103 protein-coding genes, 1 tRNA gene and 2 pseudogenes (1 of these 106 cut by a window edge) are annotated in these 112,807 nt (G+C 71.8%); 73 read left to right on the top strand and 33 right to left on the bottom strand.

Annotation, left to right across the window (positions count from 1 at the left end):
- Together lon and ACWDYJ_RS08580 are read left to right on the top strand one after the other, a co-directional pair.
- Positions 1-1,755 carry the 3' portion of an endopeptidase La gene (gene lon / locus ACWDYJ_RS08585; RefSeq protein WP_451564743.1) on the top strand. Its footprint begins 645 nt before the window's first position, so the window shows 1,755 of its 2,400 coding nt (coding positions 646-2,400); the start codon falls outside the window, past its left edge; the stop codon is at positions 1,753-1,755.
- Between the two features lie 154 nt (positions 1,756-1,909).
- Entirely contained in the window at positions 1,910-2,350 is a 441-nt protein-coding gene (locus tag ACWDYJ_RS08580) for a MarR family winged helix-turn-helix transcriptional regulator (RefSeq protein WP_451564742.1), read from the top strand.
- A gap of 24 nt (positions 2,351-2,374) precedes the next feature.
- Here the strand turns inward: ACWDYJ_RS08580 and ACWDYJ_RS08575 are convergent, their stop codons facing one another.
- Positions 2,375-3,148, bottom strand: coding sequence for a protein phosphatase 2C domain-containing protein (locus tag ACWDYJ_RS08575; RefSeq protein ID WP_451564741.1), 774 nt, complete (start codon positions 3,146-3,148; stop codon positions 2,375-2,377).
- Positions 3,149-3,516: 368 nt separating this feature from the next.
- Between ACWDYJ_RS08575 and ACWDYJ_RS08570 the strand changes: the two genes are divergently transcribed.
- Genes ACWDYJ_RS08570 through ACWDYJ_RS08550 form a run of 5 tightly spaced genes read left to right on the top strand, consistent with a single transcriptional unit; the run spans position 3,517 to position 9,384 of the window.
- Positions 3,517-6,594: a nitrate- and nitrite sensing domain-containing protein gene (locus ACWDYJ_RS08570; protein ID WP_451564740.1), complete on the top strand. Its 3,078-nt coding sequence runs from the start codon at positions 3,517-3,519 to the stop codon at positions 6,592-6,594.
- Positions 6,591-7,094: a roadblock/LC7 domain-containing protein gene (locus ACWDYJ_RS08565; RefSeq protein WP_451564739.1), complete on the top strand. Its 504-nt coding sequence runs from the start codon at positions 6,591-6,593 to the stop codon at positions 7,092-7,094. The genes ACWDYJ_RS08570 and ACWDYJ_RS08565 overlap by 4 nt, the downstream gene beginning before the upstream one ends.
- A complete protein-coding gene (locus ACWDYJ_RS08560) occupies positions 7,091-7,474 on the top strand; it encodes a DUF742 domain-containing protein (protein WP_451564738.1) in 384 nt (127 codons plus the stop codon). The genes ACWDYJ_RS08565 and ACWDYJ_RS08560 overlap by 4 nt, the downstream gene beginning before the upstream one ends.
- Positions 7,475-7,481: 7 nt before the next feature.
- On the top strand, positions 7,482-8,093 hold the full coding sequence (locus ACWDYJ_RS08555) for a GTP-binding protein (RefSeq protein WP_451564737.1): 612 nt from the start codon (positions 7,482-7,484) through the stop codon (positions 8,091-8,093).
- Positions 8,094-8,130: 37 nt separating this feature from the next.
- Complete coding sequence (locus ACWDYJ_RS08550; protein WP_451564736.1) at positions 8,131-9,384, top strand: styrene monooxygenase/indole monooxygenase family protein; 1,254 nt, start codon at positions 8,131-8,133, stop codon at positions 9,382-9,384.
- Here ACWDYJ_RS08550 and ACWDYJ_RS08545 read toward each other — a convergent pair.
- From ACWDYJ_RS08545 to ACWDYJ_RS08535, 3 genes are all read right to left on the bottom strand, one after another.
- Positions 9,342-10,469 carry an NlpC/P60 family protein gene (locus ACWDYJ_RS08545; RefSeq protein ID WP_451564735.1) on the bottom strand — a complete coding sequence of 376 codons (1,128 nt, stop codon included), beginning with the start codon at positions 10,467-10,469 and terminating at the stop codon, positions 9,342-9,344. The two genes, ACWDYJ_RS08550 and ACWDYJ_RS08545, sit on opposite strands and share 43 nt — an antisense overlap.
- A gap of 462 nt (positions 10,470-10,931) precedes the next feature.
- Positions 10,932-11,297, bottom strand: a complete 366-nt coding sequence (locus ACWDYJ_RS08540) for a hypothetical protein (protein ID WP_451564734.1) — start codon at positions 11,295-11,297, stop codon at positions 10,932-10,934.
- Positions 11,297-11,689, bottom strand: coding sequence for a DUF6325 family protein (locus ACWDYJ_RS08535; protein WP_451564733.1), 393 nt, complete (start codon positions 11,687-11,689; stop codon positions 11,297-11,299). Before ACWDYJ_RS08535 ends, ACWDYJ_RS08540 begins: the two co-directional genes overlap by 1 nt.
- A gap of 120 nt (positions 11,690-11,809) precedes the next feature.
- Here ACWDYJ_RS08535 and ACWDYJ_RS08530 point away from each other — a divergent pair, with 120 nt between their 5' ends.
- Both ACWDYJ_RS08530 and ACWDYJ_RS08525 read left to right on the top strand, forming a co-directional pair.
- Positions 11,810-13,186 (top strand): FtsW/RodA/SpoVE family cell cycle protein, encoded by a 1,377-nt coding sequence (locus ACWDYJ_RS08530; RefSeq protein WP_451564732.1) that lies wholly within the window; start codon positions 11,810-11,812, stop codon positions 13,184-13,186.
- Positions 13,183-14,643, top strand: a complete 1,461-nt coding sequence (locus ACWDYJ_RS08525) for a penicillin-binding transpeptidase domain-containing protein (protein WP_451564731.1) — start codon at positions 13,183-13,185, stop codon at positions 14,641-14,643. Before ACWDYJ_RS08530 ends, ACWDYJ_RS08525 begins: the two co-directional genes overlap by 4 nt.
- Positions 14,644-14,666: 23 nt before the next feature.
- Here ACWDYJ_RS08525 and ACWDYJ_RS08520 read toward each other — a convergent pair whose 3' ends face one another.
- Positions 14,667-15,437 (bottom strand): hypothetical protein, encoded by a 771-nt coding sequence (locus tag ACWDYJ_RS08520; protein ID WP_451564730.1) that lies wholly within the window; start codon positions 15,435-15,437, stop codon positions 14,667-14,669.
- A gap of 134 nt (positions 15,438-15,571) precedes the next feature.
- Positions 15,572-16,678, bottom strand: coding sequence for a ferritin-like domain-containing protein (locus tag ACWDYJ_RS08515; RefSeq protein WP_451564729.1), 1,107 nt, complete (start codon positions 16,676-16,678; stop codon positions 15,572-15,574).
- Positions 16,679-16,846: 168 nt separating this feature from the next.
- Between ACWDYJ_RS08515 and ACWDYJ_RS08510 the strand changes: the two genes are divergently transcribed.
- Together ACWDYJ_RS08510 and ACWDYJ_RS08505 are read left to right on the top strand one after the other, a co-directional pair.
- Positions 16,847-17,776: an AurF N-oxygenase family protein gene (locus tag ACWDYJ_RS08510; protein WP_451564728.1), complete on the top strand. Its 930-nt coding sequence runs from the start codon at positions 16,847-16,849 to the stop codon at positions 17,774-17,776.
- A 188-nt stretch (positions 17,777-17,964) separates the two neighbouring features.
- On the top strand, positions 17,965-18,231 hold the full coding sequence (locus ACWDYJ_RS08505) for a hypothetical protein (RefSeq protein WP_451564727.1): 267 nt from the start codon (positions 17,965-17,967) through the stop codon (positions 18,229-18,231).
- Between the two features lie 116 nt (positions 18,232-18,347).
- Here the strand turns inward: ACWDYJ_RS08505 and ACWDYJ_RS08500 are convergent, their stop codons facing one another.
- Positions 18,348-18,983 (bottom strand): hypothetical protein, encoded by a 636-nt coding sequence (locus ACWDYJ_RS08500; RefSeq protein WP_451564726.1) that lies wholly within the window; start codon positions 18,981-18,983, stop codon positions 18,348-18,350.
- A 260-nt stretch (positions 18,984-19,243) separates the two neighbouring features.
- Here ACWDYJ_RS08500 and ACWDYJ_RS08495 point away from each other — a divergent pair, with 260 nt between their 5' ends.
- Positions 19,244-20,041 carry a nuclease-related domain-containing protein gene (locus ACWDYJ_RS08495; protein ID WP_451564725.1) on the top strand — a complete coding sequence of 266 codons (798 nt, stop codon included), beginning with the start codon at positions 19,244-19,246 and terminating at the stop codon, positions 20,039-20,041.
- 19 nt (positions 20,042-20,060) lie between these two features.
- On the opposite strand, the gene ku is transcribed toward ACWDYJ_RS08495, so the two are convergent.
- Positions 20,061-21,164 carry a non-homologous end joining protein Ku gene (ku, locus tag ACWDYJ_RS08490; RefSeq protein ID WP_451564724.1) on the bottom strand — a complete coding sequence of 368 codons (1,104 nt, stop codon included), beginning with the start codon at positions 21,162-21,164 and terminating at the stop codon, positions 20,061-20,063.
- Between the two features lie 31 nt (positions 21,165-21,195).
- On the opposite strand from ku, the gene ligD reads away from it, so the two are divergent.
- The gene (ligD, locus tag ACWDYJ_RS08485; RefSeq protein WP_451564723.1) at positions 21,196-22,080 is read left to right on the top strand and encodes a non-homologous end-joining DNA ligase; all 885 of its coding nucleotides are present in this window, start codon (positions 21,196-21,198) and stop codon (positions 22,078-22,080) included.
- Positions 22,077-22,991 carry an ATP-dependent DNA ligase gene (locus tag ACWDYJ_RS08480; RefSeq protein WP_451564722.1) on the top strand — a complete coding sequence of 305 codons (915 nt, stop codon included), beginning with the start codon at positions 22,077-22,079 and terminating at the stop codon, positions 22,989-22,991. Before ligD ends, ACWDYJ_RS08480 begins: the two co-directional genes overlap by 4 nt.
- Positions 22,992-23,054: 63 nt before the next feature.
- On the opposite strand, the gene ACWDYJ_RS08475 is transcribed toward ACWDYJ_RS08480, so the two are convergent.
- Positions 23,055-23,435 carry a DUF6479 family protein gene (locus ACWDYJ_RS08475; protein WP_451564721.1) on the bottom strand — a complete coding sequence of 127 codons (381 nt, stop codon included), beginning with the start codon at positions 23,433-23,435 and terminating at the stop codon, positions 23,055-23,057.
- Positions 23,436-23,517: 82 nt separating this feature from the next.
- Entirely contained in the window at positions 23,518-24,501 is a 984-nt protein-coding gene (locus ACWDYJ_RS08470; protein WP_451564720.1) for an XdhC family protein, read from the bottom strand.
- 263 nt (positions 24,502-24,764) lie between these two features.
- Between ACWDYJ_RS08470 and ACWDYJ_RS08465 the strand changes: the two genes are divergently transcribed.
- The gene (locus ACWDYJ_RS08465; RefSeq protein ID WP_451564719.1) at positions 24,765-26,042 is read left to right on the top strand and encodes an MFS transporter; all 1,278 of its coding nucleotides are present in this window, start codon (positions 24,765-24,767) and stop codon (positions 26,040-26,042) included.
- Between the two features lie 109 nt (positions 26,043-26,151).
- Positions 26,152-26,586: pseudogene (locus tag ACWDYJ_RS08460) on the top strand (mechanosensitive ion channel family protein); the annotation flags it as partial.
- 22 nt (positions 26,587-26,608) lie between these two features.
- Here ACWDYJ_RS08460 and ACWDYJ_RS08455 read toward each other — a convergent pair.
- Entirely contained in the window at positions 26,609-26,947 is a 339-nt protein-coding gene (locus ACWDYJ_RS08455) for a DUF6401 family natural product biosynthesis protein (protein ID WP_451564718.1), read from the bottom strand.
- A 96-nt stretch (positions 26,948-27,043) separates the two neighbouring features.
- A pseudogene (locus tag ACWDYJ_RS08450) lies at positions 27,044-27,183 on the bottom strand (DNA-binding protein); the annotation flags it as partial.
- 608 nt (positions 27,184-27,791) lie between these two features.
- Between ACWDYJ_RS08450 and ACWDYJ_RS08445 the strand changes: the two are divergent.
- The 4 genes from ACWDYJ_RS08445 to ACWDYJ_RS08430 are packed head-to-tail and all read left to right on the top strand — an operon-like array spanning position 27,792 to position 36,083.
- Positions 27,792-29,354 carry a TIGR02677 family protein gene (locus tag ACWDYJ_RS08445; protein ID WP_451564717.1) on the top strand — a complete coding sequence of 521 codons (1,563 nt, stop codon included), beginning with the start codon at positions 27,792-27,794 and terminating at the stop codon, positions 29,352-29,354.
- Positions 29,351-30,613 carry a TIGR02678 family protein gene (locus ACWDYJ_RS08440; protein ID WP_451564716.1) on the top strand — a complete coding sequence of 421 codons (1,263 nt, stop codon included), beginning with the start codon at positions 29,351-29,353 and terminating at the stop codon, positions 30,611-30,613. The genes ACWDYJ_RS08445 and ACWDYJ_RS08440 overlap by 4 nt, the downstream gene beginning before the upstream one ends.
- Positions 30,610-34,761, top strand: a complete 4,152-nt coding sequence (locus tag ACWDYJ_RS08435) for a TIGR02680 family protein (protein WP_451564715.1) — start codon at positions 30,610-30,612, stop codon at positions 34,759-34,761. The genes ACWDYJ_RS08440 and ACWDYJ_RS08435 overlap by 4 nt, the downstream gene beginning before the upstream one ends.
- Entirely contained in the window at positions 34,758-36,083 is a 1,326-nt protein-coding gene (locus ACWDYJ_RS08430) for a TIGR02679 family protein (RefSeq protein WP_451564714.1), read from the top strand. The genes ACWDYJ_RS08435 and ACWDYJ_RS08430 overlap by 4 nt, the downstream gene beginning before the upstream one ends.
- Positions 36,084-36,175: 92 nt before the next feature.
- On the opposite strand, the gene ACWDYJ_RS08425 is transcribed toward ACWDYJ_RS08430, so the two are convergent.
- Positions 36,176-36,247 (bottom strand) — tRNA-Arg (locus ACWDYJ_RS08425).
- A 105-nt stretch (positions 36,248-36,352) separates the two neighbouring features.
- On the opposite strand from ACWDYJ_RS08425, the gene ACWDYJ_RS08420 reads away from it, so the two are divergent.
- From ACWDYJ_RS08420 to ACWDYJ_RS08300, 25 genes are all read left to right on the top strand, one after another.
- The gene (locus ACWDYJ_RS08420) at positions 36,353-36,826 is read left to right on the top strand and encodes a response regulator (RefSeq protein WP_451564713.1); all 474 of its coding nucleotides are present in this window, start codon (positions 36,353-36,355) and stop codon (positions 36,824-36,826) included.
- 82 nt (positions 36,827-36,908) lie between these two features.
- The gene (nrtL, locus tag ACWDYJ_RS08415) at positions 36,909-37,880 is read left to right on the top strand and encodes an ArgS-related anticodon-binding protein NrtL (protein WP_451564712.1); all 972 of its coding nucleotides are present in this window, start codon (positions 36,909-36,911) and stop codon (positions 37,878-37,880) included.
- Between the two features lie 19 nt (positions 37,881-37,899).
- A complete protein-coding gene (gene lysA / locus ACWDYJ_RS08410; protein ID WP_451564711.1) occupies positions 37,900-39,291 on the top strand; it encodes a diaminopimelate decarboxylase in 1,392 nt (463 codons plus the stop codon).
- 158 nt (positions 39,292-39,449) lie between these two features.
- A complete protein-coding gene (locus tag ACWDYJ_RS08405) occupies positions 39,450-40,739 on the top strand; it encodes a homoserine dehydrogenase (protein ID WP_451564771.1) in 1,290 nt (429 codons plus the stop codon).
- Between the two features lie 6 nt (positions 40,740-40,745).
- Entirely contained in the window at positions 40,746-41,816 is a 1,071-nt protein-coding gene (gene thrC, locus ACWDYJ_RS08400) for a threonine synthase (protein WP_451564710.1), read from the top strand.
- A gap of 338 nt (positions 41,817-42,154) precedes the next feature.
- Positions 42,155-43,096 (top strand): homoserine kinase, encoded by a 942-nt coding sequence (gene thrB / locus ACWDYJ_RS08395; RefSeq protein ID WP_451564709.1) that lies wholly within the window; start codon positions 42,155-42,157, stop codon positions 43,094-43,096.
- A 423-nt stretch (positions 43,097-43,519) separates the two neighbouring features.
- A complete protein-coding gene (gene rho / locus ACWDYJ_RS08390) occupies positions 43,520-45,667 on the top strand; it encodes a transcription termination factor Rho (RefSeq protein WP_451564708.1) in 2,148 nt (715 codons plus the stop codon).
- Positions 45,668-45,902: 235 nt separating this feature from the next.
- Positions 45,903-47,006, top strand: a complete 1,104-nt coding sequence (locus ACWDYJ_RS08385; protein ID WP_451564707.1) for an LCP family protein — start codon at positions 45,903-45,905, stop codon at positions 47,004-47,006.
- Positions 47,007-47,166: 160 nt separating this feature from the next.
- The gene (gene rpmE / locus ACWDYJ_RS08380; protein WP_451564706.1) at positions 47,167-47,385 is read left to right on the top strand and encodes a 50S ribosomal protein L31; all 219 of its coding nucleotides are present in this window, start codon (positions 47,167-47,169) and stop codon (positions 47,383-47,385) included.
- Between the two features lie 117 nt (positions 47,386-47,502).
- Entirely contained in the window at positions 47,503-48,582 is a 1,080-nt protein-coding gene (prfA, locus tag ACWDYJ_RS08375) for a peptide chain release factor 1 (protein WP_451564705.1), read from the top strand.
- Between the two features lie 41 nt (positions 48,583-48,623).
- Entirely contained in the window at positions 48,624-49,469 is an 846-nt protein-coding gene (gene prmC / locus ACWDYJ_RS08370; protein WP_451564704.1) for a peptide chain release factor N(5)-glutamine methyltransferase, read from the top strand.
- Positions 49,470-49,527: 58 nt separating this feature from the next.
- A complete protein-coding gene (locus tag ACWDYJ_RS08365; protein WP_451564703.1) occupies positions 49,528-50,175 on the top strand; it encodes an L-threonylcarbamoyladenylate synthase in 648 nt (215 codons plus the stop codon).
- Positions 50,172-50,828 carry an arsenate reductase/protein-tyrosine-phosphatase family protein gene (locus tag ACWDYJ_RS08360; RefSeq protein WP_451564702.1) on the top strand — a complete coding sequence of 219 codons (657 nt, stop codon included), beginning with the start codon at positions 50,172-50,174 and terminating at the stop codon, positions 50,826-50,828. Before ACWDYJ_RS08365 ends, ACWDYJ_RS08360 begins: the two co-directional genes overlap by 4 nt.
- A gap of 292 nt (positions 50,829-51,120) precedes the next feature.
- A complete protein-coding gene (locus ACWDYJ_RS08355; RefSeq protein ID WP_451564701.1) occupies positions 51,121-52,350 on the top strand; it encodes a serine hydroxymethyltransferase in 1,230 nt (409 codons plus the stop codon).
- 104 nt (positions 52,351-52,454) lie between these two features.
- A complete protein-coding gene (locus tag ACWDYJ_RS08350) occupies positions 52,455-53,789 on the top strand; it encodes an MraY family glycosyltransferase (protein ID WP_451564770.1) in 1,335 nt (444 codons plus the stop codon).
- 275 nt (positions 53,790-54,064) lie between these two features.
- A complete protein-coding gene (locus tag ACWDYJ_RS08345; protein WP_451564700.1) occupies positions 54,065-54,502 on the top strand; it encodes a hypothetical protein in 438 nt (145 codons plus the stop codon).
- Between the two features lie 241 nt (positions 54,503-54,743).
- Positions 54,744-55,553, top strand: coding sequence for a F0F1 ATP synthase subunit A (gene atpB, locus ACWDYJ_RS08340; protein WP_451564769.1), 810 nt, complete (start codon positions 54,744-54,746; stop codon positions 55,551-55,553).
- Positions 55,554-55,633: 80 nt separating this feature from the next.
- Entirely contained in the window at positions 55,634-55,861 is a 228-nt protein-coding gene (locus ACWDYJ_RS08335; protein ID WP_046776171.1) for an ATP synthase subunit c family protein, read from the top strand.
- 40 nt (positions 55,862-55,901) lie between these two features.
- Positions 55,902-56,444 carry a F0F1 ATP synthase subunit B gene (locus ACWDYJ_RS08330; RefSeq protein ID WP_451564699.1) on the top strand — a complete coding sequence of 181 codons (543 nt, stop codon included), beginning with the start codon at positions 55,902-55,904 and terminating at the stop codon, positions 56,442-56,444.
- Positions 56,441-57,256 carry a F0F1 ATP synthase subunit delta gene (locus ACWDYJ_RS08325; RefSeq protein WP_451564698.1) on the top strand — a complete coding sequence of 272 codons (816 nt, stop codon included), beginning with the start codon at positions 56,441-56,443 and terminating at the stop codon, positions 57,254-57,256. Before ACWDYJ_RS08330 ends, ACWDYJ_RS08325 begins: the two co-directional genes overlap by 4 nt.
- A 131-nt stretch (positions 57,257-57,387) precedes the next feature.
- Entirely contained in the window at positions 57,388-58,983 is a 1,596-nt protein-coding gene (gene atpA / locus ACWDYJ_RS08320; RefSeq protein WP_451564697.1) for a F0F1 ATP synthase subunit alpha, read from the top strand.
- Positions 58,984-59,003: 20 nt separating this feature from the next.
- A complete protein-coding gene (locus ACWDYJ_RS08315) occupies positions 59,004-59,921 on the top strand; it encodes a F0F1 ATP synthase subunit gamma (RefSeq protein ID WP_451564696.1) in 918 nt (305 codons plus the stop codon).
- The gene (atpD, locus tag ACWDYJ_RS08310; RefSeq protein ID WP_451564695.1) at positions 59,921-61,363 is read left to right on the top strand and encodes a F0F1 ATP synthase subunit beta; all 1,443 of its coding nucleotides are present in this window, start codon (positions 59,921-59,923) and stop codon (positions 61,361-61,363) included. The genes ACWDYJ_RS08315 and atpD overlap by 1 nt, the downstream gene beginning before the upstream one ends.
- A gap of 168 nt (positions 61,364-61,531) precedes the next feature.
- The gene (locus tag ACWDYJ_RS08305; protein ID WP_451564694.1) at positions 61,532-61,909 is read left to right on the top strand and encodes a F0F1 ATP synthase subunit epsilon; all 378 of its coding nucleotides are present in this window, start codon (positions 61,532-61,534) and stop codon (positions 61,907-61,909) included.
- Positions 61,910-62,040: 131 nt separating this feature from the next.
- Complete coding sequence (locus tag ACWDYJ_RS08300; protein WP_451564693.1) at positions 62,041-62,487, top strand: DUF2550 domain-containing protein; 447 nt, start codon at positions 62,041-62,043, stop codon at positions 62,485-62,487.
- A gap of 78 nt (positions 62,488-62,565) precedes the next feature.
- Here ACWDYJ_RS08300 and ACWDYJ_RS08295 read toward each other — a convergent pair whose 3' ends face one another.
- The 3 genes from ACWDYJ_RS08295 to ACWDYJ_RS08285 all read right to left on the bottom strand — a co-directional run bounded on the left by ACWDYJ_RS08295 (position 62,566) and on the right by ACWDYJ_RS08285 (position 66,422).
- Complete coding sequence (locus ACWDYJ_RS08295) at positions 62,566-64,416, bottom strand: glycosyl hydrolase family 18 protein (protein ID WP_451564692.1); 1,851 nt, start codon at positions 64,414-64,416, stop codon at positions 62,566-62,568.
- 171 nt (positions 64,417-64,587) lie between these two features.
- Positions 64,588-65,241 carry a response regulator gene (locus tag ACWDYJ_RS08290; protein ID WP_451564691.1) on the bottom strand — a complete coding sequence of 218 codons (654 nt, stop codon included), beginning with the start codon at positions 65,239-65,241 and terminating at the stop codon, positions 64,588-64,590.
- Entirely contained in the window at positions 65,238-66,422 is a 1,185-nt protein-coding gene (locus ACWDYJ_RS08285) for a sensor histidine kinase (protein ID WP_451564690.1), read from the bottom strand. Before ACWDYJ_RS08285 ends, ACWDYJ_RS08290 begins: the two co-directional genes overlap by 4 nt.
- Before the next feature lie 164 nt (positions 66,423-66,586).
- Between ACWDYJ_RS08285 and ACWDYJ_RS08280 the strand changes: the two genes are divergently transcribed.
- The gene (locus tag ACWDYJ_RS08280) at positions 66,587-67,144 is read left to right on the top strand and encodes a hypothetical protein (protein ID WP_451564689.1); all 558 of its coding nucleotides are present in this window, start codon (positions 66,587-66,589) and stop codon (positions 67,142-67,144) included.
- Here ACWDYJ_RS08280 and ACWDYJ_RS08275 read toward each other — a convergent pair.
- Complete coding sequence (locus ACWDYJ_RS08275; protein WP_451564688.1) at positions 67,141-67,713, bottom strand: cob(I)yrinic acid a,c-diamide adenosyltransferase; 573 nt, start codon at positions 67,711-67,713, stop codon at positions 67,141-67,143. The genes ACWDYJ_RS08280 and ACWDYJ_RS08275 overlap by 4 nt on opposite strands.
- A gap of 198 nt (positions 67,714-67,911) precedes the next feature.
- Here ACWDYJ_RS08275 and ACWDYJ_RS08270 point away from each other — a divergent pair, with 198 nt between their 5' ends.
- The 4 genes from ACWDYJ_RS08270 to ACWDYJ_RS08255 all read left to right on the top strand — a co-directional run bounded on the left by ACWDYJ_RS08270 (position 67,912) and on the right by ACWDYJ_RS08255 (position 72,683).
- Positions 67,912-68,760 carry a 3-hydroxyacyl-CoA dehydrogenase family protein gene (locus ACWDYJ_RS08270; protein WP_451564687.1) on the top strand — a complete coding sequence of 283 codons (849 nt, stop codon included), beginning with the start codon at positions 67,912-67,914 and terminating at the stop codon, positions 68,758-68,760.
- Positions 68,761-68,950: 190 nt separating this feature from the next.
- Positions 68,951-69,274, top strand: coding sequence for an STAS domain-containing protein (locus tag ACWDYJ_RS08265; RefSeq protein ID WP_073911465.1), 324 nt, complete (start codon positions 68,951-68,953; stop codon positions 69,272-69,274).
- Between the two features lie 96 nt (positions 69,275-69,370).
- Positions 69,371-70,012: a LysE family translocator gene (locus ACWDYJ_RS08260; RefSeq protein ID WP_451564686.1), complete on the top strand. Its 642-nt coding sequence runs from the start codon at positions 69,371-69,373 to the stop codon at positions 70,010-70,012.
- Positions 70,013-70,199: 187 nt separating this feature from the next.
- Positions 70,200-72,683, top strand: coding sequence for an ATP-binding protein (locus ACWDYJ_RS08255; RefSeq protein WP_451564685.1), 2,484 nt, complete (start codon positions 70,200-70,202; stop codon positions 72,681-72,683).
- On the opposite strand, the gene ACWDYJ_RS08250 is transcribed toward ACWDYJ_RS08255, so the two are convergent.
- From ACWDYJ_RS08250 to nucS, 3 genes are all read right to left on the bottom strand, one after another.
- Positions 72,680-72,904, bottom strand: a complete 225-nt coding sequence (locus tag ACWDYJ_RS08250) for a helix-turn-helix domain-containing protein (RefSeq protein ID WP_451564684.1) — start codon at positions 72,902-72,904, stop codon at positions 72,680-72,682. The genes ACWDYJ_RS08255 and ACWDYJ_RS08250 overlap by 4 nt on opposite strands.
- Positions 72,904-73,401 (bottom strand): DUF2975 domain-containing protein, encoded by a 498-nt coding sequence (locus ACWDYJ_RS08245; RefSeq protein ID WP_451564683.1) that lies wholly within the window; start codon positions 73,399-73,401, stop codon positions 72,904-72,906. The genes ACWDYJ_RS08250 and ACWDYJ_RS08245 overlap by 1 nt, the downstream gene beginning before the upstream one ends.
- 110 nt (positions 73,402-73,511) lie before the next feature.
- Positions 73,512-74,183 (bottom strand): endonuclease NucS, encoded by a 672-nt coding sequence (nucS, locus tag ACWDYJ_RS08240; RefSeq protein ID WP_451564682.1) that lies wholly within the window; start codon positions 74,181-74,183, stop codon positions 73,512-73,514.
- Between the two features lie 221 nt (positions 74,184-74,404).
- Here nucS and ACWDYJ_RS08235 point away from each other — a divergent pair, with 221 nt between their 5' ends.
- Positions 74,405-74,797, top strand: coding sequence for an SCO5389 family protein (locus ACWDYJ_RS08235; RefSeq protein ID WP_451564681.1), 393 nt, complete (start codon positions 74,405-74,407; stop codon positions 74,795-74,797).
- Between the two features lie 81 nt (positions 74,798-74,878).
- Here ACWDYJ_RS08235 and ACWDYJ_RS08230 read toward each other — a convergent pair whose 3' ends face one another.
- On the bottom strand, positions 74,879-75,910 hold the full coding sequence (locus tag ACWDYJ_RS08230; RefSeq protein ID WP_451564680.1) for an LLM class flavin-dependent oxidoreductase: 1,032 nt from the start codon (positions 75,908-75,910) through the stop codon (positions 74,879-74,881).
- A gap of 247 nt (positions 75,911-76,157) precedes the next feature.
- Between ACWDYJ_RS08230 and ACWDYJ_RS08225 the strand changes: the two genes are divergently transcribed.
- Positions 76,158-76,484, top strand: coding sequence for an ATP/GTP-binding protein (locus tag ACWDYJ_RS08225; protein WP_451564679.1), 327 nt, complete (start codon positions 76,158-76,160; stop codon positions 76,482-76,484).
- Positions 76,485-76,512: 28 nt separating this feature from the next.
- Here the strand turns inward: ACWDYJ_RS08225 and ACWDYJ_RS08220 are convergent, their stop codons facing one another.
- The 7 genes from ACWDYJ_RS08220 to mce all read right to left on the bottom strand — a co-directional run bounded on the left by ACWDYJ_RS08220 (position 76,513) and on the right by mce (position 86,873).
- The gene (locus ACWDYJ_RS08220) at positions 76,513-77,388 is read right to left on the bottom strand and encodes an ABC transporter permease (RefSeq protein WP_451564678.1); all 876 of its coding nucleotides are present in this window, start codon (positions 77,386-77,388) and stop codon (positions 76,513-76,515) included.
- Positions 77,385-78,554 carry an ABC transporter ATP-binding protein gene (locus ACWDYJ_RS08215; protein ID WP_451564677.1) on the bottom strand — a complete coding sequence of 390 codons (1,170 nt, stop codon included), beginning with the start codon at positions 78,552-78,554 and terminating at the stop codon, positions 77,385-77,387. Before ACWDYJ_RS08215 ends, ACWDYJ_RS08220 begins: the two co-directional genes overlap by 4 nt.
- A gap of 187 nt (positions 78,555-78,741) precedes the next feature.
- Positions 78,742-79,521: an ABC transporter permease subunit gene (locus ACWDYJ_RS08210; RefSeq protein ID WP_451564676.1), complete on the bottom strand. Its 780-nt coding sequence runs from the start codon at positions 79,519-79,521 to the stop codon at positions 78,742-78,744.
- 2 nt (positions 79,522-79,523) lie between these two features.
- Positions 79,524-80,546: an ABC transporter ATP-binding protein gene (locus ACWDYJ_RS08205; RefSeq protein ID WP_451564675.1), complete on the bottom strand. Its 1,023-nt coding sequence runs from the start codon at positions 80,544-80,546 to the stop codon at positions 79,524-79,526.
- A gap of 114 nt (positions 80,547-80,660) precedes the next feature.
- Positions 80,661-81,599, bottom strand: a complete 939-nt coding sequence (locus ACWDYJ_RS08200; RefSeq protein WP_451564674.1) for a cellulose-binding protein — start codon at positions 81,597-81,599, stop codon at positions 80,661-80,663.
- A 194-nt stretch (positions 81,600-81,793) separates the two neighbouring features.
- Complete coding sequence (gene scy / locus ACWDYJ_RS08195) at positions 81,794-86,263, bottom strand: polarized growth protein Scy (RefSeq protein WP_451564673.1); 4,470 nt, start codon at positions 86,261-86,263, stop codon at positions 81,794-81,796.
- Positions 86,264-86,444: 181 nt separating this feature from the next.
- Positions 86,445-86,873 carry a methylmalonyl-CoA epimerase gene (gene mce, locus ACWDYJ_RS08190; RefSeq protein WP_451564672.1) on the bottom strand — a complete coding sequence of 143 codons (429 nt, stop codon included), beginning with the start codon at positions 86,871-86,873 and terminating at the stop codon, positions 86,445-86,447.
- Between the two features lie 146 nt (positions 86,874-87,019).
- On the opposite strand from mce, the gene ACWDYJ_RS08185 reads away from it, so the two are divergent.
- Together ACWDYJ_RS08185 and meaB are read left to right on the top strand one after the other, a co-directional pair.
- Positions 87,020-88,222: an acetyl-CoA C-acetyltransferase gene (locus ACWDYJ_RS08185; RefSeq protein WP_451564671.1), complete on the top strand. Its 1,203-nt coding sequence runs from the start codon at positions 87,020-87,022 to the stop codon at positions 88,220-88,222.
- An 8-nt stretch (positions 88,223-88,230) separates the two neighbouring features.
- Positions 88,231-89,193, top strand: a complete 963-nt coding sequence (meaB, locus tag ACWDYJ_RS08180; protein WP_451564670.1) for a methylmalonyl Co-A mutase-associated GTPase MeaB — start codon at positions 88,231-88,233, stop codon at positions 89,191-89,193.
- A 95-nt stretch (positions 89,194-89,288) separates the two neighbouring features.
- Here the strand turns inward: meaB and ACWDYJ_RS08175 are convergent, their stop codons facing one another.
- From ACWDYJ_RS08175 to ACWDYJ_RS08160, 4 genes are all read right to left on the bottom strand, one after another.
- A complete protein-coding gene (locus tag ACWDYJ_RS08175; protein ID WP_451564768.1) occupies positions 89,289-89,765 on the bottom strand; it encodes a MarR family winged helix-turn-helix transcriptional regulator in 477 nt (158 codons plus the stop codon).
- Between the two features lie 66 nt (positions 89,766-89,831).
- Entirely contained in the window at positions 89,832-90,659 is an 828-nt protein-coding gene (locus tag ACWDYJ_RS08170) for an AIM24 family protein (protein WP_451564669.1), read from the bottom strand.
- Positions 90,656-91,306 (bottom strand): AIM24 family protein, encoded by a 651-nt coding sequence (locus tag ACWDYJ_RS08165; RefSeq protein ID WP_451564668.1) that lies wholly within the window; start codon positions 91,304-91,306, stop codon positions 90,656-90,658. The genes ACWDYJ_RS08170 and ACWDYJ_RS08165 overlap by 4 nt, the downstream gene beginning before the upstream one ends.
- A complete protein-coding gene (locus tag ACWDYJ_RS08160) occupies positions 91,306-91,944 on the bottom strand; it encodes an AIM24 family protein (protein ID WP_451564667.1) in 639 nt (212 codons plus the stop codon). The genes ACWDYJ_RS08165 and ACWDYJ_RS08160 overlap by 1 nt, the downstream gene beginning before the upstream one ends.
- A gap of 175 nt (positions 91,945-92,119) precedes the next feature.
- Between ACWDYJ_RS08160 and ACWDYJ_RS08155 the strand changes: the two genes are divergently transcribed.
- The 15 genes from ACWDYJ_RS08155 (at position 92,120) to ACWDYJ_RS08085 (ending at position 107,570) form a co-directional block, all read left to right on the top strand.
- The gene (locus ACWDYJ_RS08155) at positions 92,120-92,464 is read left to right on the top strand and encodes a DUF3817 domain-containing protein (protein WP_451564666.1); all 345 of its coding nucleotides are present in this window, start codon (positions 92,120-92,122) and stop codon (positions 92,462-92,464) included.
- Complete coding sequence (locus tag ACWDYJ_RS08150) at positions 92,461-92,757, top strand: MTH1187 family thiamine-binding protein (protein WP_451564665.1); 297 nt, start codon at positions 92,461-92,463, stop codon at positions 92,755-92,757. Before ACWDYJ_RS08155 ends, ACWDYJ_RS08150 begins: the two co-directional genes overlap by 4 nt.
- Positions 92,758-93,707: 950 nt before the next feature.
- The gene (locus ACWDYJ_RS08145) at positions 93,708-94,865 is read left to right on the top strand and encodes a conjugal transfer protein (protein WP_451564664.1); all 1,158 of its coding nucleotides are present in this window, start codon (positions 93,708-93,710) and stop codon (positions 94,863-94,865) included.
- Positions 94,866-94,951: 86 nt separating this feature from the next.
- Entirely contained in the window at positions 94,952-95,206 is a 255-nt protein-coding gene (locus tag ACWDYJ_RS08140; protein ID WP_451564663.1) for a TcpD family membrane protein, read from the top strand.
- Positions 95,206-95,775: a hypothetical protein gene (locus ACWDYJ_RS08135; protein ID WP_451564662.1), complete on the top strand. Its 570-nt coding sequence runs from the start codon at positions 95,206-95,208 to the stop codon at positions 95,773-95,775. The genes ACWDYJ_RS08140 and ACWDYJ_RS08135 overlap by 1 nt, the downstream gene beginning before the upstream one ends.
- On the top strand, positions 95,772-98,324 hold the full coding sequence (locus ACWDYJ_RS08130; RefSeq protein ID WP_451564661.1) for an ATP-binding protein: 2,553 nt from the start codon (positions 95,772-95,774) through the stop codon (positions 98,322-98,324). The genes ACWDYJ_RS08135 and ACWDYJ_RS08130 overlap by 4 nt, the downstream gene beginning before the upstream one ends.
- A complete protein-coding gene (locus tag ACWDYJ_RS08125) occupies positions 98,321-98,878 on the top strand; it encodes a hypothetical protein (RefSeq protein ID WP_451564660.1) in 558 nt (185 codons plus the stop codon). The genes ACWDYJ_RS08130 and ACWDYJ_RS08125 overlap by 4 nt, the downstream gene beginning before the upstream one ends.
- Positions 98,879-98,893: 15 nt before the next feature.
- Complete coding sequence (locus tag ACWDYJ_RS08120; protein WP_451564659.1) at positions 98,894-100,909, top strand: hypothetical protein; 2,016 nt, start codon at positions 98,894-98,896, stop codon at positions 100,907-100,909.
- Positions 100,906-101,697 carry a hypothetical protein gene (locus ACWDYJ_RS08115; protein WP_451564658.1) on the top strand — a complete coding sequence of 264 codons (792 nt, stop codon included), beginning with the start codon at positions 100,906-100,908 and terminating at the stop codon, positions 101,695-101,697. The genes ACWDYJ_RS08120 and ACWDYJ_RS08115 overlap by 4 nt, the downstream gene beginning before the upstream one ends.
- Entirely contained in the window at positions 101,697-102,884 is a 1,188-nt protein-coding gene (locus ACWDYJ_RS08110; RefSeq protein WP_451564657.1) for a peptidase M23, read from the top strand. The genes ACWDYJ_RS08115 and ACWDYJ_RS08110 overlap by 1 nt, the downstream gene beginning before the upstream one ends.
- Positions 102,885-102,888: 4 nt before the next feature.
- Positions 102,889-103,752 (top strand): hypothetical protein, encoded by an 864-nt coding sequence (locus ACWDYJ_RS08105; RefSeq protein ID WP_451564656.1) that lies wholly within the window; start codon positions 102,889-102,891, stop codon positions 103,750-103,752.
- A gap of 2 nt (positions 103,753-103,754) precedes the next feature.
- Entirely contained in the window at positions 103,755-105,488 is a 1,734-nt protein-coding gene (locus ACWDYJ_RS08100; RefSeq protein ID WP_451564655.1) for a type IV secretory system conjugative DNA transfer family protein, read from the top strand.
- A gap of 56 nt (positions 105,489-105,544) precedes the next feature.
- Positions 105,545-106,174 (top strand): hypothetical protein, encoded by a 630-nt coding sequence (locus ACWDYJ_RS08095; protein ID WP_451564654.1) that lies wholly within the window; start codon positions 105,545-105,547, stop codon positions 106,172-106,174.
- On the top strand, positions 106,171-107,181 hold the full coding sequence (locus ACWDYJ_RS08090) for a hypothetical protein (RefSeq protein WP_451564653.1): 1,011 nt from the start codon (positions 106,171-106,173) through the stop codon (positions 107,179-107,181). The genes ACWDYJ_RS08095 and ACWDYJ_RS08090 overlap by 4 nt, the downstream gene beginning before the upstream one ends.
- On the top strand, positions 107,181-107,570 hold the full coding sequence (locus tag ACWDYJ_RS08085; RefSeq protein WP_451564652.1) for a DUF4913 domain-containing protein: 390 nt from the start codon (positions 107,181-107,183) through the stop codon (positions 107,568-107,570). The genes ACWDYJ_RS08090 and ACWDYJ_RS08085 overlap by 1 nt, the downstream gene beginning before the upstream one ends.
- Before the next feature lie 8 nt (positions 107,571-107,578).
- Here ACWDYJ_RS08085 and ACWDYJ_RS08080 read toward each other — a convergent pair whose 3' ends face one another.
- A complete protein-coding gene (locus ACWDYJ_RS08080; RefSeq protein WP_451564651.1) occupies positions 107,579-108,571 on the bottom strand; it encodes a DUF5937 family protein in 993 nt (330 codons plus the stop codon).
- Between ACWDYJ_RS08080 and ACWDYJ_RS08075 the strand changes: the two genes are divergently transcribed.
- From ACWDYJ_RS08075 to ACWDYJ_RS08060, 4 genes are all read left to right on the top strand, one after another.
- Positions 108,570-109,979 (top strand): MFS transporter, encoded by a 1,410-nt coding sequence (locus tag ACWDYJ_RS08075; RefSeq protein ID WP_451564650.1) that lies wholly within the window; start codon positions 108,570-108,572, stop codon positions 109,977-109,979. The two genes, ACWDYJ_RS08080 and ACWDYJ_RS08075, sit on opposite strands and share 2 nt — an antisense overlap.
- A 21-nt stretch (positions 109,980-110,000) precedes the next feature.
- The gene (locus ACWDYJ_RS08070; protein WP_451564649.1) at positions 110,001-110,510 is read left to right on the top strand and encodes a MarR family winged helix-turn-helix transcriptional regulator; all 510 of its coding nucleotides are present in this window, start codon (positions 110,001-110,003) and stop codon (positions 110,508-110,510) included.
- 43 nt (positions 110,511-110,553) lie between these two features.
- On the top strand, positions 110,554-110,880 hold the full coding sequence (locus ACWDYJ_RS08065) for a DUF3817 domain-containing protein (RefSeq protein ID WP_451564648.1): 327 nt from the start codon (positions 110,554-110,556) through the stop codon (positions 110,878-110,880).
- 74 nt (positions 110,881-110,954) lie between these two features.
- Complete coding sequence (locus ACWDYJ_RS08060; protein WP_451564647.1) at positions 110,955-112,655, top strand: acyl-CoA mutase large subunit family protein; 1,701 nt, start codon at positions 110,955-110,957, stop codon at positions 112,653-112,655.
- Positions 112,656-112,807 lie beyond the last annotated feature (152 nt).

Raw genomic sequence — 112,807 nt, 5'->3', positions numbered from 1 at the left:
GACGGCGTGGACAAGCAGCAGCGGGAGTTCCTGCTGCGCAGGCAGCTGGAAGCGGTGCGCAAGGAACTCCGCGAGATCAACGGGGAGGAGGACGGCGAGGAGTCCGACGACTACCGGGCCCGCGTCGAGGCGGCCGATCTGCCCGAGAAGGTACGGGACGCCGCCCTCAAGGAAGTCGACAAGCTGGAACGGGCCAGTGACCAGAGCCCGGAAGGATCCTGGATCCGCACCTGGCTGGACACGGTGCTCGAACTGCCCTGGAACGAGCGGACCGAGGACGCCTACGACATCCGCGGCGCCCGCGCGGTCCTGGACGCCGAGCACGCCGGCCTGAGCGACGTGAAGGACCGCATCACCGAGTACCTCGCCGTCCGCAAGCGGCGCGACGAGCGCGGCATGGGTGTCATCGGCGGGCGGCGGGGCGGGGCCGTGCTCGCCCTGGTCGGGCCGCCGGGTGTCGGCAAGACCTCCCTCGGCGAGAGCGTCGCGCACGCCATGGGGCGGAAGTTCGTACGGGTCGCGCTGGGCGGCGTACGGGACGAGGCGGAGATCCGCGGCCACCGGCGTACGTACGTCGGAGCGTTGCCGGGCCGGATCGTGCGCGCCATCAAGGAGGCCGGGTCCATGAACCCGGTCGTGCTCCTCGACGAGATCGACAAGGTGGGCTCCGACTTCCGGGGCGACCCGGCCGCGGCCCTGCTGGAGGTCCTGGACCCGGCACAGAACCACACCTTCCGGGACCACTACCTGGAGGTGGAACTGGACCTGAGCGACGTGGTCTTCCTGGCCACCGCCAACGTGCTGGAGGCCATCCCGGAGGCGCTGGCCGACCGGATGGAGCTCGTCCGCCTCGACGGGTACACCGAGGACGAGAAGGTGGTCATCGCACGCGACCACCTGCTGCCGCGTCAGCTGGAGCGGGCCGGGCTCGGCTCCGACGAGGTGGTCCTGGAGGAGGACGCCCTGCGCAAGCTGGCGGGCGAGTACACCCGCGAGGCGGGCGTGCGCACCCTGGAGCGTTCCCTCGCCCGGCTGCTGCGCAAGGTGGCCGCGCAGCACGAGCTGGGGGAGCGGGAGCTGCCCCTGCGCGTCGGCGCCGACGACCTGCGGGCGCTCATCGGACGCCCGCACCACGTCCCGGAGTCCGCGCAGGACCCCGCCGAGCGGCGCACGGCCGTGCCCGGGGTGGCCACCGGCCTCGCCGTCACCGGGGCGGGCGGTGACGTGCTGTTCGTGGAGGCCTCGCTGGCCGACCCGGAGACGGGCGCCGCCGGGCTCACGCTCACCGGCCAGCTGGGCGACGTCATGAAGGAGTCGGCGCAGATCGCGCTGAGCTTCCTGCGCTCGCACGGCGCAGAGCTGGAGCTCCCGGTCGCCGACCTCAAGGACCGGGGCGTGCACATCCACTTCCCGGCGGGCGCGGTGCCCAAGGACGGCCCCAGCGCCGGCATCACCATGACGACGGCGCTCGCCTCGCTGCTGTCCGGGCGGCAGGTCCGCACGGACGTGGCGATGACCGGCGAGGTCTCGCTGACCGGACGGGTGCTGCCGATCGGCGGGGTCAAGCAGAAGCTCCTGGCCGCGCACCGGGCGGGCCTGACCACCGTGATCATCCCGAAGCGGAACGAGGCCGACCTGGACGACGTCCCGGCGGAGGTGCTGGAGGGGCTGGAGGTGCACCCGGTGACGGATGTGCGCCAGGTCCTGGAGCTCGCCCTCGCCCCGGCGGTGGTGTCGTTCAGCAAGGCCGCCTGACCGGCCGCGACGCCCGGTCGAGTTGCCCCGCCGAGTTGCCCCGCCGAGCCGCCCGGGTCCGGAGCTCCGGCGGGGCCCCGGGCGGCCGGCGTACGGGCTGCGAAATACTGGAGGCTCGTACAGGGGTGTCACACACCACCGATGGGAGCCGGACGTGCACGCGAGTGAAGACCAGGAGTTCCTTGCCCTGGAGCGGGAACTGTCCGTCTTCCTCCGGCGTGCCCGCGCCTCCTCCGGAGAGATGGCGCGTGCCCTGCACCCCGAGCTGGAGGCCGCCGCGTACGGGCTCCTCGTCCGGCTGGAGGCCGCAGGCCGCCAGCGGGCCACCGAGCTCGCCGCCTACTTCGGCGTCGGCAAGGCCACCATGAGCCGGCAGCTGCGGGCGCTGGAGGTGCTGGGCCTGGTGGCCCGCGAGCCGGACCCCGCCGACGGCCGCGCCTTCCTGGTCGGCCTCACGGAGGAGGGCCGGACCCGCTTCCTGAAGGTACGGGGGGCCCGGCGCGAGCAGTACATGCGCAAGCTGGCCGACTGGGACCGCGGCGAAGTGGCGGAACTGGCCCGGCTGCTGCACCAGTTGAACTCCGGCGAGGAGTAACCCCGAACCCTGCCGACTCCCCCGTTACAGCTCCGCGTAAACCGCCGACGCGTCGTCGTGGCGTTTGTACGGGGCCGACGGGCGCATCGGATCGGACTCGATGGCGCGGACCCGGCCGATCAGCCCCTCCGCGCCCTCCTTGCGCAGCACGTCCAGGCAGGCCGCCCAGTCGCCCTCCCCGAACGTGTCCGTCCACCGGCTCGCCCCGTCCGTGAGCGCCGCCACCGCCCGGACCTCCCCGCGCGGGGTGCGCCCGGTGACCGCCCGGGCCGCCACCGCCGGGTCGGCGGCCGCCGTGAAGAAGCCGCCGTCGGCGTTGCGCAGCGCGTCGGTGGCCGCCACCGAGCCGAGCACCTCGCGGGGGATCAGGTCCAGCCGGTCGTCGAGCACCGCCGAGACCTCTCCGCCGGCCGCCCGGAGGAGCAGTACGGAGTCCGAGAGCACCAGGTGCTCCACGTACTCCTCGTCCCAGCGCACCATGACGACCGTCGCCTGCGGAGTCCGTACGTGAGAAAGGTCACAGCTGTCGCGGTGTGCGTCGGCCGTGTCACCGATGGCCCGCGCCAGGATCCGGTCCAGGGGCATGTCCCGCCGCGATCCGGACAGTTCGGTCAATCGACCACCCAGCCGGGTCGAGAACCAGGGCACGCCGTGCACACAGCCGTCCCCGCCGCGCGGTGGAGTGACCCCGTCGAGGAGGACCAGGACGCCGCCGCCCGATGCGGGTATCGCGGCCGACGCCCAGTCCTCGTTGGGGCGTTCCGGACTTCCGGCGGCCGAGGCCAGGTCGATGCGCATGGGGACATTCTCCCCGGCGGCGCCCTCACGCGCGGGAAAGTCCGTACCAATGCGGCGAGGTGCGCGCCGCCCGGCCCCGCGAAGGCCCGCGGGAAATGGTGGGCGGGCATACTGCCAAAGCCCGGCTCGATCTTTCAACCACCCGTCCACGAGGGCGCTCTGACAGCGGAGGGCCGAGTTGGTCGGCCACTCCTCCGTGATGTTCACTCGTTCGAGTGGCCAGGTGGGCGTTGCGCGGCTCTCTTCCCATCACACTGCAATGGTCTGTGGCGGTACGAGGGAGCAGGAGGCGTTTACTTGTTGACCGGCCGTTACCTCGGCCACACGAGTAGACGAGCACGAGCACACGTACAGGATTGCGAGCACCGGTGCAGAAGAAGCGGTCTCGGAAGAACGGCACCGCCAGCGCCGACGGACCCGCCGAAGCAGGACGGCGCGTCCGCGTCCGCCGCAGGCTGGTGGTCGGTGTAGCGGTCGCCGGACTCACCGTCCTCGCGGCCGGCGCCCCCGCCGTCGTCTCCGCCACGAGGGAACTGAACGACTCCCAGCGCCTGGTCACCCTCGCGCAACAGACACAGCACACCCTCACCCTCGCCCACCTCCTCGGCGACGAGCGCGACGCCGTCATCGAGTACGTGGCCAAGGGGCGCCCCGGCGCCGCCAGAGGACCCGTCGACGAGCGCATCCTGCGCACCGACCGGCAGATCTCCGAGGTCAGCGCGGAGGCCGACGAGGAACTCGGCCAGGCCCTCGCCCGGGTCGCGGCCGTCCGCACCGAGGCGATCGGCGGCAAGGGCAGCGCCCTCGCCGCCCACCAGGCCTACGCGGGCGTCATCGCCGAAGTCCTCGCGCCGGGCGACCGGCTCGTCGAACTCACCCCGCCGCGCGCGGAGGCGGCCCTGGCCACCACCCGCCCGCTGGCCCCGCTCGGCCAGGCCGTGGAACAGGCCTCGGCCACCCGTGGACTGCTGCTCGCCGCGCTGGCCGTCCCCCGCGGCGAGCAGCTCCCCAACTCGGCGGTCGCGGACGAACTCACCACCGCCTCCCAGCGTTCCCGCGTACGGGAGCAGGCCGCCCTCGACGCCTTCGGGCGGACCGCGCGGCCCGACGTACGGCAGACCCTCGCCGTCACCGTCACCGGCCCCGAGGTCAAGACCGCCGACGACTACCTCAAGCGGCTCACCGACCGGCCCACGCTGACCCCGGCCGACCGCAAGGTCGACGCGGGCGCCGTCGGCGCCGCCCTCACCGCCCGCATCGACCGCATGCGGTCGGTGGAGTCCACCCTCGCCGGCCAGCGCGCCACCGCCCTGGCATCCCTGCGCGACGACGACGTGACCCGGCTGGAGCTGATGGTCGCCGGACTCGGCGTGCTGTTCCTCTTCGTCGTCGGCTTCTCGACCGCGATCGCCCGCTCCCTGACCCGGCCGCTGTCGGTGCTGCGCCGGGGCGCGGAACGCCTCGCGACCCCCGAGGGCTCGGTGGAGCCGGTGCGCTTCACGGGCCGCAACGACGAGTTCGCCGAGGTCGTGCGCCACCTGAACGCGGTGCGGGACCAGACGGTCTCCCTGCACACCCGGATCGCCGGGCTCGACGCCGACCGGCGCCGCCTCATCGGCCGCAACGAGGCCCTCTCCACGGGCCGCGACGCGCTGGAGGCGAAGCTCAAGGAGCTGCGGGCCGGGCTCGAAGAGCACCGCCGCGTCATGTCGACCACCTCCGTCTCGCTGTCGCTGCGGACCCTCGGCCTGGTCGAGCGGCAGCTCGGCGTCATCGAGGAGCTGGAGTCCAAGGAAGGCGACCCGGACCGGCTCGCGACCCTGTTCAAACTGGACCACCTGGCGACGGTCATGCGCCGCCACAACGAGAACCTGCTGGTCCTGGCCGGGCAGGAGCACGGCCACGGCCAGAGCCTGCCGGTGCCGCTGGTCGACGTCCTGCGGGCCGCCGTCAGCGAGATCGAACGCTACGAGCGGGTCGACCTGGCAGCGCTGCCCTCGTCCACGCAGATCGCCGGGCACGCCGCCGACGACATCTCGCACCTGCTGGCGGAACTGCTGGAGAACGCCACGACCTTCTCGCCGCCGGACGCCAAGGTGAAGGTGTCGGGATGGCTCCAGGACTCCGGTGACGTGGTGCTGTCCGTCCTGGACCAGGGCATCGGGGTCACCGCCGACCGGCTGGCCTCGCTGAACGCCCGGCTGTCCACCCCGGACGCGTACGACGAGGAGCCGGAAGCCGAACACGGCCTGGGCCTCGGGCTGTACGTCGCCGGACGGCTCGCCGCCCGCCACGGCGTGAGCGCCGAGCTGCGCGCCGCCCGGCACGGCGGGACGGAGGCGCTGGTCATCGTCCCGGCGTCACTGCTGCCGGCCACCCCGCCGACCTCGCCGGTGCACGCCCTGGCCACGCCGGGCGCGCCCGCGCTGCGGCTGCCCGGAGCGATCGCCGAGGCGAACGAGAACACCCTCCCGCCGCGCTTGCCCTGGCCGGGCGTCGATGCGGCCGGGGCGGCCGAGGACGACGCGCCGGCGTCCGGGGACGCGGCACAGGACACGGCCGAGGCGCAGGGCCCGGAGGCGGAGGCGCTGCCCTCCGCCGACGAGGAACTGCCCGGGGCGGATGCGGCCGTGGCAGAGGAGGCCGACGCGTCGGCCTCCGCCGACGGGGAACAGCCGCACCGGGTGGTCACGCTGTCCGAGGCGTTCGAGGCCTCGGAGCTGCCCCCGGCGGAGCAGGTCTTGACGGTCTCCGCGCCCGGGGCCGGGCCGGCCGAGGTGCCGCCGTCCGCTGACGAGGAACCGGCCACGGCCGTCCCCGAAGCCGACGGGTTCGAGGCCGCGGAGCTGCCCACCGCCGAGCAGGTCTTCACCGTGCCCGTGCCCGCCCCCGCCCCCGCCGCCGAGACGCCGGAGGGGCCCGGTCCCGACGAGGAACTGCTCGCGCGGGTCGTCGCCGACGCCGACGCGGAGGCGTTCAGGGCGCCGGACCCCGCCCCGGGGGATGCCGCCCGGGAACCGGATGCCGCGCAGGTGGCACCCGTACAGGACGACCACGAGCCGGCTCCGCCCGCGCGGAGCGACGCGGACCAGCCCACCCACCGACGGGCCGACGCCGACGAGGACTTCATCCCCCGCCAGGGAAGCCACCCGGATCCCGAGCCCGAGCCCGAGCACGAGTCCGAGCCGCTCACCCACAAGGGCCTCCCCAAGCGCACCCCCCGCGCCACGGAGGTCCCCAGCCGCCCCGCCGAGGTACGCCCCGAGCCGCGCCGGGTGGACGCCGACGAGCTGCGCCGCCGGCTCGGCGGTTTCTACCAGGGCGCCCAGGACGGTCGGCGCGTCGTCGCCGCCGAACTCGCGCAGGACCAGGACCAGGACCAGGGCCAGGGCCAGGGGCGGGCCCAGACCGACCAGGGGGACACCGCACAGGAGGCACGCACATGACCGCGCCCAGTACGTACGGACCGAGCACCCAGGCCCGCAACCTGCAGTGGCTGCTCACCGACCTGGTCGAGGAGGTGCCGGGCGTGAACTCCGTCGCCGTCGTGTCCTCGGACGGCCTCCTGCTGCTCTCCTCCGAGCCGGCAGCGGAATCACCGGCAGGGTCGGAGACAGGGTCGGCGGCACCTGAGGGCCGCCCCAAGGGCCCCCGCGGGGCCTCGGCCGACCTGGCCACCATCGTGTCCGGGCTCGGCAGCCTCACCACCGGCGCCGCCTCCCTCATGGACTGCGGCTCCGTCAAGCAGACCATGGTGGCGATGGAGCACGGCTCCGTGTTCGTCATGGCGATCAGCGACGGATCCCTGCTGGGCGTCCATGCCACGCCCGACTGCGACATGAGTGTCGTCGCCTACCACATGGCGCTGTTCGTCGGCCGCGCCGGCCACGTCCTGACCCCCGAAGTCCGCAGTGAGCTGCGCCAGTCGATGGAGAAAACCCCGTGAGGAGTCCGGCCTCCGACCGGCTGCCGATACGCGGCGCCGACCGCCGCCCCGCCCGCGTACGCCCGTACTCGCTCACGGGCGGCCGCACCCGCTTCACCCAGGTCCTGCTGGTGGAGACGTTCGTCGCCGCCCTCGACGCCGGTCCCGTCACGGTGGCCGACCGCATGCCCGAGATGCCCGCCATCGTCGAGGTGTGCCGCCGCATGCGCACGATCGCCGAGATATCCGCACTGCTGAAACTGCCGCTCGGCGTGGTCCGCGTCCTGGTGAGCGACCTCGCCGAACAGGGCCGCCTCCGCGTCTACGGTACGGGGCACGGCACCGGCCGCCCCGAACGCGCACTGCTCGAAAGGGTGCTCAGTGGCCTTCGCCGTCTCTGACCCGGCCATGCATTTCGGACGCCGCGCCCTGGACGACGAGCCGGTCCAGCCCTGGCAGTACGACCGTTCGCGCGCGCCCGTCGCCGTCAAGGTGCTGGTCGCGGGCGGCTTCGGTGTCGGCAAGACCACCTTCGTGTCCTCCGTCTCCGAGATCGCCCCGCTGCGCACGGAGGCGGTGATGACCCAGGCCGCCGCCCCGACCGACGACCTGACCGGAACCCCGGACAAGAACACCACCACCGTCGCGATGGACTTCGGCCGCGTCACCCTCGACGACGACCTCGTGCTGTACGTGTACGGGACGCCGGGCCAGGAGCGGTTCTGGTTCATGTGGGACGACCTGGTGCGCGGCGCCATCGGCGGCCTGGTGCTGGCCGACACGCGCCGGCTGCGCGACTGCTTCCCGGCCCTGGACTACTTCGAGAGCTGCGGTCTCCCGTACGCCGTCGCCGTCAACCACTTCGAGGGCTCGCGGTCGTACGAGCCGGACGACGTACGCGAGGCGCTCACCATCCCGCCCCACGTCCCCGTCGTGATCATGGACGCGCGGCGGCGGGACACGGTCGTCGAATCCCTGCTGACCCTCGTGGGCCACGCCCTGGACACCACTCCCGAATAGACCCGTACCTACCCGAGACCCGAATCGAGAACGTGAGATGCGCAAGATACTCGTCGTAGGGGCCGGGCAGTCCGGCCTCCAGCTCTCCCTCGGCCTCCAGGCCAAGGGGTACGAGGTCACCCTCATGTCCAACCGGACGGCGGAGGAGATCCGCACCGGACGGGTCATGTCCACGCAAGTCATGTTCGACACGGCGCTCCAGCACGAGCGGGACCTCCAGCTGAACTTCTGGGAGGAGCGGGCCCCGAAGATCCAGGGCCTGGGCGTCTCGGTCGCCGCGCCCGACTCCTCCCGCGCCATCGACTGGCTCGGCCGCCTCAAGGGGTACGCGCAGTCCGTCGACCAGCGCGTGAAGATGGCCGGCTGGCTCGACACCTTCGCGCAGCGCGGCGGGCAGCTCGTCATCCACGGCGCGTCCGTCGCCGACCTGGACTTCTTCTCCCGTACGTACGACCTCGTCCTCGTCGCCGCGGGCAAGGGCGAGCTGGTGTCGATGTTCGAGCGGGACGCGGCGCGTTCCCCGTACGACGCCCCGCAGCGCGCGCTGGCGGTCAGCTACGTGCACGGCCTCGGGCCGCGCCCCGAGCACCCGGAGACGGAAGCGGTCCGCTGCAACCTGGTCCCCGGCGTCGGCGAGCTGTTCGTGATGCCGACCCTGACCACGTCGGGCCGGGCGGACATCCTGTTCTGGGAGGGCGTCCCGGGCGGGCCGCTGGACGTCTTCAACGGGGTGAACGACCCGGCGGAGCACCTGGCGCTGACGCTGGAGCTCATGGAGAAGTTCACGCCGTGGGAGTACGCGCGGGCGACGAAGGCCGAGCTGACGGACGCGGGCGCCACGCTCGCCGGCCGTTACGCGCCGGTGGTCCGCAACCCCGTCGGCCGCCTCCCGGGCGGAGGGCTCGTCCTCGGCGTCGCGGACGTGGTCGTCGCGAACGACCCGATCACGGGCCAGGGTTCGAACGCAGCGGCCAAGTGCGCGGCCTCGTACCTCTCCTCGATCCTGATGCACGGGGACAACCCGTTCGACGAGGCGTGGATGAAGGCGACCTTCGACAAGTACTGGTTCACCTCGGGCAAGCCGGTGACCCAGTGGACGAACGCGATGCTGGGCGTCCCGCCGGAGCACGTGCTGAACCTCATCGGGGCGGCCGGGCAGCTCCAGCCGGTGGCGAATCGCTTCGCCAACGGCTTCGACAACCCGGCCGACTTCGACGCGTACTTCTACGACCCCGAGGACGCGGCGGACTACCTGGCGGAAGTCGCCGCCGGCGCCACCTCGGCCGAGTAACCGGTGTCGTCCCCCGCCGGCTCCGCCTCGGGCAGCGGCGGCGGGGTGAAGGCCGCGAGGGGCTTCCCGTCGGGATCCGGCCGTACCGCCCCCAGCAGCGGATTCGCCGCGATGGGGGAGACCTTGACGGTCGCCCCCGGGCGGGGAGCCTGGATCACCTTGCCCTCGCCGACGTACAACGCCACATGGGTGGCCTTGGGGAAGTAGACCACCAGATCACCGGGCCGCAACTGGTCCAGCGGCACCTTGGGCAGCCGCGCCCACTGCTCCTGGCTGGTCCGGGGGATGGAGCGGCCGGCGTGCTCCCAGGCCTGCGAGGTCAGCCCGGAGCAGTCGAAGGACCCCGGCCCCTCGGCGCCCCAGACGTACGGCTTGCCGATCTGCGCGGCCGCGTACCCGAGGGCCGCGCCGCCCGCCGCGGTCGGAGTGCCCGTACGGGCCGGCAGCCGGCCCGAATCCACCAACTCCCGCTGCGCGTGGGAGGTGTCGGCCGCCTCGCGCGCGCCGAGCTGGGCCAGCTGTTCGGGCGTGAGCGCGGCCAGCAGCCTCTCGACCTCCTTGAGCCGGCCGGTGACCTCCTGCTGATGCCGCTTGCGCTCGGCGGCCAGGGTCTGCTGGGCGTCCAGGGCCTTGCGGGCGGCGGTGGCCAGTACGTCGGCCCGCTGCTCACCCCGCTCCAGCCGGGCCACGACCGCGGCCCGGCGGGCACCCTCGCGGGCGGCGAGCCGACGCTGGTCCAGGGCTCGGCCGGGGTCGCCGGAGAGCAGCATCCGCAGGTACGGGGACAACCCCTGAGCCCCCTGGTACTGCTCCCGCGCCAGCCGCCCGGCGGTGGCCTTCTCGGCCCCGAGGGCGGACCTGGCCTGCCCCAGCTCGGTGGTGAGCCGGCGCTCCTCGCCCTGCCGGGCCTTGAGGGCGACCTCGGTGGCGTTGTAGGCCTCGGTGGCCTCCTCGGCCTTCTGGTACAGCCCTTGGAGCCGGACCAGCAGCTCACCGACGGGCTCGGCGTGCGCGGCGGGCGGGGGCCCCGCGGCGGCGAACACCGTGGCGGCGAGGCAGGCGACGCGAAGCAGTCGTTTTGTCATGTAATCACCTCCGGAGCGGCCGATGCTCCCACGCCCGGTACGACGAATCCCCCACCCGAGTCGGCCACGTCCTGCGGACCACCCATCCGGGCCCCGATTCCCTGGGGCTCCGCCCCAGACCCCGCGCCTCAATCGCCGGCGGGGCTGGAGTGCCCGGGGACGGGGCCGGAGTCTCACCTGGCCGGGGACGGGGACGGGGACGGGGTGGGGTGTTGGCCGGGACGTAAAACGTGATTTGTGGCGTAACCGAGGTCGCGCCACTGGACGGGGTTCAGCGCCATAAATCATGCAGTCCCGGACGACACCCCACCCCGGCACCGGCCCCGGCCCGAACCCCCGCCCGGCCAGGGCAACGGCCCACCCGCACCCCGCCCGGCCAGGGCAACGGCCCACCCGCACCCCGCCCGGCCAGGGCAGAGGCCCCGGCCCCGAACCCCCGCCCGGCCAGGGCAAGGGCAAGGGTCAGCGGCGCAGCAGCAACGCCTTGGCCGCCGCGAACTCCTCCGGCGTCAGCAGCCCCTCCCGGGCCAGGTCGGCCAGCTGGGTCAGCTCCGCCACCACCGTGGAGCCGCCCGGCGGCTCCACCACCGGCCCGGCCTCACGGGCGTAGGCGTACCCCCGCCCCGCCGCCCCCGTGACCCCGGCACCGGCACCGGCCCCGGCCCCGCCCACCTCCGGCCGCACCGCCCACTCCGCCGCCCCCGCGGCCCCCGCGGCCCCGGCCCCGGCCCCGGCGCCCACGGCCCTCCGCAACAGCCCGCGCAGCAACGGTCGCCCCTCCGGCCGCGCCGCCGCCGTCACCGTCACGCCCACCGGTCGGATGAACATCACGCCACCTCCTCGACCCGGTCCGCCGGGATCCGGACCGAGCCCACGATCCGCCCGCCCGCCGCCCGTACGGCGATCGCCGCGTCCTGCGCCCACACGTGCTCGACCACCAGCAGCAGCGCGCAGCTGCCGCGTTCCAGCAGCTCCGCCGCTTCCTCCACGTCCTCCGGCCCGATCAGCCGCGCCACGTCCCGGCCCGCCAGCAGCCCCTGGAGTTCGACGAACTCGTCGAACTCCGCGGCCAGCACCTCGCCCGCCGCCGTCTTCGTCGCGACGAGCCCGTCGATCAGCCGTACCACGCCGGTCTTCCGCAGGCCCATCACGGCCTCGACGGCCGGCACCCGCAGCTGCTCCTCCGGGAAGGCGAGGACGATGAACTCCACAGGTCCCATGCCCCGAGGCCCCTCTCTCCTGACGGCTGTCCTGACGGCTGTCCTGACCGTTTCTGACGACTCTTCGGCACACTATGACATAACCGGACATACTCGCCTCCCCCTTGCTACGTTTCCCCCATGACCGCTCTGACGGCGAAGGTGACGGAGCCCGCTCCGCCCCCGCCCCCCGACGCCCGCGCCCCCAAGCGCCGCGGCGTCGAGCTGACACTCCTCGCCGGCGCGGTCCTGATCTCCGTACTGGGTCACCTCTCCGTCGGCCTCGCGGCCACCGGCCACATCCCCCGCCCCGCCACCCACTACGCCGCCGGCCTGGCCACCGCCGCCCTGCTCGCGCACCTCGCCGTCCGGCTCCGGGCCCCGTACGCCGACCCGCTCCTGCTCCCGATCGCGACCCTGCTCAACGGCCTCGGCCTGGTCCTCATCCAGCGCCTCGACCTCACCACCCCCACCCAGCCCACCGCCGGGGACCAACTCCGCTGGTCCGCACTCGGGGTGACCCTCTTCGTCCTCGTCGTCGCCCTCCTGCGAGACCACCGCGTCCTCCAGAAGTACGCCTACCTCTCGGTCGCCACCGCGCTCGTGCTGATGCTCGTCCCGGTCTTCTTCCCGGCGGTCAACGGCGCCCACATCTGGATCCGGTTCGCCGGGCTGTCCTTCCAGCCCGGGGAGTTCGCCAAGATCCTGCTGGCCCTCTTCTTCGCCGCCTACCTCGCCGCGAACCGCACCGCCCTCGCCCTCACCGGCCGCCGCCTCTTCTGGAAGCTCCGGCTCCTCCCCGGCCGCGTCCTCGGGCCGATCCTCGCCATCTGGCTGCTCAGCGTCGGTGTGCTCGTCCTCGAGCGGGACCTCGGCACCTCGCTCCTCTTCTTCGGCCTCTTCGTGATCATGCTGTTCACGGCCACCGGCCGGATCGGCTGGATCGCGATCGGCCTGCTCCTGGCCGCCCTCGGGGCGTATGCCGTAGGGACCTTCGAACCGCATGTGAACAGCCGCGTGGAGGACTGGCTGAATCCTTTCGCCTCCATCGAGCGGGGCGACGGCCCCGGCCAGCTCGCCCAGTCCCTCTTCGCCTTCGGCGCCGGCGGGCTCCTCGGCGCCGGCCTCGGCCACGGCCAGTCCTTCCTCATCGGCTTCGCCGCGAAGTCGGACTTCGTCCTGGCCACCGCCGGCGAGGAGCTCGGCCTCGTCGGCCTGACCGCGATTCTGCTCCTCTACGGGCTCCTCGTGTCCCGCGGCTTCCGGGCGGGGCTGGCCCTGCGCGACCCCTTCGGGCGGCTCCTCGCCACCGGGCTCGCCTCGATCATCGCCCTCCAGGTGTTCGTCATCGCGGGCGGCGTCACCGGGCTCATCCCGCTCACCGGCATGGCGATGCCCTTCCTGGCCCAGGGCGGCTCCTCCGTCGTCACCAACTGGATCATCGTCGCCCTGCTGGTCCGCCTCAGCGACAGCGCCCGACGCCCCCGCCCCCGCGCCGCCGAGGAGGTAGCCGCGTGATCCGCTACATCCGGTGGTGCGCGTACTTCTGCGCCCTGCTGCTCGTCGCCCTGCTGGTCAACGTCGCCCGCGTGCAGGTCTGGGAGTCCGCCGCGTACGGCGCCAACCCGGCCAACAAGCGCCCCGCCATCGAGCGGTACGCCGAACCGCGCGGCGACATCCTGGTCGACGGCCGGCCGGTCACCGGCTCCCGCGACAGCGGCCAACTGCTGCGCTGGGAGCGCACGTACGAGAACGGCCCGCTCTACGCGCCCGTCACCGGCTACTCCTCCCAGACGTACGGGACCAGCTTCGTCGAGCGCGCCGAGGACGCGATCCTCTCGGGCACCGACCCGGGGCTCTCCGCCTTCCCGCTCTGGTACGACCTCTCCCGCGGCCGTCCCGGCGGCGGGAACGCCGCCACCACGGTGCACGCCGCCATGCAGCGGGCCGCGTACGCCGGACTCGCGGGCAAGCGCGGCGCGGTGGCCGCCGTGGAACCGGCCACCGGCAAGATCCTCGCGCTGGTCAGCAGCCCCTCGTACGACCCGGGTCTGCTTTCCGGTACCGGTACCCGGGTCAAGGAGACCTGGACGAGGCTGAACGCCGACCCGGCCAGGCCGATGCTCAACCGGGCGCTGCGCGAGACCTACCCGCCGGGCTCCACCTTCAAGATCGTGACGGCGGCCGCGGCCCTCGACGCGGGCGTGGTCACCGATGTGGACGCCCCGACCGAGACCCCCGACCCCTACCCGCTGCCCGGAACCAGCACCCTGCTGCCGAACGCGGGCACGGGCTGCCAGGACGCCTCGATGGCGGAGGCGGTGCAGTGGTCCTGCAACACGGTGATGGCGAAGATCGGGGTCCGGGTCGGGCTGCGCGGGATGGTGGCGGCGGCGGGCCGGTTCGGGTTCAACGACGCCGGGCTGCGGGTGCCCTCCTGGGTGTCCCGGTCGAACTTCGACACCGACATGAGCCAGGACCAGCTGGCGCTGTCCTCGATCGGGCAGTTCAACACCAGGGCGACGCCGCTGCAGATGGCGATGGTGGCGGCCGCCGTCGCCAACGGCGGCGAGCTCAAGTCCCCCTACCTGGTGGACCGCACGACCCAGGACGACGGCTCCCCGGTCCGGCGCGGCGACCAGCACACCCTGGGCCGCGCGATGAACCCGGCCACGGCGCTGCGGATGCAGGAGCTGATGGTCAAGGTCGTCGAGGAGGGGACGGGCAAGAACGCGGCCATCCCCGGCGCCCGCGTCGGCGGCAAGACCGGCACGGCCCAGCACGGCGTCGGCAACGCCGGTACCCCGTACGCCTGGTTCATCTCCTGGGCCAGGGCGCAGGGCGCACCCCAGCCGGCGGTCGCGGTGGCGGTGGTCGTGGAGGACGCGACCGCCAAGCGCGGCGACATCAGCGGCAACCTCGCGGCCGCCCCGATCGCCCGTGCGGTGATGAAGGCCGCGCTGTCCACACGCTGACGACCTGGAGCAGGTGCTACGCCTCAGCGCGGCGGCAGCTGGTCGTACGTCTTGAAGGTGTAGGTCGCGGACAGGGTCATCGCGTTCCCCGACGTCGCCGGGAGGCCGAGCCGGTCGTTGACGAGACGCCGCAGCGGGCCGCATCCGTCGGCTGCCGGGGCGGTGAAGAGATCGTCCTTCGCGTCGAATCTGATGACCGGCGGGTTCTTCGAGACCCACTGGGAGCTGCCCACGCGCTGCAGGCGGATCTCCAGGGGGGCGTCGCCGCCGATCACGCAGCCCTGCGGCAGCAAGGGGCTGACGAGGTGATAACGCATGGTGAACAGGCCCAGGCTGCTGCCCACGGAGTAGAAGTCGGACCGGCCGCCGTACTCCGGCCGCAAGGACAGGGAGAGCAGCGGATTCCGGCCGTCCCCGGCGGCGTTGCCGAGGAGGCCGCCGGGAACGGCCGTCGACTCGCTGCGCAGCGCGCCCCAGACCTGCCCCTTGCTTCCGTCGGGCATCGGGCCCTCGGCGTGGGTGATGGTCATCGGCGCGAGTTCGGGGATGTGCCGACTGCCGAGGGTCAATGATCCGGTGGCGGTGAGGACTTCGCATTTCCATCGGGTCGCGTCGACACCGGCCGGGATCTCCGGGCAGTCGCTGAAGTCGTACGAGGGGACGGGAGGCGCCCCGGCAGCGACCGCGGGCACGGCTGCCGCACCGGCGACGGTGGCGGTGAGAGCGGCGGCGACGGCGAACCGCGCCGCCCGGCGGCGTACGGCGGAGGGGAGCTTCTCGGTGGTTGTCTTCATGCCGCTCAGCCTGCCGCCCCACCCACCCCGCCGACCATCGGGTGACCCCTTACCCTGCCCTGGCGCACCCCTGACCTCCCGTCAGGGAACGACCCCGACCGCCGGCCCGCGTGCGGGCCCCCGTCCCTCCCGCCTCACGGCCCGGCGCCCTCCTGGATCGTGGCCTGGACCTCCGCCACCCGCTCCCGTTCCTCGGCGGCGAAGCGTGCGCGGTCGAGGGCCTCGGCGATCTCCTCGTCCTGGCTCATCAGCAGGTCCAGGTTGGAGTCGCCCATGTCGAAGACGCCCATGTCCAGGTACGCCTTCTGGAGCCGTTCGCCCCACAGGCCGATGTCCTTGACGCACGGCACGATCCGGCTGAAGAGGAGCTTGCGGAACAAGTGCAGGAACTCGGACTGCTCGCTGAACGCCTCCGCCTCCCGCTTCGGGATCCCGAAGTTCTCCAGCACCTCCACCCCGCGCAGCCGGTCCCGCATCAGGTAGCAGCCCTCGATCACGAACTCCTCGCGCTCGCGCAGCTCGGCGTCCGTCAGCTGCTTGTAGTAGTCGCGCAGCGCCATCCTCCCGAAGGCCACGTGACGGGCCTCGTCCTGCATCACGTACGCCAGGACCTGCTTCGGCAGCGGCTTGTCGGTCGTGTCGCGGATCATCCCGAAGGCGGCCAGCGCCAGCCCCTCGATCAGCACCTGCATGCCCAGGTACGGCATGTCCCAGCGGGAGTCGCGCAGGGTGTCGCCGAGCAGCCCCTGGAGGCTGTCGTTGACCGGGTAGAGCATCCCGACCTTCTCGTGGAGGAAGCGTCCGAAGATCTCGGCGTGCCGGGCCTCGTCCATGGTCTGGGTGGCGGAGTAGAACTTCGCGTCGAGGTCCGGCACCGACTCCACGATCCGCGCCGCGCACACCATCGCGCCCTGCTCGCCGTGCAGGAACTGGCTGAAGTTCCAGGCCGCGTAGTGCCGGCGCAGCTCGCCCTTGTCCTGGTCGGTGAGCTTGGCCCAGTGCCGCGTCCCGTACAGGGTGAGCGCCTCGTCCGGGGTGCCGAGCGGATCGTACGGGTCCACCTCGGTGTCCCAGTCGATGCGCTTGGCGCCGTCCCATTGCTTGTCCTTGCCCTTCTGGTAGAGCGCGAGGAGCCGTTCGCGGCCGCCGTCGTACTCCCAGCTGAGCCTCGCCGAGCCGGAGGCGGGGATCTGCCAGACGTCCTCGCCCGGTTCCTTGGTGTAGAGCTCGTGCGTCGACACCGACGCCTCCTCGCCTCATGTACTGCCGTACAGGACTGGACACTTGGCAGCGTCACACGCTGGTAGACGTAGGGTCAACAAGTCGTGCGCGAGGGATTGACGGCCTTACTGACAGGTAGTCTTATAAGGGGTGACCGCCGGTAACCCGACCACGAGGTGCCCGAAGCCATGACGACTGTGACGCAGCGAGCGCCCCTGAGCGACGCCCTCGGCCTGCTGAAGGACCGCGAGCAGATCGCCGAGCGGCTCCTCGAATCCTCCGCCAAGCACTCCTTCGACCCCGACAAGGAACTCGACTGGGACGCCCCGGCGGTCGAGGGCAAGTACTTCTGGCCTCCCGAACTGCTCTCCCTCTACGACACCCCGCTGTGGAAGAAGATGGGGGAGGAGCAGCGCATCGAACTCTCCCGCCACGAGGCGGCGGCGCTCGGCTCCCTCGGCATCTGGTTCGAGATCATCCTCATGCAGCTGCTCGTCCGGCACATCTACGACAAGTCGCTGACCAGCAATCACGTCCGCTACGCCCTCACCGAGATCGCCGACGAATGCCGGCACTCGATGATGTTCGCCCGCATGATCCAGAAGAACGGCAGCCCCGAATACCCCGTCTCCCGGGTCAACCACAACCTCGCCCGCATCCTCAAGACGGTCTCCACCACCCCCGGCTCCTTCGCCTGCACCCTCCTCGGCGAGGAAGTACTCGACTGGATGCAGCGCCTCACCTTCCCGGACGAGCGCGTCCAGCCCCTGGTGCGCGGCGTGACCCGGATCCACGTGATCGAGGAGGCCCGGCACGTCCGGTACGCCCGCGAGGAACTGCGCCGCCAGATGGTGACGGCCCCCCGCTGGGAACAGGAACTCACCCGCATCAGCTGCGGCGAGGCGGCCCGCGTCTTCTCCCTGGCCTTCGTGAACCCGACCGTCTACGACAACGTCGGCCTCGACCGCCGCGAAGCCGTCGCCCAGGTCAAGGCCAGCGGCCACCGGCGCGAGGTGATGCAGACCGGCGCCAAGCGGCTCACCGACTTCCTCGACGACATCGGCGTCCTGCGCGGAGTGGGCCGCACCCTGTGGAAGAGCTCCGGACTCCTGGCGTAGGCCCTGGCCGGGCGATTTCTGGAGCATCCCTCCGTAAGGGCTGTGCCGGCCCGCTACCCGGCCTTCGCGGCCACGGACCCGGGGACGGCCGCCGCCGCGCGTGCCGCACTCGCCCCGCGATCGGCGGACGGCCCGCCGTGTGATTCCCGTGGTCTCCGAGGCCGGCCACCTGCTGTGACACTGGTGGGGTGAGAAGCCAACCCACCCCCTTCGAGGGCGGCCCGATGGACGGCCGGGTCCTCCCGATCCTCCTCGGCCCGACCGGCCACCCCCCGAAGTGGTACGAGATCCCGGTCCCGTCCCCGGACGGCGGCCCACCGACGGTCCTGCTCTACGAGCGCGTCCCGTCGGGCTACTCGAAGCGGCTGGGGCTCCAGAAGGGCTGGAAGTACACCTTCTCCCCGTCGGGCCAGAAGCCGAAGCTCCGCTGGCCCTGGACCAAGCCCCAGCCCTGACGGGGGCCCTCGGACTCCCGGCCCCCCTCCGCCACCCGCTCCCGCTCCTCGGCCGCGAAGCGTTCGCGGTCGAGGTCGAGGGGCACCGCGGACCCAGCCGTCAGCCGGTCAGCCGGTCAGCCGTCGGTGCGCCCGCGCCGCAGCATGGCGAAGCCCAGCCCGGCGGCGCCGACGGCCGCGATCCCGCCGCCCGCCGCGAGCAGCAGCATGCCGTCGCCGGGGCCGTCGGCGAGCGTGTTCAGCCGTAGCGCCTCGGCGGTCCCGGCGGCGTCGTCGTTCCCCTCCACAACGGTGCCGGAACCGGAGGCCGTACGCGGCACCGAGGCGGCCACGACGCGCCCGCTGCGCGTACCGGTCTTGCGCCCGTCACCGTCCACCGCGCGGCCGGCCTCGTCCGGGCGGGTGTCGCCGACCCAGGAGGAGAGGCGGCCGTCGGGCCGCAGCGCGGCGTGCAGCTCGCCGGCGCCGCCGAAGCCGGTGGCGCCGTCGCGGCTGGTCAGGGTGGCGACCGTGGAACCGGCGCGCAGGATGTCGGCCTGGTACGCGTCCCCCGCGAGGCGGTACACCTTCGCGGTCGACCGGCCGTCCGCCAGGGAGACGTTCCTGACCAGGGTCCGCTGCGCGGCCGAGGCGGCCGAGGCGGCCGGTACCGCGTCGGCGAGCGCGGCGGAGGCGGGGAGCGCCAGCAGGCCGGCGGCGCATGCGGTCACGACGGCGGCGCGAACGGGGACGCGGCGGCTGACGGTGCTCACGGGAGTCCTTCGATGCTGCTGGTCGGGCCCTGGCGGGTCCAGGTGGGCATCAACGTAGGCCCCGGCCGTTGCGGTACAGCGGTGTTCTTGTAACAGCGAGGCGGCAGGGACCCGGCGGAGTCGTTACATCCGCAGCGCATACGCCGTACCGCGGCACCGCGGCACCGCGGCACCGCGGCACATCCGCAGCCATCACCCGTCGGCCGGGGGATTGCCGGGCAGCGCCCCGCCTGCTCCCATGGACGGCGGGGGTGAGGCCGATGCGGGAACTCTCGGTGACGCCGAGCGGCCGGGCGGGCCGCGGCCGGCTGTACGTCAGCGGGCCCGACGGCCGGGCGGTGGCCTGGTACGACCGCCTGACCAACCGGATCAGCGTGCTGGCGGACGACCGGCGGGGCGCGGTGCTGGCGGCATTGCGCCCGTACCTGACCGGGGACTGGACCATCGGCCCGCCCCCGGTCCCCACCCCGGCGGAGCTGCGCCGCCTCGCCCTCCCGCCGGACGACGACCTGGCCCCGAACCGCCCGGGAGAGGCCCTGCTGGGCGAACTGGACCACGGCTCACCCGGCACCCGGGCCCGCCACCGGCTGCGCCAGGCCCTCCAGGCGCAGCAGCGGATGGGCGCGGAGCTGGACGCGCTGGAGCCGGCGCAGTGGCGGGTCCTGCACTCCATCCGCCTCCCGGGGCTCGGCCTGTTGGACCACCTGCTCATCGGGCCGCCGGGCATCTTCTGCATCCGTACGGTCGCGGGCCGCCGTCAGCGTGCCCGGGTCGGCGACCTGCTGCTCACGGTCGGCCGGGCCGAGCCCCGCCCGGACCCCCGCTGGATCCGCCGCGCGGCGCTCTGCGCGGGCCGCGCCCTGAGCGCCCCGGTCGTCCCGGTCCTGGCCCTGGCCGACGCCTCCCGCGTCGAGGTGGCCGCGACCGTCCGCGACATCCGCGTCCTGCAGCCCCCGACGGCCGCCGCCGCGCTCACCACGGCCCCCGCCACCCTCAAACCCCCGGACGTGGAGGCCCTGTTCGGCCTCGCCCGCGCCCACCCGACCTGGTTCCCGTGACGCGTGACACCGGTCAGGGTCAGGCCGAGCTGCGCTTGCGCGGCGTGGCCTTCTTCGCCGCACCGGCCGCCGTCTTCTTCGCGGCGGCCGAAGTGGACTTGGTGGCACCGGCCTTGGCGGCACCGGCCTTGGCGCCCGCCTTGGCGGATGCCGACTCCGCCGTCGTCTTCTTCTTCGTACCCGAAGCCGCCTTCTTGGCCGACGCCGCGCTCGCGCCCGACGCCGTCGACTTCTTCCCGCCCACGGCCTTCGGCGCGGCGGCGGAAGCGGCGGCGGCCGTCTTCTTCGCGGCCCGCCGGATCGGCGTCACCTCCGCCTCCGGCGCCCCGGCGCCCCCGTCCTCCTCGCCGCGCGAGGCCTTGGCCGCCCGTACGCTCTTCTCCAGCGCCGCCATCAGGTCGATCACCTGCCCGGAGGGCTCCGCCGCCGGCTCCGTCGGCTCGTACGCCCCGCCCGCCTTGGCCGCGATCATCGCCTCCACGGCCTCGCGGTAGTCGTCGTGCAGTGACTCCATCTCCACCTCGCCCAGCGTCGCCATCAGCGCGTCGGCCAGGTCGAGTTCGGCTTCCCGTACGGATACGGACACCTCCGGCGCCACCCCTTCGGGCCTGCGGATCTCGTCCGGCCAGAGCAGCCCGTGCATCGCGATGACGTCGTCGACGACCCGCAGCATGCCCAGCCGCTCCCGCCCGCGCAGCGCGTACTTGGCGATCGCGACCCTCCGGCTGCGCTTGAGCGCCTCCCGCAGCAGCGTGTACGGCTTGGCGGCCGTGGCCCCGTTCGCCGCGAGGTAGTACGCCGCGTCCATCTGCAGCGGATCGATCTCGTCGGCCGGTACGAACGACACGATCTCGATCGTCCTGGCCGTGGGCAGCGGCAAGGAGGCCAGATCCTGATCCGTGATCGGGATGATCGACCCGTCCGCCTCCTCATAGCCCTTGCCGATCTCGGAGGCCGGCACCTCCTCGCCGTCCAGCTCGCACACCTTGCGGTAGCGGACGCGGCCGCCGTCGCTCACATGGATCTGACGGAAGGAGATCGAGTGGCTCTCGGTGGCGTTCACCAACTTGATCGGGATGCTGACCAAGCCGAAGGAGATGGCCCCGTTCCAAATGGATCGCACGGTTCCTCCTGTTTCGTGGCAGTCTCATCGTATGACGCCGATCACGATGGTGGAGGGGCGTCGCATCGCGCTCACCAACCTGGACAAGGTCCTGTATCCGCGGACGGGCTTCACCAAGGGCGAGGTGCTGCACTACTACGCCACCGTCTCGGGCTCCCTCCTCGCACACATCCACAACCGGCCCGTCTCCTTCCTGCGCTACCCGGACGGCCCGGACGGCCAGCTGTTCTTCACCAAGAACCCGCCGCCCGGTACGCCCGACTGGGTGAAGACCGCCCGCGTGCCCCGCACCGAGGACGAGCGGGCCGAACAGGTGATCGTCGCCGACATGCCCACCCTCATGTGGGCCGCCAACCTCGTCGTGGAGTTCCACACCCCCCAGTGGACCGCCGAGAACCCCGCCGTCGCCGACCGGATCGTCTTCGACCTCGACCCCGGCGAGCCCGCCACCGTCGTCGAGTGCTGCGCCGCCGCCCTCTGGCTGCGCGAGCGCCTCTCCGCCGACGGCCTGCACGCCTACGCCAAGACCTCCGGCTCCAAGGGCATGCACCTGGCCGTCCCGCTGGAGCCGACCCCGTCCGAGCGCGTGTCGGCGTACGCGAAGACCCTCGCCCAGGAGGCCGAGCGCGCGCTCCCCGACCTCGTGGTCCACCGGATGGCCAAGGCGCTGCGCCCCGGCAAGGTCTTCGTCGACCACAGCCAGAACGCCGCCGCCAAGACCACCGCCGCGCCCTACACCCTGCGCGCCCGAGCCCTGCCGACCGTGTCCGCGCCCGTCTCCTGGGGCGAGGTCGACGCCTGCCGGACCGCCTCCGACCTGGTGTTCCTCGCCGACGACATCCCGCCCCGGCTGGCCCGCGACGGCGACCTCCTCGCCCCGCTGACCCAGCCCGACCGGGCCGGGAGGCTGCCGTGAGCGGCGCGCTCGGGTTTCCGGTGCGGGTCGCGCTCGCCGCGACCGTACGGAGCCTGCCGCACGAGGCGGGCCTGGCGTACGAACCGAAGTTCGACGGCCACCGCCTCGTCGTCCTGCGCACGGAGGCCGACGTGGTGCTCCAGGCGCGCTCCGGCCGCATCGTGACCAGCGCGTTCCCCGATCTCGCGGCGGCGGCCCAGCAGTTGCCCGCCGAGACCGTCCTGGACGGGGAGGTCGTCGTCTGGCACGCCGGGCGCACCGACTTCGCGCTGGTCCAGCGCCGGGCGGCGGCCACCCCGGCCCGGGCCGCGGTCCTCGCGCAGAGCCTGCCGGCCTCGTACGCGGCCTTCGACGTGCTGGAACTGGCCGGGCTCGACGTGCGCGAGCGCCCGTACGAAAGGCGCCGGGCGCTCCTGGTGGACTTGCTGCTGCCGCTCGGCCCGCCCCTCCAGCCCGTGCCCATGACCACCGACCGGGAACTGGCCGAGACCTGGTACGAGACGCTGCCCGCCAGCGGCATCGAGGGCCTGGTCGTCAAACGACTGGACCAGCCCTACCCGGCCGGCCGGCGCGGCTGGCGCAAGCTGCGCCACACCAACGTCCGGGACGCGGCGGTGGTCGGCTACACCGGCACCCCGCGCCGCCCGCTGGCGCTCGTACTGGTCCTGCCGGGGGAGGACGAGGAGGCGCCGCTGGTGTCGAGCCCGCTGTCGGCCGCCGTACGTACGCAACTGGCGGCGACCGTGGCCGCCCGCGGCCGGACCGCCCCCGCCCGCCTGGCCACCGTCACGGCGGTCGGGGTCGGGGAGATGCCCTTCCACCCGCTGGACCCCCCGCTGGCGGCGGAGGTCCGCGCCACCTCGACGCGCCACCCACCGCCGGAGGTACTCCGCCTGCGGACGGACGTCTGACCCGCGCCTCGGCGCGGGTCAGCGGCTTTTCGCGTCAGGCGGGCTTCCGAGGGCGGTGCGCGGTCATTCGTGCGCCCCGCGGCCCGTCTCCGGCGGCGCCCCGGGCTGGGGGTGTGCCACGGGGCCGCCCTCCACGGGCTTGTGCCCCGATTCCCGCCGCTCGCGGACCTCGTCCGGATGGCTGGAGGTGGTGGAGCCGAAGTTCCCGTAGCCCTGCATCTCGTGCGGGCGCAGGCCGCCCTCGGGGATCTCCACCGGATCCCGTTCCTCGCGCAGCTCGTACACCGGACCGCCGTCCGGCAGGTGGGGCTGGCTCTCCGGGGTGGGCGGCGGTGGTTCCTTGGCCCGGACCTTCTGGCCCAGCCGGAAGGCGCCGAGGAGGAAGCCGACGACAATCAGCCCGACGAGCAGGAACCACACGATGTCGGTCAGGATCGTGTTCATACGTACTATTTTCCCGTATTTTTGCGCTTTTCACCTGCCCGGCGCCAGAATCCTCCTCCTGCCCCGCGCGGAGCCGCTCATGTCACCTCAGCGGGCCGTCCGAGTCCCGCAGCCCGTGCGCGTCCCGCCCCCCGAGGACCCCCAGGATCTCGGCGCAGATGGCCAGCGCCGTCTCCGCCGGGGTCTTGGCGCCGAGATCGAGGCCGATCGGCCCGTGCACCCGGCCCAGTTCCGCCTCCGGAACCCCGGCCGCGACCAGCCCCTCGCGGCGCCGCGCCGTGGTCCGCCGTGACCCGAGCGCCCCCACGTACGGGATCCCGAGCGCGAGCGCCGTGCGCAGCGTGGGCACGTCGAAGTCCGGCTCGTGGCTGAGCAGCACCAGGCAGGCGGCGTCCCGGTGATCGGTGAGCACCTTGCGGGCGTCGGCCGCGGTGTCCACGGTGACCGACTCCCATCCCAGCAGCGCGGCCTGCCGCCCGACGACCTCCGCGAGCTCGCCGGTCCCGCCGATCACCACGTGGGGCGCCGACGGGTACGCCTCCACCAGCACCACCCCGGATCCCCCGTACAGCGCGTCCCGCCCGGGCCGCCGCGTCTCCAGCAGCTCACCGGCCCGCCGCCCGGCATCGTCGACGGGCGTACCGTCACCCCGTACGACCTGACTCACCGCGCTGTCGGCGCTCTCGTTCAGCCGGGTCACCAACGCCACCCCGGCCCCGGTCGCGAGCAGCTCCCACCACTCGGCCGGGATGGCCGCCAGCGGCTGGAGCAGCACCTCGGCCTGCCCGCCGCACGTCAACCGGGCATCCTCGGCCTCCGCCCGCCGCACGGACACCTCGCACACCCGCGCGCCCTGCCCGGCGGCGGCCATGGCCCCCGCCTCCGCGACGAGTTCGGCATCGAAGACCCCGCGGTACAGGGCCCCGACGCACTCTCCCAGCGCGTCCACGAGCACCGCCCCGGCGGGATCCCGCGGCCCGAACCCCTGCTCCGTCACGGGCCGGGCCAGAAACCCGGCCCGCCCCTCGGCGACCCACTGCCGCGCCGTCTCCGCCAGCTCACGCATCCCTTTGCCCCATCCTCTTGCGCGCCGTCTCCGCAAAGCACCTGGTCAAGGGCGCAATGCGGCCTCGCCAACCACCCTACGCAGGCCCCCACCCGCACCCCACCCCCCAAATCCCACAGACCCGCCCCCACCCCCTCGTACGGACCACCCGAACGCGCACCCGTGGCCGCCCGGCTCGCGGCGGCCACCTGACCCCACGGAGAATCGAGCGGTCGGAGCGACGATGTCCCGGGCCATGGCGTGGAAAGGGACCCGACCGAACCGTGAAACCACCGAAGACGACAGCGAAGACGACAGAGAAGACCGGTCGACGCCGCACCTTCCAATCCCTGTCGGTGCGCAACTTCCGGCTGTTCGTCCTCGGCCAGCTCCTGTCCGTCACCTGTACCTGGATGATGGTCATCGCGCAGGACTGGCTGGTCCTTGAGCTGTCGGGGAACTCCGGCACGGCCCTCGGCGTGGTCACGGCGATGCAGTTCACGCCCGTCCTGCTGCTGACCCTGTACGGGGGCCGGCTGGCCGACCGCTACGACAAGCGGCGCATCCTGATGCTCGCCAACCTCGCGTCGGGGGTCCTCGCACTGGCCCTCGGGCTGTGGGTGCTCATGGGGGACGTGCGGCTGTGGCACATCTGGCTGTTCGCGCTCGCCCTCGGCACGGTCAACTCGGTCGAGGCGCCCACCCGCATCTCCTTCGTGAGCGAGATGGTGGGCAGCGAACTCCTGCCGAACGCCTCCGCGATGAGCGCGGCGTACTTCAACGTCGCACGCGTGATCGGGCCGGCGATCGCGGGCTTCCTCATCGCCCGCCTCGACGTCGCGGCCGTGATCCTGATCAACGGCGTCAGCTACCTCGCCACCGTGGTCAGCGTCGTGCTGATGCGCCCGTCGGAACTTCACCGCCCGGCCGTGCGCCCCCACCGGGCGCGGGTCGTGGACGGACTGCGCTACATCGGCCGGCGCCCCGACCTCATACTGCCGCTGGCGCTCGTCGGCGTACTCGGCCTCGTCGGCTTCAACTTCCAGCTCACGCTGCCGCTGCTGGCCAAGACGGAGTTCCACACCGACTACACCGCCTTCGGCCTGCTGAGCAGCTCCCTGGCGGCCGGCTCCCTGCTGGCGGCCTTCGTGACCACCGCCCGCCGCGGCCGCCCGACCGCCCTCGTCGTCACGGGCTCGGCCTTGGCTTTCGGAGCCCTGGAAGCCGTCACGGGCCTCGCTCCGACCCTCCCGGTGGCCTGCCTCCTCCTGGGCCTGACCGGCTTCGCGATGATGTACTTCGCCCAGGCCTCGAACCACCGCGTCCAACTCGGCTCGGACCCCCAGTACCGCGGCCGCGTGATGGCCTTCTACACCCTGATCTTCCAGGGCACGACCCCCTTGGGCGCCCTCGTCACCGGCTCGCTCTCCGACCACTGGGGCCCGCGCTGGGCCCTCGCGGCAGGCGGCCTCATCTCCCTCACGGCAGCGGCCCTGGCCCTCGTCTTCCTCCCGCGCCTCACACGCGCCCGTTCCACTCCTTCGGCGCAGCCCGGGCGCTGACCGCAGGCGCGTTCAGGAGGGGTGTAGTTACGTCGGAAGTCCAGGCCCTGGACGTCCGGCCCCTCCCGAACGGAGTGATGGCCCGATGTCGCAGCCCCCCGCCCTCTCGGTGGCCATGGCCATCGCCCGCGCGGTCCGCGACATCGTCATGGGCGCGCTCGGCCAGATGTCGTACGGCAAGACGGTCACCACGGCGGCCTGGGCGTTCATCGTGGCCCTCGGAGTGATCGCGGCCCTGAGCCAGGCGGGCATCGCCACCTCGGTCACCGGTCCGGTGCTCACGGCGGTCCTCGCGACGATCGCCGGCGTGGTGATCGTCGGCGTCGGCGGCGGCCTGATCACCCCGATGCGCGGCCGCTCGGAGCGCTGGCTCGCGGCCGCCGAGATGGAGACGGGCCGTGCGAAGGACCAGATCACCGCGTACCAGCGGGGCCGCGAGGACGCGAAGCGCGGCATGCCGGCCCCCCAGGAACGCATGGACCAGGGCCGCGGCGACCAGGACCTGGGCCGCGGCCCGGGCCCGGAGCCCGTCGACCCGATGTGACGGTGTCGGCGGCTCGCGGAGGTCACGACCCCAGCAGATCGTGCTCCCGGATCAGCCAGCAGACCGCCGTCAGCCGCAGCGTCGCGTAGTCGTATCCGACCGGTTCCACCCAGTCCGCTTCCGACAGCCAGTCGGTGAAGCCGAGGACGTAGTCCGACAGATCCTCGCGCCGCACCGCACGGCCCTGCGGCCCCCGCTGGCCAGGGATCAGCACGTCACAGACCGCCGCCGCATGCTGGTCCACGGCAGCCACGAGCCCCGGCACGAAGGAGAACTCGGAGAGCCGGGGCATGTACGAGGACACGACACCAACCAGCGGACAGCCGGCCGGCGCCCCATCGGATTCGGGCGAAAAGTCCATCCCCCCAGGCTAAACGCCCACTACCCGCCCCAGCCCGTGACCTTGGTCGCAGGCCGGTCACCTGCTCGTGGCCAGGCAGGATGTGCGCGCTCTGTGTCAGATCTTGATGACGGTGATGAGGCCGCCGCACAACGCGGAGAGGTCTTCCGGGTCGGAGGTGAGCACGGTGACGGGACCGGTGAGTCGAGGGCGGTAGCGCTGAGCATGGGGTCGATGGCGTACTTGTGGCCGTGAAGGCGCACCGCCGGCCCCGTTTGCGCCGAAACCCGCGGAAAGCTCATCAGCAGGTACGGGCCGAACTCCTGCGCTTGGCACCTCGGTCGCGCGTACGCGCCTGGCGGGCCCGAACCAACTCCTCGCTGGACTCCACGCCGACGAGCACGCTGTGACCGGCCCGGACACGCCGCTTGACCAGCGCGAACAACTGCTCCCTCGTCGTGCCTACCGTTCCGGCGAGCAATGACGGGCGCCCAGCCTGGCGTGGCAAGACCCACTGAACGGCTGGTGAAATGGCTCGGCACACTGCATCAGGAGCGGCTCTCTGCCTGCTGGAGGGACGGAACCTGGCCAGCGCCGGCGAGTATCGGCGGATCACCACGCTTCGTGAGTCGAGGTGGCGGACCGCAGTGGCGGCGGTGGTTCGGGGATCCTCCGGCTACTGTCGGTTTCTGCCATGAGGGGGAGGGTGAACGCATCCTCGACCTGGCGCCGACTCGGAGCGTTGTCGGTGCGTGCGCACAGCTCGGTCGCGATTCCACGGGGGTCATGGTCGTGATCGGTATGAATCGGTCAAGTACTGACGACCCTGGCCGAGGCGGGTACGGGTCGGGGAGAATAGGCGGCGATGGTCACCACGCCCCCCGGGTCGGAATCCCCAGCGGACCGGTACAGCCCCTTCGCGCACCTCACCGTGCAGAACACCGCCCTCTACCGGCAGGTGATGCGAGCCTTTCTCGCCGCCAAGGAGCGGTTCGCGGTGCATCTGCGGCCCGAGGATGTGTATGCCGTCCTGCCCGCGGAAGTTCGGCCGGCTGACGTCGATGGTGTGGTCGGGGCGCTCGACAGCCTCGTCAAGTGGGGGAATCTGCGCGCCGACCCGGACACCGCACGGGTGACGGCCGTCGAGGACTTCTACCGCAAGCGGTTCATCTACCAGCTCACCCGGGCGGGGGAGGCGGCCGAAGAGGCGCTTTCCGTCTACGACGAGGCGCTCGGGCGGCGCGGGGCGCTGCAGGCGGTCGCGCTGCACGACATCGTCACCCAGCTGCGGGTCTTGATCGTCCTCGCGGCCGAGGAACGGCCCGACCCGGCCAAGACGCACCTCGCCCTCGACGCGCTGGCCAGCCGTTTTGCCGCCCTCGCCGACAACGCCCGCGCCTTCATGGGGTCCCTGCAGCGCACCATCGACCTGCACGACGTCGACGAGGAGGTCTTCCTCGCCTACAAGGACCAGCTCATCCAGTACCTGGAGAGGTTCATCCAGGACCTGATCACCCTGGGCGGGCGCATCGCCCGGCTGATCCTTGAGCTGGAAGACGATGGCCGGATTCAGCCCCTGCTACGGGCCGCCGCCGCCCGCGAGGCCGCGGACGCCTCCCCGCAGGAGGCGGCGCACGCCGAGCAGGCGGCGTACGAGGGGTGGGCGGGCCGCTGGGCCGGGCTCGCGGCCTGGTTCATCAGCCGCGACGGGCGGGAGTCGCAGGCCCGGCTCCTGCGCGGCCGGGCGCTCGGCGCGATTCCCCAGCTGCTGGCCGTCGTACGGTCGCTGAACGAACGACGGGCCGGCCGCTCCGACCGCTCCGCCGACTTCCGTACCCTCGCCCGCTGGTTCGCCGAGGCCCCAGACGACGACTCCCGGCACCGGCTGTGGCGTACCGCCTTCGGGCTGTATCCGGCCCGCCACCTCACCATCGACGCCGACACGCTCGCCGCCCGCGCCGCCCGACCGGTACCCGCCGCCACCCCCTGGGCCGATGCCGAGCCGCTGCGCATCAGCCCGCAGCTGCGCCGCACCGGCAGCTACGAGCGGCGCGGCAAGCCCCGCAGGGTCGAGGACCGCCAGGAGGCACGCCGACAGCTCGCGGAGGTGGCGGCCAAGCAGGCCGCCGAGACCTCGGCCGCGCGGGCCCGGCTCGTCACCGGCGGAATCACCCGGCTCTCCGGACTCCGCGAGCTCGATCCGCTCGCCTTCGGGCTCTTCCTCCAGCTCCTCGGCGACGCGCTCGCCACCTGGAGGCCGGGCATGAAGCACACCGTGGCCACCAGCAACGACGGCTCCATGGAGATCCGACTCGTCGCGATGGCCGACGGGTCCACCGCCGAGATCCGGACGCCGGGTGGCACCTTCCGCGGCCCTGATCATGCCGTCGAGATCATCGACCTGACCGAGGGAAGCGACCGGCCATGAGTACTCCGCTCGCCGAAGTGCTGGATGGTCAGCACGCCGCCGATCTGCGCAAGGCGGCCCGCGCCCTGCTGAAGCAGCCGTTGCTGCTCGCGCGCGGCGCGCACGCCGACGAGTTCCGGCTCGTCCGCCGCCACGCCTCCGAACTGCGCGAGTGGTTCGACCGCAACACCGGCTGGTCCCTCCATGTCGGCGCGGGGACGGCCCGGCTGGGCAAGATCCCCGGTGTCCTCACCGACACCACCCACCCTGCCCGCGAAGCCAGCCGCACGGCCGCGCCCTTCACCCGCCGCCGCTACGTCCTGCTCTGCCTCGCCCTCGCCGCCCTCGAACGCGGCGAGGCGCAGATCGCCCTCGGCCGCCTCGCCGACCAGGTCGTCCTCGACGCCGCCGACCCCCACCTGGCGGCCGCGGGAATCCACTTCACCCTCGACCGCCGCGACGAACGCCTCGACCTGGCCGCCGTCGTACGGCTGCTGCTGAGCCTCGGCGTCCTGCGACGGGTCGCCGGAGACGAGGAGGCGTACGTCAGCGGGGCGGGCGACGTGCTGTACGACGTCGAGCGACGGGTACTGGCCGGGCTGCTCGCCACCCGCCGCGGGCCGTCCACGGTCCGCTCCGAAGCGCTGGACGACCGTCTCGCCGAGCTCGTCGCCGAGACCGCCCTCGACAGCGACGAACTGCGGTTCCGCGCCATGCGCCGCTCCCTGACCCGTCGCCTCCTCGACGACCCGGTGCTCTACTACGACGAACTGACCGACGCGGAACTGGGCTACCTCACCCGCCAGCGCGGCTTCCTCACCGCCCGCATCACCGAACTCACCGGGATGGTCGCGGAGGTCCGCGCCGAGGGCATCGCGATGGTCGATCCCGATGACGACCTCACCGACGTCCGCATGCCCGAACAGGGCACCCACGGCCACGTCACCCTGCTGCTCGCCGAGCATCTCGCGGCAGCGGGCGGGGGCGGGGGCGTCGTCAGTACCGAAGACCTGGAGCGGCGGGTGCGCGAACTCGCCGCCGAACACGGCGGGTTCTGGGCCAAGTCGGCCCGGGAGCCGGGCGCGGAAGGCGAGCTCGTCGCGCAGGCCGTGACCCGGCTCGCCGCTCTCGGGCTCGTCGCCCGCACCGGCGGCGACGTTGCCGGGGTGGCGCCCCGCCCCGCCCTCGCCCGGTACGCCGTCGGCGAGGCCGTCGTACTCGAACCCCGTACTGATCGCACGGGCCACGTGCCTGCGCAGCGAAAGGCGAACCAGCGTTGACTGCCGGCCCTGTCCTCCCCGCTCCCACCCGAGCCCGCTGGCAGCCCCTGCGTATCGGTCTCGTCGACCTCTTCCACTACGACGTGGAGGAGTTCCACTTCCGTGACGGCCGTCTCCTGCTCCGCGGCAACAACGGCACCGGCAAGTCCAAAGTGCTGGCCCTGACCCTGCCCTTCCTCCTCGACGGCGACCTCAGCGCCCGCCGCGTCGAACCCGACGGCGACCCGGGCAAGCGGATGGAGTGGAATCTGCTCCTCGGCGGCGAGCACCCACACTCCGAGCGGCTCGGCTACACCTGGGTCGAATTCGGCCGGCGTGACGAGGCCACCGGCGAAGAGCACTTCCGTACGCTCCTCTGCGGCCTCAAGGCCGTCAGCGGACGAGGCATCGCCCGCCACTGGTACGCGGTGACCGCCCAGCGCGTCGACCACACCCCGAACGGGCAGTCGGCCGACCCGCTCCGCCTGCTCGACGCCACCGGCACCGCCCTCTCCCGGGACCGCCTCGCCGAGGCCATCGCCGGGGAGGGCATGGTGTACGACCAGGCCAAGGCCTACCGGCGGGCCGTCGACGAGGCACTGTTCGGGCTCGGCGAGCAGCGCTACGGCGCCCTCGTGGACCTGCTGATCCAGCTCCGCCAGCCCCAGCTGTCCAAGCGCCCCAACGAGGCCGCCCTCTCCCGGGCCCTCACCGAGGCCCTGCCGCCCATGGACCAGGCCGTCATCGCCGATGTGGCCGAGGCCTTCCGCTCGCTCGACGAGGAGAAGGAGGAGCTGCGGGCGGCCTCCGTGGCCGAGCGCGCCGCCTCCGCCTTCCTGGAGCACTACCGGCGCTACGCCCGCATCGCCTCCCGCCGCCGCGCCCGCCTCCCGCGCACCGAGCACTCCCGCTACGAGCACCTCCAGCGCGACCTCGCCGACGCGCAGGCTCACAAGACCGCGGCCGAGGAGGAGCGGGCCGCGGCCGAGGAGTGGAGCGCCGCGCTGGAAGAGACCGAGACGCGGTTGCGGGCGCAGGACGAGGCCCTCCGCGAGGGTCCCGAGATGCGCAGCGCCCACGAGCTGGAGCGGGCGGCCAAGGCGGTGGAGCGCACGGCGCACGCCCAGGACCGCGCGCTGGCCGACCGCGAGCAGGCGGCGCTCCTGCACACGCGGGCACTGAGCAGGCTCGGCGCCGCGGAGAACAGGCTCCGCACCGCCCGGGACCAGGCCGAGAACACCTTCCGCCAGGCGCGGGAGACGGCGGCGGCTGCCCGCCTGGGCCTGCCCGAGGACACCGGCCTGCCGGATACCGAACTCCGGCGGGCCGCGGAGGAGTCGGTGGACCGTGGCCGCCGCTCCCTCTCCCATCTGGAACGGCTCGCGGACCAGGCCGAGCGCGCGGAGGGGGAGCGCCACGCGGCCTCCCGTCGCCTCGACGAGGCAGAGGCCGACCTGGCCCATGCCGCCGAGGCGGAGAGCAGGGCGCAGGAGGGTGTGACGGAGGCGGGCCAGAGCCTGCTGAATGCCGTACGGGAACACGCTCGCGGCTGCGCGGAGCTGTCGTACGCCGATCCGGTGGGCCTGCTCGACGAGATCCAGGAATGGACGCGGCACCTCGACGGCCCCTACCCGGCACGTCGGGAGGCCTCGCGCACCCACCGTGCCGCATCGGGAGTGCTCGCCGACCAGGCGGCCGAAGCGGCACACCGGCGGGCCGCGCTGGCTGCCCGTACCCACCAGGCGGAACGCGAGATGGCCGAACTGGAGGCCGGCGGCCGGCAGGGCCCGCCGAGCCCCTACACGCGCACCCCGGCAGTGCGCGAGGGGATGCCGGGCGCACCGCTGTGGCGGCTGGTCGACTTCACGGGCGTGCCCACTGTCGGTGAGCTCACCGACGGTGAGCGCGCCGGGCTGGAAGCCGCCCTGGAGGCATCCGGGCTGCTCGACGCCTGGGTCCGGCCCGACGGCGCCGCCCTCGCCGCCGACGGACACGACGTACTGCTCGACCCGCGCACCGGACCGGTCGTCGCCGGCCCGTCACTTGCCGACCTGCTCCGGCCTGCCGTCGATCACGAGGACGCCCAGGCCGCCGCTGTGGGCGAGGAGACCGTGGCGCGCATCCTCGCCTCGATCGGACTCCGCGCGCCGGACGGCGAAGGGCCCGGCGGCACATGGGTGGCATCGGACGGGCGCTATCGTGTCGGCGCACTCACCGGCCGGTGGGCCAAAGCCGCCGCCGAGTACATCGGTGAGGGCGCACGGGAAGCCGCGCGGCGCACGCGCATCGCCACCCTGAACGCCGAGCTCGCCCTCCTCCAGCAGGAATCGGCATCAGTCGAGGGGGAGGCCGAGGCCGTGGCGGCCCGCCGCCGTACGCTCGACGCCGAACTGGCCCGCGTACCCGACGAAGCCCCGCTGACGCAGGCGCACGCCCGCGCGGTGGTCGCTGCCGATGCCGCGCGGCGGGCCCGTATCCGGTGCGAGGAACGGGCCGCCGATCTCGCCGCCGCGGCCGAGCAGGCTCAGCAGGCCGCCGCCGAACACGCCGAGACGGCCGCCGACCTGGGCCTGCCCGCCGACCCGGCCGCGCTGGCCCTCGTACGGGAGGCTCACAGCGAGCTCGCCGTCGTACTGGCCACCCTGTGGCCCGCGCTGCGGGAGCGTGCCGAGGCGGCTCGCCAGGCCGATGAGGAACAAGAGGAAGCCGCGCGGGCCGGGGCGAGGACCGCCGAACTCGCCCTGCGTGCGGAGGAAGCCTCCCGCGAGGCGGCCGCCGCGGACGAACGCCACACCACACTGCGCTCGACCGTCGGCGCGGCCGTCGCCGAACTGGAGCGCCGCCTCGCCGAGACCGCCGCCGCCCTGCGCACCTGCGCCTCGGACCAGCAGCTCGCCCGCAGTCGCCACACGGAGGCGGAAAGGTCGGCCGGCAAGGCCGAGGGCCGGATCGAGCAACTGGCGGAAAGCATCACCGAGGCGGTCGCCGCCCGCACCGAGGCCATCGCCGCCCTCCAGCGATTCACGACCACCGGCCTGATCACAGTCGCGGTTCCGGGACTTCCCGTACCGGCCTCGGACGACGGCCCCTGGGCGGCCACGCCCGCCATCACCTTCGCCCGCGCCCTCGAATCCGAACTGTCGACGACGGACGACTCCGACGCCGCCTGGGAACGCGTCCAGCGGCGCCTGAGCGAGGAGCTGAAGACCCTCCAGGACGCCCTGTCCCGGCACGGCCACACGGCCTCGGCCCGCATGGTCGAGGACGGCATGGTCGTCGACATCGTCTACCAGGGCCGGGAGCGCGCCGTACCCGAGCTCGCGGAGGCGCTCGCCGTGGAGGTCGGCGACCTCACCCGCATCCTGTCCGTGCACGAACGCGAGATCCTCGAAACCCATCTGATCACCGAGGTCGCGGGCACCCTCCAAGAGCTGATAGGCATCGCCGAGCGGCAGGTGCGGGCCATGAACGCCGAGCTGGAGGAGCGCCCCACCTCCACCGGTATGACACTGCGCCTGGTGTGGCGGGCCTCCCGCAAGGCCCCGTCCGGACTGGCGCAGGCCCGCGAACGCCTGCGCCAGTCCGCCGACGCCTGGACCGCCGAGGACCGCGCGGCGGTCGGCGGGTTCCTGCAGACCGAGATCGCCCGGCAGCAGACCGGGGACGAGGCGGGCAGCTGGCACGAACACCTCACCGCCGCCCTCGACTACCGCTCCTGGCACGAGTTCGGCGTCGAACGCCACCAGCACGGCCGCTGGGTCCCGGCCACCGGGCCGGCCTCGGGCGGCGAGCGGGTCCTCGCGATGTCGGTGCCGCTGTTCGCCGCCGCCTCCTCGCACTACGCGAGCGCCGGCAGCCCGTACGCACCCCGCCTGGTCACCCTTGACGAGGCGTTCGCGGGCGTGGACGACGACTCCCGCGCCAAATGCCTCGGCCTGCTGCACGCCTTCGACCTGGACGTGGTGATGACCAGCGAACGGGAGTGGGCCTGCTACCCGCAGGTCCCGGGCATCGCCATCGCACAGTTGTCGCGCATCGACGAGGTGGCGGCGGTGCTCGTCACCCGCTGGGAGTGGGACGGGACCACACGTGCGCGCCGTGACGACCCGGTACGCGGGCAGGTCCAGGAGCCGGAGGGGACAGCGGCCCGGGAGCCCGAGTGGACATGACCGGCGGCCCCATGACCGGCGCCTCCACGACCGGCGCCTCCACGACCGAGGACCCCACGACCGGCGACTCGATCGACCGGACACGCCTGCACCGGCTCCTGGGCACTGCGGAGCTGGCCTGGCTGATGGAGCGCATACATCGGCGCCTGGTGAACGAACAGCCCCTCACCGGAACGGTCTCGCTGGCCGCACCCACCCCGGCCCAGCGCGCGGCGGCCGAACGCCTGCTGGGCCGGGCCCCGGGCGGCGGCCGGTCCCTGACCGTACGGCTCGACGCGGTGGACGACGTACTGCGCCGCTCCGGGATCAGCCCCGGCGGCCTCGCCGCCGCCTGCATCGCGCTGACGGGCCCCGCCACCTCCGCCGGCCAGGCCCGGCTCCAGGAGGAAGCGGCGTGGAAGGAGGCGTACACCCCGCTCGACGAGCTCGGTCGCGACGTCCCCTGCCTCAGCGACTGGGCCGCCCGGCTGAGTACGGACGGACTCGTGCGCCGTCTTACCGGTACCCCCGGGGCAGCCCACACCGTGCTCACCGGGGTTGTCGCCGTACTGCGGGAACTCCCGGCCGACCCGGCGGTGTCCCTTCCCGCTTTCGCCGCCCGCGTGGTGGGCGGGGCCCATGCCCTGGACGACGGGGCGCCCCTGGCCACCCTCGCCCTGTCCGGTATCCGCGCACTCACCGGATTCCCCGACGGCAACGGAGCCGAGTGGAGGCGCGCCGCCTGGGCATCGGCAGGTCTGCTGCGCGACGACCTGTCGTCGACCGTCCTCACCCTGAACTTGCGCGGCACCCCGGCCTTGGACTGGATGGCCGCCACGGGCGAACCCTGCGTCCTGACCCTGCGCCAGCTCACACACAGGCCACCCGCAACGGTCACGCCGGTCGTACGTGTCTGCGAGAACCCGACCGTTCTGGCGGCGGCGGCCGACACCCTCGGCCCCCACTGTCCGCCGCTCGTCTGCCTGCAGGGCCAGCCGTCCGCCGCCGCAGTCGCGCTCCTGCGCCACTTGCACGGCTCGGGAGCGACCCTGCTGTACCACGGCGACTTCGACTGGGGCGGACTGCGCATCGCGACCGCACTGCTGCGGCGCGTCCCCTGGCGCCCCTGGCGCTACACGGCAGCGGACTACCGTGCGGCGGCCACCACGGGCCGCCACCCCCAACCCCTGTCGGGTCCGCCGGCCGAAGCCCCCTGGGACCCGGAGCTGCCTCCGGCCCTCGCTGAACTGGGCATACGTGTCGAGGAGGAGAGCGTCCTCGACGCGCTGTTGGGAGACCTCGCGACGGGGCCCCGACGCCCCCACGGCCCTTCCGGCACATAGGCCGCGCAGCACGTCACGCGGCAGCACATACGCGAAGACCCCGTTCTCAGCGAACTCGCTGATGGCGGGGTCTTTGGGCACTTCCTGCGAAGTGCCCCCGGCAGGATTCGAACCTGCGCACACGGCTCCGGAGGCCGTTGCTCTATCCCCTGAGCTACGGGGGCGTGTCGTCCGCTTGCGGCGACGGGTTGAACACTACCAGCTTCCCCGGGGTGATCAGGAACCGTTTTGGGGTCGCGGAGGGGGTCGGTCGCCCGGAGGGGGTGGAAGTGGCAAAAACCCGGACGCGGGGGCCCGGGCGGACCTACTCTCGAGTCGTGCCAGGCGCCTCGGGCCGGGTGCTTGTTGTCGACGACAACAAGGTCATCCGGCAGCTGATCAGGGTCAATCTCGAGCTGGAGGGCTTCGAGGTCGTGACCGCGAACGATGGTGTCGAGTGCCTGGACGTCGTGCACCGCGTGTGCCCCGATGTCATCACGCTCGACGTGGTCATGCCCCGGCTGGACGGGTTCGGGACCGCCGCGCAGTTGCGGGCCGATCCGCGGACGCGGGACGTGCCGGTGGCCATCGTCAGTGCGTGCGTGCAGTACGAGGTGGAGGCCGGGATCGTGGCCGGGGTGGATGCCTTCGTGGCCAAGCCCTTCGAGCCCGCCGAGCTGGTGCGCGTCGTACGGCGGCTCGTGGAGCGCAAGGACCGGCGTGACGGGCGGAGAGGGGCCCCCGCCGGCAGGGGGAGAGGGTGACGGCGTGCAGCCTTCGTAAGGCCGCTGTTCACATGGCGAAACCCAGGACATAGGGAGAGGGCTTCTCCCCTAGGCTGGTCCCGTGACCCCCGCCGACCTCACCCGTACCGTCGTACGCGCCGTGCGCCGTGCCGTCGAGGACGGGGAGCTGCCGGCCGGCACGGTCGTGCCGGAGCGGGTCGTCGTCGAGCGGACCCGGCCGGGTGGGGTGGGGGAGTACGCCACCCCCGTCGCGTTCCAGCTGGCCAAGGCCGGGGGCGCGAGACCCCTCGATGTGGCGCGGCTGCTCGCCGGGCGACTGGAGCGGGCACCCGGGATCCGCCGGGTGGAGATCACCGGCGCGGGGTTCCTGAACTTCGCGATGGACGGCCGCGGCGCCGCCGGGCTCGTCGGGGACATTCGCGCGCGCGGCCTGCGGTACGGGTACGCCGCCGACGCCGTCGAGGTGGAGCCGTTCTGCTGGGCACCCGGCGCCGAGATCCGCATGCGCGCCGTGTACGAGGCGACCGTGCGGCTCGTGCGCAGCCAGGGCGACGGCGTCGGGCCCGGCACCCTCGCCGTCGCCCCGGTCGCCAGGCGCGACGGCGACGTCGTGGCCCGGTACGGGGCGGACGCCGCCGCCTGGGCGATGCTCACCGTGCCCGCGCGGGAGACGCCCCACTTCTCCGCCGGGCTCCTCGTACAGGACGAGTCCAGCGAGTTCTTCCGCGTGCGCTACGCCCATGCGCGAAGTCGGGCGTTGCGGAGGAACGGCGCTGAGCTCGGGGTGCGGGGCGAGGTCGGGGATCTGGACGACGGCCCGCTGCCGCGCGCCCTCGCCGATCATCCCCTCGTCCTCGAAGCCGCCGCGCACCACCGGGCGCCCGAGCGGCTCACCCGGCACCTCGTCGCCGTCGCCGACGCGCTGCTCGACTTCCAGTACCACGTCCTGCCCAAGGGCGACGAGAAACCCTCGGCCGCCCACCGCGCCCGGCTGGCTCTCGCCGAAGCCGCCGGGACGGTGCTGGCCGGTGGCCTGGCCCTGCTCGGCGTAGACGCCCCCGACTTCCTGTGATCCGCGAAGAGAGATTCCGATGAGCCGTTCCGCGCACCCCGCCGGACCCCGCCACGCCGATGTCATGCCCGAGGGCCACTACGCCCCGCCGGCCGCCGACCTGAACGTGCTGCACGAGAACGTGTGGGCCCGGACCGTCGAGCGCGGCGACGACGGCGTCATGCGCGTCGGCGGCATCGAAGTGACCCGGCTCGCCGAGGAGTTCGGGACCCCCGCGTACTTCATGGACGAAGAGGACTTCCGGACGCGCTGCCGGGCCTGGGCGCACGCCTTCGGCAAGGACGCCGACGTGTTCTACGCAGGGAAGGCGTTCCTCTCCAAGGCCGTCGTGAAGTGGCTCAAGGAGGAGGGCCTGAACCTCGACGTGTGCTCCGGCGGAGAGCTGGCCACCGCCCTCGCCGCCGGGATGCCCGCCTCGCGGATCGCCTTCCACGGCAACAACAAGTCCGAGGGCGAGATCCGCCGCGCCATAGGGGCAGGCGTCGGGCGCATCGTCCTCGACTCCTTCCAGGAGATCGCCCGCGTGGCGCACATCGCCCGCGAGCTGGGCGTACGACAGCCCGTGCAGATCCGCGTCACCGTCGGCGTCGAGGCGCACACCCACGAGTTCATCGCCACGGCACACGAGGACCAGAAGTTCGGCATCGCGGTAGCGGACGGGCTCGCCGCCGAGGCCGTACGGCGGGCCCTCGGCCATGACTCGCTGGAGCTGCTCGGCCTGCACTCCCACATCGGATCGCAGATCTTCGACATGGCCGGCTTCGAGATCTCCGCGAAGCGCGTCGTGCGGCTGCTGGCCGCCGTACGGGACGAGCACGGGGTCGAGCTCCCCGAGATCGACCTCGGCGGCGGCCTCGGCATCGCCTACACGCCCGCCGACGACCCCCGTGAGCCGCACGAGATCGCCAAGTCGCTGACCGAGATCGTCGCCCGCGAGTGCGAGGCGGCCGGGCTGCGCGCCCCCCGGATCTCCGTCGAGCCCGGACGGGCCATCGTCGGCCCCACCGCCTTCACCCTCTACGAGGTCGGCACCATCAAGCCGCTCGAAGGCCTGCGGACCTACGTGAGCGTCGACGGCGGGATGTCCGACAACATCCGCACCGCCCTCTACGACGCGGAGTACTCCATCGCGCTCGTCTCGCGCGTCTCCGACGCCGAGCCCATGCTCGTCCGCGTCGTCGGCAAGCACTGCGAGAGTGGTGACATCGTGGTGAAGGACGCGTTCCTGCCCGCAGACCTGGCGCCGGGTGACCTCGTCGCGGTGCCGGCCACCGGGGCGTACTGCCGCTCCATGGCCAGCAACTACAACCACGCGCTCCGCCCGCCCGTCGTCGCCGTGCGCGACGGGCAGGCCCGGGTGATCGTCCGGCGCGAGACGGAGGAAGATCTCCTGCGTCTCGACCTCGGGTGACGCCCATGTTCCGGGGCCGGGCCCCGGGACCTTGAAATCAGGTGTCTCACTCAATGGACCGAGGATGGAAACTGCTGTCCATTGAGTGAGACTGGTTCAACCTGACGTGCAAACCGCGCGCCGGGGAGCGAAGAAAGACGAAAGGCGTAGGTCGAATGATGCGTACGCGTCCGCTGAAGGTGGCGCTGCTGGGCTGTGGAGTGGTCGGCTCAGAGGTGGCCCGCATCATGACGACGCACGCCGACGACCTCACGGCCCGGATCGGCGCGCCCGTCGAGCTCGCCGGTGTCGCCGTGCGCCGCCCGTCCAAGGTCCGCGAGGGCATCGACCCGGCTCTGATCACCACCGATGCGACCGCCCTCCTCAAACGCGGCGACATCGACGTGGTCATCGAGGTCATCGGCGGGATCGAGCCCGCTCGTACGCTGATCACCACCGCCTTCGAGAACGGCGCCTCCGTCGTCTCCGCCAACAAGGCGCTGCTGGCCCAGGACGGCGCCGCACTGCACGCCGCGGCCGAGCAGCACGGGCTGGACCTGTACTACGAGGCAGCCGTCGCCGGCGCCATCCCGCTGGTCCGCCCGATGCGCGAGTCCCTCGCCGGCGACAAGATCAACCGGGTCATGGGCATCGTCAACGGCACGACGAACTTCATCCTCGACAAGATGGACTCGACCGGCGCCGGCTACCAGGAGGCCCTCGACGAGGCCACCGCCCTCGGGTACGCCGAAGCCGACCCCACCGCCGATGTCGAGGGCTACGACGCCGCCGCCAAGGCCGCGATCCTGGCCGGCATCGCCTTCCACACCCGGGTCCGCCTCGACGACGTCTACCGCGAGGGCATGACCGAGGTCAGCGCCTCCGACTTCGCCTCCGCCAAGCGGATGGGCTGCACCATCAAGCTCCTCGCGATCCTGGAGCGCGCCGCCGACGGCCAGTCCGTCACCGCCCGCGTGCACCCCGCGATGATCCCGCTCACGCACCCGCTCGCCTCCGTCCGCGAGGCGTACAACGCCGTCTTCGTCGAGGCGGAGGCCGCCGGGCGGCTCATGTTCTACGGGCCCGGCGCGGGCGGTTCGCCGACCGCGTCCGCGGTCCTCGGCGACCTCGTCGCCGTCTGCCGCAACAAGCTCGCCGAGGCAACGGGGCCGGGCGAGTCGGCGTACACCCAGCTGCCGGTCAGTGCCATGGGCGAAGTCGTCACCCGCTACCACATCAGCCTCGATGTGGCCGACAAGCCGGGCGTCCTCGCCCAGGTGGCGACGACCTTCGCGGAGCACGGAGTGTCGATCGACACCGTCCGCCAGAAGGGAAAGGACGGCGAGGCCTCCCTCGTCGTCGTCACCCACCGCGCACTCGACGCCGCCCTTTCCGGGACCGTCGAGGCGCTGCGGAAGCTGGACACCGTCCGCGGTGTCGCCAGCATCATGCGTGTTGAAGGGGAGTAAGGACCCATGAGCAGCAATCGCACCCACCAGTGGCGCGGCATCATCGAGGAGTACCGGGACCGCCTGCCGGTGACGGACACGACTCCGGTGGTCACGCTCCGCGAGGGTGGTACTCCCCTCGTCCCCGCCCAGGTGCTCTCCGAGCGCACCGGCTGTGAGGTCCACCTCAAGGTGGAGGGCGCCAACCCCACCGGGTCCTTCAAGGACCGCGGCATGACCATGGCGATCACCAAGGCCAAGGAGGACGGCGCCAAGGCCGTCATCTGCGCCTCCACGGGCAACACCTCGGCGTCCGCCGCCGCGTACGCCGTGCGCGCCGGAATGGTCAGCGCCGTCCTCGTGCCGCGCGGCAAGATCGCGCTCGGCAAGATGGGCCAGGCGCTGGTGCACGGCGCCAAGATCCTGCAGGTCGACGGCAACTTCGACGACTGCCTGGACCTGGCGCGCGCGCTGTCCGACAACTACCCGGTGGCGCTCGTCAATTCCGTCAACCCGGTGCGCATCGAGGGCCAGAAGACGGCCGCGTTCGAGATCGTCGACGCGCTCGGCGACGCACCCGACATCCACGTGCTGCCCGTCGGGAACGCCGGCAACATCACCGCGTACTGGAAGGGCTTCAAGGAGTACAAGGCCGACGGCCTGGCCTCCCGTACGCCCCGTGTGTGGGGTTTCCAGGCCTCGGGCTCCGCGCCCATCGTGCGCGGCGAGATCGTCAAGGAGCCGCACACCATCGCCACCGCGATCCGCATCGGCAACCCGGCCTCCTGGGAGTACGCCCTGGCCGCGCGGGACGAGTCGGGCGGCTTCATCGACGAGGTGACGGACCGACAGATCCTGTCCGCCTACCGGCTGTTGGCCGCGCAGGAGGGCGTCTTCGTCGAGCCCGCCTCGGCCGCGTCCGTGGCCGGTCTGCTGAAGGCCGCGGAGCTGGGCCTGGTCGACCCCGGCCAGACGATCGTATGCACCGTCACCGGCAACGGCCTGAAGGACCCCGACTGGGCGGTCGCCGGCGCCCCGCAGCCGGTCACCATTCCGGTGGACGCGGAGGCCGCGGCCATCCGCCTCGGCCTGATCTGACCCGGCCCGGACCGATCCCGGCCCGAGCCCCGTCCCGCCGCCTCGTTGCCGGATTCCGGAAACCTCCGGAATCCGGCAACTCGGCCCGTACGGCGCCACGGGCACCCGGAAGTCGACGCGTTCCACCGGAAGACCGCGACACGCATCGTGCGCCTCCCGTGCGCCCTATGTCGGATGAGAACCTTCCTTCGATAGGCTGTACTTACATCCGCCACCGCGCATATGACCGCGGTGCTGCCCCGAGGGCCTTCGGGTGTCGTACGTTCTCCAGTACATTCGCAGCGAAGATCCCGCACCGCCACCAGATCTCGCACAGTCACAAGGAGTGTCATCGACCGATGGCAGGTCCAGCGTTCCGCGCCGCCGCCGTACGAGTGCGCGTCCCCGCCAGTAGTGCCAACCTCGGCCCCGGCTTCGATGCCCTCGGCCTGGCTCTGGGGCTGTATGACGACGTGGTCGTCCGCGTCGCCGATTCCGGCCTGAACATCGACATCGCCGGCGAGGGCGCCGACAGCCTCCCGAGGGACGAGAGCCACCTCCTCGTACGCTCCATGCGCACCGCCTTCGACCTGCTGGGCGGGCAGCCGCGCGGCCTCGAGGTCGTCTGCGCCAACCGCATCCCCCACGGCCGAGGCCTCGGCTCCTCCTCCGCCGCGATCTGCGCCGGCATCGTCGCCGCCCGCGCGGTGACCATAGGCGGCGAGACCAAGCTCGACGAGGCGGCCCTGCTGGAGCTCGCCACGGAGATCGAGGGCCACCCCGACAACGTCGCCGCCTGCCTGCTCGGCGGCTTCACCCTGGCCTGGATGGACGGGGGCAGTGCCAAGGCGATCCGGATGGACCCGGCCGATTCCATCGTTCCGGTGGTCTTCGTCCCCTCCAAGCCGGTCCTGACCGAGACCGCGCGCGGGCTGCTGCCGCGCACCGTCCCGCACGTGGACGCGGCCGTGAACGCGGGCCGCGCGGGCCTGCTCGTGGAGGCCATGACCAGGCGTCCCGAGTTCCTGCTGCCCGCCACCGAGGACCGGCTGCACCAGGAGTACCGCACCCCGGCGATGCCCGAGAGCGTGGCACTCGTGGCCCGACTGCGGGCGGACGGCATCCCCGCGGTCATCTCCGGCGCGGGCCCCACGGTCCTCGCGCTGGTCGACAACGACGCGGCCGACAAGGTCGCGCGGCTCGCTGGCGAGGGGTGGGCGGCCAACCGGCTCGCACTCGACTCCGCGGGCGCGAGCGTCCTTCCGCTGGGCGCCCAGGGCGGGCAGTCCGTGTCCTCGTGACACGGCCCTTCCGGGGCGGACGGCCGGGCAGGCCGCCCGCCCCGGCAGGGGCGATTGCCGGTGATTGAGAGGGGGAATATCTGTTGGATCCGGTAGTGTTAGTCTCAAGTGCGCAGCCGAAGCCGCCATGGCTCGGTGCTCAGTGTCCCCATCCGGGACCACATTTCTTCCGGGAGCCTCCCCGACTGCTTTGATCACTTCCAGCAGTTCGAGCACGCTCCGGAATCGGCGTGACTTTCCCACGCTTCAGCTCGGGGGCTTCTCGCCGGAACCACCCATGCACGTTTCTCTCCGCCGTATCTCTATCGGCGGACCACCGCCCCGGCTGCGGTCCACGACCCATCAGGTCATGGCCCGTTGTCGGACAGCACAACCGGTCGCCGAGCCAGACAGGCCGACGTCCGCTCCAGGGAAGGACCCTTCGTGAGCGACACCACCGATCTGATGGGCGCTGCCGACACCAACGTCGACACCAGTGCCCCCGCCGCGGGCGCCGCACCCAAGCGCCGCCGCTCCGGCACCGGCCTCGAGGGCATGGTCCTGGCCGAGCTGCAGCAGGTCGCGTCGGGCCTCGGTATCAGGGGCACCGCGCGGATGCGCAAGAGCCAGCTGATCGAGGTCATCAAGGAGGCGCAGGGCGGCGGCAGTGCCCCCAAGGCCGCGGCCCCCGCCGCCGACGCCGTCGAGGCCAAGCCGAAGCGCCGCGCCACCAGCAAGGCCCGCACGGGCGAGGCCGCCGCCGCGGCGCCCGCCGAGGAGCCTGCCGCGCAGGCGCAGATCGACATCCCGGGCCAGCCGGCAGGGAGCCCCTCCCGCGCGAGCGAAGCCGAGCGCGGGGGAGAGGACGCCCCGGTCGGTGAGCGTCGCCGCCGCCGGGCCACGGCCCCCTCCGGCAGCCCGGAGTCCTCGGCCCCCGCGGCCGTGCAGGTAGAGCAGAAGACCGAGGCCGCTCCGGTCGCGCAGATCCAGACGCAGGCGCAGCCCGAGTCCGCGGCCGGCACCGCCACCGCCGTCTCCGGGCAGGGTCAGGGCCAGTCGGTGGAGGCCGGCGAGGGCCGTACCCGCCGCGACCGCCGCGACCGGGGCACCGACCGTGCCGAGCGCGGTGACCGCGGCGACCGCGGTGACCGTCAGGGCCGCCGCGAGCGCGGCCCCAAGGCCGACGAGCAGGCCCAGGCCGGCCAGGGTGCCCAGGGCGGCGCCCAGGGTGGTCAGGGCGGCGGCCGTCAGGACCGCGCCGACCGTCAGCAGCAGGGTGGCCGAGGCCAGGGCCAGCAGGGTCGTCAGGACCGTCAGGGCCTCCAGGACCACGGCCCCCAGGACGAGTTCGACGAGGACGGCCGCCGTGGCCGTCGCGGCCGCTACCGCGACCGCCGTGGCCGCCGTGGCCGTGACGAGTTCGCCCCGGCCGAGACGCCGGTCGCCGACGACGACGTGCTGATCCCCGTCGCGGGCATCCTCGACATCCTCGACAACTACGCGTTCATCCGGACCTCGGGCTACCTGCCCGGCCCCAACGACGTGTACGTCTCCCTCGCCCAGGTCCGCAAGGCCGGTCTGCGCAAGGGTGACCACACCACCGGCGCCGTGCGCCAGCCCAAGGACGGCGAGCGCCGCGAGAAGTTCAACGCCCTCGTGCGTCTGGACTCGGTGAACGGCATGGCGCCCGAATCCGGCCGCGGACGCCCGGAGTTCCAGAAGCTGACCCCCCTGTACCCGCAGGACCGGCTCCGCCTGGAGACCGACCCGGGCGTGCTGACCGGCCGGATCATCGACCTGGTCGCACCGATCGGAAAGGGTCAGCGTGGTCTGATCGTCTCGCCGCCGAAGGCCGGCAAGACGATGATCATGCAGGCGATCGCCAACGCGATCACCGTCAACAACCCCGAGTGCCACCTGATGGTCGTCCTGGTCGACGAGCGTCCGGAAGAGGTCACCGACATGCAGCGGTCGGTCAAGGGCGAGGTCATCTCCTCGACCTTCGACCGCCCGGCCGAGGACCACACCACGGTCGCCGAGCTGGCCATCGAGCGCGCCAAGCGTCTCGTCGAGCTGGGTCACGACGTGGTCGTCCTGCTGGACTCCATCACCCGTCTGGGCCGCGCGTACAACCTCGCGGCGCCCGCCTCCGGCCGCATCCTGTCCGGTGGTGTCGACTCGACCGCGCTCTATCCGCCGAAGCGCTTCTTCGGTGCCGCGCGCAACATCGAGGACGGCGGCTCGCTGACCATCCTGGCCACCGCGCTGGTCGACACCGGCTCGCGCATGGACGAGGTGATCTTCGAGGAGTTCAAGGGCACCGGCAACATGGAGCTCAAGCTCGACCGGAAGCTCGCCGACAAGCGCATCTTCCCCGCGGTGGACGTCGACGCGTCGGGCACCCGCAAGGAGGAGATCCTGCTCAACAGCGAGGAGCTCTCCATCACCTGGAAGCTGCGCCGGGTGCTGCACGCGCTCGACTCGCAGCAGGCGATCGAGCTGCTGCTCGACAAGATGAAGCAGACGAAGTCGAACGCCGAGTTCCTGATGCAGATCGCCAAGACCACTCCGGGCGGCAAGAACGACGACTGACCGCCGCCGGTCAGGCACCGCGTCACCAGGACCGCCCCCACCGCATGCGCGGCGGGGGCGGTTCCGCGTTTTCCCCGCGCGACCTTCGCCACATCGCCGCCGTCGGAGAGCGGCCCGCACCACGGGTCGTGGAACCCTGGAGGGCGCTCGTCCGTCTGAGTGAGTGTGGGGGCCAGCGGGGACAGCGGGGGGCCGGCCGGACCGGCCGCGCACCGGACGCAGGACTGAGGAGAGCATGAGCGAGGACAGCAAGGGCCGCGGCCGTCGTGCCGCAAGCCGGCGCCGACGGAAACCGCCGCAGCGCCGCAAGGCCTTCACCGTGGCCGCGTGGACCGCCGCCGGGGTGGTCCTGGTGGGCGGCGCGGGCCTCGGCTACTTCTACTTCAAGCTCAACGGGAACCTGAAGTCCGTCGACATCGACCAGGCCCTCGGCAAGGACCGCCCGCCCAATGTCGACAACGGCTCGATGGACATCCTCGTCCTCGGCTCCGACTCCCGCGACGGCGCGAACAGCACCTACGGCTCGGACGGCGGCGGCGGCTCCGCCCGCTCCGACACGGCGATGATCATCCACCTGTACGAGGGCCACCAGAAGGCCAGCGTCATATCGATCCCGCGCGACACGATGGCCCCCCGGCCCGCCTGCACCACCCCCGGCGGCAAGACGGACCCCGGAGGCCAGCGCAGGCAGTTCAACGAGTCGTTCACCGTCGGCGGGGCCGCCTGCGCGGTCAAGACCGTCGAGAAGCTGTCGGGGATCCGCATGGATCACTACATCGAGGTCGACTTCACCGGCTTCAAGAACATCATCGACAAGCTGGGCGGCGTCCAGGTGACGACGACGAAGCCGATCAAGGACGAAGGCAGCCACCTCGACCTCCCGCCCGGCCCCCACAAGCTGAACGGCGAGCAGTCCCTCGGCCTCGTCCGTACCCGCAAGAGCGTCGGCGACGGCGGCGACCTGGGCCGAATACAGCTCCAGCAGGCCTTCATCAAGGCGCTGATCAAGGAGGTCAAGGGCGTCGGGGTGTTCGACAACCCCAAGAAGCTGCTCGACCTCGCCGACACCGCCACCAAGACCATCACCACGGACAGGGCACTCGGCGACGTGAAGTCCCTCATGGGCTTCGCCCAGGGACTGCAGGGCATCGACTCCCAGGACATGCACATGATCACCCTGCCGGTGGGCCCCGATCCCCTGGACAAGGACCGCGTCGTCCCGCTGGCCAAGGAGTCCAAGCTGGTCTGGGACGCCCTGCTCGCGGACCAGCCGGTCCCGGCCGAGGCCACCGCGAAGTCGATGGGCGACAAGAGCACCGCCGGCGGGATCGTCCAGTAGCCGCCCGGCAGGAATACACGCAGGCCGCTCCCCGTTGAGGAGGGCGTCATCAGAATTTTGACAGGCGGCCCGGTCCTGGCAGACTGGTCTGTCGGCCCCGGTTCACGCAGTGCGCAATTCGGCTCCTGCGACCCGGCGCCCTCCCGATCTAGGAGACACCTTGAAGACCGAGATCCACCCCCAGTACGTCGAGACCCAGGTCAGCTGCACCTGTGGCGCCGAGTTCACCACCCGTAGCACCCTGACCGAAGGCCGTATCCGTGCCGAGGTCTGCTCCGAGTGCCACCCGTTCTACACCGGCAAGCAGAAGATCCTCGACACCGGTGGCCGCGTGGCCCGCTTCGAGGCCCGCTTCGGCAAGGGTGCGGCCAAGAAGTAGCGCGACCCAGGCGCCGGTCACCGGCCGCCCCCTGACCACGCGGGGGCGGCCGGACCGGCGCCTTTGTCGTCGCCCAGCCACCCAGCCTTTTTTTGACTTTCACCACAGGAGCATCCGATGTTCGAGGCGGTCGAGGAACTGGTCGGCGAGCACGCCGATCTTGAGAAGAAGCTCGCCGACCCGTCGGTCCACTCCGATCAGGCCAACGCGCGCAAGCTGAACAAGCGCTACGCGGAGCTGACCCCGATCGTGGCGACCTTCCGCGCCTGGAAGCAGGCGGCCGAGGACATCGAGACGGCCAAGGAGTACGCGGCCGTCGACCCCGACTTCGCCGCCGAGGTCAAAGAGCTGAGCGCGCAGCGCGAAGAGCTCACCGAGAAGCTCCGCCTGCTGCTCGTCCCCCGGGACCCCAGCGACGACAAGGACGTGCTCCTCGAGGTCAAGGCCGGCGCCGGCGGCGACGAGTCCGCCCTCTTCGCGGGCGACCTGCTGCGCATGTACCTGCGCTACGCCGAGCGCGTGGGCTGGAAGACAGAGATCATCGACGCCACCGAGTCCGAGCTCGGCGGCTACAAGGACGTCCAGGTCTCCGTCCGGACCAAGGGCGGCAACGGCGCGACCGAGCCCGGCCAGGGCGTGTGGGCCCGCCTGAAGTACGAGGGCGGCGTGCACCGCGTCCAGCGCGTTCCGGCCACCGAGTCCCAGGGCCGCATCCACACCTCCGCCGCCGGCGTGCTTGTCACCCCGGAAGCCGAGGAGGTCGAGGTCGAGGTCAACATGAACGACCTCCGCATCGACGTGTACCGCTCCTCGGGCCCCGGCGGCCAGTCCGTCAACACCACCGACTCGGCCGTGCGCATCACGCACCTGCCGACCGGTGTGGTCGCCTCCTGCCAGAACGAGAAGAGCCAGCTCCAGAACAAGGAGCAGGCGATGCGCATCCTGCGCTCGCGTCTGCTGGCCGCCGCCCAGGAAGCCGCCGAGCAGGAGGCCTCCGACGTGCGCCGCAGCCAGGTGCGCAGCGTGGACCGCTCCGAGAAGATCCGTACGTACAACTACCCGGAAAACCGGATCTCGGACCACCGGACCGGTTTCAAGGCGTACAACTTGGACCAGGTGCTCGACGGCGACCTCGACGCGGTCATCCAGGCCTGCGTCGACACGGACTCCGCGGCCAAGCTCGCCGCCGCGCACTGACCCCGCATTCCCCCCGTACGACAGCAGCCCGGAGGACCAGCGTGAACTTGCTGCTTGCCGAGGTGGCCCAGGCCACCCAGCGGCTGGCCGCCGCCGGCGTGCCCTCACCGCGCTTCGACGCGGAGGAGCTCGCGGCCTTCGTGCACGGCGTCAAGCGGGGGGAACTGCACCACGTCAAGGACGCGGACTTCGACGCCCGCTACTGGGAGGCCGTCGCCCGCCGCGAGGCGCGCGAGCCGCTCCAGCACATCACCGGCCGCGCCTTCTTCCGCTACCTGGAGCTCCAGGTCGGCCCCGGGGTGTTCGTGCCCCGGCCCGAGACCGAGTCGGTCGTGGACTGGGCCATACACGCGGTCCGGGCGATGGACGTCGTGGAGCCGCTGATCGTGGACCTGTGCACCGGCTCCGGCGCCATCGCGCTGGCCATGGCCCAGGAGGTGCCGCGCTCGCGCGTGCACGCGGTGGAGCTGTCCGAGGACGCGCTGCGGTGGACCCGTAAGAACGCCGAGGGCTCCCGGGTCACCGTCCACCAGGGCGACGCGCTCAGCGCGCTGCCCGAGCTGGACGGACAGGTCGACCTGGTCATCTCCAACCCGCCGTACATCCCGCTCACCGAGTGGGAGTACGTCGCCCCCGAGGCCCGCGACCACGACCCCGAGATGGCCCTCTTCTCCGGGGAGGACGGCCTCGACACCATCCGCGGGATCGAGCGCACCGCCCACCGGCTGCTGCGGCCGGGCGGCATCGTCGTCATCGAGCACGCCGACACCCAGGGCGGCCAGGTGCCGTGGATCTTCGGCGACGAACGCGGCTGGGCCGACGCGGCCGACCACCCCGACCTCAACAAGCGCCCGCGCTTCGCGACCGCACGCAAGGCCATGCCGTGATCCGCGCGACGTCACCCCTTGCCACTGTCACCACCCCGCTGCACGAGGAGGCCCGCTGATGGCCCGGCGATACGACTGCAACGACGCGACGGACCGCAAGACGGGCCTGCGCGAAGCCGCATCCGCCGTGCGCCGCGGCGAACTCGTCGTGCTGCCCACCGACACCCTCTACGGGATCGGCGCGGACGCCTTCAGCAAGGAAGCCGTCAGTGACCTGCTCGCCGCCAAGGGCCGCGGCCGCAACATGCCCACGCCCGTGCTCATCGGCTCGCCGAACACGCTGCACGGCCTGGTCACGGACTTCTCCGAGCAGGCGTGGGAACTGGTCGACGCCTTCTGGCCGGGCGCGCTGACACTCGTCGCCCGCCACCAGCCGTCACTGGCGTGGGACCTGGGGGAGACCGGCGGGACCGTCGCCGTACGCATGCCCCTGCACCCCGTCGCGATCGAGCTGCTGACCGAGGTCGGCCCGATGGCGGTGTCCTCGGCGAACCTGACCGGGCACCCGGCGCCCGAGGACTGCGACGCGGCGCGCGCGATGCTGGGCGACTCCGTGTCCGTGTACCTGGACGGCGGGCCGACGCCCGGCATGCAGCCGTCGTCGATCGTCGACGTCACCGGGAAGGTTCCCGTCCTGCTGCGCGAGGGCGCGTTGACCGCCGAGCAGCTGCGGGAGGTCGTACCCGATCTCGAGGTGGCCCCGTGAGCCCTGAGGGGCGTGGCATAGCCAGGGGGAACCACCCAGCGGTAGCTGGGGGAGGCTCCTTCCGCATACTCCACGTCAGCACCGGCAACGTGTGCCGCTCACCCATCACCGAGCGGCTGACGCGCCACGCCCTGTCGCACCGCCTGGGCGGCCTCGTGACGGGCGACCTCATCGTGGAGAGCGCCGGCACGTGGGGCCACGAGGGGGCGCCGATGGAGGCCAACGCCGCCGCCGTCCTCGCCGACTTCGGGGCCGACGCGACCGGTTTCACCGGGCGGGAACTGCTGGACGAGCACGTCATACGTGCCGACCTCGTGCTCACCGCCACGCGGGACCACCGGGCTCAGGTCATCTCGATGGGCCACTCGGCCGGACTGCGGACCTTCACGCTGAAGGAGTTCACCCGGCTGGTACGGGCCATAGACCCCGCCACGCTGCCGCCGCTGGACGACGGGATGGCGGAGCGGGCGCGGGCGCTGGTGCGGGCCGCCGCGGCGTTGCGGGGGTGGCTGCTGGCCCCTTCGCCGGACGCGGACGAGGTGTACGACCCGTACGGGGCGCCGATCACCTTCTTCCGGTCGATCGGCGACGAGATCAACCAGGCGCTGGACCCCGTGGTCACGGCCCTGACGGGCGTCACCGCCCCCCACTGACCCGCCGCTGCCGCTTGCCAGGTGTGCCGCTGCGCGGAGTTTTTCCCCGCCCCGCCCTTCCCCCATCCCCCAGACTCCGTCCGGGGGGACCCCAGCCGGGGCTCCGCCCCGAACCCCGCGCCTCAAGCCCCCCCCAGACTCCGTCCGGGGATACCCCCTGGCGGGCCTGGGTGGTCGTCGGACGGAGTCCGGCGCAGCGCGCCGAAGCCCGTGAGGCGCCCCGGCGCCGAGCGGTGCGAGGGGGGCGTCGGGGATATGGTGGCTGGTACCCGGTACCCCCTGGAGTCGCGCCATGAGCGTCATCACCCAGCCCACGGACCTGCTCCGTCAGCAGGATCCCCAGATGGCGGACGTGCTCGCCGGGGAGGCGCGGCGGCAGGGCGTCACGTTGCAGCTGAGCGCCGCCGAGAACTTCACCTCGCCCGCCGTGCTGGCCGCCCTCGGCTCCGCGCTCGCCAACAAGTACGCCGAGGGGTACCCCGGCGCCCGCCACCACGGCGGCTGCGAGTACGCCGACCTCGCCGAGCGGATCGCCGTGGAGCGGGCCAGAGCACTGTTCGGGGTCGAGCACGCCAACGTGCAGCCGCATTCCGGTTCCTCCGCCGTGCTCGCCGCGTACGCCGCGCTGCTGCGGCCGGGCGACACGGTCCTGGCCATGGGGCTGCCGTACGGCGGACATCTCACCCACGGCTCGCCCGCCAACTTCTCCGGCCGCTGGTTCCACTTCGTCGGCTACGGGGTCGACGCCGAGACCGGGCTCATCGACTACGAGCAGGTGCAGGAGCTCGCCCGGACGCACCGGCCGAAGGCCATCGTGTGCGGGTCGATCTGCTACCCCCGCCATCCCGAGTACTCGGCGTTCCGCGAGATCGCCGACGAGGTGGGGGCGTACCTGATCGCCGACGCCGCCCATCCCATCGGGCTGGTCGCCGGCGGGGCCGCGCCGAGTCCCGTCCCGTACGCCGACCTCGTCTGCGCGACCACGCACAAGGTGCTGCGCGGCCCGCGCGGCGGAATGATCCTGTGCGGCGCCGAGTTCGCCGAGCGCGTCGACCGGGCGGTGTTCCCCTTCACCCAGGGCGGTGCCCAGATGCACACCATCGCCGCGAAGGCCGTGGCCTTCGGGGAGGCGGCGGCGCCGGCCTTCACCACGTACGCCCACCGGGTCGTCGGCAATGCCCGGGTGCTGGCCGAGGCTCTGGAGGAACGGGGCTTCTCCGTGACGACCGGAGGCACCGACACCCACCTGATCAGCGCCGACCCGGCACCGCTGGGCATCGACGGGCCGGCCGCGCGCGGGCTCCTCGCCGCCGCAGGCGTCGTGCTCGACACCTGCGCCCTGCCGTACGGGGACCAGCGCGGGATCCGCCTCGGCACCGCGGCCGTGACCACCCAGGGCATGGGCGGGCCGGAGATGATCCGGATCGCCGACGTGTTCACCGCCGCGCTGCGCGGGGAAGCCGTGCGTATGCGTACGGAGGTCGTCGAACTGACCCGTGGATTTCCCCCGTACGGGGCGTAACCAGGGCAGAGTGGGCGTACGGCAACCGGAGCGGGGCCTTCGAGCGTCCTCGTCACCGGAGACATCGCGGCTAATGTGTGGGGCTGAGATGGCCGGCGATACATCTGGGGCAGCCCGTGCGTGAATATCTGCTGACGCTTTGCGTCACGGTCGCGGTGACCTACCTGCTCACCGGGCCCGTGCGGAAGTTCGCGATCGCGGCCGGTGCGATGCCGGAGATCCGTGCCCGGGACGTGCACCGCGAGCCCACGCCACGGCTCGGCGGCATCGCCATGTTCGGCGGACTGTGCGCGGGTCTGCTGGTCGCCGACCACCTGCAGAACCTCAACTTCGTCTTCGAGCGGTCGAACGAACCGCGGGCGCTGCTCTCCGGCGCGGCCCTGATCTGGCTGGTCGGCGTACTGGACGACAAGTTCGAGCTCGACGCCCTCATCAAGCTCGGCGCGCAGATGATCGCCGCCGGCGTGATGGTCATGCAGGGCCTGACCATCCTGTTCATCCCGGTCCCGGGCATCGGCACGGTCGCGCTCACCCAGTGGCAGGGCACCCTGCTCACCGTCGCCCTCGTCGTGATCACCATCAACGCGGTGAACTTCGTGGACGGCCTGGACGGCCTCGCCGCCGGCATGGTCTGCATCGCCGCCGCCGCGTTCTTCCTCTACGCCTACCGTCTCTGGTTCGGCTACGGCATCGAGCAGGCCGCTCCCGCGACGCTCTTCGCCGCGATCCTGATGGGCATGTGCCTGGGCTTCCTGCCGCACAACATGCATCCGGCGCGCATCTTCATGGGCGACTCCGGCTCCATGCTGATCGGCCTGGTGCTCGCCGCCTCCGCCGTCTCCATCACCGGACAGGTCGACCCGGACGCGATGGCCCTTTTCGTGGGCGGTGAGCGCAATGCCACCTATGCGATGCTGCCGGTCTTCATCCCGCTGCTGCTGCCCCTGACCATCATCGCGATTCCGATCGCCGACCTGGTGCTGGCCATCGTGCGGCGCACCTGGAACGGGCAGTCCCCCTTCGCCGCCGACCGAGGCCACCTGCACCACCGGCTGCTGGAGCTCGGGCACTCCCACAGCCGCGCCGTGCTCATCATGTACTTCTGGTCGGGGCTGATCGCCTTCGGAGCGGTGGCCTACTCGGTGAACTCCACGTCCATGTGGATCGTCCTCGCCCTGGCCGCGCTGAGCGCGCTGGGCCTCGTCCTGCTCCTCCTGCCGCGCTTCACCCCGCGGGCCCCCCGCTGGGCCGAGGGGCTCGTCCCGCCGCGCTACCGGCACGCGGAGCGGGCCGCCGAGGCGGCGGTACGGGAGGCCCCGGGCACGGAGCCGCAGGCCCCGCGTCCGACCATGGTCGGGGTCTCGGGCGTCAACGGGGCGACCGCGGTCGGCGCTCGTTCGCGCCTCCCCGACCGACGCAAGGCGGGATCGGCCCGCTGACCTGCCGCGCGCATGTCCGACATGGATGCGCTTTAGCACACAAGACGGCTGTTCGCCCTGCACACACGGGCGCGTTAGCTCTCATGTGTGACAGTCAGCACACCGGGCAGGTAAAGCTCTCATCAAATAGTTTGTGATACCGTTCACTAAACCCGGCGACAGAGCCGAAGGACCGTAGTGCGACGGTCCCTTGGCCCCGAGGCACTCACTCGGACCGGGCTTACGCTCGTCCTGTACGAGTCCCGTGCCCCCACCACCACGCGGAGCAAACCGCCATGCGGTCAGATGACGTCCGACTCCTCCTGCAAGCCGCCGTACCCACCGCTGCCGCCGGCGTTCTCGCTGCCGCGATCAGTGCGTTGGTCGTCGGCGGCAAGGGCGCGGTCGGAGCCGTCGTCGCGACGCTGTTGGTGATTCTTTTCATGGGCATCGGATTCGTCGTTCTGCAGCGCACGGCGAAATCACTTCCGCATCTCTTCCAGGCCATGGGGCTCATGCTCTACGCGGCCCAGATCCTGCTGCTCTTCGTCTTCCTCGCCGCGTTCAAGAACACCACCCTGTTCCATCCCAAGGCCTTCGCGATCACGCTGGTCGCCACCACTCTCGTGTGGATCGGCGGACAGACGCGTGCTCATATGAAGGCCAAGATCCTTTACGTCGAACCGGACTCGATGAAGGGCGAAAAGCCCGACAATTCGGGGCCGAAGTCGTGAAGGGTAGGGCCGGGATAAGTGGGCGTTCGAGATCCTGCTATCGTCCGGTGCCAACTGCGGCACTGCGGGCGCGGGCATCTGAAGCTGACGCCTGTCCCATCGCGAGGCTCGATGCCTGACTGTCGCCCCACCATCCGTAATACCTGTCCAGTGCCGAACCGCGGCTGCGTGCCGCGCCGACACAACGAGGTTGCCGTACCTATGCGCCACGCTGAAGGAGCCTGCGGTGAGTGCTGCTGACATGACGCTCGCCTTCGAAATCAACTGTCATTTCGAAGACGGCACTGGCTGCGGCTTCCCGGGCCCGACCCTGTACTCGTTCCTGTTCGAGCCGATCTTCGGTGACGCGGACAGCAACCTGTACTTCAACAAGACGATGCTGCTGGCCCTCCTGGGCTCGATCGTCATCGTCGGCTTCTTCTGGGCCGCGTTCCGGAAGCCGAAGGTCGTCCCGGGCAAGCTGCAGATGGTCGCCGAGGCGGGCTACGACTTCGTGCGCCGCGGCATCGTCTACGAGACGCTGGGCAAGAAGGAGGGCGAGAAGTACGTCCCCTTCATGGTCTCGCTGTTCTTCTTCGTCTGGATCATGAACCTCTGGTCGATCGTGCCGCTCGCCCAGTTCCCGGTGACCGCGATCATCGCGTATCCGGCGGGCCTCGCCCTGATCGTCTACGTGATGTGGATGTCGGTGACGTTCAAGCGCCACGGCTTCGTCGGCGGCTTCAAGAACATCACGGGCTACGACAAGTCGCTCGGCCCGGTTCTCCCGATGGTCATGGCCATCGAGTTCTTCTCGAACGTCCTGGTCCGCCCCTTCACCCACGCGGTCCGACTGTTCGCGAACATGTTCGCCGGTCACACCCTGCTGCTGCTGTTCACCATCGCCAGCTGGTACCTGCTGAACGGGATCGGCATTGCCTACGCCGGTGTCTCGTTCGTCATGGTCATCGTGATGACCGCATTCGAGCTCTTCATCCAGGCTGTCCAGGCTTACGTCTTCGTGCTCCTGGCTTGCAGCTTCCTGCAGGGCGCGCTCGCCGAGCACCACTGAGCACGACCCCGCTCCAGCAATCCCCCCAGTCGTCCGGTGGCCAACCCCCACCGGTCCGTGAAAGAGAAGGAAGAACTGGCATGTCCCAGACCCTTGCTGCCGTCACCGGTTCCCTCAGCTCCGTTGGCTACGGCCTCGCGGCGATCGGCCCCGGCGTCGGCGTCGGCATCATCTTCGGTAACGGCACCCAGGCGCTCGCCCGTCAGCCCGAAGCTGCCGGTCTGATCCGCGCCAACCAGATCCTCGGCTTCGCCTTCTGTGAGGCCCTCGCCCTCATCGGTCTGGTCATGCCGTTCGTCTACGCCTGACGAACATCACGACTAGTCCGAATCGACGAAAGGCACTGATGTGAACCTCCTGGTTCTCGCGGCCGAGGAGCCTCAGAATCCCCTCGTTCCGCCGATCCCCGAGCTTGTCATCGGTCTGATCGCCTTCGTCATCGTCTTCGGCTTCCTCGCGAAGAAGCTCCTCCCGAACATCAACAAGGTTCTGGACGAGCGTCGCGAGTCGATCGAGGGCGGTATCGAGAAGGCTGAGGCCGCTCAGACCGAGGCTCAGAGCGTGCTGGAGCAGTACAAGGCCCAGCTCGCCGAAGCCCGGCACGAGGCCGCGCGCCTGCGCCAGGAAGCGCTGGAGCAGGGCACTGCGCTCAAGGAAGAACTGCGCGCAGAGGGCCAGCGGCAGCGTGAGGAGATCATCGCTGCCGGCCACACCCAGATCGCGGCAGACCGCAAGGCCGCCTCTCAGGCGCTGCGTCAGGACGTGGGCAAGCTCGCCACCGACCTGGCCGGAAAGCTCGTCGGCGAGTCCCTCGAGGACCACGCTCGGCAGAGCCGCACGATCGACCGTTTCCTCAGCGAGCTCGAGGAGAAGGCCGAGGCCGCCCGATGAACGGAGCGAGCCGCGAGGCGCTGGCCTCCGCGCGTGAGCGTCTCGACGCGCTGACGGACAACACGTCCGTCGACGCGGCGAAGCTCGCCGGTGAGCTGGCTGCCGTCACCGCGCTGCTCGACCGTGAGGTCTCGCTGCGTCGGGTCATCACGGACCCGGCGCAGCCCGGCGAGGCCAGGGCCGAGCTGGTCGGCCGGCTGCTGTCCGGCCAGGTGGGCGGGGAGACCCTCGACCTGGTGTCCGGCATGGCGCGGTCGCGCTGGTCGCAGTCCCGCGACCTGGTGGACTCGCTGGAGGAGCTGGCGGCCACCGCCGACCTCACGGCGGCCCAGCAGGTCGGCGCGCTCGACAACGTGGAGGACGAGGTGTTCCGGTTCGGCCGGATCGTCTCCTCCAGCACGGAGCTGCGTGCCGCGCTGACCGACCGGGCGGCCACCGTCTCCGCCAAGAGCGAGCTGCTGCGCAGCCTGCTCGGCGGCAAGGCGAACGCCGTCACCGAGCGCCTGGTCACGCGTCTTGTCGCACACCCGCGTGGACGTAGCCTGGAAGCGGGACTCGAATCCCTTTCCACGCTCGCCGCCGAGCGCCGCAACCGGATGGTCGCCACCGTGACCACCGCGGTACCGCTCAGCGACGTGCAGAAGCAGCGTCTCGGCGCGGTGCTGGCCAAGCTTTACGGCCGCCAGATGCACCTGAACCTCGACGTGGACCCCACGGTCCTCGGCGGGATCGTGGTGCGGGTCGGCGACGAGGTCATCGACGGCACCATCGCGGACCGCCTCTCCGAGGCGTCCCGCCGTATGGCCGGCTGACCCCAGCCACCAAAAGAACAACGCATTCCTAGCGGCCCGGTTGGGCCGTGCAGAACTTGCAGAAGATTCCTGGGGGTCGCCCCCAGACCCCTAAGAAGCTTCAGGCCCAACAAGGAGAGCAGGGAACCCAGATGGCGGAGCTCACGATCCGGCCGGAGGAGATCCGGGACGCACTGGAGAACTTTGTCCAGTCGTACCAGCCGGACGCGGCCTCGCGCGAGGAGGTCGGAACGGTCAGCGTTGCCGGCGACGGCATCGCGAAGGTGGAGGGCCTGCCCTCCGCCATGGCAAACGAACTGCTGAAGTTCGAGGACGGGACCCTTGGTCTCGCCCTCAACCTCGACGAGCGCGAGATCGGTGCGGTCGTCCTCGGCGAGTTCAGCGGAATCGAGGAGGGCCAGCCGGTGCGGCGCACCGGCGAGGTGCTCTCCGTAGGCGTCGGCGAGGGTTACCTCGGCCGCGTCGTCGACCCGCTCGGCAACCCGATCGACGGTCTCGGCGAGATCGCGACCGAAGGCCGTCGCGCCCTCGAGCTGCAGGCCCCGGGCGTCATGGTCCGCAAGTCGGTCCACGAGCCCATGCAGACCGGCTACAAGGCCATCGACGCGATGGTGCCGGTCGGCCGCGGCCAGCGTCAGCTGATCATCGGCGACCGTCAGACCGGCAAGACCGCTCTGGCCGTCGACACGATCATCAACCAGCGCGACAACTGGCGCTCCGGCGACGTGAACAAGCAGGTCCGCTGCATCTACGTCGCCATCGGCCAGAAGGGCTCGACCATCGCGTCCGTTCGCGGCGCCCTGGAAGACGCCGGTGCGCTCGAGTACACGACCATCGTCGCCGCCCCGGCGTCCGACCCGGCCGGCTTCAAGTACCTGGCGCCGTACACCGGTTCCGCCATCGGCCAGCACTGGATGTACGCCGGCAAGCACGTCCTGATCATCTTCGACGACCTGTCGAAGCAGGCCGACGCCTACCGCGCCGTGTCGCTGCTGCTGCGCCGCCCGCCGGGCCGTGAGGCCTACCCGGGCGACGTCTTCTACCTGCACTCCCGTCTGCTGGAGCGCTGCGCGAAGCTCTCCGACGACATGGGTGCCGGTTCGATGACCGGTCTGCCGATCGTCGAGACCAAGGCGAACGACGTGTCGGCGTTCATCCCGACCAACGTCATCTCCATCACCGACGGCCAGTGCTTCCTGGAGTCCGACCTGTTCAACGCGGGCCAGCGCCCGGCGCTGAACGTCGGTATCTCGGTCTCCCGCGTCGGTGGCTCCGCCCAGCACAAGGCCATGAAGCAGGTTTCCGGCCGTCTGCGCCTGGACCTCGCCCAGTACCGTGAGCTGGAGGCGTTCGCCGCCTTCGGTTCCGACCTGGACGCCGCGTCGAAGGCCTCGCTGGAGCGCGGCAAGCGTCTGGTCGAGCTGCTCAAGCAGGGCCAGTACCAGCCGATGCCCGTCGAGGAGCAGGTCGTCTCCGTCTGGGCCGGTACCACCGGCAAGATGGACGACGTCCCGGTCAACGACATCCGTCGCTTCGAGTCGGAGCTGCTGGAGCACCTGCGCCGCGAGCGCAAGGACCTCCTCACCTCCATCGCCGAGGGTGGCAAGATGTCGGACGACACCCTGACCTCGATCGCTGACGCCATCGCTGCCTTCAAGCAGCAGTTCGAGACCTCGGACGGCAAGCTCCTCGGCGAGGACGCGCCGGCCGTCAACGTCTCCAAGTGACGACGGAAGGGACCTGACTCATGGGAGCGCAGCTCCGGGTCTACAAGCGTCGCATCCGTGCCGTCACGGCGACCAAGAAGATCACCAAGGCGATGGAGATGATCGCCGCCTCGCGCATCGTCAAGGCGCAGCGCAAGGTGGCGGCATCGATGCCGTACGCGACCGAGCTCACCCGTGCGGTGACCGCGGTGGCGACCGGCTCGAACACCAAGCACGCCCTGACCACCGAGGTCGAGGCGCCGGTCCGTGCCGCGGTCCTGCTCATCACGAGCGACCGCGGTCTGGCCGGCGGCTACTCCTCCAACGCCATCAAGCAGGCGGAGCGGCTCAGCGAGCGGCTGCGCGCTGAGGGCAAGGAGGTCGACACGTACATCGTCGGCCGTAAGGGTCTGGCCTACTACGGCTTCCGCGAGCGCAAGGTCGCGGAGTCGTGGACCGGCTTCACCGACAGCCCGGCCTACGCCGACGCCAAGCGCGTCGCCGGGCCGCTGATCGAGGCCATCCAGACGGAGACGGCCGAGGGCGGCGTGGACGAGCTGCACATCGTCTACACGGAATTCGTGTCGATGATGACGCAGAACGCGGTGGACGGCCGGATGCTGCCGCTCAGCCTCGACCAGGCTGCGGAGGAGAGCGGTACGAAGGGCGAGATCCTTCCGCTGTTCGACTTCGAGCCGTCGGCGGAGGACGTCCTCGACGCCCTGCTGCCGCGCTACGTCGAGAGCCGCATCTACAACGCACTGCTGCAGTCGGCCGCTTCCGAGCACGCCGCCCGCCGCCGTGCGATGAAGTCGGCCACCGACAACGCCGGAGACCTCATCAAGAGCCTCTCCCGGCTTGCCAACGCGGCCCGCCAGGCCGAAATCACCCAGGAAATCAGCGAGATCGTCGGTGGCGCCAGCGCCATGGCAGACGCGACCGCGGGGAGTGACAAGTAATGACGACCACTGTTGAGACGGCCGCCGCCACGGGCCGCGTCGCCCGGGTCATCGGCCCGGTCGTCGACGTGGAGTTCCCCGTCGACGCCATGCCCGAGATCTACAACGCCCTCAAGGTCGAGGTCGCTGACCCGGCCGAGGACGGCAAGCTCAAGACCCTGACCCTCGAGGTCGCGCAGCACCTGGGTGACGGCATCGTCCGTACCATCTCGATGCAGCCGACCGACGGCCTGGTCCGCCGGGCCGTGGTGACCGACACGGGCGAGGGCATCACCGTCCCCGTCGGTGACTTCACCAAGGGCAAGGTCTTCAACACCCTGGGTGAGGTGCTCAACTACCCCGAGGCGAACGCCGAGGTCACCGAGCGCTGGCCCATCCACCGCAAGGCCCCTCGCTTCGACGAGCTCGAGTCGAAGACCGAGATGTTCGAGACCGGCGTCAAGGTCATCGACCTTCTCACCCCGTACGTCAAGGGTGGAAAGATCGGTCTGTTCGGTGGTGCCGGTGTCGGCAAGACCGTTCTGATCCAGGAAATGATCTACCGCGTCGCCAACAACCACGACGGTGTGTCGGTCTTCGCGGGTGTCGGTGAGCGTACTCGTGAGGGCAACGACCTCATCGAGGAAATGGCCGACTCGGGCGTCATCGACAAGACGGCGCTCGTCTTCGGCCAGATGGACGAGCCCCCGGGCACCCGTCTGCGCGTCGCCCTGGCCGGTCTGACCATGGCGGAGTACTTCCGCGATGTGCAGAAGCAGGACGTGCTGTTCTTCATCGACAACATCTTCCGGTACACCCAGGCGGGTTCCGAGGTGTCGACCCTGCTCGGCCGCATGCCCTCCGCGGTGGGTTACCAGCCGAACCTGGCCGACGAGATGGGTCTCCTCCAGGAGCGCATCACCTCGACCCGTGGTCACTCGATCACCTCGATGCAGGCGATCTACGTCCCCGCGGACGACCTGACCGACCCGGCGCCGGCGACCACCTTCGCCCACCTCGACGCGACGACGGTTCTCTCCCGTCCGATCTCCGAGAAGGGCATCTACCCGGCCGTGGACCCGCTGGACTCGACGTCCCGCATCCTCGACCCGCGGTACATCGCGGCGGACCACTACGCCACGGCGATGCGCGTCAAGGGGATCCTGCAGAAGTACAAGGACCTCCAGGACATCATCGCGATCCTCGGTATCGACGAGCTGGGCGAGGAGGACAAGCTCGTTGTCCACCGTGCCCGTCGCGTCGAGCGCTTCCTGTCGCAGAACACCCACGTGGCGAAGCAGTTCACCGGCGTGGACGGTTCGGACGTTCCGCTGGAGGAGTCGATCACCGCGTTCAACGCGATCTGCGACGGTGACTACGACCACTTCCCCGAGCAGGCGTTCTTCCTGTGCGGTGGCATCGAGGACCTGAAGGCCAACGCCAAGGAGCTGGGCGTCTCCTGATCCGGCGCGCTCCGCGAGGGGCGCATCCGGTTCGAAGGATTCTTCCCCGGCCAACGCTGGGAGGGACCCTCTGGAGAGGGGCGGGTATGTCCCGTCCCTCTCCACACGCCCATTAGAATTTGACCCAACACCCGGCTGACCCGCCGGGTGGTGACCCGAGGAGCCACCTTGGCTGCTGAGCTGCACGTCGAGCTGGTCGCGGCGGACCGCAATGTCTGGTCCGGCGAGGCCACCCTTGTTGTCGCCCGCACCACGTCCGGCGACATCGGCGTCATGCCCGGTCACCAGCCGCTTCTCGGTGTGCTGGAATCGGGCCCGGTGACCATCCGCACCAGCGGGGGCGACACTGTCGTCGCCGCGGTGCACGGCGGATTCATCTCGTTCGCGGACAACAAGCTGTCCTTGCTGGCCGAGATCGCCGAGCTCGCGGACGAGATTGACGTCCAGCGGGCGGAGCGGGCACTGGAGCGCGCGAAGACGGAGGCCGACCGGGCCGCCGAGCTTCGCGCCGATGTCCGGCTGCGCGCGGTGACGACGGGGCGCTGAGCCCCCGTACCAAACGAGTGTGAAACCTCAGCCGCGGTCCGGTCTGGAATTTTCCAGACCGGGTCGCGGCTGAGGCGATGCAGGTCAGTTTTTCCTGTGCGGTATTTCGATGAGCGAGGAGGTCGGTGAAGATGCTCCTCGCTCTGCTTGTGAGCGGCCTGGTCGTAGCCCTGGTGGTGATCGGACTCTTTGTCTTCGGACTGCGCCGCAGACTCATCCAGCGGTCCGGCGGTACCTTCGACTGCAGCGTGCGCTGGGACATCTCGCAGGAGCCGGACATCTCCGGCAAGGGCTGGGTGTACGGGGTCGCCCGCTACGGCGGTGACCGGATCGAGTGGTTCCGGGTGTTCTCCTACTCCCCGCGGCCGCGCCGGCTGCTGGAGCGGTCCTCCATCGAGGTGCTCGCCCGCCGTGCCCCCGAGGGCGAGGAGGAGCTGGCCCTGCTCTCCGACGCCATCGTGCTCGGCTGTTCCCACCGGGGGACCCGCCTGGAGCTCGCGATGAGCGAGGACGCGCTGACCGGCTTCCTGGCGTGGCTGGAGGCGGCGCCGCCCGGCCAGAGGGTGAACGTGGCGTGAGCGACGCCGCCTGAAGATCGCGGACGTGAAGAAGCCGGGGAGACGGGGGCGGACCCGTCTCCCCGGCTTCGGTCTTGGCTACCGCAGGCCGGTGTGGATCGCGTTCGCGAGCTCACCGTTCGTGGTGTCGCCGCTGAACTCCCAGAAGAAGGCGCCCTTGAGGCCCTGCTGCTTGGCCCAGGTCATCTTCCCGGCGATCGTGGCGGGGGTGTCGTAGCTCCACCAGTTCGTGCCGCACTTGGCGTAGGCCGTGCCGGCGATCGTGCCGGTGGCCGGGCAGCTCGCCTTGAGCACCTTGTAGTCCTCGATGCCCTGCTCGTACGTGCCCTGCGCGGGGCCGGTGGCCGTGCCGCCCGGGGCGTCCTGGGTGACTCCGGTCCAGCCGCGGCCGTAGAAGCCGATGCCCAGGTTGAGCTTGGAGCCGGGGATGCCCTTGCCCTTGAGCTTGGTGATGGCGGCCTCGGAGTTGAAGCCGTCCTGGGGGATGCCCGCGTAGGCGGTGAGCGGGGAGTGCGGGGCGGTCGGGCCCTTGGCCGCCCAGGCGCCGAAGAAGTCGTACGTCATGACGTTGTAGAAGTCGGTGTACGGGGCGGCGCCCGCGTAGTCGGCCACGTCCAGCTTGCCGCCGTTGGAGCCGTCGGCGGAGATGGCGGCGGTGACCAGGTTGCCCGTACCGAACTTGGCGCGCATGGCCTGCATCATGTTCTTGAAGGACGCCGCGCCGCTGGTGTCGCAGGACAGACCGCAGGCGTTCGGGTACTCCCAGTCGAGGTCGATGCCGTCGAAGACGTCGGCCCAGCGCGGGTCCTCGACCAGGTCGTAGCAGGACTGCGCGAAGGCGGCCGGGTTCGAGACGGCCTGGCCGAAGCCGCCGGACCAGGTCCAGCCGCCGAAGGACCACAGCACCTTGATGTTCGGGTACTGCTTCTTCAGCTTGCGCAGTTGGTTGAAGTTGCCGCGCAGGGGCTGGTCCCAGGTGTCGGCGACGCCGTCGACGCTCTGGTCGGCGGTGTACGCCTTGTCGTAGTCGGCGTAGGAGTCACCGATGGTGCACTTGCCGCCCTGGACGTTGCCGAAGGCGTAGTTGATGTGGGTGATCTTGGCGGCCGAGCCGGAGGTGGTCAGGTTCTTCACGTGGTAGTTGCGTCCGTAGACGCCCCAGTTGGTGAAGTAGCCGAGCTTGACCGGACCGCCGGCGGGCGGGGGCTCGGTGGTGCCGCCCGGGGTGGTCACCGAGAGGGTGCCGGAGGAGGGGCCGGTCTGGTCGGCCGTGTCGCGGGCGGTGACGGTGTAGCCGTACGTCGTGCCCTTGGTCAGGCCTGTGTCCGCGTGGGTGGTGCCGGTGACCGTGGCGATCTTCGTGCCGTTGCGGTGGACGTCGTAGTTCTTGACGCCCTTGTCGTCGGTGGCGGCCGCCCAGGAGAGGGTCAGGCCGGTCTCGGTGACGTTGGTGGCGGTGGGGGAGCCGGGGGCCGAGGGCGGGTTGTCGCCGGGCTGGGTGGAGCCGTCGCAGGAGGCACCGTTGACCTTGCAGCCGCTGGGGGCGCCGGAGCCGGACCCGTTGAAGCCGAAGCTGATGCTCGCGCCGGGGGAGAGGGTGCCGTTCCAGCCGACGTTCTTGGCCGTCCAGCGGGTGCCCGAGCTGGTGACGGTGGCGTCCCAGGCCGAGGTGACCTGGGTGCCGGCCGGGTAGTCCCACTCCACGGTCCAGCTGCTGAGGGTGGTCGTGCCGGTGTTCTTGACCGTCCACTTGCCCTCGAAGCCGGAGCCCCAGTCGGACACCTTGGTGTACGTCGCGGTCGCCGAGGCGGCGGCCTGCGCGGGCCCGGCCAGGGCGACGAGGCCGGCGACGGGCAGGGCGAGGGCGGCCACCGTGGCGGCCAGCCTTCTGAACAGACGTGTGCGTCGGCGTGGGGGTGCTGTGCTCAAGGGTCTTCCTCCGTAGGTCCGTGGCAGTCGCGGGGCCGACTGCTACATGGGGGTGGGACCTGCGCCGCCCGTGAGCCCGCTTGTCATGGCACGCTCACCACAGTGTTGCCGTGAGATTAGAAAGGTCTGGACCAACCGTCAAGAGGTCCAGACCTCCTCTCCAGTGCCCGTCTAGATCCCCAACTCCTGTGCCAACACCGCCGCTTGGACCCGGCTGCGCAGCTCCAGCTTCCCCAGCAGCCTGCTGACGTGCGTCTTCACCGTCGCCTCCGCCATCCCCAGCCGTACGGCGATCTCGGCGTTCGACAAGCCCTCGCCCAGCGCCCCCAACACCTCCCGCTCGCGCCGCGTCAGCGACTCCACCGCCGCGGCGGTCTCCGGGCGCACGGCGGTCCGTACCACGCGGGGAGCCGCGAACTCGGCGATCAGGCGGCGGGTCACCGCCGGCGCGATCAGACCCTCGCCGCGCGCGACCGTACGCACCGCCCCGATGAGCTCCGCCGCATCCGCGTCCTTCAGCAGGAAGCCGGCGGCCCCCGCCCGCAGCGCCCCGAAGACGTACTCGTCGAGATCGAAGGTGGTCAGGACCAGGACGTCGGCCAGCCCCTCCCCGACCACCTGGCGGGTGGCCGAAACCCCGTCCAGCCGCGGCATCTGCACGTCCATGAGCACCAGATCCGGCCGCAGCTCGCGGGCCAGGCGCACCGCCTCCTCCCCGTCGGCCGCCTCGCCCACCACCTCCACGTCTCCCGCGCTGCGCAGGATCAGCACCAGCCCGGCCCGTACGGCGCTCTGGTCCTCGGCCACCACCACGCGAATCGTCATGCGCTCACCGCCCCCTCTTCGGCGGGCAGGGTCGCCCGCACCTGCCAGACCGCGCCGACGCGGCCCGCCGTGAACCGCCCGCCGAGCAGCTCCGCGCGCTCGCGCATCCCGATCAGCCCCGCCCCGGAGCCCGGCGCGCGCGGGCCCCGCCGGTCCCCGTACGGGGAGTCCACCGCCACGGTCAGCAGCCCGTCCGCCCGGTCCACGCGGACCGAGACCGTGCCGGGGGCGGCGTGCTTGAGGGCGTTGGTCAGCGACTCCTGGAGGATCCGGTACGCCGCGAGCTCCACCGGGGCCGGCACCGGTTCCCCGGGCGGCCGGCCGTCGTGCAGTACGAAGTCCAGCCCGCTGGAGGAGCCGTTGGTACGGGCCTGGTCGAGCAGCGTGTCGACGGCGTCCAGCGAGGGCACGGCCACCGCCTCCTGCCCGGCCCCGGCGTCGCGCAGCAGTCCGATCAGCCGGCGCATTTCGGCCAGGCCCTGGACGCTGTTCTCGCGGATCACCCCGAGCGCGTCGCGGCTGGTTCCGGCCGTGTCGATGGAGAGCGCGGCGGTGGAGTGGATGGCGATGGCCGACAGGTGGTTGGCCACCATGTCGTGCAGCTCGCGGGCCATGCGGGCGCGCTCGGCGATGACCGCCTGGCTGCGGTCCATCTCGGCCAGCAGCGCCGTCTGCTCGGCGCGCAGCCGGGCCGCCTCGGCGGCCTCGCGGTGATTGCGCAGCGTGGCGCCGGTCAGGGCCGGGCCGAAGGAGACGATGCCGGTGATCACGCCGATCAGCAGGGCCTGGGGGGTGCGCAGCCAGGCCACCGAGGCGATGGTGACGGCCACGGTGATCAGGCCGGTGGTGACCGGGAGCCGCCGGGCCATGGCGGGTTTGCCGTAGACGACGGCCGCGTACATCAGGTCGGTGAAGATCAGGACGGTGGCGATGTTGCCCACCGTGAACTGGTCGGCGATCAGGCCGGCGGTGCCGACACCCAGGGTCACGTTCGGTGCGCAGCGGCGCAGCAGCTCCATCGCGCCGAGGACCACGAGGGGGACCAGTGCCGCCCAGTCGGGGAAGAAGTTCCGGTGTTCGGTGCTGTGGACCCCGAGCGACCACAGCGCCAGGCCCGCGAGGACGCTGACCACGGCGAGCAGGACGTCGTCGCGGTGGGGGCGCAGGCTCTTCTTGGTCACGGATCCATCCAACACGGTGGGACGGCCGCGGGCCTCGGCAGCGGGACGGAGCGACGACTACATCGAAGGATGCAGCGGCCTTTCGTCATCGCAGACGACGAACCGGGCCGGACCGGGCGGCAAGCTGAAGACAGCCCGAACCACCGAGCCGAACGGAGAGTCCCGTGATCGTCGCGCTGATCATCGCCTGTGAAGTCGGCTTCTGGGTGCTGCTGGCCGCCGGCCTCGCCCTGCGGTACCTGGCGAAGATGCCCAGGCTCGGGGCGGCGGTCCTGCTGTGCGAGCCGCTGCTGGAGCTCGTCCTGCTGGTCGTGACCACCCTCGACCTGAAGAACGGCGCCGCGCCGGACTGGAAGCACGGCCTGGCCGCCCTGTACATCGGGTACACCGTCGCCTACGGCCATTACACGGTCACATGGCTCGACGGACACGCCGCACACCGCCTGGCCGGAGGGCCCAAGCCGCCCGGCGCCGGCTACGGGAAGGCGCGAGCCGTCCACGAGTGGAAGCTGTGGATCCGTACGGTGATCGCCGCGGGCGTCGCCATGGGCCTGCTCCAGATCGCGATCTGGTACGTCGGCACGGCGGGCGACATCAGCTCCCTCGAGGCGTGGCAGTCCGCCGCCCTGCGGGTGGCCGGCATCCACGGCCTGATCGCCGTCGGGTACACGATCTGGCCGAAGAAGGCCCCGGCGGTCGCCGCCGCCCCGGACAGGGTCTAGCGCTCGCCGCCCGGCACCCACAGCACGTCGCCGAGCTCCTTGTTGGCCGTGCGGGCCAGGATGAACAGGAGGTCGGAGAGGCGGTTGAGGTAGGTCGCCGTCAGCGGGTTCATCACGTCGCCGTGGACCTCCAGCGCGGCCCAGGTGGAGCGCTCGGCGCGGCGGACCACGGTGCAGGCCTGGTGCAGCAGGGCCGCGCCGGGGGTGCCGCCGGGGAGGATGAAGCTGCGCAGCTTCTCCAGCTCCTCGTTGAAGGCGTCGCAGTCCGCCTCCAGCTTGTCGATGTAGAACTGCTCCACCCGCAGGGGCGGGTACTGCGGGCTCTCGACGACCGGCGTGCACAGGTCGGCGCCCACGTCGAACAGGTCGTTCTGCACCCGGACCAGGACCTTCACCACCTCCGGCGCGAGCGAGCCCAGCGCGATGGCCGTCCCGATGGCCGCGTTGGCCTCGTTCGCGTCGGCGTACGCGGAGATCCGCAGGTCGGTCTTCTGCGTACGGCTCATGTCGCCGAGGGCGGTCGTGCCCTTGTCGCCGGTACGGGTGTAGATGCGCGTGAGGTTCACCATGCGGCCAGCGTAGACCGAGTGTCCAGCGGCTTCTCCGCGTAACTGGGGGGCGGCGCAGGGGTGCTGGGCCGTACCGGTGTGATGTCCGTCATCTGAGACGTGACGCGTGTTACTTCACGGTCACACCGCACCGCCCGGGCGCTAGTCTCCGCCGGAGAGGACACGAGACTGGACCGTGTTGAGAACGAGGGGTGTGCAGTGGCTGGGAAGCTCGCCGTCATCGGTGCCGGACTGATGGGTTCCGGGATCGCTCAGGTCTCCGCTCAGGCGGGTTGGGACGTCGTACTGCGCGACGTCACCGACGCCGCGCTGACCCGTGGCACGGACGGGATCAAGGCCTCGTACGACAAGTTCGTCTCCAAGGGCAAGATGACGGCGGAGGACGCCGAGGCGGCGCTCGCCCGCATCACCACGACCACCGACCTGGACGCGGTGGCCGACGCCGACATCGTCGTCGAGGCCGTCTTCGAGAAGCTCGAGGTCAAGCACGAGATCTTCCGTGCCCTCGACAAGCTCGTCCGCGACGACGCGATCCTCGCCTCCAACACCTCCGCCATCCCGATCACCAAGATCGCGGCCGTGACGGAGCGTCCGGAGCGGGTCGTCGGCGCGCACTTCTTCTCGCCCGTCCCGATGATGCAGCTCTGCGAGCTCGTGCGCGGCTACAAGACGAGCGACGAAACCCTCGCCACCACCCGGGCCTTCGCCGAGTCCGTCGGCAAGACCTGCATCGTGGTCAACCGCGACGTCGCCGGCTTCGTGACGACCCGTCTGATCTCCGCGCTCGTCGTCGAGGCCGCAAAGCTCTACGAATCGGGCGTGGCTTCCGCCGAGGACATCGACATCGCGTGCAAGCTGGGCTTCGGACACGCCATGGGGCCGCTGGCCACCGCCGACCTCACGGGCGTCGACATCCTCCTGCACGCCACCAGCAACATCTACACCGAGTCCCAGGACGAGAAGTTCGCGCCGCCGGAGCTGATGCGCCGGATGGTGGACGCGGGCGACATCGGCCGCAAGAGCGGACAGGGCTTCTACAAGCACTGAGTACGCATCGAGGGCTGTACTCACAGAGCATGCCCGTTCGAATGCCATCACCCCCCGGGGTGAATTAGGTATCGGTTCGCTCACGGTCGGCAACTTCACTGCCCGCGGATCAGTCAGTTGCAGTGAGAGTTGCCGACCATGGACCGCAACCCGTCGGACCACACGCACGCAGTACAGCCGGGGAGTACACATGCACATCAGGGGCGACCACGCCGAACTGGCCGTCGGGGGCCGCCTCGACGTGCGCAGCGCGGCGGACGCCCGTACGGCCCTCCACACCGCCCTCGACGACGGCCACGGCGACCTCGTGCTCGACCTGACCGGACTCGACTCCTGGGACGCGACCGGCCTCGGCGTGATCATGGGCGCCCATCGGCGGGCCGGCAGGACCGGGCGGCGCCTGGTCCTGCGCGGCGTGCCCGCCCAGATGCAGCGCCTCCTCGTGGCGACCCGGCTGCACCGCATCCTCGCGATCGAGGGCGGGCTCGAAGCGGAGTCCCTGCCGCGGGTGTGACCCGGTCGGCCCGGGTGTGACGCCCGCGCGGCCCTCGCGCCCGAACCGCGGAAAAATGGGCTGCGGCGCCGATCGGTTTGGCGCTTACATGGCCGCATGGTGACCACCGACAGACTCCTGGCCTTCGCGGCCATGTCGTTCCTGCTGATCGTGATCCCCGGCCCCAGCGTGCTGTTCGTGATCGGACGGGCGCTGGCACACGGCCGCCGCGCCGCGCTGACCACGGTGGTCGGGAACACGCTCGGAGCCTATGTACTCGTCGTGGCCGTGGCGCTCGGGGTCGGGGCCGTCGTCGAGCGCTCCGTACTCGTCTTCACCGCGCTGAAGCTGGTGGGCGCCGCGTACCTCGTGTACCTGGGCGTCAAGGCGGTACGGCAGCGCGGATCGCTGTACGCCGCGGTCACGGGTGACGCGCCGGCGGCGCGGGGCGGCCTGCGCACCCTGGGGGAGGGATTCGTGGTCGGCGTGGCCAACCCCAAGACCATGGTGTTCTTCGCCGCCGTACTGCCTCAGTTCGTCGACCGGGGCCAGGGGCACGTCGTGCTCCAGATGCTCGTGCTCGGCCTGGTCTTCAACGTCATGGCGCTGGCCCTCGACAGCGTGTGGGGGCTCGTCGCGGCCACCACGCGCGGCTGGTTCACGGGCTCGCCGCGCCGCCTCGCCATGGTGGGCGGGGCCGGCGGGCTCACGATGATCGGCCTCGGCGTCACCGTCGCCGCGACGGGCCGCCAGGAGTAGGGCGTGTGCCCGTATCAGGAGGAAACGTAACGGTCCGGTGGTGAAGGCACCCCGGCGGTTCCCGCAGGACCGGCCACCGTCTAGGGTTCGGGCGGAAACCGGACCAGTAGCGACAGCGGCGTGTGGTGTGCGAAGGCCGGACGTAATGACGGCGACGGCGCGCGCGACGCGATCGGGGGACTTGGTCATGGACCGTACACAGGGGCAGCCCGAGCAGCGGGACCGGCAGCAGGGACCGGCCGCCGGCCGGCCCGCGAACCCGTCCGTGAAGCAGTCGGTGAACCCGTCGGCGAGCCAGTCCTCCGAGGTGCCCGCGCAGCCGCCCGCGCGGATCGTCACGCTGACCGCCGGCGCCTTCAGCCTCACCGTCAACCCCGTCGACGGCAGCGAGATCGAGCCCCTTCGGCCCGGCACCACCCCGGCCCTCCCCGCCAAGCGCGACGCGCTCGACCGCGCCGACCACGACGCCGCCGCACGGCCGCCCGTACTGCCGGGCCCGCCCGCCCCCGACCGGCCGCTGCTGGAGCGGGCCGAGGAGCGGGAGCGGCTCGTCCGGCTGCTGGCGCGCGGACGCTCCGTACGGCTGACCGGACCCGCCGGATCCGGCCGTTCGGCGCTCCTCGACTCGGTCGCCGCGGCCTGCGCGGAGCTCGCGCCCGACGGCGTCGTCCGGCTCAGCGGCTACGGCCGGAAGCAGCCCGCCGAGCTGCTGTACGCCCTGTACGCGACCGTGTACGACGCCCGGGGCGAGCGGCCCGACCGTACGGAACTCCTCGCCCGGATCGCCCGGATCGGCGCGATCGTCCTGCTCGACGACCTCGAACTGGGCGGCACCGCACTCGACGAACTGCTGCGCGCCACCCCCGAGTGCGCCTACCTGCTCGCCGCGACCCCCGAGACCAAGGCCCCCTCCGACGACGCGCACCTGGAAGAGGTCTTCCTCGGCGGGCTCGGACGGGCCGACTGCGTACGGCTCCTGGAGGCGGGCACGGGACGCGCGCTGACGGAGGAGGAGACCGCCTGGGCGGAGGACCTCCGCTTCGCTTCCGAGGGGCTGCCCCTGCGCTTCGTCCAGGCGGCCGGGCTGCTGCGCCAGCGCGACGAGCTGAACCGCAGCTCCGCCGAGGACGACGACGAGGAACCGGGAGTCTTCGAGGAGCGGCCGCGCGACGCCGGCCCCGTGCCGCTGCCGACGCTGGCCGAGGCCGCGGCGCCCGCCGAACTGCTGGCCGAGCGGGTGAGCGAGTCGTCGCGGGCCGCCCTGCGGATCGCCTGCGCGCTGGGCGGCGAACTCCCGCACCACGCGCACCTGCCCGCCATGGTGGGCGACACGCACGCCGACGCCGCCGTCGGGGAGCTGCTGGCCTGCGGGCTGATCACACCGGTCGGCTCTCGCTACCGGCTCGCCGAGGGGGTCGCGCGCCAGCTGGAGGAAGCCGGGTTCGTGGAGAGCGCGGCCGAGGAGGCCCGTACCGCCGCCCGGCACTACGCCTGGTGGACCGGACACGCCTCGGTGACCCCGGCGCGGGTCGCGGAGCAGGCGGACGCCGTGCTGGCGGCGCTGGCGGGGGCCGATGTGGTGGCCGCCGTACTCCTGGCCCGCACGGCGGCTCCGGCCTTCGCGGCCTCCATGCACTGGGAGGCGTGGGAGCGGGTGCTGCGCGCGGGCGCGGAGGCAGCGCGGAAGGCCGGGGAGGTCGCGGAGCAGGCGTACTTCCACCACGAGCTGGGCGTGCTCGCCCTCTGCGAGGGGCGGCTGGACCGGGCGCGGGCCGAACTCGAGGCGTCCATCGGCCTGCGCGGCGCGCTCGCGGACAGGCGGGGGACGGTGGCCGGGCGGCGGGCGCTCGCGCTGGTCACCGACCGCGAGGCGATGGGGGTGGAGGCGACGCCGCCGCTGCGCCTGGCACCGCCGGTGGCTCCTGTGGGTCCTGTGGCTCCGCCGGTTGTGGTGGCTCCGCCTGTGGCTCCGCCGGTCGCGGTGGTGGAGCCCGCCGCGCGGGAGGCCGTCACGCAGGTGACCCCGGTGGTCCGGCGGATGGAGTCGCCGCTGACGACGACACCGACCACACCGACGACGACACTGGCAGGGGTGTTCGACGAGGCGTTCCCGCCGGTGGCGATGCCGAAGTTCGAGCCGGTTCCGGTTCCGGGACCGGTCCCCGGGCCGGCATCCGAACCGCGGCGCAGGACCGTGGTGCTGGCGGCGGCCGGCGCCCTGACGGTGGTGGCGCTCGGCACGGTGGTGGCCCTGGCCCTGACCTCTGGGGACGCGCAGCCGCCGCAGCGGCCCGGGGTGTCGTCCACTCCCGCGTCAGTGGTGTCGCCGGTGGCTCCCGAGGCGCCGGTGGTGCCGGCGCCGGGAACGAGCGGGAACGATCCTGCACCGGAGCCGGGCACGTCGGCCCCGCCCGCGGGGTCCGCCGACCCGCAACCCGGCCTGAGCCGGGCCCCGGGCAACACCGCCCCGACGGCCCGCACCACCCCGCCGCGCCGCACGCAGTCGCCCGCGGCCCCGCCCGCGACCAAGCCGGCGCCGCCGAGCCCGACGACCCCCACCCCGGAACCCCCGGACCCGCCGGCGCCGAGCGCGAGCGCCTCGGAGTCCGCGCCGTCGACGCAGTCGGCCACGGCAACGGCCCCGGACCAGTCGCCGCCGCCGCCGCTCTAGCCCGTCGCGCCGGAATCCTCGGATTCCCAGCGCAGCAGGTCTCCCGGTTGGCAGTCGAGGGCCTCGCAGAGCGCGGCGAGCGTCGCGAAGCGCACCGCCTTGGCGCGGCCGTTCTTGAGCACCGCCAGGTTGGCGGGGGTGATCCCGACGCGGTCCGCGAGGTCCCCCACGGACATCTTCCGCCTGGCCAGCATCACGTCGATGTCGACGACGATCGGCATCAGATCACCTCGTCCAGCTCGGCCTTCATCTGCGCCGCCTCCACGTCGCGCGCGACGGCCTGGGCGAGCAGCATCCGCAGCACGAGCACGATGAGCGCGACCCCCAGGACGGCCAGGACGGCCCCGCACAGCAGGAGGACGATCCCCGGGGCGACGGCCTCGCCCGGTGCCAGGACGACGGCGAGCGCGAACACCAGGAGGGCGGCCGCCACGAGCGCGCCGATCACGATGTGCACGTACCGGAAGGCCGCGTGGGAGAACACGGTTCCGCGGCGCACCATCGTCACCAGTCGCCACACGCAGACCAGGACGACCTGGACGGTCACGATGCCGAGGACCGTGATCACGAGGAACGGGGTGCGCAGGTACGCGAAGTCCTCGTTGAGTTCCTTCAGGTCAATGGCCAGCAGCGGCACCATGACCGCCTGTACGCCTACTGAGCCGGCGAGCAGCACCACGAGTACGGTGCGCAGCGCGAGCACGGTCAGTTTTCCCATCGTCTCTCCCTCGATCGAGCCACGATGGAAATCTATCGATAATCGATAGGCGCTGGCAAGGGTCGGACGGGGTGGGTGGTAGGTGTGGTGGGTGTGGCGGGTGTGGTGGGTCAGAACAGGCGGAGCTTGTCGTCCTCGATGCCGCGCATGGCGTTGTAGTCCAGGATCACGCAGTCCATGCCGCGGTCGTTCGCCAGGACGCGGGCCTGCGGCTTGATCTCCTGGGCCGCGAAGACTCCCCGGACCGGAGCCAGGTGCGGGTCGCGGTTCAGGAGTTCCAGGTAGCGGGTGAGCTGCTCGACGCCGTCGATCTCGCCGCGGCGCTTGATCTCCACCGCCACCGTCGCGCCCGACGCGTCCCGGCACAGGATGTCCACCGGGCCGATGGCCGTCATGTACTCGCGCCGGATCAGGGTGTAGCCCTCGCCGAGGGTGTCGATCCGGTCGGCCAGCAGCTCCTGGAGGTGGGCTTCCACGCCGTCCTTGATGAGCCCGGGGTCGGTGCCCAGCTCGTGGGAGGAGTCGTGGAGGACTTCCTCCATGGTGATGATGAGCTTCTCGCCCGCCTTGTTGACGACGGTCCAGACGCCCGTGTCGTCACCGCTCCCCTCCTTGAGGGTGCACGGAGGGGACATCCAGTTGAGCGGTTTGTACGCTCGGTCGTCCGCGTGGATCGAGACACTGCCGTCCGCCTTCACGAGGATCAGACGGGGTGCCGAGGGCAGATGGGCGGTGAGCCGGCCCGCGTAGTCGACGGAGCAGCGGGCAATGACGAGACGCATGGTCGGCAACGCTACTCGACCGACGGGCCTCCACGCGATTCGCCCCTGAAAGGCCCCGTTCGTCGATGGCGCGTTGTATGCGCATTCTCCTGGTGCGGTACCCGGCGGGCGCCTACCGTGGTGAGCGGGCGGTTGTCGAACGCGCACACTGCGTCGCGGCCTCCTTCCCTGCCCGTAAGACTCCGGCAACCCAGACGGCCGGGGTCACGAGAGGAGAACCCATGTCGCTCGACGTCTCACCGGCCCTACTCGAACAGGCCGAGCGAGGCGAGGTCGACGAAGCCGCTTTCGTCGACTGCGTCCGGACCTCCCTGCCTTACGCATGGGAGATGATCAGCTCGTTGACGGCCCAGCTGGAGGTTGAGGGCGGAGAGTTCGCCGACAACCAGACGCCGCCGCCGGACGAGCAGGCGCGCGGGCAGCTGCTGCGCGCGCTCGCGAGTGACGCGATACGTGGTGCGCTGCAGCGGCACTTCGGGGTGCGCCTCGCATTCCAGAACTGCCACCGCGTAGCCGTGTTCCCGCTGGATTCCTCGGTGGACGACCGGCTCGCGAAGTTCACCTCGATCCGTGGTCAGCTGCTCAACCAGTCGCCGCTCCTGCGCGACTGCTAGTGCCCAGTACGTACGACCGGTAGTTCGCTGCCGCTCCGTGTCGCGTGAGGTGTACGACGGACACCGGAGCGGCAGCCACGGTCATCCCAGGAGCGGTAGCACCTCGGCCCCGAGGCGTCGTACGTTCTCCTCCGTCGCGGCGAGGTCTCCGGAGCCTTCCGTCAGCAGGGCGAAGCGGGTGATGCCCGTACGCTCCGAGGTCGCCGCCAGCCGGTCCGCCGCCCGTTCCGGGGTGCCGACCGGGTGCAGGTCGCACAGCAGCTCGGTGTACGCGGCCGGGTCCCGCATCGCGCGTGCCCGGCCGTCCACCGTGACGTGGGCGCCCAGGCCCAGTCGGAACCAGCCGGGCATCGCCTTCACCAGCGTCTCGCGCGCGTCCGCCGTCCGGTCCGCCAGCTGGCAGACCCCGGCCGACACATGGCCCGCGGCGCGTACGGCGTCCGACGAGTGGCCCGCCGCCAGCGCCGTCTCGCGCCACAGGGCGACCATCGCCGCCTTGTCCTCGTCCCCGCAGTGCATGCCGAGCAGCATCGCCAGCCCCCGCCGCGCGGCCAGTCGTACCGACTCGGGGGAGGTGCAGGCGACGATCACTTCCGGCCCTGTTCCGTTCCCGTCCAGCGCCTCCGCCGGGCGGGGTACGACGGCGACCTCGCGGAAGCCGTACCGCTCGCCGTCCGCCCCCACCCGCGGCTCGGTCAGCCAGCGCCGCAGCAGGTCGAGGTCCTCCGGGAAGCCCTTCTCGTACGCCTCCAGGCCGCCCCCGAACACCTCCAGGTCGACCCAGGGCCCGCCCCGGCCGACGCCGAGGGTGAAACGGCCGCCGGAGGCCACATGCAGCAGGGCCGCCTGTTCCCCGAGGGTCACCGGGTGCGTGTTCGGCAGCACGCTCACCGCCGTCCCCACGCGCAGCCGCCGGGTCCGCCCCAGCAGGAGGGCGGCGAGGGTCACCGCCGACGGGCAGACCCCGTACGGCACGAAGTGGTGCTCGGCCAGCCAGACGGAGTCCAGCCCCGCCTCCTCGGCCACCTCGGCCGTCCGTACCGCCCGGTGCAGTGCTTCCCCCGGCCCCTGACCCGGGAACTGGGCAGCCAGTACAAAAGCTCCTACGCGCATCGCCCTTAGCCTCCTCCTCGTGGCTGACGCGGCCTCCCCCAGGTGGACCGACTGTCGGCGGCATCGACATCTGCTGGCAACAACGTCTGACACGTGCCAAAGGCACGGCCTGACAGGAAAGTTATTGGGATTGTCGGGCCAGTTCTCGTATGACCTCCGGCCTTCATCAGCCACCCTGCGGTTACCCCGGCTCGCTGCGCGTAGTCTGGGGCAAAGTCACTGCCGCCCGCCCATTCGTGAGGTATACGTGTCACCGCGCCACAACCGCCCCCGAGGCGGCGAGACTCCGGACGAACGACCTGCCACCGGCCTCGAGCGATACGGGCTGGAGCGGACCGAGGAGTACCTGGGCGAGGAGTGGAAGATCCGCCACGTCGCGGGTGCGAGCGCGGCGGGCAAGCGGTACCGCTGCCCCGGCTGCGACCAGGAGATCCCCTCGGGCACCCCGCACCTGGTGGCCTGGCCCGAGTACGGCGGCGTGGACGACCGGCGGCACTGGCACAAGGCCTGCTGGAACGCCAAGGACCGCCGCACCTCCAAGGTGCAGCGGTCCCGTAACGCGCCGAGGTACTGACCGGTCCCCGCGAGGCGCGCGGCCCGGCTCAGACGTCGCGGCGGCGGACCACGGCGTACGAGGCGGTCACCGCGGATGCCGTCACGGCGACGAGCAGCAGCAGCTGGGCCAGGGAGCCGGGCATCGGGTTGCCCTGCATGTCACCGCCCCCCACTCCGAAGAGCTGGATCAGCGCCACGGGGGCGTTGTAGCGGACCACGGTCAGCCCCACGCCCTCGGTGGCCGGCCAGGCGGTGAGTATCGCGCCGAGCACGGGAGGCATGGTGACCACGCCGAGCATGACGGCGATCCCCCCGGCCGAGTGCCGTACGAGCGCCCCGACGGCCAGGGCGAGCACGCCCAGCACGGTCACGTAGAAGCAGCCGGCCAGTGCGCCCGCCCACTCGCGGCCGCCGTGCACCCCGGCGGCGGGCCCGTTGTGCACGAGGGCGGCGGAGAATCCGACGGCCGCCACCGAGCCCAGCGTCACGGTGAAGGCGACCGCGCCGAAGACCAGGTACTTGGCGGTGAGCACGCGCAACCGCTCGGGGGCGGCGGTGAAGGTGGTGCGGATCAGGCCGGTGCCGTACTCCGAGGAGATCGTCAGCACGCCGAGCACGATCACGGCCACCTGCCCGACCATCAGGCCGAAGAGCGCGGGCCCTGTGAAGGGGACCGACTGGTAGTCCGCGGACCGGGTCTGGATCACGGCGATCAGGCCTACGCCGACGACCAGGACCACCAGGGAGCCGAGCGTCCACAGGGTGGAGCGCACGGAGGTCAGCTTGGTCCACTCAGAGGCCAGCGCGTGCCCCAGGTGCGGCCGGGGCGTCGGCAGCGGCGAGCTGTAGACGCCGCCCTGCCGCTCCGCGCCGGCGGCCGCGGTGGTCGCGGTCGTGGGGCTCGGCTTCGGGGCGGCGGTCATCGGGGGTCCTCGGTGGTGTGCGGGGCGGAGGGGGAGGAAGGGGAGCCGGGGGCAGAGGCGGAGGACGGGGCGGACGAGGCGAGATCGGCGGGACTGCCGGGCATCAGGAAGGGCCGCCCGCCCGCTCCGGGCGGCGGGGGAGCGAAGAAGCTCGCCGCCGTCTCGGTGGGGACCTCGGGGACGGCCTCCTCCTCCTCCCACTCCGGGACGCTCAGTGGCTCGGGCTCCCACAGCTCCGCGCGGGGGTCCTCGCTGGAGGTGTACTCCACGGAGGACTGGGTCATCCGCATGTAGGCCTCCTCCAGCGAGGCGCGGTGCGGGGACAGCTCCCACAGCCGCACGCCGGCCTCGTGCGCGAGGTCGCTGATGCGCGGGAGCTCCAGCCCGGTCACCCGCAGCGCCCCGTCCGGTTCCTGGAGGACCCGGCCGCCCGCCCTGGTGAGCGCGGTGCCCAGCACGGCGCGGCCGTCGGCGCCCTCGCCGGCCGCGCGCACCCGCGCGAATCCGGCCGAATTGTGGGTGATGAATTCCTGGGTGCCCATGTCGGACAGCAACCGTCCACGGCCGATCACGATGAGGTGGTCGGCGGTCAGCGCCATCTCGCTCATCAGGTGCGAAGAGACGAAGACGGTGCGGCCCTCGGCGGCGAGCTGCCGCATGAGGTTGCGGACCCAGAGGATGCCCTCGGGGTCGAGGCCGTTGACCGGCTCGTCGAACAGCAGCACCTGCGGGTCGCCGAGCAGGGCGGCGGCGATGCCGAGCCGCTGGCCCATGCCGAGCGAGAAGCCCTTCGTACGCTGGCGGGCGACATCCTGGAGCCCGACGACGCCCAGGACCTCGTCCACCCGCCTCGTAGGGATCCCGGAGAGCTGGGCGATCGACAGCAGGTGGGTGCGGGCCCGGCGGCCGCCGTGTCCGGCCCTGGCGTCGAGCAGGGCGCCGACGTGCCGCTGGGCGTTCGGCAGCTCGCGGAAGGGAAGGCCGTTGATCGTGACATGACCCGCCGTGGGCCGGTCCAGCCCGAGGATCATGCGCATGGTGGTGGACTTCCCGGAGCCGTTGGGCCCCAGGAAGCCGGTGACGTGACCCGGCTTGACCTGGAAGGACAACTGGTCGACGGCGGTCTTGGCGCCGAAGCGCTTGGTCAGGCCGACTGCCTCGATCATCGTGCTGCCCCTTGCCAGGCCCGGACGGCTCTCGTCCACGTAAGCCTTAAGAGGATATCGAGTCGCGCGCGGTTCCCTCCCGGGCCGGATCCCTGAGCTACCCCTGAGATCGGCCCGGGGATCCCCCGTAGTACTTCAGGCGTCCCTCAGGTCCCTCTCAGGACGGACGCCGCGGCGCACCTGTCCGTCACGCGTCGCGCTTCTTCAGTACGACGTAGCCCCCGATCACGGCTGCCAGCACCCACAGGAGCATGATCCCGAGGCCGCCCCAGGGGCCGTACGGCGCGTCGGGGCTCTCCATCGCGCCCGGCACGACCTGCATGATCTTGGAGCCGGCCTGGTCCGGGAAGTACTGGGCCACCTTCCGGGTGGCGTCGACGAACCCCAGGATGTTCGAGACCAGCAGGAAGAACGGCATCAGGATGCCGAGCGCCAGGATGGAGCTGCGCAGGATGGCGGCCAGGCCCATCGAGAAGAGCGCCAGCAGAGTCATGTAGAGACCGGCGCCGATCACCGCGCGCAGGACGTTGTCCTCGCCGATGCCGATGCCGTGCTCGCCCAGGAGGGCCTGACCCAGGAAGAAGGACAGGAAGCTGGTCGCGAGCCCCACGACCAGCGCCAGCGCCGTGGCGACGGTGAGCTTTCCGAACAGGAAGCGCGCACGGCCCGGCACGGCGGCCAGTGAGGTGCGGATCATGCCCGAGCTGTACTCACTGCCCACCACGAGCACACCGAAGACGATCATCGCGAGCTGGCCGAGGGTCATGCCGGCGAAGCTCATGAGGGTCGGGTCGAAGGTGAGCCGCTCCTGCGGCGACATGTCGTCGAAGGAGGAGGCCAGGGCGGCGCACAGGGTGGCGCTGATGCCGACCGTCACGACGAGCGCGGCGGCCAGGGTCCAGGTGGTGGAGGCGACCGTACGGATCTTCGTCCACTCGGACTTGAGGATGGCGGGGAAGGTCGACATGGTCACTCGCCGCCCTTGCGCGTCGCGTCGTACGCCGCGCCCCACGCGGGGGCGTCGGCCGGCGGCACCGGAAGGCCGACGGCCACGTCGATGCCTCCGACGGGACCGGCCCCGCCCGGTGCGTGGGCGTGGTACTCGACGGAGTCCGCCGTCATGCGCATGAACGCTTCCTCCAATGAAGCCCGTTGCGGGCTGAGTTCGTGCAGCACGATCCGGTGCTGGGCGGCCAGCTCGCCGAGCTGCTCGGCGCCCACGCCGTCGATCTCCAGCGCGCCGGTGCCCGGCACGGCGACCGCGTCGATCCCGGCCTCGTGCAGGACGTCCTTGAGGCGTTCCTGCTGCGGCGAGCGCAGTCGTACGTAACTGCGCGAGTTCTGCTGGATGAAATCGGCCATCGAGAGATCGGCAAGCAGCTTTCCTTGTCCGATCACCACCAAATGGTCTGCGGTCAGGGCCATTTCACTCATCAGGTGAGAAGAGACGAAGATCGTTCTTCCCTCCGACGCGAGCCCCTTCATAAGATTGCGGATCCAGAGAATTCCCTCCGGGTCCAGACCATTGACGGGTTCGTCGAACATCAGGATCTCCGGATCACCGAGCAGCGCGGAGGCGATCCCCAGCCGCTGCCCCATGCCGAGCGAAAATCCTTTCGACTTCTTCCCGGCCACGGCCGTCAGGCCGACCAGGTCCAGCACCTCGGCCACCCGGCGCTCCGGGATCCGGTTCGACTGGGCAAGGCAGAGAAGGTTGTTGTACGCGGTGCGCCCGCCGTTCATGGCTTTGGCGTCCAGCAGCGCCCCGATGTACTTCAGCGGCTCCGGCAGGTTCCGGTAGTGCTTGCCGTCGATCCGGACCGTACCGCTGGTCGGATTGTCGAGGTCGAGCATCATGCGCATGGTCGTCGACTTGCCCGCCCCGTTGGGGCCGAGGAAGCCGGTCACCACCCCCGGTTTGACCTGGAAGCTGAGGTTGTCCACGGCGGTCTTCGCGCCGAATCGTTTGGTAAGGCCCTCAAGCTCGATCATGGGGTCACGCTAGAACGCCCAAGGGCCGCACGCTACCTCCGAAAGGTGACGCACGGCCCTGCTTTGGTCGTGAAACGGGCAAACCGTACCGCCCGGTTCACCGCGACGCGGGGGTCAGCGGCTCTGCTGCGCCGGGACGCCGCGGGTGACCGGCTCGTCGTCCACGATCGGGTTGGCCGCCGCGACGGCCGCACCGGTCAGCGTCGCCAGCATCTCGCGCACGTTGGTCAGCTGCGCGTTGATGGAGTCGCGGCGGTTGGTGAGCGCCGCCAGCTCGCGCTCGGACTCGCTGCGGATCCGGTCGGCCTTGGCGTTGGCGTCGGCGACGATGTCCTCGGCCTGGCGCTGCGCGGTCTCCACGGTCTGGCGGGCGCGGCGCTCGGCGTCCGTACGGAGCTTCTCGGCCTCCAGGCGCAGCTGCTCCGCGCGGTGCTCGATCTCCGCGAGGCGCTTCTCGGCCTTCTGCTGACGCGAGGCCAGGTCGCGCTCGGACTGCTCGCGCCGCTTGGCCAGGTTGGTCTCGAAGTCCGCGGCGGCCTGGGCGGCCTTGGCGCGGGTCTCCTCGAAGAGCGCGTCGGCCTCCTCGCGCTTGGAGGCCGCGTCCTTCTGTGCCTCGGCGCGCAGCGTGGACGCGTCGCCCTTGGCCTTCTCGACGATGCGGACGCCCTCGTCCTCCGCCTTCGTCTTCCGGTCGGACGCGAACGACTCGGCGTCGTTGCGCACCTGCTGGGCGGCCGACTCGGCCAGCTCACGGTGCTGCTCGGCCGCGCGACGCGCCTCCTCACGAAGGTCCTTCGCCTCCTCCTCGGCCAGGCGCAGGATCTTCTCGACCCGGGCGCCGAGGCCGGCGTACGACGGCTCGGCGTCGCTCACCTGGGCCTGGGCGTTCTGCGTCTCGAGGTGCAGCTCCTCGATCCGCTTTTCCAGAGAGTTGATACGTCCAAGGGCGCTGTCGCGGTCGGAGACCAGCTTGGTAATGCGGTCGTCCACCTGACCGCGGTCGTAACCACGCCGCACGAGCTCGAAGCCGAAGGGGGAGGAAGTGTCGCTCATGGGGTTCCTGTCGAATGAGACCGATGAGGTGCTACGTGAGGTGTTAAGGGGAATCCTAGGGGCCCGAACGGCGTGTCATCGAGTCAATCCACGTTTGCCCTGGACAATGACACCCCTTTTGAGTGGCAAGGCGACAGAATGCTTGTCACTCGTTCGTGTGAACCGCTACCGAAAGCACACATCATGTGCTGTGGCTAGCCCTCTGACGTCTTACCACCCGTACGAGTGGAACCCGCTGTTGCGCCGGCCTTCACGCCCCCCGCGCCCTGGCCGCCCATCGCGGGCTTCGCGGCACCCGAAGGTGCCTCGAATGATTCCAACGCCTCAAGAACGTCCTGGACACGGGAGATCTCCGCCTGAATGTCCTCGCGCCTGCGCACCAGGACCTCCAGCTCGCGCCGCCCCTCGTCGACCAGCCGCTCCGCCTCCGCACGGGCCTGCGCCAGCGCCCCCTCGGCCTCCCGGACCAGCTCCGCCTTCTTCTGCTCGGCCTCCTTGAGCAGCGCCTCCGCCTTGCGCACGGCGGCGATGCGGACCTTGCTCGCCTCGCTGCTCGCGTCCGACACCAGCGCCTTGGCCTTCGCCTCGGCCTCGACGCTCTGCTCGGTCGCCGCCCGCACCAGCTTGTCCACGCGCTCGCCGGCCGACTTCATCTGCTCGGACGACTCCCGGCGGGCCCGCTCGTGCAGCTCCTCGACCTCGGACTCGACCCGGCCGCGCAGCTCCTCCGCCCGCTCCCTTATGGCCGCCGCGTCCGTACGCGCCCCGACCAGCAGCTCGTCCGCGTCCGTACGGGCCTTCTCCACCACGGAGTTGCCCGCCACCGTCGCCTCGGAGGTGATCCGCGCCGCCTCCTTGCGGGCCGCGTCGACCATCGCGTCGGCCTGCTCCTCGGCCGCCGTGGTGGCCGCCAGAGCCTGCTGCCGGGCATCGCCGGTGAGCTTCTCGGCTTCCGCCGAGGCCTCCGTGATGAGCCGGTCGACCTGCGCCGCAGCCTCGCTGCGACGCTTGTTGGCCTCCTCGCGGGCCTCGTCCAGCAGCCGCTCGGACTCCGCACGGGCCTCCGTACGGACGCGCTCCGCCTCCGTCGCCGCCTCCGCCTTGACCCGCTCGGCCTCCGACCGGGTACGGGCGGCGTGCTCCTGCGCCGAGGACAGGGCCTGCGACGCCTCCGCCCGCAGCCGCTCGGCCTCGTTCGCCGCCTCGCCGACCGTGCGCTCGTTGTCCTTGCGCGTCTGCTCGGTGAGCCGGTCCGCCTGCGCGGTGGCCTCGCCGACGATCCGGCCGCCTTCCGCGCGGGCCTCGTCCAGGGTGCGCGCCGCGTCGGCGCGCAGTCGCTCGGCCTCCGCCGCCGCCTCGCCGACCGTGAGTTCGTTGGCCGCGCGCGTCTCGTCGACCAGTCGGTCGCCCTCGGCACGGGAGTCGACCAGGATCCTCGCGGCGTCCCGCTCGGCTGCGGCCAGCGTCTCGGCCGCCTGCGCCGTGAGCTTGTCCGCCTCGGAGACGGCCTCGGTGATGAGCCGGTCCGCCTGCTCGGCCGCCTCCGTACGGAGCCGGCCCGCCTCGGTACGCGCCTCGTCCAGGGTGCTCGCCGCCTCGGCGCGCAGGGCTTCCGCCGCGGCCTCGGCCTCGGCGACCGTGGCCGCGTTCGCCGCGAGGGTCTCCTCGGTGAGGCGTTCCGCCTCCGCCGTCGCCCCGGTGATGAGCCGGTCCGCCTGCTCGGCCGCCTCCGTACGGAGCCGGCCCGCCTCGGTACGCGCCTCGTCCAGGGTGCTCGCCGCCTCGGCGCGCAGGGCTTCCGCCGCGGCCTCGGCCTCGGCGACCGTGGCCGCGTTCGCCGCGAGGGTCTCCTCCGTGAGGCGTTCCGCCTCCGCCGTGGCCTCGGCGACGATCCGGCCGCCCTCGGTGCGCGAAGCCTCCAGGGACTCCGCCGCCTCGCCCCGGATGCGGTTCGCGTCCTCCCGGGCGTCCGCCCGGGTACGCGCCGCGTCGCGCTCGGACGCCGCCAGGGCGTCCGTCGCCTCGGTACGCACCCGCTGCGCGTACTCCGCGGTGTCGCTGCGCAGCTGCTCCGCCTCGGCGATCGCGTCGCCGACCGTGCGCTCCGCGAGCGCCTTCGCCGCGTCCGTCTCGACCCTGGCCTCGCTGCGCAGGCGCGCCGCGTCCTCGGCCGCGCGCTCGCGCTCCGCGTGGGCGTCGGAGCGGACCCGGTCCGCCTCCTCCTCGGCCTCGGTGCGCGTACGCCGCGCCGCGTGCTCGGCCGCGGAGCGCAGTCCGGCGACCTCCTCCTCGGCCTGCTCGTGCAGCCCGGCCACGGAGTCCCGTACCTGCTGGGCGGTGGCCTCGGCCGCCGCCACCAGCTCCGCCGCCCGGCGCTCCGCCTCCTCGGTCAGGCGGGCCGCCTCGGCCTGCGCCTCCTCCGAGCGCTTGCGGGCCTGCGCCAGCAACTCCTCGCTCTGCTCACGGGCCTGCGCGCGCTCGTTCCCGGCGTCCGTCCGGGCCGCCGACAAGGTCTCCTCGGCCTCCCGGCGCCGCCGGGTGGCCTCCTCCTGGGCAGCGGCGAGGGCCTCCGCGGCCTCCGCCGCGACCCGCTCGCCGGCCGCCTTCGCCTCCGCGCGCAGCCGGTCCGCGGTCTCCTGCGCCTCGGTGCGCAGCCGCTCCGCCTCGGCCTCGGCCTCGCCACGCAGCCGTACGGAGACCTGCTCGGCCTCCGCGCGAACCCGGCCGGCGTCCTCCGCGGCCTCCGAGCGCAGCTGGGCGGCCTCCGCCTCCGACTGGGCCTGGAGGGTGCGGATCCGCTCCGCCGACTCGGCGCGCAGCCGGTCATTCTCCTCGGTGGTCTCCTTGCGGATGCCCTCCGCCGCCGCGCGGGCGTCGCGCAGCGTCTGCTCGGCCGCCGTCAGCCGGCCCTCGGCCTCCGTGTGCAGCCGCACCAGTTCCGTGTCGGCCTCCGCCCGCTTGGCGGCGAGGGCCTGCTCGGTCTCCTCGCGCCGGGCACGGGCCGCCGCGTCCGCCTCGGCGGCCACGGCCTGCGCCTGCTCCTCGGCCTCGGCGCGCAGCCGCTCGGCCTCCGCGCGGGTGCGCTCCAGGGTGTCCTCGGCCTGCTTGCGCAGGGTGGTGGCCCGCTCCACGGCCTCGGCGCGGACCCGCTCGCTCTCGGCGTTCGCCCCGCCGCGCAGCTCGTCCGCGTCGGCCTTGGCCTTGCCGAGGAGCTGCTCGGCCGTCCGGGCCGCCTCCTCGATCTGCTGGACCGCCTCGCGGCGCGCCTCCCCGCGGATCCGTTCGCCCTCGGCGACGGCCTCCGCGCGCAGCTGCTCCGCCTCGCCGCGCAGCCGCCGGGCATCCTCCTGGAGCTCGACGGTGCGGGCCCGGTACTCCTCGGTATCGTCCTTCGCCGCGCCCTTGAGCTCGTCGGCCGTGGCCGCCGCCTGGGCGCGCAGCCGCTCCGCCTCGGTTTCCGCCTCGCGGCGGATCCGCTCGGCCTCCTCGGACGCCGCCCGGGTGGTCGCCCGGGCGTCCTCGGAGGCCTTGTTCAGTACGTCCTCCGCCGTGCGCGCGGCCTGAGCCAGCTGCGCCGCGGTGTCCTCGGCGGCGGCCGTACGGGCCTGCTCGCCGGCCTCCGTGCGCAGCCGCTCGGCCTCGGCACGGGCGTCGGCCAGCGCCTGCTCGGCCTCCGCCTTGAGGAGCTCGGCCTCTTTGGTGGCCTGGCCGACCAGCCGGGCGACCTGCTCCTTGGCGGTGCGGGTGCGCTGCTCGTTGACGGACTCCGCCGACGCGAGCTGGCGGGCGGCGCTCTCCTTGGCCTCCGCGAGCAGGGTCTCGGCCTGCGTGCGGGCGGTGCGCAGCGCGCCGTCGGCCTCCTGGACCCGCGCCTCCGCCACCCGGCCGAGGTCCATGGTCTGCTGGCGGGTCTGCTCGGCCTCGGCGCTGGTGGTGCTGCGCAGCCGCTCCGCGTGCTCGGTGGCCTCCTGGGCCTGCGCGGAGGCGGCGCTCAGCAGCCGCTCGGCCTCCTTGCGGGCGCGCAGCAGCGTGGATTCGGCCTCGGCGCGGGCCGCCTCGGCGTCGGAGGCGAGCCGGCGGCGGGCCTCCTCGATGGTCCGGGCGGCCTCGGCGCGGGCGGCGTTCAGCGCCTGCTCGGCCTCGGCGCGGGACTCGTCCATGAGCCGGCGGGCCTGGGACTCCGTACGGGCGCGCAGCTGCTCGGCCCAGGCCACGTTCTCGTTGACGTGGGCCTCGACGGTCTGGCGGCGCTCGCCCAGCTCCTGGTCCAGGCGCTGGCGCCGGTTGACGGCCTCGGCGTGCAGCTCGGCCTGGAGGCGCGCCTGGTGCTCGGCGTGCTCCTGGAGGATGCGCTGGGTCTGCGCCCGGGCGTCGCGCAGTTCGCGCTCGGCGTCCGAGCGCATCTGGTCGGCCTGGATCTGGGCATTGCGGAGCAACTGCTCCGCCTGGTAGCCCATGTCCGCGCCGTCGTAGGCGGGGCGGGACGCGAGATTGCGGCGTACCTCATGGAGCTTGGCGCGCAGCACCTCGACCTGGTATCCCAGGTCTTCCGCGTGCTGGACGGCCTTCCCGCGCTCCTTCTTCAGCCGCTCCATCTCGGCTTCGAAGCGCGACAGATGGTCCACCTCGGCCTGATGGCTCTCCTGGCTTTCGTAGCCCCGCACAGCGCGGTCCCATCCGTCCCCTGGTCGCAAGCTCACTCCCAAATGAGCATCGTCCGCCCGCTGAACGACGCCCCCGGGGAATGGTGTCAGATACCGGGGCAGGGGTCACAGGCCCCGACCCCGTCTCCGCACCGAACCCCGGCCGAGCCAGCATCACTCTACCGGCCGGGGAAAGGGGACATCAGTGCTCAGGTCGGGAGGTGACCAGTTCGGTGAGCACGCCGTGGCAGTCCTTGGGGTGCAGGAACGTGATGCGCGAGCCCATGGAGCCGATCCGGGGCTCGTCGTAGAGGACTCGGACGCCCTTGCCGCGGATGGCCTCGGCGTCCCCGTCGACGTCGGCGGTGCCGAAGGCGATGTGGTGGACGCCCTCACCGTTCTTGGCCAGCCACTTGCCGACCGCGGAGTCCTCGCGGGTGGGCTCCAGGAGCTGGAGGTAGGAGGCCCCGCCGTCGGAGGTCTCGTTGATCTTGAGCATGGCCTCGCGTACGCCCTGCTCCTCGTTGACCTCGGTGTGGAACACCTCGAAGCCGTACGTGGCACGGTAGAACTCGACGGTCTTGTCAAGGTCGAAGCAGGCGATCCCGATGTGGTCGATTCTTGTCAGCATGGGAACAGTGCACCGCCGAGGAGGGTCGTCACGCAACGTGCCAGCGATCACACCGACTGCCCGGTGACGGCGCGGGTACCGCTCAGTACATTCAGGTAAACCCTCGTTCACTCCTCAGCTTCCCTTGTTGAAAGGGGATCCGCCTCATGTCCGGATCGAACAACACCACTTCGGTGATCGTCGCCGGGGCCCGCACGCCCATGGGCCGACTGCTCGGCTCGCTGAAGTCCTTCTCGGGCGCCGACCTCGGCGGTTTCGCCATCAAGGCGGCGCTGGACCGGGCCGGCATCTCCGGCGACCAGGTCCAGTACGTGATCATGGGCCAGGTGCTCCAGGCCGGCGCGGGCCAGATCCCGGCCCGCCAGGCCGCCGTCAAGGCCGGCATTCCCATGAACGTCCCGGCGCTCACCATCAACAAGGTCTGCCTCTCGGGCCTCGATGCCATCGCCCTGGCGGACCAGCTGATCCGCGCCGGCGAGTTCGACATCGTGGTCGCGGGCGGCCAGGAGTCGATGACCAACGCCCCGCACCTGCTGCCCAAGTCGCGCGAGGGCTTCAAGTACGGCGCCATCGAGATGCTCGACGCGATGGCCTACGACGGCCTCACCGACGCCTTCGAGAACATCGCGATGGGCGAGTCCACCGAGAAGCACAACGCCCGCCTCGGCATCGAGCGCGCCCCGCAGGACCAGTTCGCCGCCACCTCGCACCAGCGGGCCGCCGCCGCGCAGAAGAACGGCATCTTCGAGGCCGAGATCACCCCGGTCGAGGTCCCGCAGCGCAAGGGCGAGCCGGTCGTCTTCTCGCAGGACGAGGGGATCCGCCCCGAGACCACCGCGGAGTCCCTCGGCAAGCTGCGCCCCGCCTTCGCGAAGGACGGCACCATCACCGCCGGTACGTCCTCCCAGATCAGCGACGGCGCCGCCGCCGTGGTCGTGATGAGCAAGGCGAAGGCCGAGGAGCTGGGCCTGGAGTGGCTGGCCGAGATCGGCGCCCACGGCAACGTGGCCGGCCCGGACAACTCCCTCCAGTCGCAGCCGTCGAACGCGATCGCGCACGCTCTGAAGAAGGACGGCCTGGACGTCGCAGACCTGGACCTGATCGAGATCAACGAGGCCTTCGCGGCGGTTGCCGTGCAGTCAATGAAGGACCTCGGCGTGACCCCGGAAAAGGTGAACGTCAACGGTGGCGCCATTGCCCTGGGGCACCCGATCGGCATGTCCGGCGCCCGGGTGGTCCTCCACCTGGCGCTGGAGCTCAAGCGCCGGGGCGGCGGGCTCGGCGCGGCCGCGCTGTGCGGCGGCGGCGGTCAGGGCGACGCCCTCGTGATCCGCGTCCCGAAGGCGTAGGTGGCCGCATGAAGACGGTGGACGTCCCCACGCTGGTGGCACAGGCCCGCGAGGGCCGGCCGCGGGCCGTGGCCCGGCTGATCTCACTGGTCGAGGGGGCGTCCCCGCACCTGCGCGAGGTGATGGCGGCCCTGGCCCCGCTGACCGGCGGAGCGTACGTGGTCGGCCTGACCGGGTCTCCGGGCGTCGGCAAGTCGACCTCGACCTCGGCGCTCGTGTCGGCGTACCGCAAGGCCGGCAAACGGGTCGGCGTGCTCGCGGTCGACCCGTCCTCGCCCTTCTCGGGCGGGGCGCTGCTCGGCGACCGGGTCCGGATGTCGGACCACGCCTCCGACCCGGGGGTCTACATCCGCTCCATGGCCACCCGGGGACACCTGGGCGGGCTGGCGTGGGCGGCCCCACAGGCGATCCGGGTGCTGGACGCGGCCGGCTGCGAGGTGATCCTGGTCGAGACGGTCGGGGTCGGGCAGTCGGAGGTGGAGATCGCCTCGCAGGCCGACACCTCGGTGGTGCTGCTGGCTCCCGGGATGGGCGACGGGATCCAGGCCGCGAAGGCAGGGATCCTGGAGATCGGCGACGTGTACGTGGTGAACAAGGCCGACCGGGACGGCGCCGACGCGACCGCCCGCGAGCTGAACCACATGCTGGGCCTCGGCGAGGCCCGGGGCCGGGACGACTGGCGGCCGCCGATCGTCAAGACGGTCGCGGCCCGCGGTCAGGGCATCGACGAGGTGGTCGAGGCGCTGGAGAAGCACCGCGCGTGGATGGACGAGCACGGGGTGCTGGCCGAGCGGCGGGCGGCGCGGGCGGCGCGCGAGGTGGAGACCATCGCGATCACGGCCCTGCGGGGGCGGCTCGCGGACCTGCACGGCGACGCGCATCTGGACGCCCTGGCCGCCAGGGTGGCGGCGGGGGAGCTGGACCCGTACGCGGCGGCGGACGCGTTGCTGGACAGCCTGACGGAGGGCTGAGCCGGGCTCTGCCCGGACCCTCCCCCAGCTACCGCTGGGGGTGTCCCCTGCCTCGAACGCCGGCGGGGCTGGAAGGCCCCGCCGGCGTTACCGGGTCAGATCTTGCCGCGGTTGTCCCGGAGGTGGTCCGCCACCGGGGTCAGGGATTCGCGGAGGGTCGCCAGGGCCGCCGGGGACAGCAGGTCGATGAAGTGTTCCCGGACGGATGCCACGTGGTGCGGGGCGACCTTGCGCATCGTCTCCATGCCCTCGTCCGTCAGCACCGCGTACAGGCCGCGCCGGTCGGACTCGCAGTTGACCCGGCGCACCAGACCGGCCGCCTCCATCCGCGTGATCTGGTGCGACAGCCGGCTCTTGGACTGGAGGGTGGCGGTGGCGAGATCGCTCATGCGCATCCGGTGTCCCTCCGACTCCGAGAGGTTCACGAGGATCTCGTAGTCGTTGATGGTGAGTCCGAAGGGCTGGAGATCCTTTTCCAGCTGGTGCATGAGCAGTCTGTTGACGTCCAGGTGGGTACGCCAGGCACACTGTTCGGCATCGGTGAGCCAGCGGGTGGCTGTCTCGGTCTCCATGGTCTCCATGAAACAACTCTACCTAAAAAGTTGAATGGCGTACAAAATACGACGATGTGCGCAGGATCACAGTCCGAATCGCCGCTGGAGATCACCCAGCTGCCCCGGCATCCGCGGCACGCCCATCGAACCCGCCGGGCCCTGACCGGCTCCCGGAACGCCCTGGGCGTTGCCGGTGGCCGCGCCGGCGCCGACGGCGCCGATCGCCTGCTCCGCCATCAGCGTCTCGGACGACTGGAGCAGCACCGTCCCCGCCCCCACGAACTCGAACTGGTGCTCCTCGCCCGACGTGCCGCCGATGCCCGTCAGCGAGCGCAGTCCGCCCATCACGCCCGACATGTAGGCGTGGTCGTAGTGGTGGCACGGCGAGGGGCAGTCCGCCCAGCCCACCAGCGCCTGCGGGTCCACGCGCAGTGGCGGTTCCATGAACACCACCGGCCCGCTGGACGCCGCCACGAACTTCCCGGTCCCGATCAGCGTCAGGAACCCCGGGACGATCGACTGCTTCAGGGCCAGCGTGGGCTGATAGGCGAGGAGATTCCCTGACCGGATGGTCAGGTTCCCGTTGTCCAGGTCGAACGAGTTCACGTCGAAGGCCCGGTCGGCCAGCAGCATCTTGCCCTGCCCCTCGGCCACCACCCAGTCGCTGGCGTGCAGCGGCGAGTGGAAGCTGGTGCGCAGCAGGCGGTCGAAGCGGCCGTTGCCGATGCCGTTGAACTCGATGCTCCCGTAGTACGAGATCATCTTGCCCTTCTGCAGGAACCACTGGCTCCCCTTGAGCTCCACGCAGAAGGTGTACGGGTTCACGTTGTCGTCGGACGGCAGGGTGTACGGATCGAACACCGTCGGCCCGCCGGGTCCACCGGGTCCGCCCGTCACAGGACCAAAGTTCACAGCTTTTCCTCCGAGGCCTGTACGTACACGGCGCCCTGGCCGGACAGCTCCAGCTGGAACGCCTCACCCGAACCGCGGCCCACCATGTCCCGCCAGCCGAGCGCGGTGGAGAGCTTGTTGCGGACGTCGCCGTGGTGGGCGACGTACGCCTGCGGGTCCACGTGGATCGGGCGCTGGGGGGTGATGGGGAGTTCGATGACCCCGCCGTGGGCCATCACGGCGACCGCGCCGTGGCCCTTGAGGGTGGTGGTGAACAGGCCCTGGCCGGTGACCTGGCCGCGCACCATGCCCATGACCCCGCCCTGCGAGCCCATGAACATCGTGCCCTGCGTCAGGGTGCCGTCGAAGGCGAGGAGCCGGTCGGCCTCGACGTAGAGGGTCTCGCCGGAGAGGTTGATCACCTGGATGTGGTGGCCGCCGTGGCCGAACATCACGGTGCCGCTTCCCTCCACCGTCATGAGCGGCGTCTGCTCGTTCGCCACCCGGCGCCCGATCATGCCCATGACGCCGCCCTGGCCGCCGGTCAGGCTCGGGGTGAAGGAGACGTCCCCGCGGTAGGCGAGCATCGCGCCGCGCTGGCTGTACATCTTCTGCCCGGGGACGACCTGGGCCTCGACCATCTTCGAGTTGATCTCGCGGAACGGCATCAGACCTCACCCCCGATGGTGTTGCGCTCGCTGGGCTGTACGTAGACCAGCCCCTCGCCCTCGAAGCGGATCTGGAAGGCCTCGCCGGAGCCCTCGCCGATCAGGGTGCGGAAATTGACCCCGGACTGGAAGGACTGCTGGAGGTTGCCGGTGTGCGCGATGTACGCGCCCGGGTCGACCGAGAGCGGGTACTGGGCGCTGACGCGCAGCACCACCGCCGGGCCGTCGGACACGATCGCCGCCTGGCCGGAGCCTTCGACGGTCGTCGTGAACAGCCCGTTGCCCGTCGAGGCGCCGCGCAGGCCGGTGAAGGTGGTGCCGGTGCGCAGACCGGCGTCGGTGCACAGCAGGTTGCTGGCCTCGACGTAGAGCTTCTCGCCGTGCAGGCTGACGAGGTTGATCTCGCTCGCGCGGTCGGCGAAGAAGCAGGTGCCGTGCCCCTGTACCTCCATCACGGTCATCTGTTCGCCGGTCAGCCGGCGGGTCACCATGCCGCGGAGGCCTTCGCCACCGCCGGACATCTTCTTGAAGGCCATCTGGCCGTCGTACGCGACCATGGCGCCGTTCTTCGCTTTCACGGCGTCACCGGTCAGGTCGACGGCGAGCACCTTGCTGCCTTGGAGTCGGAACTGAGCCACGGGAAGACGGTATCCGCCGTCAGCGGGGGCGAACAGGGCCCCATGGTGGATATACGCCACACTCGGGCGGCACCTGAGACGTACGGGGCCCGCGGGACCGGCACCCGGGGCAAGACCCCGCCGGGCGGCTGAGACACTGGGACGGACCCCCCGCCTCCACCCGCGAAGGTTCCACGTGGACATCAAGACCGCTTCCGCCCTGCACCGGCTGCGCCTCATCTCCGTTCCGGAGGCGCTGTCGTTCCCGGCTCTGCTGATCTTCGGCTCGCTGCTGAGCCGGATCTCGGACATCGACTACCTGATGATGCCGCTCGGCATCCTGCACGGGATCCTGTTCGTGATCTACGCGGTGTTCCTGCTGGACGTGTGGCACAAGGCGAAGTGGCCGCTGAAGAAGGTCATCCTGTTCCTCGTCCTCGCCCTGCTGCCCTTCGGCGGCCTCTACGGCGACAAGCTCCTCAAGCGCGACGAGGCCGACAGCGTGATAGCGGCTCGTGCCCGCGAGGCGGCCGAGGCGTGATCATCGCGTTCTCGGTGACCCCGCTGGGGGTCGGCGAAGAGGTCGGCGAGTACGTCGCCGACGCGGTCCGCGTCGTACGCGAGTCCGGCCTGCCGAACCGCACCGACGCGATGTTCACCACCGTCGAGGGCGAGTGGGACCAGGTGATGGACGTGGTCAAGCGCGCGGTGGCCGCGGTGGAGGCCAGAGCGCCCCGGGTCTCCTTCATCCTCAAGGCCGACATCCGGCCAGGGGTGTCCGACGGGATGACCTCAAAGGTCGAGACCGTCGAGCGGTACCTCGCCGAGGGCTGAGCGAGCCCGCACCGTACTTGTCAGTCGTACCTCCCTGAGCGCCCCCGGCCTGTCGGCCGGGGGCGCTCGCGTGTGTCGGGGGGCCTGCGGCCAGGCGGATGTGTGTCAGGCCACACGCCGAGTGCGGAACCGGAAGATCCGCCGGCTTCGTGTACCCGGCGAGGACCGCGCACCGGGCGGTCCCGTCAGGGCCTCACTCCGGGTTCCGGAACATTTGCTGAACCGGATGCGCCGGGGACGCGGAGCGCGTCGACGATCCCGGACAAACGGTTCGGCGGGAGTTCCCTTTCGCCGCGACTCGGCATCGCAATAAGTACGCGCGGTCATTTTGCGCGCCTTCGTCGCATTCGCCTGACGCATTCCCGCGGCCGCGCGGAGTGATTTCGGCGTGGGCGTTTCTCATTCCGCGGTCGGATCGAGCGGGAAGGCGCCCGGGACTCCTGCCGCCCGCGTCGGCGCCGGGTGGTGCGGCATGTGCCAACGGCGTCTCCCACGTGCTGATACTGCCGTGCGGGCAGCCAGGGCGCGCGCGAGAACCGGCCCTGGACCCGGTGGTCGTTCCGTATGCGCAGGGCCCGCAGGCGGGAGCCGCGGAGGTGTGCGGAATCGGCCGACCGATCATTATGTGACACGCGCTCAGATTCTCAAGCGTGTCGAACGCGGCGGATCCCTTCATCCAACTGCAAGGCGTGGTTGTCGACTTAGCGGCAACGGGAACTTTTTTGACCGGTGATCATCTCGTGTTTTATGGTCTGCCCTGCTGCATGTGCAAACACACATGACATCTCGGGGGATGGGCGCAGGCGCCGGCGTGAGGCCAGGCCGTGCGCCGCCCGCGCGGTCTTGTGGAGCTTGGTGATGAGAACGCACGGGGCGAGCGGTGGGCCCCTGTGGTTCTCGGCGGGGGAGGTACGGGGATGGGCTCGTTTGCCAGAATTGCCCGGAAGGTGATGGGCCTTCCGGAACCGGTCGACCAGAACAAGCGTGGACTCACGGCGGGGCTGTCACGCCAGGACGAGAAGCCCGCTCCGCAGTCGGCGAATCCGTGGGAAGCGGCCGGCGCCGAGCTGGCGGCGCGTGAGCGTGCCGCCGCGGCGCCCGGGGAACCGGCGGGCCGGCCGGCGCCGCCGGCCGTTCCCTGGGTACCGCAGGACGAGAGCTCGGGTGTCGTTTTCGCCCGCAGGCTCGGCCGCGGCCTGCTGTGGGCCGTGGTGGCCCTCGCCGCCGTGACCGGCGTCCGCGCCTGGGTGGTCCCGCCCAAGGCTCCGACCGCCGCCTCCGCCCCGGCCCAGGCCGCGCCGTCCTACCCCACCGCTGACGCCCAGGCCGCGGCGGCCCGCTTCGCCCGCGCCTACCTCGGCTGGGACGAGGCCAGGAAGGAGGAGCGTGCCGCGCTCCTCGCCTCCGTCCTTCCCGCCGGCGCGGACAGCACCATGGGCTGGGACGGCAAGGGCCGCCAGGAGGTACTGGCCGTCCAGCCCGGCGCGGTCACCCCGGGTGAAGCCGGTCGTGCGCTCGTGCGCGTCGACGTCCTCATCCGTTCCACCGCGTCGGCCGGTCCGTCCGCCAGTCCGTCCGTAGGCCCCTCCGCGACTCCGGCCCCCGGCCCGTCCGCGGACTCCCCGGCCGGTCCGGCCGGGGGAAGCACCCCCCGGGCGGAGCCCGGCGCCCGCTGGGTGGGACTCGACGTCCCCGTCGTCCAGGCCGGTGGCCGGTTCGCCGTCACCGGACGTCCCGGCCTGGTCGGGATGCCGGCGGCGGGCCCCAAGCTGCCCGACACGCCGGCCGTCCAGACGGACGCCGAGCTCACGAGCCAGACCAAGAGCACCGTCGAGAAGTTCTTCGCCGCCTACGCGGGCGGTGACACGGAGAGCGTCTCGGCCCCCGGCGCGCAACTGCCGGCCCTGCCGCAGGGCATCGAGTTCAAGGCGCTCGTCAGCTGGTCCGTCGACGTCTCCGGCAACGCCGACCGCTCGGGTACCGCCCAGGTCTCCTGGGTACTCGGCGGCGCCACCGTCGAAGTCGCCTACCGCGTGAAGCTCACCCGGGTGTCCAGCTCGGGCGCCCAGCGGTGGCAGGTCGCGGACATCCGCGGCGGCACCCTCTGACCTCTCCGTGACCGGCGCCCACCGAGGTGAGCCGTCGTCATGCAGTCGCTTCAGCCTGCCAGTCAACACATCAACGGGGGAAACCTGTGCTGCACCAAACCGCTGCCGAGACGCTCGCGCTCACCACGGGCGCCGACCTCAAGGGCTGGATACTCGCCGTCGTCGGCAACCTGTTCGCCGCCTTCCTCGGGGTCAGGGCCCTGGGCCACTTCCTGAAGAAGGAGTGGGGCGAGATGTTGACGCTGTTCGTCGCCGCCGTGTTCGTCGCCGGAATCGTGTGGTTCCCGGACGGCGTCAAGGCGCTCCTCGGCGACGTCTGGAAAAAGGTCGCGGGGGCCTGATGCGAGTCGGTCGCACCTACACCGCGCACCTCCACCTGGAGACCAGACAGCACGAGCTCCTCGGAATGGACTTGGGCGAAGGCGTGCCGCGCCGCGCGCTCGTCATGGGACTCGCGCTCTACATCGTGTGGGCGGGGCCCCTCCTCCTGCTGTTCGGCTTCCCTTCCAAGATCACGTTCACGTTCTACTTCCTGCCTCCGCTCCTGACCGTGGTCTACGGCACGCAGAAGAGCCGGGCCGTGGACCGCCGGTGGAACGTGACCCGCTGGTCCATCGGGGCCCGCTACCTGGTGCTCGGCCACCGGCCGATCATCTGTGGCGGCCGCCGCGCCGCCACCCGCGGCGAGTGGATCAGCCGCCGCGCCCGTTGGTCCGGGAGGACCGAGTTCCTCCTCGAAAGCCCCCTCGGGGGGCCGTTGGAGCGATGGCTCGGCGCCGAGGAGGCGGTGCCGGCCGGAGCCGGAGCACCGGTCCGCCTCACCGCGCGGCCCCGTCTCTACGGCCCCGACGCCGTGGCCCGTGCGTACGGCCGTAAAGCACTTCAGCACCAGGAGGGGAAAGCGTCTTGAAGATCCTGCAGAGAGTGGGCACGTTCCTCGGGATCGGCGGCGACCGGTCCGCCGGGGCCCCGCGGTACGTCGCCCTCGCCGACGGCCTGATCGTCACGGACAGCCACACGGAGGCCTGGTTCACCCTCGCCTCCTCGAACACCGACCTCATGAGCGAGGGCGCGCGCGACACCGAGCTCGACGCCGCCGCAGCGGCCCTCGCCCGGACCCTCGCCGGGTTCGACTGCCACCTGCGCGTGCTGTGGTCGCCCCTGCACGCCGAGGACTACGTCGCCGAGGCGGCCGAGACGTTCAGCCACGGCGCGTGGCAGGAGTGGGCCGAACTGCGCGTGCGCAGGCTCGAGCAGATCGGCCTGCCCACCCGGCACCTCCTCCTCGGCGTCCGGATGACCGAGCGCGCGGGCGCGGCCCGGACGGCCGGCAAGCGCGGCGTGCAGGAGGGGCTGGGCCTCACCTCGACGACCGTCTCCACGCGCGAACTCAGCAAGCTGGACGCCCAGATGCGCCGCCTCGGCCGCCGCCTGGAGGCCAGCCCGTGGAAGGCGCAGCCGGCCGCTGTCGAGACCCTGGCGTGGATGATCTCCCGCGAGCAGCACCGGGGCGCACCGCTCCCGGCGGCGAGCGGGGGAGCGATCACGGGCGCCAAGCTGGCGGCGCTCACCCGGGGGCGGATCCTGCCCCACCCCGACCACCTGCGCGTGGTGGACGCGCAGGGTGAGGTGGCCGCCTGGACGGCCGTCCTGACCATGACGGGCTTTCCCGAGGAGATGCAGAGCCCGGGCAACGGCGAGTGGCTGCGCGTCCTCTCCGAGATCAACTACGTACCGGACGTGGACGAGGACGACCTCGACCCGGCCATCGACCCCACCGCGCTGATCCTGCCGGTGTCCCCCGAGGCGAGCGTCCGGTTCCGTGTCCAGCCGAAGCGCGACGCCCTCAAGCTGGTCGACGAGGCGCGGCGGCTGGCCAAGGAACAGCGGCGTTCGGCCGCCCGGCAGTCCGCCGAGGACCCGGGGCGTGAGATCGAGGAGACCGAGCACGTGATGGCCGGGCTCACGCGTGACATGCGGCGTGAGGACCTCACCCTCGTCGAGGACCATCCGCGGCTCGTCGTGACCAGCACGGTTTCGCTCGCCGACCTCCGCGACCGGGTGGACGCCGTCATCACCCACTACGGCGGCATCGGCATCGAGGTGGTCGTGGGCGAGGAGGAACAGCGTGAGCTGTACATCGAGACGCAGCCCGGTGACCAGCTGCGGGTGCCGGACCTGGGTCACGTCCGGGACGTCACGGCGCTGGCCGGCTCGTGGTGGTGGGGCGGTGCGCAGGTCGGTGACGACACCGGCCCGATCGTCGGCTACCTGACCGGCTCCACGCCCGGGGTGTTCCGTAACGACGTCACCTCGGGTTCGGACCGCGGCGATGCCACGACCACGGCCTATGTGGGCCGTTCGGGCCGTGGCAAGACGATGGCGATGATGCTGTCGATGCTGGACGCCGCGTTCCGCGGTGCCCACGCGATCGCCCTCGACTTCAAGGGTGACCTCGGGGGAGTGGTCAACGCCGCCCGCCGGTACGGCCTGAACGCCCACTTGGTGGAGACCGGCCCGCGCTTCGCGGGGTCCTGCGACCTGTTCACGCTGCTGGCGACCGACGGCATCGACGCCGCCCGCGGCGAGGTCCCCGCACAGCTGAGCATCGCCGCCCCCGAACACCTGCGCCAGCGCGGCGCCGAAACCCCCATCACCCACGCCGTCAACGCCGTCGTCAAGGCGGGGGAGCCGGCGACGTGGAAGGTGATCGAGTACCTCCGCGCGATGGAGGACCCCCTCGCCCGGGAGACCGGCGAGGCCCTGTACGAACTGGCCCAGTCCTCGCTGGGCGCCCCCTTCATGGGCCGTCCGACCGGGGACGCCCCGCTGATCTCCCCGGGGCCGGGGATCTGGGTGGTGCAGATGCCGGGCCTGTCCCTGCCCGGGGTCGAGGCCGGGCGGCACGAGTGGACGCCGACGCAGCGGCTGTCGGTGGCCCTGATGCACAGCATGCTGGCCTACGGCATCACCACCGCGGGCCGCCGCGACCTGCGCCACCTGCGCAAGAGCGTGTGCGTCCCCGAGGTCCACGTCCTGACCGCGACCCGCGAAGGCGCCAACTTCCTCCAGTACATCGCCCGCGTCGGCCGCGCCCTGGGCACCTCCCTCCTCCTGGACACCCAGGACCCCGAAAGCCTCGTCGAACTCGTCGGCATCACCGAACAGCTCACCACCGTCGCCGGGTTCCAGCTCACCACCAAGGGCCAGCAGGACGGCCTCGCCGAACTCCTGGGCCTGCCCAAGGACGACCACACCCGCGCCCTGATCCGCTCCGTCGGCCTCCTGCCCGACGGCGAGATCCGCCACGGCCACTGCATCATCCGCGACCGCCGCTTCCACTGTGCCACCGTCCAGTGGGACGTCCCCAGCCTCGAACTCCTCGAACTCCTCGACACCTCCCCCAAACCCGCGCGCCACGACGCGGACTCCGACGCTGCCGAGAAGGTGCCCGCATGAGCCGTCGCACGATCTACGTCGCCACTGTCGTTCTCACCGCCTCCCTGGCGATGGCGGGCTGCAGCTCCTCATCGGGTGAGGCAGCGGGGAGCCCCTTCGCACCGAAGGATCCGAAGGCGGCGGCCATGGAGGTGGCCAGGACCTACATGGACGCGGCCGTCCGCGACGACTGGAAGACGGCCTGCCCGCTCGAGTCCCAGAGCTACCTGTCCGGGACGGTCGAACAGTGTGTCGCCACCCACACGGACGACGAGACCTCCGCCCCGGAGGCTGGCAGCGGTCCCGAGCCTGCCGGTGCGCGACAGTTCAAGGCCTCGGACGCCGTGGAAGTCGTCGCCGTCGGCAAGCACCCCGCCGGGTTCGGCGTTCTGGTCACCCAGACCGAAACGGAGCCGGGCAAGCCCACGGAGACCGACCGTGTGGCACTGCGCCTGGTCGAGGAAGGCGGCTCCTGGAAGGTCGACCAGCGCGAGCGGGTGCGTTCGAAGGACATGGCGCGCATGCCCGACATGCCCGCGCTGGTCCGCGCCCTGCTCACCGCGGGAGGGGAGTAGGAGATGTCCATACGCGTGCCACGGCTCAGAACCGTGGCGATCCCCGTGCTCTTCGCCTTCACCTCCGTGATGGTTCTCGCGGGTCAGGCACATGCCGAAGACATCAACCCGGTCGGTATCGGAGACCTCTTCTGGTCGCCGAGTGACGGGAACGCCCCCAAGGGTGGGGAGACGATGTACGAGCTGTACGACCCGGGGCGCTGGTTCATCGATGCCGACCTCAACATGTTCGAAGCGGTGGACGGAAGCGCGCACTTCGTCGCGTCGATCCTCATGGCCCTTCTCGTCATCGTCGGCCTGGCCATGACGGTGATCGTGGGCTGGGTGTTCCGGTTCACGTCGATTCCGGAGATGGAGAAGGCCATCTCCGGAATGATCGGCGGCGCCTCGCAGAGCCTGATGGAGTTCGTTCTCCCGAGCTGCCTCGTCGTCGGCGGTTTCATCGCCTTCGTGCAGCACAGGAAGGGCGGCGGAGGAGGGGGGCTCTCGCAGATCGCCTGGGTCCTGATCTCGGGCGTGGTGTCCGTATCCCTCCTGCTCAGCCCCCAGTCCTGGGTGAGCGGGGTCGATTCGGCGCGGCAGGTCGGCGCGAGCATCACCATGACCGCCACCGCCGAAGGCCTCGGCAACGGGTCCAGTGACTACCCGTTCGCGCTCAAGAACCAGCCGAAGTTCACGGAGAACGGGCGTGACACGCTTCTCCGGAAGTCTCAGGACTCCATCTGGCGCGGGTTCGTGGCCACCCCCTGGTGCATTGCCGAATTCGGAAGCCTGGAGGTGTGTCAGAAATTCGGAAGGCAGGTCCTCGACCAGGGAACGAATGCTGAGACGCGAGAGAGCTATATAAATAAGAATGTAGATAAGGAGGCTGTCGGTCAGGCCTCCGTCGACTGGGTGAAGGGAGACACCCCGGTCGGCCGCATCATGGTGCTGATCCCCGCCGTCATCGTCGCCCTGATGTTCGCGATCCTTTTGCTGGTCCTCGCGTTCACATCCCTGGCGGCTTTCCTGGGGTCGCTGCTGCTGCTCCTGACCGGCGTCTTCTTCGCCTGCCTCTGGGTCATTCCCGGGCGGCCGAGGCAGTGGGGGCTGGCCTGGTTCGACCAACTCCTCGCCCGCACCCTCGAAAGCTTCATCGCGACCCTGGTGCTCGGCGCCGTGCTCTCGGCACAGACCGCGACCATGCAGATGTTCGGCAAGTACGGCTGGCTGCCCACCATGGGCCTGTCCATCGCCCTCTCCGTCGTGGCCTTCCAGTTCCGGTCCGTGCTCGCCCAGATCTTCGGCGTCCGCGGCACGACGGGCGGTTCGATCGGGGGCATGCTCGCCGCCCGCGCCCTCAGCATGGCCGGCAAGGGCGGGAAGGGTCCCGGCTCCGGCTCCAACCACCGTCCCGGGGAAACCCTCCCCGGCCGGTCCGGCGGTGGCGGCGGTGGCGGGAGGAACGTTCCGAGGCTTCCCTCCGGCTCCGGCGGATCCGGTGACGGGGCCGACATCACCGTCACCCGCGTTCCCCCGGCGCGCCCGCCCGCCCCGGCGCCGCTCCCGGCCGGACACCCCAAGATCGCGCTTCCCGCGGGGACTTCCGCCGGGTCCACTGCCGGATCCGCCTCGGGGACGGCAGGTACGACGACGGCCCGCACCGCGGCGGTCACCGGACCCGAGCCGCGCCCGGCTCTGGCCGTTCAGGGCTCGCAGTCGCGTCCGGGCCTGCCCGGCCAGGAGGTTCGTCCGGCCCTACAGGGCAGGGAGGTCCGTCCGGCCCTGCCCCCCGGCCCCTCGGCCGGTGCCGCCGCGGCTCCGGGCACGAGCGAGGGGAACGGCCCGTCCGGAACCCCGGCTTCGCCGGTCATGCGCCCGGAGACCGGCAGGCGGCCGAACTTCGCCTTCCGCCAGGCTCCGGCCCCGGGGGCGCCGGGCGAGCCCCGCGTCATCGTGGGGACCGTCATCCGCAGCACGCCCAACGGGCCTCCGCGCGGCCCCGCGAGGACATCGTCCCATTCGTTCCGACCCCCGGTCAGGCGGACATGAGTGACCGAACGCCACAGGAGTGGCGCGACATCCTGGCCGACGTCAACAACTACCCGGAGGAGGTCAAGAAGGGCGGCAGCCGCCGCGAGCGGCGCCGTGCGCAGGCCGTGCACCGTCAGGAGGTGCGGCGCAGGTCCCACGAGTGGGTGCGCGAACAGCGCCGTCACGACCCGATCCGCCCCACCGGGGCCGTGATCGTCGTCGTGCTGCTGCTGGCCCTCGGAGCGGGTGCCCGCTGGGTGTGGCCGGGCCTCCTCGGTGAGAAGCAGCCCGCTGCGGCCGCGGCTCCCGCGGCACCCGCGGACCCGGGGAGCGAGGACGCCGGGGCGCAGGCTCCGGCGGCCTCCGCCCCGCCCTCCGCCGCGCCTTCGGCGCCGCCCTCCGCGGCGGCCCCGCCGGCCGACCTCGGCAACCCCGACCGGGTCGCCGAGCAGTTCATGCGCATCTACCTCACGCGCAACCCGCCCCAGGACCAGAAGCACGGGACGGTGGTGGAGCGCGCCAAGGCCTTCATGGCGCCGGCCCTGGTCGTGAACCTCTCCGAACACACCGACCCGGCCTGGGACAAGCTCGTCAGCCGGGGCGGCATATCGAAGGTGCGTTCCGTCGCGGTGGCCCCGGCGGGGAAGGACCTGCCCGGGGACTCCCCGCTGCGGGTGTGGCGTCAGGCGACGGCCGCCGTGGACGTCGACGGCTACACCGACTACAGCGAGAACACCGTCCTGCAGCTGGAGTTGATGACCTCCGGCAACGGGAAGTGGCACATCACGCGGATCCTGGGCCTGTAGTGCGGGCCCGTGACGCGGCGGGCCTCCTGCTCGATGCCAAGGGGACCGTCTTCAAGCTCAAGGCCGCCGCCGTGGTGTCGGTCGTCCTCGTCCTCTGTCTGCTGCTGCTCGGGCTGGTCGCCGCCATGGGCGGCGACGCCTCGGCCGTCGGCTGCGGCGACCGGGGCCGCCCCGGAGTAGGCCCCGGAGACGACGACGAGGGCGGCGGCGGAGGCGCGCAGCGCCCCGGAGAGGGCATGCGGAAGGCACAGATCGCGAACGCGGAGACCATCGACGGCGTCGCGAAGGAGGGCGGACTGTCCGGCCAGGCCACCCTGGTCGCCCTGATGACGGCCATGCAGGAGAGCACGCTCCTCAACCTGGACTACGGCGACCGCGACTCGGTCGGCCTGTTCCAGCAGCGCCCCGTCGCGGGCTGGGGCACCGCGGAACAGATCATGCAGCCCAAGTACGCCGCCAAGATGTTCTTCTGGGGCGGCGACGACGGCGACCCGCCGGGTCTGACCGACATCCGCGGCTGGGAGTCCATGAAGTACGGCGCCGCCGCCCAGGCCGTCCAGCGCAGTGCCCACCCCGATCTCTACGACCAGCACGAGGCCTACGCCCGCGGGATCGCCCGCGACGCCGGCATCGACCTGAACCGGCGCGGCACGAGCGGGAGCGCCCCGGGCGCCACCGGTGAGCCCGGCAAGCCCGACAAGCCGGGCGGCAAGGGTTGCGAGGACGATGGCGGAAAGCCCGGCGAGCCGGGCGCGCCCTTCCACGACGGCGCCGCCGGCTGGCCCCCCGAGGTCAAGAACCCGCGGAGCACGCGGGAGGCCATCGCGGCGGCCCGCGAAGAGGCGCGGAGCGGTCCGAAGAAGTGGTACCAGATGTGCCTGGCCTTCACTGCCGTCGTCTACGGATGGTCGTACTCCGGCGTCGGCTACGCCATCGACCACTACAAGGAAATGCCCGCGAGCATGAAGCACGACAAGGACAGGAACCCGCCTCCGGGTGCACTGATGTACTGGGACACCGGCCAGCGGGCCGGCCACGTCGCCGTCTACCTCGGGGACGGCCAGATCGCGAGCAACGACATCCGCAGGCCCGGATACATCGACGTCGTCCCGGCGACGGAGATCGAGACGAAGTGGGGCGCCACCTACCTCGGCTGGGCGCCCCCGTACTTTCCCAAGGGCGGATGACCCCGTGACCATCGACCCCGGCCGGGTGCCGGCCACCCCCGTCTACACCATCACCCTCACGAGCTCCGGCGTCAGCATCGACGGAGAGCCGGTCAGTACGGGGCCCGGCGACCTCCCGGCCGCCCGGCGGGCCGCGCTCGCCGAGATCCGCGTACGCGCGGCACTGCGGGGCCGGCCCGTCCGGGTCACGGCCAAGGAGCCCGACGGCTCGGCCTGGCCCCTCGTCGTCGACCCCGACGGCAACGTGACGACCCTCACCGCGCCCCACCCCGTCGTGCCCCCGCAGACCCGGCCCGCCGAGGACGCCGGCCCGGCGTCCGGCCCGGCCGCATCCGCGCCGCCCGCCCCACCGGGCACGCCCCGGCCGGTCGCGGCGGAGTGGGGAGCGCCGCTGCCGGACGCCCACCAGGACGCCTGGGCGCGGCTGTGGGCGGCGCACGGGGCGGGGGACACCTCCACCGCGATCGCCCTGGCGGAGCGGACCGAAGCCGCGCTGGAGACCGAGTACGGGCCGCTGCACCCGCACACCGTGCACGTCCTCGGCGTCCGGGCCTGGCTCACGCTCGCCCGGCGTGCCGACCTCCCCGCCACCGTGCGGTTGCTCGTCCACACCGCCCTGCGCCGCCGCCGGGCAGGAGCGGAACCCAGAACCGAGACCGCGCGGGTGGCGGGCAACGCCCATGCCGCCTGGCGCTTGTTGGCCAAGGAAGACCCGCGCCGGGCCCTCGAACTGAGCACACCCCTCGTGGACATGCTCACCGAACTCGGGTGGCGCAGCCGTACCCAGGACGTCGTCCGCTGGGTGGAGCGGGCCGCGCGTCTCTCCTCCTCCCCGGACGAGGCCGTCTCCGCAGAAGGAGGATCGTGAAGATGACCGCCGATCAGCAGAAGCAGCCGAGACCCGGCGACGCGTGGGTGAAGGAAGCGGCCCTTCTGGTGGCCGTCTCCCTGGTCCTCCTGTGCGGTGCCTGGTTCGCCGCGCGCCTCGGCACGTCCGCGGGAGGTGCGCCCGCGCCGGCCGGTCCCCTGGCCTTCGCCGTGGACCTCGTCACGGGCGCGTACGTGTGGCCGGGCGGGCCGGCGAACGCCTTCGCGGCCGCCGAGGTGTTCGTGGTCGCGGGGGCGGCGTTCGCCGTGTACCGGATCCGCCTGCGCCGGCGCAGGAAGCCCGACGTCGACGGTGCGGCCGAGCATCTCGCGCAGGGCGACGAGCTCGGCCGCCTCAGCGCCAAGGGAGCCTCCGCGACCGCCGAGCGCCTGGGCGTGCGAAGCCGCGTGCCCGGTGTCCTCATAGGCCGCTCGGTGCGCGGACGGCAGCCCCTGTACGGGTCCTTCGAGGACATGCACGTCGACATCTGGGGTCCGCGCACCGGAAAGACGACCCGCCGCGCCATACCGGCGATCCTCGACGCCCCGGGCGCGGTGCTCGTCACCTCCAACAAGCGGGACATCGTCGACGCCACCCGCGGGCCGCGCGGCGCGCACGGCTCCGTGTGGGTCTTCGACCCGCAGCAGGTGGCCCAGGAGGCGCCCACCTGGTGGTGGAACCCCCTGTCGTACGTGACGGACGTGGGCCGGGCCCGCAAGCTGGCCGAGCACTTCGCCTCGGGCTCGCGCGACGCCGACGCCTCCACCGACGCGTACTTCGACCCCGCCGGCCGGGACCTGCTCGCCAACCTCCTGCTCGCCGCCGCCACCGCCAAGGCACCGATCACCCGGATCTACACGTGGCTGGCCAACCCGAAGGACGACAGCCCGGAGCGCATCCTGCGCGGCGCGGGACACCACATGCCGGCGGACGCCCTGTCCGGGGTGATCACCGCTCCGGACAAGCAGCGCGGCGGAATCTACGGCGTGGCCCAGCAGATGGCGTCCTGCCTCGTCAATCCCGAGGTCAACAGGTGGGTGACGCCGGTGGCCGATGACGACGACCGTCCGGAGCTGGACCCCGCCGAGTTCGTCCGCGGTGACGGCACCCTCTATTCGCTCTCCCGGGAGGGCGGTGACTCGGCGGGCCCGCTGGTGACGGCCCTGACCGTGGCCGTCGTCGAGGCCGCGGAGGAGTACGCCACCTCCCAGCGCGGCGGCCGGCTGTCCAAGCCGCTGCTGGCCGTGCTGGACGAGGCGGCGAACGTCTGCCGCTGGCGCGCCCTGCCCGACCTGTACTCGCACTACGGCTCGCGCGGCATCATCCTGATGACGATCCTCCAGTCCTGGGCTCAGGGCGTGGAGGTGTGGGGCGAGCGGGGCATGGAGAAGCTCTGGTCCGCCGCGAACGTGCGGGTCTACGGCGGCGGCGTCTCCGACACCCGCTTCCTCGGGGACCTCTCCGAGCTGGCGGGCGAGTACGACGTCCGCGAGTTCACCGCGACCCGCGAGGCGGAGTTCATCGGCTGGTCCGGAAACCGCACCGTGAACGAGTCCGTCCGCCGCGACCGCGTCCTGAAGGTGTCCGACCTGGGCGCGATGCCCCCGGGCCGGGCGCTCGTCCTGGCCTCCGGGACCAAGCCGGTCCTGGTCGAAACGCTGCCCTGGTGGGAGGGCCCGCACGCCGACGCGGTGAAGGCCTCCCTGAGCCGACACGACCCAGGCGCCCGCAACTGAGCACACGTGCGACCGGGATACGGTCGAAAAAGCACCGAATGAGCAAGGAGAGAAGGATGTTGACGGAAACCACGGGCCGCACCGCGCAGGACCTGACCGCGGAGCTGGAGGGCTGGCAGGGAGTCGACTGGGTCTCGGTGTGGGAGGGGCCGCCGCAGGGCGGGTCGCCGGAATTCCGGGAGTGGTGCGGGCGGTACGGATGGGATCCGCAGACCTTCGACCGGCAGCTGGTCGCCAAGACGCGCAGTGGCGGCCGCTGGACGTTCTTCGACGTGCTGGGCGGCCAGTGGAGTCCGGTCAAGAGCCTGAGGCACTACCCCTGGCAGGTGAAGGCCGCCACCGCGGCCGAGAACGGGGAGGTGCTCTCCGTCGCGGTCGAAACCTGGCCGGTGTACTTGAATGCCGCTGAAGCGGTGCTGGGTGCACCTACCTGGTCGGGTTCCTGGGACGCCGAGGACTTCCCGGAGCCGCCGGTGCCGTCGTACTGGCTCAGCCGGGAGTTCCGGCTGAAGAAGCGCAGGCCCTACGAGTTCGCGTACTGGAAGCCGGCCAGTGATGTACCGGGGGAGCCGTACATCGTGCTCAGCCAGTCCGTGGCCTTCCAGACGTGGACCGCCGACATGGCGGGAGCATCCGCCATTTCGATCGACATCTACGCGCCCGCCGACTTCCTGGACCGTCGATGACGGCAGTGGCGCCGCCCACCAACGGTGAGATCACCACGGCCTTGAGGCTGGAGGGCGAGCACAGGGCAGCCACGCCGACCACGCCCGAGCAGGTGGAGGAGGTGCACGAGCGCCTGATCCGGGACTGGCAGGCCGCGAACGAGGCGGGGACGCCCACCCCGGACATCCAGTCGTTCATCCGGGAGGTCGCCGCGAAGGAGTCGGTCACCAACAAGGAACGCGGGGACGTCCGCGCGTTCTGGTCCTACAAGTCCCAGCCGGAGGGCGCCCCGAGCGAGGTCGGCCACCGGTATCTGGCGCAGGCGTGTGGGGTGACCCGGAACTACCAGGTGCTGGAGGACAGTCCGGCCGGGAAGCAGCTGGATTCGTACCACCTCTGGGAGCCCGAGGTCCAAGGGCTACTCGTGCAGGATTTCGCCGTTTCGGAGGCTGAGTCGGAGGCCCTCGCACCGGAGGTCTGGAGCACGGTCTCCCGCCGCTATGCCGAGGAGGCCAAGGGGCCTGTCGTCGTCTTCGCCGCCGACATCGGCGAGGAATCCGTCCTGGGCAAGGACGAACTCCCGCAGCTGCTCGCGCACAAGCAGGTGGGCAAGGAAGGCGTGGAGTTCGCCCTGCCCTCGCCCCGGCACGAGCACCTGCCGCGCGAGATAGACGAGTTGATAGCGGACGACGCCGTGCGCTGCCAGGTGCGCATGGAGGACTTCGATCCCAAGGAGACGACGCCGAAGGACTTCGCGGAGAAGCTGGGCGCCATCGACGTGCCGGAGAACCGGCAGGCGGACCATCAGGCCGCGCTCTCACGGCTGATGTCGGCCGACAGCTACGCCGAGCTGAACGCTCCGCCCGCCGCGTCCGCCCGGCCCGGGCCGGAACGGGCGCACGGCTTCATGCTGGCTGTGGACATCCCTGCGAAGGTCCCGTTGCCGCGTCCCGGGCGGCCCTCGGGCCACGGGGTGATCAACCCCGTGCCGGAGCTCGCGCCGCGCGCCCCGGGGGTCGAGCGCTGATGAGTACCGTTACCGGGGCCCGGGACGCGTCCGGCGAGGAGGCGGAGTTCTACTTCGCCGACGTCTTCGCCTTCGTCTCCGGATATCTGGCGCCGACGGTCCGGCGCCGCCTGAACGGGACGTCCGCCACCTGGTGTCCCCGCTGGTGGGAGCACCCCGAGGCGGGTGCCAGGCTGTCCGCGCTGTGGCTGGCCTGGGAGCACCTGCGCCACGATCCGATGCTGGGGATGTCCACGTGGTGGCTGCACCACGCGGATCCGCACCTGCGGGTGCTGACGGACCCGGACGCCGGGCCGTTCGGGGCCTGCTCGCCCAAGGGCGGGCACACGGCCCACCCCTTCGACCCGCTCCCGGTCGATCCGTACGAACCGGCCGGCGGCCAGGCCTGACACCGCCTCTACGCGGAACCGCCGCTCGCCAGCGCGATGCCCAGGGGCGTGCGCTCGTAGAGGACCTGGTGGCCGTGGCGGGACGGGGTGAGCAGGCCCGCCGCGCGCAGGGCCTTCAGGTGCGCCGAAACCGTCGAGGGGGCCAGGCCCAGCCGGTGGGCGAGGGTCGTCGTCGACGCGGGCTCGCGCAGCGCGCACAGGACCTCCGCCCGGGCCCGCCCCAGCAGCCCGGCCAGTGCGCGCGGGGCCGGACCTGACACGGCCGTCCACAGTGCGCCGATCCCGCGCGCCGGGTACACGAGGGTCGGCTGCCACGGCGCGTCGAAGCCGCCGACCACGTCCGGCCAGCCGAAGGCGCTCGGCATCAGGACGAGCCCCTGCCCGGCCAGCGAGCGGTCGTGGTGGGTGGCCCGCGCGATGGTGAGGGTGTCCGTGTCCCCGTGCCAGCGCAGGTCCGGATGCAGCCCGTCGAACAGCGCCTCCAGGCCGCCGGCCGCCAGACGCCGCGAGTGGAACAGGATGTCCGCCTCCAGCAGCCCGCGCAGCCGCGGCCAGTGCGGGGCGACCAGGGCCAGCCAGGCACGCTCCGTCAGGTCGGCCAACTCCCGTACCGCCCGGGCCGGATCGGCGAGCATCCGCTGCCCGATGTCGCTCTCCAGCGCGCCCGGGGTGCACGCGAGGGCCCGGCGCAGGTCCTCGCGGACGGCCTGCGGATCGGCGGCCCGTACCCGGGCCAGCTCATCCTCGAAGGTGACCGACGGCCCGATCGGCGGCGGGCTGATGAAATCCGGATTGTGCCCGGCGCGCGGCATCAGCAGCCACAGCGGCCGCAGGTCGAGCCCGTCGGCGGCGGCCCGGATCCCCTGGAGCCAGGGCAGGTGGTACGCATGCCTGCGCGGTCGCAGCAGGGTCCGCACCGCCTCGTGCGTCTCCCAGCGCGGTGAGACGGCGAAGCGGCAGCGCAGGAGGTCGCCGGGGCCGAATCGGTAGTGGAATCCCATGGCCCCCGCCCTTCCGTCCGTTCGGAGCGCCCGACGCCGCCCGCCCGCCCGAAGTCTGCCCCGCAGCCGGCCCGCTCCGCCGAGGATTCGGCCCGGACCGAATCCCTACGCCCGTCGGCCCAGCCCCGCCAGGCTGCCCGGCATGGCAACCGTCACCCCACCCACCGCCGACGCCGGACCCGCCGGATACCGCCCCGTCTTCCGGGTCCGGGAGTTCCGTACCGTCTTCGCCGCACACCTGCTGTCCGTCCTCGGCGTCGTCGTCGCCGAGATCGCCCTCACCGTCCTCGTCTACCGCGCCACCGGCTCACCCCTGATGAGCGCGCTCACCTTCGCCCTCGGCTTCCTCCCCTACGCCCTCGGTGGCACCCTCCTCGCCCCACTCGCCGACCGCCACCCCGCCCGACGGGTGCTCGTCGCCTGCGACCTCCTGTGCGCCGCCTGCGCGGCGGCCATGGTCTGGCCCGGGACCCCCGTCGCGGGTCTCCTCGTCCTGCGCTGCGCCATGGCCTTCGTGGCGCCGCTCTTCCAGGGCACCCGCAGCGCCTCCCTCGCCGACATCCTGGGGGCCGGGGAGGCCTTCGTCCTCGGCCGCTCGCTGCTGCGCATGGTCGCGCAGAGCGCCCAGCTCGTCGGCTTCGGCCTCGGCGGGCTGCTGCTCACCGTCGTCGCGCCGCGCGGGGCCGTCGCCCTGACCGCCGTCGGGTTCCTGGCCTCCGCGCTGCTGCTGCGGCTCGGCACCCGCAGCCGTCCCGCGCGCGCCGCCGCCGGCGCCGCCGCCCGGACCTCCCCGGCCCGGGGCCCGCGCGCCCTTCTCGGGGACCGCCGGCTGCGGGCGCTCACCCTGCTGTGCTGGCTGCCGCCCGCCTTCGTCGTCGTACCGGAGGCGCTGCTCACCCCGTACGCCCACGGCCGCGGGGCGAGCACCGCCACCCTCGGGCTGCTCATGTGCGCGCTGCCCGTCGGCACGATCGCGGGCGAGCTGTGGGCCGGCTCGGCCCTCACCGCCCGAACGCGTTCGCGGATCGTGGCGCCGCTCGCCGCGGTGTCCCTGCTGCCGCTCCTCGCCTACGCCGTCCGGCCCGGCATCGCCGTCGTGCTGGCGGCGCTGCTGCTCGCCGGGCTGGCGCACGCGTACACGCTCGGCCTCGACCGGATGTACGTCGACGCCGTTCCCGACGAGCTGCGCGGCCGGGCGATGACCCTGCTCGGCACCGGCATGATGGCCCTCCAGGGCGTCGGCATGGCCCTGGCCGGGCTCGCCGCCGAGTTCCTCCCGGTGCACGCCGTCGTCACGGGCTCCGCCGTCCTCGGAACGGCCGTCGTCCTGCTGCTCCTGGCCGAACTGCGCGCCACGGCGCTGCCCCCGCGAACGCCAAGGAATGAGACGGGGCGCGCTGCCAAATGACCGCCCGGTAGGGTCTGGTGGATGCCCAAGCAGCTCAGCCTTCCCTTCGACCCCATCGCCCGCGCCGACGAGCTCTGGCAGCAGCGCTGGGGGCCGGTGCCGTCCATGGCCGCGATCACCTCCATCATGCGGGCGCACCAGATCCTGCTCGGTGAGGTCGACGCGGTGGTGAAGCCGTACGGGCTGACCTTCGCGCGCTACGAGGCGCTCGTCCTGCTCACGTTCTCGCAGGCGGGGGAGCTGACGATGTCGAAGATCGGCGAGCGCCTGATGGTCCACCCGACCTCGGTGACGAACACCGTGGACCGGCTGGTGAAGGCCGGGCTCGTGGCCAAGCGCCCCAACCCGCAGGACGGGCGCGGCACGCTCGCGTCCATCACCGAGAAGGGCCGCGAGGTGGTCGAGGCGGCGACCGAGGATCTGATGGAAGCCCAATTCGGCCTCGGGGTGTACGACGCCGAGGAGTGCGCCGAGATCTTCGCGCTGCTGCGCCCGCTGCGGGTGGCCGCCGGGGACTTCGAGGAGCGGTAGCCCGCTCGAAGATCGCCCGCCCCGCCCCGTTACGCTCGATGCCATGAAGTCCAATGTGCTGACCAGGTACCGGGTGATGGCCTACGTCACCGCCGTGTGGCTGCTGGTGTTCACCGTCGCGATCATCTTGGACCGCGGATTCGGGATCGGCGACACCATGGTGATCTCCCAGATCCATGGTCTGCTGTTCATCGTCTACGTCCTCTTCGCCTTCGACCTCGGCGCCAAGGCGAAGTGGCCGTTCGGCAAGCTGCTCTGGGTGCTGGCGGCGGGCTGCATCCCCTTCGCCTCGTTCTTCGTCGAGCCGAAGGTCACCCGTGAGGCGCGGGAACTGATCGCGGGACCGGCCCCGGTGACCACCCAGGTGTGAATCCTGCCGCCACGGGGCAGCCCGTGGCGGTCAGCCATCGACATTTACTAGGACGTCCTAGTAAATTCATGGGTATGGATCCTGACGCCATCGAGGAAGGCCGCCGTCGCTGGCAGGCCCGGTACGACAAAGCCCGCAAGCGCGACGCCGATTTCACGACGCTCTCCGGCGATGAGGTCGATCCCGTCTACGGGCCCCGGCCCGGGGACACGTACGAGGGATTCGAGCGCATCGGCTGGCCGGGGGAGTACCCCTTCACCCGCGGTCTGCACGCCACCGGATACCGCGGGCGGACCTGGACGATCAGGCAGTTCGCCGGATTCGGCAACGCCGAGCAGACCAACGAGCGCTACAAGATGATCCTGGCCGCCGGCGGCGGCGGGCTCTCCGTCGCCTTCGACATGCCCACCCTCATGGGCCGGGACTCCGACGACCCCCGCGCCCTCGGCGAGGTCGGACACTGCGGGGTCGCCATAGACTCCGCCGCCGACATGGAGATCCTGTTCAAGGACATCCCGCTCGGCGACGTCACGACCTCGATGACGATCAGCGGGCCCGCCGTACCCGCCTTCTGCATGTACCTGGTCGCCGCCGAGCGTCAGGGCGTCGACCCGGCCCTGCTCAACGGCACGCTCCAGACCGACATCTTCAAGGAGTACATCGCCCAGAAGGAGTGGCTCTTCGAACCCGAGCCGCACCTGCGCCTCATCGGCGACCTCATGGAGTACTGCGCCCACGGCATCCCGGCCTACAAGCCGCTGTCCGTCTCGGGCTACCACATCCGCGAGGCCGGGGCGACGGCCGCGCAGGAGCTCGCCTACACCCTGGCGGACGGCTTCGGCTACGTGGAGCTCGGCCTCTCCCGCGGCCTGGACGTCGACCACTTCGCCTCCGGTCTCTCCTTCTTCTTCGACGCGCACCTCGACTTCTTCGAGGAGATCGCCAAGTTCCGCGCCGCCCGTCGCATCTGGGCCCGCTGGATGAAGGAGGTCTACGGCGCGAAGAGCGACAAGACCATGTGGCTGCGCTTCCACACCCAGACCGCCGGCGTCTCCCTCACCGCCCAGCAGCCGTACAACAACGTCGTACGCACCGCCGTCGAAGCCCTCGCGGCCGTTCTCGGCGGCACCAACTCCCTGCACACCAACGCCCTCGACGAGACGCTCGCCCTGCCCAGCGAGCAGGCCGCCGAGATCGCGCTGCGCACGCAGCAGGTGCTGATGGAGGAGACCGGCGTCGCCAACGTGGCCGACCCGCTCGGCGGTTCCTGGTACGTCGAGCAGCTCACCGACCGCATCGAGGCCGAGGCCGAGAAGATCTTCGACCAGATCAAGGAGCGCGGCCTGCGCGCCCACCCGAACGGGCAGCACCCCATCGGGCCGATCACCTCGGGCATCCTGCGCGGCATCGAGGACGGCTGGTTCACCGGGGAGATCGCCGAGTCGGCCTTCCAGTACCAGCGCTCCCTGGAGAAGGGCGACAAGCGGGTCGTCGGCGTCAACGTCCACCACGGCTCGGTCACCGGCGACCTGGAGATCCTCCGGGTCAGCCACGAGGTGGAGACCGTACAGGTGCGGGAACTGGCCGAGCGCAAGTCCCGGCGCGACGACGCCAAGGTGACGGCCGCGCTGGGCGAGATGCTCGCCGCCGCACGGGACGGGTCGAACATGATCCCGGCCATGCTGGACGCGGTCCGCGCCGAGGCCACGCTGGGCGAGATCTGCAACGTGCTCCGCGACGAGTGGGGCACCTACACGGAACCGCCCGGCTTCTAGACGCCGGTTGCGTCGAATGCGGTGGAAGGCCGGTCGTGCCCGCCTCTACGGTGGCGGGGCGCCCGAACCGGTCAGCCACTCACCGAAGTTGTGCAGACCCGTGCCGAGGACCGGCCAGATCAGACCGAAGACGATGCCGGCGACCAGACCCG

This window comes from Streptomyces sp. NPDC003042 (assembly GCF_053591315.1).
Note: the sequence above shows the minus strand (reverse complement) of the source record. Positions and strands in the feature narration are given on the sequence as shown.

Coding starts and splice junctions, on each gene's coding strand:
- ACWDYJ_RS08470 (WP_451564720.1), bottom strand. CDS start 24,501: ATGCGTGAGCTGGCGGAGACGGCGCGGCAGTGGGTCGCCGAGGGGCGG.
- ACWDYJ_RS08215 (WP_451564677.1), bottom strand. CDS start 78,554: ATGATCGAGGCAGTCGGCCTGACCAAGCGCTTCGGCGCCAAGACCGCC.
- ACWDYJ_RS08405 (WP_451564771.1), top strand. CDS start 39,450: ATGCGTACGCGTCCGCTGAAGGTGGCGCTGCTGGGCTGTGGAGTGGTC.
- ACWDYJ_RS08475 (WP_451564721.1), bottom strand. CDS start 23,435: ATGAACACGATCCTGACCGACATCGTGTGGTTCCTGCTCGTCGGGCTG.
- ACWDYJ_RS08200 (WP_451564674.1), bottom strand. CDS start 81,599: ATGAGCGACACTTCCTCCCCCTTCGGCTTCGAGCTCGTGCGGCGTGGT.
- ligD (WP_451564723.1), top strand. CDS start 21,196: ATGACGCCGATCACGATGGTGGAGGGGCGTCGCATCGCGCTCACCAAC.
- prfA (WP_451564705.1), top strand. CDS start 47,503: ATGTTCGAGGCGGTCGAGGAACTGGTCGGCGAGCACGCCGATCTTGAG.
- ACWDYJ_RS08185 (WP_451564671.1), top strand. CDS start 87,020: ATGTCCGGATCGAACAACACCACTTCGGTGATCGTCGCCGGGGCCCGC.
- ACWDYJ_RS08060 (WP_451564647.1), top strand. CDS start 110,955: ATGGATCCTGACGCCATCGAGGAAGGCCGCCGTCGCTGGCAGGCCCGG.
- thrB (WP_451564709.1), top strand. CDS start 42,155: ATGGCAGGTCCAGCGTTCCGCGCCGCCGCCGTACGAGTGCGCGTCCCC.
- ACWDYJ_RS08080 (WP_451564651.1), bottom strand. CDS start 108,571: ATGGGATTCCACTACCGATTCGGCCCCGGCGACCTCCTGCGCTGCCGC.
- ACWDYJ_RS08135 (WP_451564662.1), top strand. CDS start 95,206: ATGCGAGTCGGTCGCACCTACACCGCGCACCTCCACCTGGAGACCAGA.
- ACWDYJ_RS08300 (WP_451564693.1), top strand. CDS start 62,041: ATGCTCCTCGCTCTGCTTGTGAGCGGCCTGGTCGTAGCCCTGGTGGTG.
- ACWDYJ_RS08065 (WP_451564648.1), top strand. CDS start 110,554: ATGAAGTCCAATGTGCTGACCAGGTACCGGGTGATGGCCTACGTCACC.
- ACWDYJ_RS08550 (WP_451564736.1), top strand. CDS start 8,131: ATGCGCAAGATACTCGTCGTAGGGGCCGGGCAGTCCGGCCTCCAGCTC.
- ACWDYJ_RS08235 (WP_451564681.1), top strand. CDS start 74,405: ATGTCGCTCGACGTCTCACCGGCCCTACTCGAACAGGCCGAGCGAGGC.
- atpB (WP_451564769.1), top strand. CDS start 54,744: ATGACGCTCGCCTTCGAAATCAACTGTCATTTCGAAGACGGCACTGGC.
- ACWDYJ_RS08070 (WP_451564649.1), top strand. CDS start 110,001: ATGCCCAAGCAGCTCAGCCTTCCCTTCGACCCCATCGCCCGCGCCGAC.
- ACWDYJ_RS08250 (WP_451564684.1), bottom strand. CDS start 72,904: ATGCCGATCGTCGTCGACATCGACGTGATGCTGGCCAGGCGGAAGATG.
- ACWDYJ_RS08530 (WP_451564732.1), top strand. CDS start 11,810: ATGACCGCTCTGACGGCGAAGGTGACGGAGCCCGCTCCGCCCCCGCCC.
- ACWDYJ_RS08085 (WP_451564652.1), top strand. CDS start 107,181: ATGAGTACCGTTACCGGGGCCCGGGACGCGTCCGGCGAGGAGGCGGAG.
- meaB (WP_451564670.1), top strand. CDS start 88,231: ATGAAGACGGTGGACGTCCCCACGCTGGTGGCACAGGCCCGCGAGGGC.
- ACWDYJ_RS08325 (WP_451564698.1), top strand. CDS start 56,441: ATGAACGGAGCGAGCCGCGAGGCGCTGGCCTCCGCGCGTGAGCGTCTC.
- ACWDYJ_RS08355 (WP_451564701.1), top strand. CDS start 51,121: ATGAGCGTCATCACCCAGCCCACGGACCTGCTCCGTCAGCAGGATCCC.
- ACWDYJ_RS08445 (WP_451564717.1), top strand. CDS start 27,792: ATGGTCACCACGCCCCCCGGGTCGGAATCCCCAGCGGACCGGTACAGC.
- ACWDYJ_RS08385 (WP_451564707.1), top strand. CDS start 45,903: ATGAGCGAGGACAGCAAGGGCCGCGGCCGTCGTGCCGCAAGCCGGCGC.
- ACWDYJ_RS08165 (WP_451564668.1), bottom strand. CDS start 91,306: ATGCCGTTCCGCGAGATCAACTCGAAGATGGTCGAGGCCCAGGTCGTC.
- ACWDYJ_RS08345 (WP_451564700.1), top strand. CDS start 54,065: ATGCGGTCAGATGACGTCCGACTCCTCCTGCAAGCCGCCGTACCCACC.
- ACWDYJ_RS08205 (WP_451564675.1), bottom strand. CDS start 80,546: ATGATCGAGCTTGAGGGCCTTACCAAACGATTCGGCGCGAAGACCGCC.
- ACWDYJ_RS08255 (WP_451564685.1), top strand. CDS start 70,200: ATGGACCGTACACAGGGGCAGCCCGAGCAGCGGGACCGGCAGCAGGGA.
- ACWDYJ_RS08555 (WP_451564737.1), top strand. CDS start 7,482: ATGCATTTCGGACGCCGCGCCCTGGACGACGAGCCGGTCCAGCCCTGG.
- ACWDYJ_RS08575 (WP_451564741.1), bottom strand. CDS start 3,148: ATGCGCATCGACCTGGCCTCGGCCGCCGGAAGTCCGGAACGCCCCAAC.
- mce (WP_451564672.1), bottom strand. CDS start 86,873: ATGCTGACAAGAATCGACCACATCGGGATCGCCTGCTTCGACCTTGAC.
- ACWDYJ_RS08265 (WP_073911465.1), top strand. CDS start 68,951: ATGCACATCAGGGGCGACCACGCCGAACTGGCCGTCGGGGGCCGCCTC.
- ACWDYJ_RS08220 (WP_451564678.1), bottom strand. CDS start 77,388: ATGACCGCCGCCCCGAAGCCGAGCCCCACGACCGCGACCACCGCGGCC.
- ACWDYJ_RS08455 (WP_451564718.1), bottom strand. CDS start 26,947: ATGGACTTTTCGCCCGAATCCGATGGGGCGCCGGCCGGCTGTCCGCTG.
- ACWDYJ_RS08145 (WP_451564664.1), top strand. CDS start 93,708: ATGGGCCTTCCGGAACCGGTCGACCAGAACAAGCGTGGACTCACGGCG.
- ACWDYJ_RS08175 (WP_451564768.1), bottom strand. CDS start 89,765: ATGGAGACCGAGACAGCCACCCGCTGGCTCACCGATGCCGAACAGTGT.
- atpA (WP_451564697.1), top strand. CDS start 57,388: ATGGCGGAGCTCACGATCCGGCCGGAGGAGATCCGGGACGCACTGGAG.
- ACWDYJ_RS08075 (WP_451564650.1), top strand. CDS start 108,570: ATGGCCCCCGCCCTTCCGTCCGTTCGGAGCGCCCGACGCCGCCCGCCC.
- ACWDYJ_RS08495 (WP_451564725.1), top strand. CDS start 19,244: ATGCGGGAACTCTCGGTGACGCCGAGCGGCCGGGCGGGCCGCGGCCGG.
- ACWDYJ_RS08230 (WP_451564680.1), bottom strand. CDS start 75,910: ATGCGCGTAGGAGCTTTTGTACTGGCTGCCCAGTTCCCGGGTCAGGGG.
- ACWDYJ_RS08115 (WP_451564658.1), top strand. CDS start 100,906: ATGAGTGACCGAACGCCACAGGAGTGGCGCGACATCCTGGCCGACGTC.
- ACWDYJ_RS08260 (WP_451564686.1), top strand. CDS start 69,371: ATGGTGACCACCGACAGACTCCTGGCCTTCGCGGCCATGTCGTTCCTG.
- ACWDYJ_RS08090 (WP_451564653.1), top strand. CDS start 106,171: ATGACGGCAGTGGCGCCGCCCACCAACGGTGAGATCACCACGGCCTTG.
- ACWDYJ_RS08335 (WP_046776171.1), top strand. CDS start 55,634: ATGTCCCAGACCCTTGCTGCCGTCACCGGTTCCCTCAGCTCCGTTGGC.
- ACWDYJ_RS08365 (WP_451564703.1), top strand. CDS start 49,528: ATGGCCCGGCGATACGACTGCAACGACGCGACGGACCGCAAGACGGGC.
- ACWDYJ_RS08100 (WP_451564655.1), top strand. CDS start 103,755: ATGACCGCCGATCAGCAGAAGCAGCCGAGACCCGGCGACGCGTGGGTG.
- ACWDYJ_RS08520 (WP_451564730.1), bottom strand. CDS start 15,437: ATGAAGACAACCACCGAGAAGCTCCCCTCCGCCGTACGCCGCCGGGCG.
- ACWDYJ_RS08290 (WP_451564691.1), bottom strand. CDS start 65,241: ATGACGATTCGCGTGGTGGTGGCCGAGGACCAGAGCGCCGTACGGGCC.
- ACWDYJ_RS08510 (WP_451564728.1), top strand. CDS start 16,847: ATGACGACTGTGACGCAGCGAGCGCCCCTGAGCGACGCCCTCGGCCTG.
- ACWDYJ_RS08430 (WP_451564714.1), top strand. CDS start 34,758: ATGACCGGCGGCCCCATGACCGGCGCCTCCACGACCGGCGCCTCCACG.
- ACWDYJ_RS08275 (WP_451564688.1), bottom strand. CDS start 67,713: ATGGTGAACCTCACGCGCATCTACACCCGTACCGGCGACAAGGGCACG.
- ACWDYJ_RS08565 (WP_451564739.1), top strand. CDS start 6,591: ATGACCGCGCCCAGTACGTACGGACCGAGCACCCAGGCCCGCAACCTG.
- ACWDYJ_RS08210 (WP_451564676.1), bottom strand. CDS start 79,521: ATGTCGACCTTCCCCGCCATCCTCAAGTCCGAGTGGACGAAGATCCGT.
- ACWDYJ_RS08095 (WP_451564654.1), top strand. CDS start 105,545: ATGTTGACGGAAACCACGGGCCGCACCGCGCAGGACCTGACCGCGGAG.
- atpD (WP_451564695.1), top strand. CDS start 59,921: ATGACGACCACTGTTGAGACGGCCGCCGCCACGGGCCGCGTCGCCCGG.
- ACWDYJ_RS08540 (WP_451564734.1), bottom strand. CDS start 11,297: ATGTTCATCCGACCGGTGGGCGTGACGGTGACGGCGGCGGCGCGGCCG.
- nucS (WP_451564682.1), bottom strand. CDS start 74,183: ATGCGTCTCGTCATTGCCCGCTGCTCCGTCGACTACGCGGGCCGGCTC.
- ACWDYJ_RS08125 (WP_451564660.1), top strand. CDS start 98,321: ATGAGCCGTCGCACGATCTACGTCGCCACTGTCGTTCTCACCGCCTCC.
- thrC (WP_451564710.1), top strand. CDS start 40,746: ATGAGCAGCAATCGCACCCACCAGTGGCGCGGCATCATCGAGGAGTAC.
- ACWDYJ_RS08245 (WP_451564683.1), bottom strand. CDS start 73,401: ATGGGAAAACTGACCGTGCTCGCGCTGCGCACCGTACTCGTGGTGCTG.
- lysA (WP_451564711.1), top strand. CDS start 37,900: ATGAGCCGTTCCGCGCACCCCGCCGGACCCCGCCACGCCGATGTCATG.
- ACWDYJ_RS08545 (WP_451564735.1), bottom strand. CDS start 10,469: ATGACAAAACGACTGCTTCGCGTCGCCTGCCTCGCCGCCACGGTGTTC.
- ACWDYJ_RS08535 (WP_451564733.1), bottom strand. CDS start 11,689: ATGGGACCTGTGGAGTTCATCGTCCTCGCCTTCCCGGAGGAGCAGCTG.
- ACWDYJ_RS08440 (WP_451564716.1), top strand. CDS start 29,351: ATGAGTACTCCGCTCGCCGAAGTGCTGGATGGTCAGCACGCCGCCGAT.
- ACWDYJ_RS08315 (WP_451564696.1), top strand. CDS start 59,004: ATGGGAGCGCAGCTCCGGGTCTACAAGCGTCGCATCCGTGCCGTCACG.